106 protein-coding genes, 3 tRNA genes and 1 pseudogene (2 of these 110 running past the window's edge) are annotated in these 112,733 nt (G+C 70.9%); 65 read left to right on the forward strand and 45 right to left on the reverse strand.

The window, feature by feature from the left end; genetic code table 11:
- The 7 genes in view from KUM44_RS14510 to KUM44_RS14540 are tightly spaced (at most 59 nt apart) and all read left to right on the forward strand, a layout consistent with a single transcriptional unit that may run on beyond the window.
- Nucleotides 1-98, forward strand: the 3' end of a protein-coding gene (locus KUM44_RS14510) for a gas vesicle protein GvpG (protein WP_217208270.1). 175 nt of this gene lie to the left of the window's left edge; the window shows 98 of its 273 coding nt (coding positions 176-273); the start codon falls outside the window, past its left edge; its stop codon occupies nt 96-98.
- A 59-nt stretch (nt 99-157) separates the two neighbouring features.
- The gene (locus KUM44_RS14515; RefSeq protein ID WP_217208271.1) at nt 158-676 is read left to right on the forward strand and encodes an ABC transporter substrate-binding protein; all 519 of its coding nucleotides are present in this window, start codon (nt 158-160) and stop codon (nt 674-676) included.
- The gene (locus KUM44_RS14520; protein WP_217208272.1) at nt 669-1,889 is read left to right on the forward strand and encodes an SRPBCC family protein; all 1,221 of its coding nucleotides are present in this window, start codon (nt 669-671) and stop codon (nt 1,887-1,889) included. The genes KUM44_RS14515 and KUM44_RS14520 overlap by 8 nt, the downstream gene beginning before the upstream one ends.
- A 38-nt stretch (nt 1,890-1,927) precedes the next feature.
- Nucleotides 1,928-2,395, forward strand: coding sequence for a gas vesicle protein (locus KUM44_RS14525; protein ID WP_217208373.1), 468 nt, complete (start codon nt 1,928-1,930; stop codon nt 2,393-2,395).
- Nucleotides 2,392-3,210, forward strand: a complete 819-nt coding sequence (locus KUM44_RS14530) for a GvpL/GvpF family gas vesicle protein (protein WP_217208273.1) — start codon at nt 2,392-2,394, stop codon at nt 3,208-3,210. The genes KUM44_RS14525 and KUM44_RS14530 overlap by 4 nt, the downstream gene beginning before the upstream one ends.
- Nucleotides 3,207-3,476: a gas vesicle protein gene (locus tag KUM44_RS14535; protein ID WP_217208274.1), complete on the forward strand. Its 270-nt coding sequence runs from the start codon at nt 3,207-3,209 to the stop codon at nt 3,474-3,476. The genes KUM44_RS14530 and KUM44_RS14535 overlap by 4 nt, the downstream gene beginning before the upstream one ends.
- A complete protein-coding gene (locus tag KUM44_RS14540; RefSeq protein ID WP_217208275.1) occupies nt 3,460-3,861 on the forward strand; it encodes a gas vesicle protein K in 402 nt (133 codons plus the stop codon). Before KUM44_RS14535 ends, KUM44_RS14540 begins: the two co-directional genes overlap by 17 nt.
- Before the next feature lie 12 nt (nt 3,862-3,873).
- On the opposite strand, the gene KUM44_RS14545 is transcribed toward KUM44_RS14540, so the two are convergent.
- The 4 genes from KUM44_RS14545 to KUM44_RS14560 all read right to left on the reverse strand — a co-directional run bounded on the left by KUM44_RS14545 (nt 3,874) and on the right by KUM44_RS14560 (nt 7,604).
- Nucleotides 3,874-4,329: a hypothetical protein gene (locus KUM44_RS14545; RefSeq protein ID WP_217208276.1), complete on the reverse strand. Its 456-nt coding sequence runs from the start codon at nt 4,327-4,329 to the stop codon at nt 3,874-3,876.
- Between the two features lie 136 nt (nt 4,330-4,465).
- Nucleotides 4,466-5,263 carry a sugar phosphate isomerase/epimerase gene (locus KUM44_RS14550; protein ID WP_217208374.1) on the reverse strand — a complete coding sequence of 266 codons (798 nt, stop codon included), beginning with the start codon at nt 5,261-5,263 and terminating at the stop codon, nt 4,466-4,468.
- A gap of 32 nt (nt 5,264-5,295) precedes the next feature.
- Nucleotides 5,296-6,450: a dihydrodipicolinate synthase family protein gene (locus KUM44_RS14555; RefSeq protein ID WP_217208277.1), complete on the reverse strand. Its 1,155-nt coding sequence runs from the start codon at nt 6,448-6,450 to the stop codon at nt 5,296-5,298.
- Nucleotides 6,447-7,604, reverse strand: coding sequence for a Gfo/Idh/MocA family protein (locus tag KUM44_RS14560; RefSeq protein ID WP_217208278.1), 1,158 nt, complete (start codon nt 7,602-7,604; stop codon nt 6,447-6,449). Before KUM44_RS14560 ends, KUM44_RS14555 begins: the two co-directional genes overlap by 4 nt.
- Nucleotides 7,605-7,926: 322 nt before the next feature.
- On the opposite strand from KUM44_RS14560, the gene KUM44_RS14565 reads away from it, so the two are divergent.
- A complete protein-coding gene (locus KUM44_RS14565) occupies nt 7,927-8,973 on the forward strand; it encodes a LacI family DNA-binding transcriptional regulator (protein ID WP_217208279.1) in 1,047 nt (348 codons plus the stop codon).
- Between the two features lie 223 nt (nt 8,974-9,196).
- On the opposite strand, the gene KUM44_RS14570 is transcribed toward KUM44_RS14565, so the two are convergent.
- The gene (locus tag KUM44_RS14570; RefSeq protein WP_217208280.1) at nt 9,197-9,526 is read right to left on the reverse strand and encodes a helix-turn-helix domain-containing protein; all 330 of its coding nucleotides are present in this window, start codon (nt 9,524-9,526) and stop codon (nt 9,197-9,199) included.
- 179 nt (nt 9,527-9,705) lie between these two features.
- Here KUM44_RS14570 and KUM44_RS14575 point away from each other — a divergent pair, with 179 nt between their 5' ends.
- Nucleotides 9,706-10,626 (forward strand): NAD(P)-dependent oxidoreductase, encoded by a 921-nt coding sequence (locus tag KUM44_RS14575; protein WP_217208281.1) that lies wholly within the window; start codon nt 9,706-9,708, stop codon nt 10,624-10,626.
- On the opposite strand, the gene KUM44_RS14580 is transcribed toward KUM44_RS14575, so the two are convergent.
- Nucleotides 10,601-11,428 carry a DUF4389 domain-containing protein gene (locus KUM44_RS14580; protein WP_217208282.1) on the reverse strand — a complete coding sequence of 276 codons (828 nt, stop codon included), beginning with the start codon at nt 11,426-11,428 and terminating at the stop codon, nt 10,601-10,603. The two genes, KUM44_RS14575 and KUM44_RS14580, sit on opposite strands and share 26 nt — an antisense overlap.
- A 267-nt stretch (nt 11,429-11,695) precedes the next feature.
- On the opposite strand from KUM44_RS14580, the gene KUM44_RS14585 reads away from it, so the two are divergent.
- The 5 genes from KUM44_RS14585 (at nt 11,696) to KUM44_RS14605 (ending at nt 17,349) form a co-directional block, all read left to right on the forward strand.
- A complete protein-coding gene (locus KUM44_RS14585) occupies nt 11,696-12,295 on the forward strand; it encodes a dihydrofolate reductase family protein (protein WP_217208283.1) in 600 nt (199 codons plus the stop codon).
- Nucleotides 12,296-12,394: 99 nt separating this feature from the next.
- Nucleotides 12,395-13,327 carry a bifunctional helix-turn-helix transcriptional regulator/GNAT family N-acetyltransferase gene (locus KUM44_RS14590; protein WP_217208284.1) on the forward strand — a complete coding sequence of 311 codons (933 nt, stop codon included), beginning with the start codon at nt 12,395-12,397 and terminating at the stop codon, nt 13,325-13,327.
- 61 nt (nt 13,328-13,388) lie between these two features.
- Nucleotides 13,389-14,189: a sugar phosphate isomerase/epimerase gene (locus tag KUM44_RS14595; protein ID WP_217208285.1), complete on the forward strand. Its 801-nt coding sequence runs from the start codon at nt 13,389-13,391 to the stop codon at nt 14,187-14,189.
- Between the two features lie 515 nt (nt 14,190-14,704).
- Nucleotides 14,705-16,567, forward strand: coding sequence for a glycoside hydrolase family 3 protein (locus KUM44_RS14600; RefSeq protein ID WP_217208286.1), 1,863 nt, complete (start codon nt 14,705-14,707; stop codon nt 16,565-16,567).
- Nucleotides 16,568-16,707: 140 nt separating this feature from the next.
- Nucleotides 16,708-17,349, forward strand: coding sequence for a hypothetical protein (locus tag KUM44_RS14605; RefSeq protein ID WP_217208287.1), 642 nt, complete (start codon nt 16,708-16,710; stop codon nt 17,347-17,349).
- A 45-nt stretch (nt 17,350-17,394) separates the two neighbouring features.
- On the opposite strand, the gene KUM44_RS14610 is transcribed toward KUM44_RS14605, so the two are convergent.
- From KUM44_RS14610 to KUM44_RS14630, 5 genes are all read right to left on the reverse strand, one after another.
- The gene (locus KUM44_RS14610) at nt 17,395-18,861 is read right to left on the reverse strand and encodes a S28 family serine protease (protein ID WP_217208288.1); all 1,467 of its coding nucleotides are present in this window, start codon (nt 18,859-18,861) and stop codon (nt 17,395-17,397) included.
- A 142-nt stretch (nt 18,862-19,003) separates the two neighbouring features.
- Nucleotides 19,004-19,396 carry a hypothetical protein gene (locus tag KUM44_RS14615; protein ID WP_217208289.1) on the reverse strand — a complete coding sequence of 131 codons (393 nt, stop codon included), beginning with the start codon at nt 19,394-19,396 and terminating at the stop codon, nt 19,004-19,006.
- Nucleotides 19,397-19,497: 101 nt separating this feature from the next.
- Entirely contained in the window at nt 19,498-23,232 is a 3,735-nt protein-coding gene (locus tag KUM44_RS14620) for an ABC transporter ATP-binding protein (RefSeq protein WP_217208290.1), read from the reverse strand.
- Nucleotides 23,233-23,324: 92 nt separating this feature from the next.
- Nucleotides 23,325-24,383, reverse strand: coding sequence for an esterase-like activity of phytase family protein (locus KUM44_RS14625; protein WP_217208375.1), 1,059 nt, complete (start codon nt 24,381-24,383; stop codon nt 23,325-23,327).
- Between the two features lie 71 nt (nt 24,384-24,454).
- Nucleotides 24,455-25,246 carry a serine hydrolase gene (locus tag KUM44_RS14630; RefSeq protein ID WP_254389513.1) on the reverse strand — a complete coding sequence of 264 codons (792 nt, stop codon included), beginning with the start codon at nt 25,244-25,246 and terminating at the stop codon, nt 24,455-24,457.
- Nucleotides 25,247-25,418: 172 nt separating this feature from the next.
- Between KUM44_RS14630 and KUM44_RS14635 the strand changes: the two genes are divergently transcribed.
- Nucleotides 25,419-25,709: a nucleotidyltransferase domain-containing protein gene (locus tag KUM44_RS14635; RefSeq protein WP_374202038.1), complete on the forward strand. Its 291-nt coding sequence runs from the start codon at nt 25,419-25,421 to the stop codon at nt 25,707-25,709.
- A gap of 87 nt (nt 25,710-25,796) precedes the next feature.
- Here KUM44_RS14635 and KUM44_RS14640 read toward each other — a convergent pair whose 3' ends face one another.
- The 4 genes from KUM44_RS14640 to KUM44_RS14655 form a co-directional block, all read right to left on the reverse strand.
- Nucleotides 25,797-26,192, reverse strand: coding sequence for a hypothetical protein (locus tag KUM44_RS14640; RefSeq protein WP_254389514.1), 396 nt, complete (start codon nt 26,190-26,192; stop codon nt 25,797-25,799).
- A gap of 100 nt (nt 26,193-26,292) precedes the next feature.
- Nucleotides 26,293-27,282 carry a DUF5937 family protein gene (locus tag KUM44_RS14645; RefSeq protein ID WP_254389515.1) on the reverse strand — a complete coding sequence of 330 codons (990 nt, stop codon included), beginning with the start codon at nt 27,280-27,282 and terminating at the stop codon, nt 26,293-26,295.
- A gap of 108 nt (nt 27,283-27,390) precedes the next feature.
- Nucleotides 27,391-27,726, reverse strand: coding sequence for a hypothetical protein (locus KUM44_RS14650; RefSeq protein WP_217208293.1), 336 nt, complete (start codon nt 27,724-27,726; stop codon nt 27,391-27,393).
- A 249-nt stretch (nt 27,727-27,975) separates the two neighbouring features.
- On the reverse strand, nt 27,976-28,629 hold the full coding sequence (locus KUM44_RS14655) for a TetR/AcrR family transcriptional regulator (protein WP_217208294.1): 654 nt from the start codon (nt 28,627-28,629) through the stop codon (nt 27,976-27,978).
- A 274-nt stretch (nt 28,630-28,903) separates the two neighbouring features.
- Here KUM44_RS14655 and KUM44_RS14660 point away from each other — a divergent pair, with 274 nt between their 5' ends.
- The 4 genes from KUM44_RS14660 (at nt 28,904) to KUM44_RS14675 (ending at nt 31,361) form a co-directional block, all read left to right on the forward strand.
- Complete coding sequence (locus KUM44_RS14660; protein WP_217208295.1) at nt 28,904-29,302, forward strand: VOC family protein; 399 nt, start codon at nt 28,904-28,906, stop codon at nt 29,300-29,302.
- Nucleotides 29,303-29,397: 95 nt separating this feature from the next.
- Nucleotides 29,398-30,054, forward strand: coding sequence for a CatB-related O-acetyltransferase (locus KUM44_RS14665; RefSeq protein WP_217208296.1), 657 nt, complete (start codon nt 29,398-29,400; stop codon nt 30,052-30,054).
- Nucleotides 30,051-30,950 carry a virginiamycin B lyase gene (locus tag KUM44_RS14670; RefSeq protein ID WP_217208297.1) on the forward strand — a complete coding sequence of 300 codons (900 nt, stop codon included), beginning with the start codon at nt 30,051-30,053 and terminating at the stop codon, nt 30,948-30,950. Before KUM44_RS14665 ends, KUM44_RS14670 begins: the two co-directional genes overlap by 4 nt.
- Before the next feature lie 63 nt (nt 30,951-31,013).
- Nucleotides 31,014-31,361, forward strand: coding sequence for a YciI family protein (locus KUM44_RS14675; RefSeq protein WP_217208298.1), 348 nt, complete (start codon nt 31,014-31,016; stop codon nt 31,359-31,361).
- A gap of 34 nt (nt 31,362-31,395) precedes the next feature.
- On the opposite strand, the pseudogene KUM44_RS47555 reads toward KUM44_RS14675, so the two are convergent.
- A pseudogene (locus KUM44_RS47555) lies at nt 31,396-31,626 on the reverse strand (DUF4158 domain-containing protein); the annotation flags it as partial.
- Nucleotides 31,627-31,934: 308 nt separating this feature from the next.
- On the opposite strand from KUM44_RS47555, the gene KUM44_RS14680 reads away from it, so the two are divergent.
- The 3 genes from KUM44_RS14680 (at nt 31,935) to KUM44_RS14690 (ending at nt 33,584) form a co-directional block, all read left to right on the forward strand.
- Complete coding sequence (locus tag KUM44_RS14680; RefSeq protein WP_217208299.1) at nt 31,935-32,744, forward strand: endonuclease I family protein; 810 nt, start codon at nt 31,935-31,937, stop codon at nt 32,742-32,744.
- A gap of 114 nt (nt 32,745-32,858) precedes the next feature.
- Nucleotides 32,859-33,239: a hypothetical protein gene (locus tag KUM44_RS14685; protein ID WP_217208300.1), complete on the forward strand. Its 381-nt coding sequence runs from the start codon at nt 32,859-32,861 to the stop codon at nt 33,237-33,239.
- A 99-nt stretch (nt 33,240-33,338) separates the two neighbouring features.
- Nucleotides 33,339-33,584: a hypothetical protein gene (locus tag KUM44_RS14690; RefSeq protein WP_217208301.1), complete on the forward strand. Its 246-nt coding sequence runs from the start codon at nt 33,339-33,341 to the stop codon at nt 33,582-33,584.
- On the opposite strand, the gene KUM44_RS14695 is transcribed toward KUM44_RS14690, so the two are convergent.
- The 3 genes from KUM44_RS14695 to KUM44_RS14705 are packed head-to-tail and all read right to left on the reverse strand — an operon-like array spanning nt 33,574 to nt 36,491.
- Nucleotides 33,574-35,262: a thiamine pyrophosphate-binding protein gene (locus tag KUM44_RS14695; protein WP_217208302.1), complete on the reverse strand. Its 1,689-nt coding sequence runs from the start codon at nt 35,260-35,262 to the stop codon at nt 33,574-33,576. The genes KUM44_RS14690 and KUM44_RS14695 overlap by 11 nt on opposite strands.
- On the reverse strand, nt 35,259-36,239 hold the full coding sequence (speB, locus tag KUM44_RS14700; RefSeq protein ID WP_217208303.1) for an agmatinase: 981 nt from the start codon (nt 36,237-36,239) through the stop codon (nt 35,259-35,261). Before speB ends, KUM44_RS14695 begins: the two co-directional genes overlap by 4 nt.
- A 54-nt stretch (nt 36,240-36,293) precedes the next feature.
- Entirely contained in the window at nt 36,294-36,491 is a 198-nt protein-coding gene (locus KUM44_RS14705) for a hypothetical protein (RefSeq protein WP_374202039.1), read from the reverse strand.
- Nucleotides 36,492-36,564: 73 nt separating this feature from the next.
- Here KUM44_RS14705 and KUM44_RS14710 point away from each other — a divergent pair, with 73 nt between their 5' ends.
- Both KUM44_RS14710 and KUM44_RS14715 read left to right on the forward strand, forming a co-directional pair.
- Entirely contained in the window at nt 36,565-38,031 is a 1,467-nt protein-coding gene (locus KUM44_RS14710; protein WP_217208304.1) for a PucR family transcriptional regulator, read from the forward strand.
- Between the two features lie 90 nt (nt 38,032-38,121).
- Nucleotides 38,122-38,913 (forward strand): phosphatase, encoded by a 792-nt coding sequence (locus tag KUM44_RS14715; protein ID WP_217208305.1) that lies wholly within the window; start codon nt 38,122-38,124, stop codon nt 38,911-38,913.
- Nucleotides 38,914-38,953: 40 nt separating this feature from the next.
- Here KUM44_RS14715 and KUM44_RS14720 read toward each other — a convergent pair whose 3' ends face one another.
- The 3 genes from KUM44_RS14720 to KUM44_RS14730 all read right to left on the reverse strand — a co-directional run bounded on the left by KUM44_RS14720 (nt 38,954) and on the right by KUM44_RS14730 (nt 41,836).
- Complete coding sequence (locus tag KUM44_RS14720; protein WP_217208306.1) at nt 38,954-39,820, reverse strand: acyl-CoA thioesterase II; 867 nt, start codon at nt 39,818-39,820, stop codon at nt 38,954-38,956.
- A 35-nt stretch (nt 39,821-39,855) separates the two neighbouring features.
- Complete coding sequence (locus KUM44_RS14725; RefSeq protein ID WP_048584058.1) at nt 39,856-41,013, reverse strand: acyl-CoA dehydrogenase family protein; 1,158 nt, start codon at nt 41,011-41,013, stop codon at nt 39,856-39,858.
- Nucleotides 41,014-41,182: 169 nt separating this feature from the next.
- Nucleotides 41,183-41,836 carry a DedA family protein gene (locus KUM44_RS14730; protein ID WP_217208307.1) on the reverse strand — a complete coding sequence of 218 codons (654 nt, stop codon included), beginning with the start codon at nt 41,834-41,836 and terminating at the stop codon, nt 41,183-41,185.
- A gap of 134 nt (nt 41,837-41,970) precedes the next feature.
- On the opposite strand from KUM44_RS14730, the gene KUM44_RS14735 reads away from it, so the two are divergent.
- Both KUM44_RS14735 and KUM44_RS14740 read left to right on the forward strand, forming a co-directional pair.
- Nucleotides 41,971-43,107 carry a sensor histidine kinase gene (locus KUM44_RS14735; protein WP_217208308.1) on the forward strand — a complete coding sequence of 379 codons (1,137 nt, stop codon included), beginning with the start codon at nt 41,971-41,973 and terminating at the stop codon, nt 43,105-43,107.
- The gene (locus tag KUM44_RS14740) at nt 43,104-43,751 is read left to right on the forward strand and encodes a response regulator transcription factor (RefSeq protein ID WP_217208309.1); all 648 of its coding nucleotides are present in this window, start codon (nt 43,104-43,106) and stop codon (nt 43,749-43,751) included. Before KUM44_RS14735 ends, KUM44_RS14740 begins: the two co-directional genes overlap by 4 nt.
- A 1-nt stretch (nt 43,752) precedes the next feature.
- Here KUM44_RS14740 and KUM44_RS14745 read toward each other — a convergent pair whose 3' ends face one another.
- A complete protein-coding gene (locus KUM44_RS14745; RefSeq protein WP_217208310.1) occupies nt 43,753-44,349 on the reverse strand; it encodes a TetR/AcrR family transcriptional regulator in 597 nt (198 codons plus the stop codon).
- Nucleotides 44,350-44,445: 96 nt separating this feature from the next.
- Here KUM44_RS14745 and KUM44_RS14750 point away from each other — a divergent pair, with 96 nt between their 5' ends.
- The 10 genes from KUM44_RS14750 to KUM44_RS14795 all read left to right on the forward strand — a co-directional run bounded on the left by KUM44_RS14750 (nt 44,446) and on the right by KUM44_RS14795 (nt 57,485).
- Nucleotides 44,446-46,062 carry a carboxyl transferase domain-containing protein gene (locus KUM44_RS14750; RefSeq protein WP_217208311.1) on the forward strand — a complete coding sequence of 539 codons (1,617 nt, stop codon included), beginning with the start codon at nt 44,446-44,448 and terminating at the stop codon, nt 46,060-46,062.
- Nucleotides 46,063-46,076: 14 nt separating this feature from the next.
- Nucleotides 46,077-48,008, forward strand: a complete 1,932-nt coding sequence (locus tag KUM44_RS14755) for a biotin carboxylase N-terminal domain-containing protein (protein WP_217208312.1) — start codon at nt 46,077-46,079, stop codon at nt 48,006-48,008.
- Nucleotides 48,005-48,949 carry a hydroxymethylglutaryl-CoA lyase gene (locus KUM44_RS14760; protein ID WP_217208313.1) on the forward strand — a complete coding sequence of 315 codons (945 nt, stop codon included), beginning with the start codon at nt 48,005-48,007 and terminating at the stop codon, nt 48,947-48,949. Before KUM44_RS14755 ends, KUM44_RS14760 begins: the two co-directional genes overlap by 4 nt.
- Nucleotides 48,950-48,955: 6 nt before the next feature.
- Entirely contained in the window at nt 48,956-50,116 is a 1,161-nt protein-coding gene (locus KUM44_RS14765; protein ID WP_217208314.1) for an acyl-CoA dehydrogenase family protein, read from the forward strand.
- 198 nt (nt 50,117-50,314) lie between these two features.
- Entirely contained in the window at nt 50,315-51,361 is a 1,047-nt protein-coding gene (locus tag KUM44_RS14770; RefSeq protein ID WP_217208315.1) for an ABC transporter substrate-binding protein, read from the forward strand.
- Between the two features lie 134 nt (nt 51,362-51,495).
- Nucleotides 51,496-52,317: a siderophore-interacting protein gene (locus KUM44_RS14775; protein ID WP_217208316.1), complete on the forward strand. Its 822-nt coding sequence runs from the start codon at nt 51,496-51,498 to the stop codon at nt 52,315-52,317.
- A gap of 144 nt (nt 52,318-52,461) precedes the next feature.
- A complete protein-coding gene (gene desA / locus KUM44_RS14780) occupies nt 52,462-53,904 on the forward strand; it encodes a lysine decarboxylase DesA (protein ID WP_217208317.1) in 1,443 nt (480 codons plus the stop codon).
- Complete coding sequence (locus KUM44_RS14785; RefSeq protein WP_217208318.1) at nt 53,888-55,171, forward strand: lysine N(6)-hydroxylase/L-ornithine N(5)-oxygenase family protein; 1,284 nt, start codon at nt 53,888-53,890, stop codon at nt 55,169-55,171. Before desA ends, KUM44_RS14785 begins: the two co-directional genes overlap by 17 nt.
- A complete protein-coding gene (locus KUM44_RS14790; protein ID WP_217208319.1) occupies nt 55,168-55,716 on the forward strand; it encodes a GNAT family N-acetyltransferase in 549 nt (182 codons plus the stop codon). The genes KUM44_RS14785 and KUM44_RS14790 overlap by 4 nt, the downstream gene beginning before the upstream one ends.
- Nucleotides 55,713-57,485 (forward strand): IucA/IucC family siderophore biosynthesis protein, encoded by a 1,773-nt coding sequence (locus KUM44_RS14795; protein WP_217208320.1) that lies wholly within the window; start codon nt 55,713-55,715, stop codon nt 57,483-57,485. The genes KUM44_RS14790 and KUM44_RS14795 overlap by 4 nt, the downstream gene beginning before the upstream one ends.
- 154 nt (nt 57,486-57,639) lie before the next feature.
- On the opposite strand, the gene KUM44_RS14800 is transcribed toward KUM44_RS14795, so the two are convergent.
- Nucleotides 57,640-59,208 (reverse strand): beta-N-acetylhexosaminidase, encoded by a 1,569-nt coding sequence (locus KUM44_RS14800; RefSeq protein ID WP_217208321.1) that lies wholly within the window; start codon nt 59,206-59,208, stop codon nt 57,640-57,642.
- An 80-nt stretch (nt 59,209-59,288) separates the two neighbouring features.
- Between KUM44_RS14800 and KUM44_RS14805 the strand changes: the two genes are divergently transcribed.
- Nucleotides 59,289-60,173, forward strand: coding sequence for a DUF4429 domain-containing protein (locus KUM44_RS14805; RefSeq protein ID WP_217208322.1), 885 nt, complete (start codon nt 59,289-59,291; stop codon nt 60,171-60,173).
- Between the two features lie 24 nt (nt 60,174-60,197).
- Here the strand turns inward: KUM44_RS14805 and KUM44_RS14810 are convergent, their stop codons facing one another.
- A complete protein-coding gene (locus tag KUM44_RS14810) occupies nt 60,198-61,772 on the reverse strand; it encodes a metallophosphoesterase family protein (RefSeq protein WP_217208323.1) in 1,575 nt (524 codons plus the stop codon).
- Nucleotides 61,773-61,979: 207 nt separating this feature from the next.
- Between KUM44_RS14810 and KUM44_RS14815 the strand changes: the two genes are divergently transcribed.
- Together KUM44_RS14815 and glmS are read left to right on the forward strand one after the other, a co-directional pair.
- The gene (locus KUM44_RS14815; RefSeq protein ID WP_217208324.1) at nt 61,980-62,237 is read left to right on the forward strand and encodes a hypothetical protein; all 258 of its coding nucleotides are present in this window, start codon (nt 61,980-61,982) and stop codon (nt 62,235-62,237) included.
- Between the two features lie 12 nt (nt 62,238-62,249).
- Nucleotides 62,250-64,067, forward strand: a complete 1,818-nt coding sequence (gene glmS / locus KUM44_RS14820) for a glutamine--fructose-6-phosphate transaminase (isomerizing) (RefSeq protein WP_217208325.1) — start codon at nt 62,250-62,252, stop codon at nt 64,065-64,067.
- Between the two features lie 196 nt (nt 64,068-64,263).
- On the opposite strand, the gene KUM44_RS14825 is transcribed toward glmS, so the two are convergent.
- Both KUM44_RS14825 and KUM44_RS14830 read right to left on the reverse strand, forming a co-directional pair.
- Entirely contained in the window at nt 64,264-64,830 is a 567-nt protein-coding gene (locus KUM44_RS14825; protein ID WP_217208326.1) for a GPR1/FUN34/YaaH family transporter, read from the reverse strand.
- A gap of 116 nt (nt 64,831-64,946) precedes the next feature.
- Nucleotides 64,947-65,474 (reverse strand): universal stress protein, encoded by a 528-nt coding sequence (locus tag KUM44_RS14830; RefSeq protein WP_062720828.1) that lies wholly within the window; start codon nt 65,472-65,474, stop codon nt 64,947-64,949.
- 357 nt (nt 65,475-65,831) lie between these two features.
- Between KUM44_RS14830 and KUM44_RS14835 the strand changes: the two genes are divergently transcribed.
- The 4 genes from KUM44_RS14835 to KUM44_RS14850 all read left to right on the forward strand — a co-directional run bounded on the left by KUM44_RS14835 (nt 65,832) and on the right by KUM44_RS14850 (nt 68,685).
- On the forward strand, nt 65,832-66,146 hold the full coding sequence (locus tag KUM44_RS14835) for a hypothetical protein (RefSeq protein WP_062720829.1): 315 nt from the start codon (nt 65,832-65,834) through the stop codon (nt 66,144-66,146).
- A 377-nt stretch (nt 66,147-66,523) separates the two neighbouring features.
- A complete protein-coding gene (locus KUM44_RS14840; protein ID WP_217208327.1) occupies nt 66,524-67,747 on the forward strand; it encodes a GlxA family transcriptional regulator in 1,224 nt (407 codons plus the stop codon).
- A gap of 155 nt (nt 67,748-67,902) precedes the next feature.
- Nucleotides 67,903-68,505 (forward strand): oligoribonuclease, encoded by a 603-nt coding sequence (gene orn, locus KUM44_RS14845; RefSeq protein ID WP_217208328.1) that lies wholly within the window; start codon nt 67,903-67,905, stop codon nt 68,503-68,505.
- A 107-nt stretch (nt 68,506-68,612) separates the two neighbouring features.
- Nucleotides 68,613-68,685 (forward strand) — tRNA-His (locus tag KUM44_RS14850).
- A gap of 73 nt (nt 68,686-68,758) precedes the next feature.
- Here the strand turns inward: KUM44_RS14850 and KUM44_RS14855 are convergent.
- Nucleotides 68,759-69,814: a LacI family DNA-binding transcriptional regulator gene (locus tag KUM44_RS14855; protein ID WP_217208329.1), complete on the reverse strand. Its 1,056-nt coding sequence runs from the start codon at nt 69,812-69,814 to the stop codon at nt 68,759-68,761.
- 377 nt (nt 69,815-70,191) lie between these two features.
- On the opposite strand from KUM44_RS14855, the gene KUM44_RS14860 reads away from it, so the two are divergent.
- From KUM44_RS14860 to KUM44_RS14875, 4 genes are all read left to right on the forward strand, one after another.
- Complete coding sequence (locus KUM44_RS14860; RefSeq protein WP_217208330.1) at nt 70,192-71,517, forward strand: ABC transporter substrate-binding protein; 1,326 nt, start codon at nt 70,192-70,194, stop codon at nt 71,515-71,517.
- Nucleotides 71,514-72,539: a carbohydrate ABC transporter permease gene (locus KUM44_RS14865; protein ID WP_217208331.1), complete on the forward strand. Its 1,026-nt coding sequence runs from the start codon at nt 71,514-71,516 to the stop codon at nt 72,537-72,539. Before KUM44_RS14860 ends, KUM44_RS14865 begins: the two co-directional genes overlap by 4 nt.
- Nucleotides 72,536-73,447, forward strand: coding sequence for a carbohydrate ABC transporter permease (locus KUM44_RS14870; protein WP_217208332.1), 912 nt, complete (start codon nt 72,536-72,538; stop codon nt 73,445-73,447). Before KUM44_RS14865 ends, KUM44_RS14870 begins: the two co-directional genes overlap by 4 nt.
- A gap of 143 nt (nt 73,448-73,590) precedes the next feature.
- A complete protein-coding gene (locus KUM44_RS14875; RefSeq protein WP_217208333.1) occupies nt 73,591-75,021 on the forward strand; it encodes a GH1 family beta-glucosidase in 1,431 nt (476 codons plus the stop codon).
- 96 nt (nt 75,022-75,117) lie between these two features.
- On the opposite strand, the gene KUM44_RS14880 is transcribed toward KUM44_RS14875, so the two are convergent.
- The 5 genes from KUM44_RS14880 to KUM44_RS14900 all read right to left on the reverse strand — a co-directional run bounded on the left by KUM44_RS14880 (nt 75,118) and on the right by KUM44_RS14900 (nt 83,395).
- On the reverse strand, nt 75,118-79,290 hold the full coding sequence (locus KUM44_RS14880) for a trypsin-like peptidase domain-containing protein (protein WP_217208334.1): 4,173 nt from the start codon (nt 79,288-79,290) through the stop codon (nt 75,118-75,120).
- The gene (locus KUM44_RS14885) at nt 79,274-79,585 is read right to left on the reverse strand and encodes a trypco2 family protein (protein WP_217208335.1); all 312 of its coding nucleotides are present in this window, start codon (nt 79,583-79,585) and stop codon (nt 79,274-79,276) included. Before KUM44_RS14885 ends, KUM44_RS14880 begins: the two co-directional genes overlap by 17 nt.
- A gap of 139 nt (nt 79,586-79,724) precedes the next feature.
- Nucleotides 79,725-81,182 carry a cellulose binding domain-containing protein gene (locus KUM44_RS14890; protein WP_217208336.1) on the reverse strand — a complete coding sequence of 486 codons (1,458 nt, stop codon included), beginning with the start codon at nt 81,180-81,182 and terminating at the stop codon, nt 79,725-79,727.
- Between the two features lie 108 nt (nt 81,183-81,290).
- Nucleotides 81,291-82,694, reverse strand: coding sequence for a HAMP domain-containing sensor histidine kinase (locus tag KUM44_RS14895; protein ID WP_217208337.1), 1,404 nt, complete (start codon nt 82,692-82,694; stop codon nt 81,291-81,293).
- Complete coding sequence (locus KUM44_RS14900; RefSeq protein ID WP_217208338.1) at nt 82,691-83,395, reverse strand: response regulator transcription factor; 705 nt, start codon at nt 83,393-83,395, stop codon at nt 82,691-82,693. The genes KUM44_RS14895 and KUM44_RS14900 overlap by 4 nt, the downstream gene beginning before the upstream one ends.
- Before the next feature lie 146 nt (nt 83,396-83,541).
- Here KUM44_RS14900 and KUM44_RS14905 point away from each other — a divergent pair, with 146 nt between their 5' ends.
- Nucleotides 83,542-84,072: a hypothetical protein gene (locus tag KUM44_RS14905; protein WP_217208339.1), complete on the forward strand. Its 531-nt coding sequence runs from the start codon at nt 83,542-83,544 to the stop codon at nt 84,070-84,072.
- A 15-nt stretch (nt 84,073-84,087) separates the two neighbouring features.
- Here KUM44_RS14905 and KUM44_RS14910 read toward each other — a convergent pair whose 3' ends face one another.
- Both KUM44_RS14910 and KUM44_RS14915 read right to left on the reverse strand, forming a co-directional pair.
- A complete protein-coding gene (locus tag KUM44_RS14910; RefSeq protein WP_217208340.1) occupies nt 84,088-84,957 on the reverse strand; it encodes a spermidine synthase in 870 nt (289 codons plus the stop codon).
- A 46-nt stretch (nt 84,958-85,003) separates the two neighbouring features.
- Nucleotides 85,004-85,444, reverse strand: a complete 441-nt coding sequence (locus KUM44_RS14915; RefSeq protein ID WP_254389517.1) for a hypothetical protein — start codon at nt 85,442-85,444, stop codon at nt 85,004-85,006.
- 307 nt (nt 85,445-85,751) lie between these two features.
- Between KUM44_RS14915 and KUM44_RS14920 the strand changes: the two genes are divergently transcribed.
- Complete coding sequence (locus KUM44_RS14920) at nt 85,752-87,191, forward strand: hypothetical protein (RefSeq protein ID WP_217208341.1); 1,440 nt, start codon at nt 85,752-85,754, stop codon at nt 87,189-87,191.
- Nucleotides 87,192-87,271: 80 nt separating this feature from the next.
- Here the strand turns inward: KUM44_RS14920 and KUM44_RS14925 are convergent, their stop codons facing one another.
- Nucleotides 87,272-87,868 (reverse strand): histidine phosphatase family protein, encoded by a 597-nt coding sequence (locus KUM44_RS14925; protein ID WP_217208342.1) that lies wholly within the window; start codon nt 87,866-87,868, stop codon nt 87,272-87,274.
- 186 nt (nt 87,869-88,054) lie between these two features.
- Here KUM44_RS14925 and KUM44_RS14930 point away from each other — a divergent pair, with 186 nt between their 5' ends.
- From KUM44_RS14930 to KUM44_RS14960, 7 genes are all read left to right on the forward strand, one after another.
- Nucleotides 88,055-89,065, forward strand: a complete 1,011-nt coding sequence (locus KUM44_RS14930) for a phosphatase PAP2 family protein (RefSeq protein WP_217208343.1) — start codon at nt 88,055-88,057, stop codon at nt 89,063-89,065.
- Entirely contained in the window at nt 89,016-90,149 is a 1,134-nt protein-coding gene (locus tag KUM44_RS14935; protein WP_217208344.1) for a hypothetical protein, read from the forward strand. The genes KUM44_RS14930 and KUM44_RS14935 overlap by 50 nt, the downstream gene beginning before the upstream one ends.
- Nucleotides 90,140-91,780 (forward strand): hypothetical protein, encoded by a 1,641-nt coding sequence (locus KUM44_RS14940; RefSeq protein ID WP_217208345.1) that lies wholly within the window; start codon nt 90,140-90,142, stop codon nt 91,778-91,780. The genes KUM44_RS14935 and KUM44_RS14940 overlap by 10 nt, the downstream gene beginning before the upstream one ends.
- On the forward strand, nt 91,777-93,111 hold the full coding sequence (locus KUM44_RS14945; RefSeq protein ID WP_217208346.1) for an AAA domain-containing protein: 1,335 nt from the start codon (nt 91,777-91,779) through the stop codon (nt 93,109-93,111). Before KUM44_RS14940 ends, KUM44_RS14945 begins: the two co-directional genes overlap by 4 nt.
- A 299-nt stretch (nt 93,112-93,410) precedes the next feature.
- Nucleotides 93,411-93,776: a hypothetical protein gene (locus KUM44_RS14950; protein ID WP_217208347.1), complete on the forward strand. Its 366-nt coding sequence runs from the start codon at nt 93,411-93,413 to the stop codon at nt 93,774-93,776.
- A gap of 133 nt (nt 93,777-93,909) precedes the next feature.
- Complete coding sequence (locus KUM44_RS14955) at nt 93,910-94,485, forward strand: bifunctional DNA primase/polymerase (protein ID WP_217208348.1); 576 nt, start codon at nt 93,910-93,912, stop codon at nt 94,483-94,485.
- Nucleotides 94,476-94,549 (forward strand) — tRNA-Lys (locus KUM44_RS14960). Before KUM44_RS14955 ends, KUM44_RS14960 begins: the two co-directional genes overlap by 10 nt.
- Before the next feature lie 200 nt (nt 94,550-94,749).
- Here KUM44_RS14960 and KUM44_RS14965 read toward each other — a convergent pair.
- Nucleotides 94,750-96,150, reverse strand: a complete 1,401-nt coding sequence (locus KUM44_RS14965) for a M6 family metalloprotease domain-containing protein (RefSeq protein WP_374202040.1) — start codon at nt 96,148-96,150, stop codon at nt 94,750-94,752.
- 387 nt (nt 96,151-96,537) lie between these two features.
- Between KUM44_RS14965 and KUM44_RS14970 the strand changes: the two genes are divergently transcribed.
- Complete coding sequence (locus KUM44_RS14970; protein ID WP_217208349.1) at nt 96,538-98,394, forward strand: bifunctional diguanylate cyclase/phosphodiesterase; 1,857 nt, start codon at nt 96,538-96,540, stop codon at nt 98,392-98,394.
- A gap of 30 nt (nt 98,395-98,424) precedes the next feature.
- On the opposite strand, the gene KUM44_RS14975 is transcribed toward KUM44_RS14970, so the two are convergent.
- The 3 genes from KUM44_RS14975 to KUM44_RS14985 all read right to left on the reverse strand — a co-directional run bounded on the left by KUM44_RS14975 (nt 98,425) and on the right by KUM44_RS14985 (nt 101,407).
- On the reverse strand, nt 98,425-99,513 hold the full coding sequence (locus KUM44_RS14975; RefSeq protein ID WP_217208350.1) for an LLM class flavin-dependent oxidoreductase: 1,089 nt from the start codon (nt 99,511-99,513) through the stop codon (nt 98,425-98,427).
- A gap of 298 nt (nt 99,514-99,811) precedes the next feature.
- Entirely contained in the window at nt 99,812-100,543 is a 732-nt protein-coding gene (locus tag KUM44_RS14980) for an aspartate/glutamate racemase family protein (RefSeq protein WP_217208351.1), read from the reverse strand.
- Nucleotides 100,544-100,588: 45 nt separating this feature from the next.
- Nucleotides 100,589-101,407, reverse strand: a complete 819-nt coding sequence (locus KUM44_RS14985) for an aspartate/glutamate racemase family protein (protein ID WP_254389519.1) — start codon at nt 101,405-101,407, stop codon at nt 100,589-100,591.
- 198 nt (nt 101,408-101,605) lie between these two features.
- Between KUM44_RS14985 and KUM44_RS14990 the strand changes: the two genes are divergently transcribed.
- Together KUM44_RS14990 and KUM44_RS14995 are read left to right on the forward strand one after the other, a co-directional pair.
- Nucleotides 101,606-102,586 carry a D-2-hydroxyacid dehydrogenase gene (locus KUM44_RS14990; RefSeq protein ID WP_217208352.1) on the forward strand — a complete coding sequence of 327 codons (981 nt, stop codon included), beginning with the start codon at nt 101,606-101,608 and terminating at the stop codon, nt 102,584-102,586.
- A 29-nt stretch (nt 102,587-102,615) separates the two neighbouring features.
- On the forward strand, nt 102,616-104,016 hold the full coding sequence (locus KUM44_RS14995) for an amidase (protein ID WP_217208353.1): 1,401 nt from the start codon (nt 102,616-102,618) through the stop codon (nt 104,014-104,016).
- Here KUM44_RS14995 and KUM44_RS15000 read toward each other — a convergent pair.
- On the reverse strand, nt 103,997-104,491 hold the full coding sequence (locus tag KUM44_RS15000; RefSeq protein ID WP_217208354.1) for a DUF3830 family protein: 495 nt from the start codon (nt 104,489-104,491) through the stop codon (nt 103,997-103,999). The genes KUM44_RS14995 and KUM44_RS15000 overlap by 20 nt on opposite strands.
- A 47-nt stretch (nt 104,492-104,538) precedes the next feature.
- Here KUM44_RS15000 and ehuB point away from each other — a divergent pair, with 47 nt between their 5' ends.
- From ehuB to KUM44_RS15030, 6 genes are all read left to right on the forward strand, one after another.
- Nucleotides 104,539-105,468, forward strand: coding sequence for an ectoine/hydroxyectoine ABC transporter substrate-binding protein EhuB (gene ehuB / locus KUM44_RS15005; RefSeq protein ID WP_217208355.1), 930 nt, complete (start codon nt 104,539-104,541; stop codon nt 105,466-105,468).
- Nucleotides 105,468-106,217, forward strand: coding sequence for an ectoine/hydroxyectoine ABC transporter permease subunit EhuC (gene ehuC, locus KUM44_RS15010; RefSeq protein ID WP_217208356.1), 750 nt, complete (start codon nt 105,468-105,470; stop codon nt 106,215-106,217). Before ehuB ends, ehuC begins: the two co-directional genes overlap by 1 nt.
- Complete coding sequence (gene ehuD / locus KUM44_RS15015) at nt 106,214-106,864, forward strand: ectoine/hydroxyectoine ABC transporter permease subunit EhuD (protein WP_217208357.1); 651 nt, start codon at nt 106,214-106,216, stop codon at nt 106,862-106,864. Before ehuC ends, ehuD begins: the two co-directional genes overlap by 4 nt.
- A 10-nt stretch (nt 106,865-106,874) precedes the next feature.
- Nucleotides 106,875-107,651, forward strand: a complete 777-nt coding sequence (gene ehuA / locus KUM44_RS15020; protein ID WP_217208358.1) for an ectoine/hydroxyectoine ABC transporter ATP-binding protein EhuA — start codon at nt 106,875-106,877, stop codon at nt 107,649-107,651.
- Nucleotides 107,652-107,827: 176 nt separating this feature from the next.
- A complete protein-coding gene (locus KUM44_RS15025; protein WP_217208359.1) occupies nt 107,828-108,586 on the forward strand; it encodes an IclR family transcriptional regulator in 759 nt (252 codons plus the stop codon).
- Nucleotides 108,587-108,684: 98 nt separating this feature from the next.
- Nucleotides 108,685-108,758 (forward strand) — tRNA-Lys (locus KUM44_RS15030).
- Nucleotides 108,759-108,857: 99 nt separating this feature from the next.
- Here KUM44_RS15030 and KUM44_RS15035 read toward each other — a convergent pair.
- The 4 genes from KUM44_RS15035 to KUM44_RS15050 form a co-directional block, all read right to left on the reverse strand.
- Nucleotides 108,858-110,528 carry an AMP-binding protein gene (locus KUM44_RS15035; protein ID WP_217208360.1) on the reverse strand — a complete coding sequence of 557 codons (1,671 nt, stop codon included), beginning with the start codon at nt 110,526-110,528 and terminating at the stop codon, nt 108,858-108,860.
- A gap of 40 nt (nt 110,529-110,568) precedes the next feature.
- Nucleotides 110,569-111,042, reverse strand: a complete 474-nt coding sequence (locus KUM44_RS15040) for a DUF3592 domain-containing protein (protein WP_217208361.1) — start codon at nt 111,040-111,042, stop codon at nt 110,569-110,571.
- A 90-nt stretch (nt 111,043-111,132) separates the two neighbouring features.
- Nucleotides 111,133-111,738, reverse strand: coding sequence for a lytic polysaccharide monooxygenase (locus KUM44_RS15045; protein ID WP_217208362.1), 606 nt, complete (start codon nt 111,736-111,738; stop codon nt 111,133-111,135).
- Between the two features lie 169 nt (nt 111,739-111,907).
- A protein-coding gene (locus tag KUM44_RS15050; protein ID WP_217208363.1) for an SPFH domain-containing protein crosses the window boundary here: on the reverse strand, nt 111,908-112,733 show its 3' portion. It continues 284 nt past the right edge of the window; 826 of the gene's 1,110 nt are visible here — the last part of the coding sequence; its start codon lies off the right edge, out of view; the stop codon is at nt 111,908-111,910.

Here is a 112,733-nt window from a genome sequence, read left to right on the forward strand (position 1 = left end):
AGTTCACACGGCAGGAGGAGGTGCTGCTGCACCGCCTGGAGGAGATCAGGGCCTACCAGCTGCGACAGGGCGGCCAGGGCGCTGAGCCCGGGCTGTGACGGCCCGGGGCGCGCTGCCGCTCGGTCGGCTGCTGCTGGGTGAGGAAAGAAGACAGGTCATGAACAACGCCAAGATCGGCACCGCCCTGCTGGGCGGCTATGTGCTGGGGCGGACAAAGAAGGCGAAGCTCGCCATCGGCCTCGGCGCGCTGCTCGCCGGATCACGGATCAAGCCCGGGCAGGTCGGCAAGGCCCTCCAGGACTCTCCCTTCCTGCACACCCTCACCGACCAGGTGCGCTCCGAGCTGACCGACGCGGGGAAGGCGGCGGCGACCACCGTCCTAAGCGCCAAGGCCGACAACCTGGCCGACGCCCTGCACCAGCGCACCGCGGGCCTGCGGGAGCGGGGCCAGGAACAGGAAGCGGACGACGAGGCCGAGACCGACGCCGAGGACAGGGACGCGGCCGAGAACGAGGCCGAGGACGAGACGGAGCCCGAGGGGGAGCCCGAGGAGAAGCCTCGGCAGAAGCCCCGGAAGGCGGCGTCCCGCCGTACGAAGAAGACCTCCACCTCGCAGAGCCGCTCACGCGGCGGCGGCTCCGCGCGGTCGAGCAGGCAGGGGCAGGACGATGGCTGAGCGCAAGGGAACGGGACGCGGCTCGGGCGGCGGCACGGGAACCCTGTCGAAGGCCGGCGAGCGCGTGCCGGGGACGGACCGGCTGAAGGACGAGCTGGAGAACTACGTCCAGGCCCGGCTCCAGGTCGCGCTGGAGGGCATGGGTCACCGGCTCGGCGAGGGCGCGCGAAAGCTGAGCGAGGCGCACGTCGGCCCGCGCGGACTGATGGGCGCGGTGGCCAAGGGCGGCAAGAAGCTGGGCGATCACCTGCCGTCGGGAGTGGGGGCGCTGACCTCGACGGCCTCCCACGCGAAGGACACGGCCGCGCACGCCAAGGACGCGGTGGTGGACAAGGCCAAGGACGCCGCCGGGCAGTTGCCCGGGCAGAGCCGCGACAAGGACCCCGGCGACGACCCGGACAGCATGGGCAAGGGGATCACCATCATCGAGGACATCGATGTGGGCGTGCCGGTGCGCGAGGCGTACGACCAGTGGACGCAGTTCCAGGAGTTCGACCGGTTCGCCAAGGGTGTCGTCGGCATCGAGCAACAGGACGACACCACGGCCAGATGGCATGTGAAGGTCGCCAAGTCCAATCGCCGCTTCCGGAGCACCATCACGGAACAGGTGCCCGACGAGCGCATCGCCTGGACGAGTTCCGGGGACAAGGGCACGACCCAGGGTGTCGTCACCTTCCACCCCCTCACCGACAACCTCACCAAGGTGCTGCTGGTCCTGCGGTACTTCCCCAAGGGGCCGGTCGAGCGGGTCGGCAGCTGGATGCGGGCCCAGGGGCGTCGCGCCCGGCTCGACCTGAAGCTCTTCCGCACCTTCGTGATGATGCGCGGGGAGGCCACCGGAGGCTGGCGCGGGGAGATCCGCGAGGGCGAGGTGGTGCGGGAGCCGGAGGAGGTCGAGGAGGCCGAGCGGGAGGAGGACGGCGAGGACGAGGAGGGCCGGGCCGAGCAGGAGGAGTACGACGACGACCAGGAGGACCAGGAGGACGACGACCGCGTGTCCGCCGAGGACGACGACGAGGAGTACGACGAAGAGGACGAAGAGGACGAGGACGCCGAGGACGACTGGGAGGAGGACGAGGACCGGGACCGGGACCAGGACGAGGACGACGACCTGGTCGAGGAGAAGGACCGAGAACCTGACGACCGCTACGACGACGACGGCACAGACGACGCCGAAGACACCGACCGGGAAACGAGGTCGAGTACCCCGTGACCGAGCCCGTCCCCACCCGCTCCACGCCGTCGAGGGCGATGTCCCCGTACGGCGAGTCATCCGGCGCGAACCTCGCCGACATCCTTGAACGCGTGCTCGACAAGGGCATCGTCATCGTCGGCGACATCAAGATCAACCTGCTGGACATCGAGTTGCTCACCATCAAGCTCCGCCTCCTGGTGGCCTCGGTCGACAAGGCGAAGGAGATCGGCATCGACTGGTGGGAGCACGACCCCGCGCTCTCCTCCCGCGCCGACCAACGGCACGACCTCAGGGAACAGAACGAGCGGCTACGCGCCGAGGTCGAGGACCTGCGCCGCAAGGTCGAGCGGTCCGAGAGGGCCGAGTCCGCGGGCGAACTGCCCGAACGCGGCTCGGGATCGTCCGGTCGGCGCCGGCCCCGTGAGACGGACCGGGAGTCCGGCACCGAACCACGACGTCCCCGGCGCAAGAAGGACGACGCGGAGGAACGGGACCGAGACCGGAACCGAGACCGACAGCCGTGAACGGGCAACGGCTCAGCTACGCCTACGCCGTGGTCAGATCGTCCGGCCCCGCGGCACAGCGGGCGCAGGCGGCCCTGGGCGGCCTCCGCGGTGTGGCGGACGCGCCCGTCGTCCTGGTCCGCTCGGGCGCGGTGGCCGCCGCGGTGAGCGCGGTGCCCGGCGCGGAGTTCTCGGAGGCGGCCCTCAAGGCGCGGCTGGAGGATCTCGACTGGCTGGAGTCGACGGCCCGGTCCCACCACCTGGTCATCGAGACGCTGGCCACCCGCACGACGGTCCTCCCCCTGCGGCTGGCCACGGTGTACCTCGACGACAGCCGGGTCGAGCGGATGCTGGGCGAACGGCAGGAGGCCTTCACCGCGCTGCTCGACCGGTTCGACGACCATGTGGAGTGGGGCGTGAAGGTGTACGCCGAGATCCCCACCGCACCCGACCCGGCCGCACCCGACCCGGCCGCACCGGGCCCGTCGGAGCCGCCGGGCACGGGACGCGCGTATCTGCGCCGCCGCAGGCAGCACCGCCAGGCACGCGAGGAGACCTGGCGGGCCGCCGAGGAGGCCGTACGGCGCACGGAGCAGCGGGCGCGCGGTCTCGCGGTGGAGCGCGCCCGGCACCGCCCGCAGCAGGGCACCCTGGCCCGGCTCCCCGGCGAGAACGTGGCCAACGACGCCTACCTCGTCCCGCGCCACGCGGCCGAGGAGTTCCGCGACCGCATGCTGCACGCCGCCGACGACCTGCCCGGCGTACGCGTGGACGTCACCGGCCCCTGGGCGCCGTACTCCTTCACCACCCCCCTCGAAGGGGTGCGGCAACCGTGACCGAGCACGACGCGTACGACGACGACCACCCGCTCGCCGGAACCCAGGTCGCGCTGATCGACCTGCTCGACCGGTTGCTGAGCGGCGGGGTCGTGATCACCGGCGATGTCGTCCTGTCGATCGCGGACATCGACCTGGTGCGGATCTCGCTGCGCGCGGTGGTGATCGCCGTTCGCGAGCAGCTGGAGGAACAGTGGGCGCCCGTCCTGCCGGACCGGAAGCCCACGGAGTACGACCACGGCGGCCACCGTGACGACCCCGGCTGACCGCACGCCCCCCGACCGGCTGCGGGAGGTCGCGGACGCCGCGCATCGCGCCTTCTCCCTGCTGCCCGCCCAGCCGGACGACGTGGCCCCGCCGACCGCGGGCCGCACGGCGGCACGCCGGCTGCACGCCGACCCCGACACCGTGGAACGCGACCTGGTCAGGCTGGTCCTCACCATCGTCGAACTGCTCCGCCAGCTGATGGAGCGCCAGGCCCTGCACCGCGTCGACGAGGGCGACCTGACCGAGGAACAGGAGGAGCGCCTCGGCCTGACCCTGATGCTCCTCCACGACCGGATGACCGAACTGTGCGACCGCTACGGCCTCACCCTGGAGGACCTCAACCTCGACCTGGGGCCGCTGGGCACCCTGCTCCCACCGCCGTGAGGTCCGCCCTCGTCATCGGGGGGCGGCCGGCGTGGGGTCGGGAGCGTCGAGGACCACTCCCCAGGTGTCGTCGTCCCCGATACGGACGGTGAGTTCCTGGGTGCGGCGGGGCCCGGCGAAGTGCAGCACCACGTCCTGGCGTACGGATCCCTCGTCGAGGAAGTCCGCGCTCACCTCCGCGCGGGCGGCCGTGCCGTACGTCTCGACCCAGTCGCGGGCTGCGGAGTGGTCGCCGCCCTCCGTGTCCAGCGCGGCCAGCCCGTCGACGTCCCCGTCCGCGAGCCGCCAGACCACCTGCTGCACTGTCTCCAGGCTCCCCGTCGAGGGGTACCCGGTGACCCGCAGGGGGCGGTGACTGGCATAGCCGGTCTGGTAGTCCAGCTCTCCCCCGCTGTCGGAGCACGCCGTGAGCAGGGCGCCGGCGGACAGGAGAACCAGGCCTGGGACACCGGCTTTCGGTATACGCATGGGTGGGTTGAGCCTTTGGTCAATGGCGGACAATCCGACGCCATTATTGATCATCAGGGACATGCTGGACGCCGACGGCCCGAGAACCGTCGGCGCCCCGCCGCGCCCCGCCGCGCCCCGCCGCGCCCTGCGCGCCTTAGCCCGCGTGCTCCACGAACCGCGCCGCCGTCTCCGCCAGCACTTCGCGGCCGTCCCGCGCCCACAGCCCGTCGTTGAACAGCTCGACCTCGATGGCCCCGCCGTACCCGGCCGCCTCGACGTACCCCTTCCACTCCCGCATGTCGATCGCCCCGTCCCCGATCTGACCGCGCCCGGTGAGCACGCCCTGCGGCAACGGGGTTGTCCAGTCGGCGAGTTGGAAGGTGTGGATACGGCCACCCGCCCCCGCCCGGGCGATCTGCTCCGGCGCCGTGTCGTCCCACCAGATGTGGTACGTGTCCACGGTGACGCCGACCTGCTCGGCGGGGAAGCGCTCGGCGAGGTCGAGGGCCTGTGCCAGGGTCGACACCACGCAGCGGTCGGCGGCGTACATCGGGTGCAGCGGCTCGATGGCCAGCTTCACCCCGCGCTCCTCGGCGTACGGGCCCAGCTCGCCGAGCGCGTCGGCGATCCGCTCCCGCGCCCCGTGCAGGTCCTTGGAGCCGGCGGGCAGGCCGCCGGACACCAGCACCAGGACGTCCGTGCCCAATGTGGCCGCCTCGTCGACCGCCCGGCGGTTGTCGTCCAGCGCCTCGGCCCGCTCCTGCGGGTCGATCGCCGTGAAGAAGCCGCCTCGGCAGAGGGTGGTGACGGTCAGGCCCGCGTCGCGGACCAGTTTGGCCGTCGCCTCCAGTCCGTACGACTGGACGGGTTCGCGCCACAGGCCGACGTTCGTGATGCCCAACTGGCCGCAGGCGTCGGCCAGTTCGGGCATCGACAGCTGCTTGACCGTCATCTGGTTGATGGAGAAGCGTTCGAGTCCGGTGCTCACTGGGCCACTCCGTACAGGGCGAGCAGGTTCTTCATCCGCTCCTCCGCCAGCTTCGGGTCCGGGAACAGTCCGAGCCCGTCGGCGAGTTCGTAGGCGCGGGCGAAGTGCGGCAGGGAGCGGGCCGACTGGAGGCCGCCGACCATGGTGAAGTGGGACTGGTGGCCGGCCAGCCAGGCCAGGAAGACCACGCCCGTCTTGTAGAAGCGGGTGGGTGTCTGGAAGAGGTGGCGGGACAACTCGACGGTGGGGTCGAGGAGTTCACGGAAACCGGAGACGTTCCCCGTGTCCAGCACCCGGACGGCCTCCGCCGCCAGCGGGCCCAGCGGGTCGAAGATGCCGAGCAGGGCGTGGCTGAAGCCCTGCTCGTCGCCCGCGATCAACTCGGGGTAGTTGAAGTCGTCGCCGGTGTAGCAGCGCACGCCCTGCGGGAGGCGGCGGCGGATGTCGATCTCCCGCTGGGCGTCCAGCAGGGAGACCTTGATGCCGTCGACCTTGTCGGGGTGGGCGGCGATGACCTCCAGGAAGGTGTCGGTGGCTGTGTCGAGGTCGCTCGACCCCCAGTAGCCCTCCAGCGCCGGGTCGAACATCGGGCCGAGCCAGTGCAGGACCACCGGCTCGGTGGCCTGGCGGAGCAGATGGCCGTAGACCTCCAGGTAGTCCTCGGGGCCGGAGGCGGCGGCCGCGAGCGCGCGGGACGCCATCAGGATGGCCCGCGCGCCGCACTCCTCGACGAGCGCGAGCTGCTCCTCGTAGGCCGCCCGGACCTCGGCCAGGGACGCCGGGCCGGTGAGCTGGTCGGTGCCGGCGCCGCAGGCGATCAGCCCGCCGACCGCCTTCGCCTCGGCGGCACTGCGGCGGATCAGCTCGGCCGCGCCCGCCCAGTCCAGGCCCATCCCGCGCTGGGCGGTGTCCATGGCCTCGGCGACCCCGAGCCCGTGGGACCACAGATGGCGGCGGAAGGCGAGGGTGGCGTCCCAGTCGACGGCGGCCGGCGAGTCGGGCGTCGCGTCGGCGTACGGGTCGGCGACGACATGCGCGGCCGAGTAGACCGTGCGGGAGGTGAAGGGCGCGCCCGGGGTGAGGGCGAGGGGTTCGGTGCGGGGCTCGTAGGTCCGCATCCCGCCCGTGAAGTCAGGCAGTTGGATGGTCACAGCGCGATCTCCGGAACATCGATACGGCGGCCCTCGGACGACGACTTCAGGCCCAGCTCGGCGAGCTGGACGCCACGGGCGCCGGCCAGGAGGTCCCAGTGGTACGGGGCGTCGGCGTAGACGTGCTTGAGGAACAGCTCCCACTGGGCCTTGAAGCCGTTGTCGAACTCGACGTTGTCGGGGACTTCCTGCCACTGGTCGCGGAAGGAGTAGGTGGCCGGGATGTCCGGGTTCCAGACCGGCTTGGGGGTGAGGGAGCGGTGCTGGACACGGCAGTTGCGCAGACCCGCGACCGCGGAGCCCTCCGTGCCGTCCACCTGGAACTCGACCAGTTCGTCGCGGTTGACGCGCACAGCCCAGGAGGAGTTGATCTGGGCGATGGCGCCGCCGTCGAGCTCGAAGATGCCGTACGCGGCGTCGTCGGCGGTCGCGTCGTAGGGCTTGTCGTTCTCGTCCCAGCGCTGCGGGATGTGGGTGGTGGCGATGGCCTGCACGGACTTGACCCGGCCGAAGAGCTCGTGGAGCACGTACTCCCAGTGCGGGAACATGTCGACGACGATGCCGCCGCCGTCCTCGGCACGGTAGTTCCAGGACGGGCGCTGCGCTGCCTGCCAGTCGCCCTCGAAGACCCAGTAGCCGAACTCGCCGCGGATGGAGAGGATCCGTCCGAAGAAGCCGCCGTCGATGAGGCGCTTCAGCTTCAGCAGGCCGGGGAGGAAGAGCTTGTCCTGGACGACGCCGTGCCTGATGCCGGCCTCGTTCGCGAGCCGGGCCAGTTCCAGGGCGCCTTCCAGACCGGTGGCGGTGGGCTTCTCGGTGTAGATGTGCTTGCTGGCGGCGATCGCTTTCTTGATCGCCTCCTCGCGGGCCGAGGTGACCTGGGCGTCGAAGTAGATCTCGACGGTCGGGTCGGCGAGGACGGCGTCCACGTCGGTCGAGATGTTCGCCGGGTCCAGGCCGTGCTGCTCGGCGAGCGCCTTGAGGGCGTGTTCGCGGCGGCCGACCAGGATCGGCTCCGGCCACAGCACGGTGCCGTCGCCGAGGTCGAGACCGCCCTGCTCACGGAGGGCCAGGATGGAGCGGACCAGGTGCTGTCGGTAGCCCATGCGCCCCGTCACACCATTCATGGCGATACGCACCGTCTTGCGTGTCACGTCATTCCCTTCGTAGGCGTCGTACGCAGCGTCGTACGCGGTTCTGCGTGCCGCGTACGCCCCTACCCTGTTGAGCGTCACAGCAAGCGCTTTCTATTCGATAAGAAGCTAGCCTCTGACCAGGGGTCCGGACAAGACCGTGACCGGGTTGAGTTGTTCGAGGGGACGAACAACGGGGGTTGTTGGCCGTAAGGTCTGCTCGACATACACGGAACCGTGGCCGCTGACGGGCTGTCTACGAGGAGGCAGGCCTGTCTGTGAGCAGTACGAGCGTGAGCAGTACGAGGTGGTACGACGAGATGCGCGACCGGAGGACGACGAGATGACGGTGACCCTGGCGGACGTGGCGGCCCGCGCCCAGGTCTCCCCCGCGACGGTGTCGCGCGTGCTGAACGGGAACTACCCCGTCGCTGCCTCCACCCGGGAGCGGGTGCTGCGGGCGGTGGACGAGCTGGACTACGTGCTGAACGGGCCGGCGAGCGCACTGGCGGCAGCCACCTCCGACCTGGTCGGCATCCTGGTGAACGACATCGCCGACCCCTTCTTCGGGATCATGGCGAGCGCGATCCAGTCGGAGATCGGCGGGCCCGGCGGCCGGGCGGGCGGTGAGCGCCTGGCGGTGGTCTGCAACACCGGGGGTTCGCCCGAGCGCGAGCTGACGTACCTGACCCTGTTGCAGCGGCAGCGGGCCGCGGCGGTGGTCCTGACCGGCGGTGCCGTCGAGGACGCGCCGCACGCGGCGGCGGTCGCGGCCAAGCTGCGGAGGCTGGCGGACGCCGGGACCCGGGTCGTGCTCTGCGGCCGGCCGCCCGCGCCCGACACCGGCGCCATCGCGCTGACCTTCGACAACCGCGGCGGCGGCCGTGAACTGACCGAGCACCTCATCGGCCTCGGCCACCGGCGCCTCGGCTACATCGCGGGCCCGGAGGAGCGCACGACGACCCGCCACCGCCTGGAGGGCCACCGCGCCGCCCTCGATGCACACGGCATCGAGGAGGACCCCCGCTGGTCGGTCCACGGACGCTACGACCGCCAGTCCGGCTACGAGGCCACGCTGGAACTGCTCCGACGGGATCCGTCCCTGACCGCCGTGGTGGCCGCCAACGACTCCGTCGCGCTGGGCGCGTGCGCGGCCCTGCGGGATTCCGGCCTGCGCATCCCGGACGACGTCTCGGTCGCCGGCTTCGACGATCTGCCGTTCAGCATCGACGCGGTGCCTTCTCTCACGACGGTGCGGCTGCCGCTGTCGGAGGCGGGGGCGCGGGCCGGGCGGATCGCGATGGGGCGGGAGGACGCGCCGCCCGGGGGGATCGCGACGATCCGGGGGGAGCTGATGGTGCGGGGGTCTTCTGGGGGGCCTCGGGGGTAAGCGAGTGCTTGCGGGTTGGCGCCCGTCGTGAAAGTGGGCGCCAAGCGGTGGCTCAGGCGCCGATGGACCCCTGCTTCACGGCGTCGATGAACGACGTCCAGCCCTACGCGGGGAAGAGCAGCGCCGGGCCGTACCGCCGCCAGACGTCCGCGACGTGCCGGCCGGTATTCGTTTCCGATCGGCACGTTCGGCGAACACTGGCGCGCCTGCCTGTCTGCCCGGCTCACGGGAGGGCTTCGAGACGCTCCATGTTGTCCTCGCCCCACTGGCCGAGCGGACCGAGAGCAGCGATGAGTGAGTGTCCGAAGTCGGTCAGTGAGTACTCCACCTTCGGTGGGACCTGGTGATGGACCTCGCGGTGTACCAGGCCGCTGGCCTCCAGTTCCCGTAGTTGCAGGATCAGTATCCGCTCACTGATGCCGGACACGGTCCGGCGCAACTCACCGAAGCGCAGCGGTCCTTCGCCGAGCCAGAAAAGGATCAGTCCCTTCCATTTCCCTCCCATGACGTCGATGGCAGCGTCCAGCCCGCAGGTGTAGCTCCGCTTTGTCATCAGCCTTCCCCTAACAAAAATGTGGGTACCCGACAAAATTGTAGGTACTTGCAGATGTGCAGGTGCGCCCACAGCATGGAGCAGGCATCGCACCGAGATCGCCACAACTACGTGCGATTGGCCTGCGTTTGACGCCATGTCAGATGCTCAGGAGGATCCGTCTCAGGCAGGAGCAACGTATGACCGGGCAGCATCGCACTCCAGTGACCGTCGTCGGACTGGGCTCGATGGGCAGCGCACTGGCTGAGGCGTTCATCGCCGCCGGGCACCCGACCACCGTCTGGAACAGGACTCCCGGGAAGGCCGCGCCCCTCGTGTCCAAGGGTGCTGTTCACGCACACACCATGGACGCGGCGGTGGCGGGGAGTCCGCTGGTCATCGCCTGTCTGACCACGTTCGAGAACACCGTCGAGGCCCTCGAACCGGCCGCCGCCGGGCTCAGGGGACGGGCCCTGGTGACCCTGAACAGCGGCTCACCCGCCGGGGCCCGGCAGATGGCCGGGTGGGCGCTCGGACACGGAGCGCGCTACCTCGGGGGAGCGATCAAGAACGTGCCGTCCGCCGTGGGCGCCGAAGACACCCTCCTGTACTACGGCGGCGACAACAGCGTCTTCGAGGAGTTCGCTTCCACGCTGCGGGTGCTGGGCGGCGACACCGTCTACCTCGGTGCGGACCCCGACCTCGCCGCCCTGTACGAGATGGCCGTGGGCGGCACCCTGCTGCCCGCGCTCGTCGGTTTCTTCCAGGGCGCGGCGGCCATGCAGGCCCGGGGCCTCACGGCGGCCTCGATGGTCCGGTTCAGCGTCAAGTGGTTCGAAATGATCAACTCGGTACTGCCGGTCTTCGCCGAGGAGATCGACCGCGGCGACTACAGCAAGCCCGCCTCCTCCGTGAACCTCTTCCTGGCCGGAGCCGCCCACGACGAGGAACTCGGCAAGGAAGCGAACCTCGACATGGCCTGGCACAGGCCCTTCCACGATCTGCTGGAGCGGGCGGTCGACGCCGGCCATGGTGACCACAGCATCTCCGCTCTGACGGAAGTCCTGAAGAACGGAGTCCTCAACAACGGAGTCCTCAAGAACACCGGGCCGACCCGATAGCGCAGGACTGCACTCGGGGAGTCAGCGCCGCCGGCGCCATGCGGTCGTCGTTCATCTCGTCGTCGTCGCCGTAGTCCACCACGCCGCTGACGATATGGCCGCACACGCCGAGCAGCAGGAAGAGCACGACGAGGACCTTGGCCGTGGTGTCCAGCAGGAGTGGCCGGGTGCCGGAGCGGACCGCTTCCTGCGGAACCGGCTCGTCGCCGAACAGCCGCTTGGGGTAGGCGGGGGTCAGCATCGTGGCGTAGGCGGTGAAACGCATCTGGTAGCGGGCGACGGCGGCCGTGGCGGCGAAGACCGGGGCGGGCAGTCGTCCCAGCACGATGCCGATGAGCCAGAAGATCCAGCCGATCGCGAACCAGCCCGCCTGCGCGAGGTTGTTGATGATGGCCGCCGGGATCATCAGGATCAGGCGGAACAGCACCGCGAGCCGGTTCAGCGGTGTGGCGCGCAGTTCGATCTGCACGGGGTGGTCGGGGGCGGAGAACGAGAACGGCGGATAGCGGTCGACCAGGAGCATCGAGCTCACGCCGACCCGCGTCCGGTAGACGAGGACGGAGCCGAGGAAGGAGAAGACCGCGTCGGGCAGCCGTCCCAGGAACAGCGCGGCGAACCATCCGGCGATGGTCACGAAGAACGCCGCGACCGAGAGCAGGCAGACCACCACGAACTGCGGCAGGAGCAGCAGCCAGCGCAGCAGGACGGTCCAGCGCCGCTGCCGCGCGGCAGCGGGGATGTCCAGGACGGGCAGCCACTCTCCAGCCTCGGAAGCGGCACGAGGATCCCAGCCCGTCGCCATGAGCACTCCCAGTCGTCCCGGAATTCCGCCTGACGTCCCCATGCTGCGGCGGCGCGGCGAGACCCGCGCCCGCAGAGGCCCGAACGGGGTGCCCCGCGCCCGCCCGGCGGCCCACCTGAGGCGCCCGCCCCCTGCCGAATCCCCCCTTCCGCATCTATCACTGGGCCGACCGGTGATTTCCGGGCCCGACCCCGGTCTCCATCGCCGTAATCACCAACAGCCGACTCACCCGAGCAGCACCCCGGCACGAGAACCAGGAGTGTCCCCATGCGTATCGCGATCACCGAGTTCATCAGCCTCGACGGCGTCGTCCAGGCCCCCGGCGGCCCCCAGGAGGACACCGACGGCGGCTTCGCGCACGGTGGCTGGTCGCACCCGTACTTCGACGCGGAGGTACTCGGCGAGGCCTTCGACGCGGGGATGCGGAAGGCCGAGGCGCTGCTCTTCGGGCGTCGTACCTGGCAGACGATGGCCGGGGCGTGGCCGGAGCGGGCCGGGGACCCTTTCGCCGACCGGATGAACTCGATCAAGAAGTACGTCGTCTCCAGCACCCTCACCGAAGCCGACCTGACCTGGCACAACACCAGCCTGGTCCCCGGCGCCGAGGCCGTCGCCCGGGTGCGGGAACTGCGGGCGGCGGAGGGCGGCGACCTGGCGATGATGGGCAGCCCCACCCTCGTACGGACCCTGATCCAGGAGGGGCTGGTGGACGAGCTCCAGCTCATCGTGATGCCGGTGCTGCTCGGCGGCGGCAAGTCAGTCTTCCCTGCCGACGGCGGCAAGCGGCCGCTGGAACTCATCTCCACGACCACCGCCAAGACCGGGGCGCAGGTGTGCGTGTACCGGCCGGCGAGTGCCGAGGGGTAGCCGCGAGGACGCGGGCGTCCTAGGCTCGAACCCACGGAACCTCTGACTGAGTCAAGCATCGGCAGTCAGCTGCCGCAGAGTCCACCGGGGTCGACGATCATGACAGTCCACGACATCCGCGCCTTCAACCGCTTCTACACGAACGTCATCGGCGCCCTCGACTACAGCCGCCACCTGTACGCCCCGTACACCCTCACCGAGTCCCGCGTCCTGTACGAGCTCGCGCATTCCCCGCGTACGGACGCGGCCGACCTGCGGACCGAACTCTCGCTGGACGCCGGGTACTTGAGCAGGATCCTGAACACGTTCGAGCAGGACGGGCTCATCGAGCGCACGGCCTCCGAGGAGGACCCCCGGCGCCGGCGCGTCACGCTCACCGCGCGTGGGCGGGAGACCGGCAAGCTGCTGGAGGAACGGGCGGCCGAATCGGTCGGCTCGCTGCTGTCGACCGTGCCCGCCGCCGAACGGCCACGTCTCGCCGAGGCGATGACGACGGTCCGTACGATCCTGTCCCACGGCCGCCCTCCCCGCCGCGAGGACGTCCTGCTGCGTGAGCCAGGACCCGGCGACCTCGGCTGGATCGTGCAGCGCAACGCCGCGCTGTACGCCGCCGAGTACGGGTGGAACGCCGACTACGAGGGGCTGGTGGCGAGGATCGTCGCGGACTTCGCGCAGGACCACGACCCGCATCTGGAGCGGGTGTGGATCGCCGAGCTGGACGGTCGGCCGGTGGGCTGTGTGATGTGCGTACGGGACGAGGCGCCCGGCACGGCCCGGCTGCGGGTGCTGCTGGTCGAGCCCGACGCCCGCGGCCTCGGCATCGGCGACCGGCTCGTCGGGGCCGTCGTCGACTTCGCGCGCGGCGTCGGCTACCGCGAACTCGTCCTGTGGACCAACGACGTCCTGGCCGCCGCCCGCCGTATCTACCAGCGCCACGGCTTCGTCCTGGCCGCCGAGAAACCCCACCGTTCCTTCGGCCGGGACCTGAACGGCCAGGACTGGCGCCTGGATCTGCACGACACCCAGGAGTGAGGCCCCGGCCCGCGCGCCTGCCGGATGGGCGTGCCCGCGTTTCCCTGGCAAGGTGGAGTGCATGAAACTGGCGTTCTCCACCCTCGGCGTCCCCGGTCTCCCCCTCCCCGACGTGCTGCGGCTCGCGACCGCGCACGGCTATCACGGCGTCGAGTTGCGCACGCACCCGGAGGAACCGGTCCACCCGGGCCTCGGGCCCGACGAACGGGCCGACGTGGCGGCCGAGTTCAAGTCCGCCGGCATCGAGCTGCTGGGCCTGGCCGGGTACGCCCGGGTCGCCGCGCCCGGTGACGACGGACCCGTGATCGAGGAGATCCGTACCCTGGTCGACCTCGCCCACGACCTGGGCGCACCCTTCGTCCGCGTCTTCCCCGGCGCCGACCCCGAGCAGAGCCGGCAGCGCGCGGACGCCATCGCCGCGCGGCGGCTGGGTACGGCCGCGGAGCACGCCGCCGACATGGGCGTACGGATCCTGCTGGAGACCCACGACTCGCACCGCACCGCGGCCGACGCGATCCGCGTCCTCGGCTTGGTCGGCCACCGCCACGTCGGCTCGCTGTGGGACGTGATGCACACCTGGCTGGGCGGCGAACAGCCCTCGGAGAGCTACGCCGCCCTCGCTCCGTTCCTCGGCTACGTCCAGGTCAAGGACATCGCCTCCGCCGACGACACGACCCCGCTGCCGCTCGGCGCCGGGGTGCTCCCGCTCGCCGACTGCGTGGAGGTCCTCTCCCGGCACGGCTGGGACGGCTGGCTGTGCTGGGAGTACGAGAAGCGCTGGTACGAGGAGGCCGCGCCGCTGGACGGACTGTTGGGCGCGGGCAGGGAGCACTTGTCACGGCTGCTGAACGAGTCGGCCTAGGCGCCGGGGGCGGACCGCTGGGGAGGCCCGTTCCTCGGTTCGGTGTGTCTGCTGTCTGCTGAACGATGCACGCCCCGGTCAGTCCAGCCCCTCCGGCGTTTGAGGAGCGGGGTCTGGGGCGGAGCCCCGGAAGGATGGGACGGGTAGGGGCGGCGGGGGCGAGGGAACGCGTGGATGGTCCACCCGACCCACCCACCTCATCCACCACCGCCCTACCAACTTCACGGATTTCAGCCATCCCCGGGAACCCGGTCCCACCCCCGCCCGTCCAATCCGCGAGCTGCCGGAGAGTCACCGTGGTGCGGTGTCGGCCCTCGCTGCTGGCTGCGATTGCTGACCCACCCTCTCCGCCGTGCCGCGGCCGGCAGCACGCCGTCATCGGCGCGCCCCCTCCAACTGCGCCGATGGCGGCCCCTCCTTGGTTACGGTGCACTCCCTTGACTGGCAGAAACTTCCCGGTTATTGGTGGCTCCTCGGAAGTTTCCTTCAGCGCACCACCTCCGGAAGGAGCGCACGTGCCCGACTCCAGCACGGGAAGCAGACGACCCGCGGAAAACACAGCAAGCCCCTCGAGACGTACCGTCCTCGCCGCCACCACCGGCCTCACCACCGCCCTCACCCTCGGCGGCACCGCCCACGCCTCCGCCCCCGCCGACAAGAGACTGCGCGCCCTCATCGCCCGGATGACGCTGCCCGAGAAGGTCGGCCAGCTCTTCGTCATGCGGGTCTACGGCCACTCCGCCACCGCCCCCGACCAGGCCGACATCGACGCCAACCTCAAGGAGATCGGCGTGCGCACGGCCGCCGAGCTGGTCGCCAGGTACCGGGTGGGCGGCATCATCTACTTCACGTGGGCGCACAACACCCGGGATCCGCATCAGATCGCCGACCTCTCCAACGGCATCCAGCGGGCATCCCTCACCCAGCCCCGCGGCCTGCCCGTCCTCATCTCCACCGACCAGGAACACGGCATCGTCTGCCGCGTCGGCGAGCCCGCCACCCTCTTCCCGGGCGCCATGGCCATCGGAGCGGGCGGTTCGCGCTCCGACGCCCGTACCCTCGGCCGTGTCGCCGGACAGGAACTCAAGGCGCTCGGCATCCGGCAGAACTACTCCCCCGTGGCCGACGTGAACGTCAACCCGGCCAACCCCGTCATCGGCGTCCGCTCCTTCGGCGCCGACCCGGACGCCGTCGCCGCCATGGTCGCCGCCGAGGTGGCCGGATACCAGCGCTCGCCGCACGACCGGCAGGTCGCGGCGACCGCCAAGCACTTCCCCGGGCACGGCGACACCGCCGTCGACAGTCATTACGGCTTCCCGGTCATCACCCACACCCGTGAGCAGTGGGAGAGCCTGGACGCACCGCCCTTCCGGGCCGCCGTCCGCGCCGGCATCGACTCGATCATGACCGCCCACATCATGGTCCCGGCCCTCGACGACTCCGGCGACCCGGCCACCCTCTCCCGCCCGATCCTCACCGGCATCCTGCGCGAGGAACTCGGCTACGACGGGCTGGTGGTGACCGACTCGCTCGGCATGGAGGGCGTCCGCACGAAGTACGGCGACGACCGGGTCCCCGTCCTCGCGCTCAAGGCCGGCGTCGACCAGCTCCTCAACCCGCCGTCCCTGGACATCGCTTGGAACGCCGTCCTGAAGGCCGTCCAGGACGGGGAGCTCACCGAGGCACGGCTCGACGAGTCCGTCCTGCGCATCCTACGGCTGAAGGCGAAGCTGCGGCTGTTCGAGGAGCCGTACGTCAGCCAGGGCGGGGTCGACCGGAACGTCGGCACCCGGTCCCACCTCGCGACCGCCGACCGTATCGCCGAGCGGACGACGACCCTGCTGGTCAACGAGGGCCCGGTGCTGCCGCTGTCCCGCCGCAGCCACCCCAGGGTCCTCGTCGTGGGCGCCGACCCGGCCTCCCCGTCCGGCACGACGGGCCCGCCGACCGGCGTCCTCGCCGCCGCCCTCACCGAACTGGGCTTCACGGCGAGCGCCCTGTCGACGGGCACCTCGCCGTCCGCCGCCACCATCGCCCGCGCCGTCGAGGCCGCTCAGGCAGCCGACGCCGTGGTGGTCGGGACGTACAACGTCACCGCGAGCAGCGCACAGAAGACGCTGGTCGAACAGCTCCTCGCGACGGGCAGGCCGGTGGTGGCGGTCGCGATCCGCAACCCCTACGACGTGGCCCATCTGCCCACGGTCCCGGCCTGCTTGGCGTCGTACTCCTGGACCGACGTCGAGCTGCGCGCGGCCGCCCGGGTGATCGCCGGGCGGGTGTTCCCGCGCGGGAGGCTGCCGGTGCCGGTGCAGCGGGCGGACGATCCGGCGCGGGTGCTGTATCCGGTCGGGCACGGGCTGTCCTACCGGAGCGGTTAGCCCGGGGTAGCACTTGGACGTAGCGCCTGTACGTCACACAGCGGGCGCACTCACCCCCAACCGACGCAAAGGACCCGCCACGTCTGGCGTGCGCCCGTTGTCGCGGGTCACGCTGGACGGGGGTACCAGGGGGGAGTGCGATGCGCGGGAGATACGGTGCGGGGGTGGCCTGTGCGTTGTTGCTGCTGCTCAGCGCGTTGTTGACAGGGTGCCAGAGTCCGTCGGCGGCGGAGGACGACGGGCGGCTCGACAAGACCGCGAGCGAAGAGCGGGCGGCGCCGACCCGGCCCGCCGGATACGGCGCGGTGTTCCTCGGCGTCGACGAGTGCAGTTCCTTCGGGACGACCAGCTTCACCGAGGTGCCGTGCGCCGGTGAACGCGCGGCGGCGCGGGTCGTGTCCCGGCACGACGGCAGGGTGGGCGACGGGCCGCTGTGCCCCGGGACCACGGACTTCGTGCTGCACATCAGCGAGCAGAGCCGCGGCTCCGACGAGGACGGCGACGGCGCGGTCCCCCAGGGGTACGCCTGCATGCGCAACCTCACCGGACCCCACCCCGGCGACCCGGGCGGCGGGGGCGGCCCCCGCACCATCGTCGGCGACTGCGTGTACAGCTCGGGCGACGGCCAGGTCCGCGAGACGTCCTGCGACGGCAAGGCCGAGCGGAAACCGCAGTACAAGGTGACGAAGGCCGTCGACAAGCGAGCGGGATGCCCCTTGTCGACGGCCCTGTACGTCCAACTGGGCGGCGAGAAACCGGTGGGCTGCGCGCGGCCCGTGTGAGACGCGCGGCCACGGCAGAGCTGCGGCTGACGTACGGACGCAGGGCTACGGGCGCAGCGTCGGCTCCCGCTCCACGTCGTGCACGTCCAGCCGCGCGTCGTACTTCGCCAGCGGCTCCGCCCGGTTCACGGCGGTCGCCGGGACGCCCGCCCACGCCAGGATGCGGGCCGTGGCGAGGGCCTTCTCGTCGCCGACCAGGCCGCCCACGCGGGCGCCGTGGTTGGCGCCGGGGGCGGTGAACACGTACGAGTCCTTCGCGCCCTTGCCGAGGCGGAACGGCTCGGCGCCCCACGGGTCGTTCTGCCCGTAGACGAAGAGCATCTGGCGGGCGTTGTGCTTCACCCAGGTGTCCACGTCGCGCATGGCACCCGGCCGGAACTTCGTCGGGATGTCGCTCGGGACGAAGTTCCGCGGGGGCTGGTAGCCGTAGCGGAGGTACTTCTTCTCGATGTGCGGGAAGTGGATCGCCGGCGCGCCGAGCTGGGTGGCCGCCTGGTAGTAGTACGGCGTGTACGGCTCCAGGCCCTGGTCCGTGTAGAACGAGAAGCCGGAGACCGTGTCGATGGACGTCCAGATCTGGTCGTCCGTCGCGTTCTTCGCGTCCGGCGGGATCAGGGTGTCATCGGCGCAGTTCTGGAGCAGGTTGTACTGCCAGAAGCCCCAGACGTAGTCCAGGACGACCGCCTCGTACGCCTTGTCCAGGCTGCCGATCGTGCGGAAGGTGTAGCCGTTCTCGGCGGCGTGGGCCGCGTACTTCTTCTCCAGCGGCTCCCGGCGCACCAGCGCCTCGCGCTGCACGGCGTTCAGCCGGTCGCGGCACTCCTTGGTGCCGACACCCGCGAAGAAGCGGTCGTAGGCGGAGTCCTCGTGGTTCACCACGTCGTTGGGGGCGACGTAGGCGACGACGCCGTCCATGTCCCTCGGGTAGAAGCGCTCGTAGTAGGTGGCGGTCATGCCGCCCTTCGAGCCACCCGTGGAGATCCAGTTCTTGTCGTAGACCTTCTTCAGCGCCCGGAAGATGCGGTGCTGGTCGCTTGCCGCCTGCCAGATGTCCAGCTTGGTCCAGTCGGCCGGGTCGGGCCGGGACGGGGTGAAGAAGCGGTACTCCATGGATATCTGGTTGCCGTCCACGATCTGGGTCGGCTCGCGGCGGCTGGGTGTCGTGGAGACGTCGTAGCCGCTGGTGTAGAAGACCGTCGGCCGGCTGACGTCCTTGTGCAGCACGGTGATGCGCTGCTGGAACGTTCCCTTGGACGGGTGCCGGTGGTCGACCGGCTGGGTGTAGTTGAGGACGAAGAAGCGGTAGCCGGTGTACGGCTTCTCCTCGATCAGGCTCATCCCCGGTATGGAGAGCAGCCGGTCCTTGATGTCGGTGGTGGTGGCCGCCGACGGGGCGGTGGTGGCCGCCGACGGGGCGGTGGTGGCCGCCCCCGCGGTGCCCGCCGTTCCCGCCGTGCCCAACGTGCCGATCAGCACGCCGAGCGCCAGCAGCCATCTGAGCGCCTTCCGCATGCACCCTCCCTTGTGAGTCAGATGTGCCTGCGGAAGCTATCGGAGCAACTCCCCCACGCACCAGGGAAGATGGAGAATTCCCGGAAGCGGAGGCTCGCCGGGGGCCGGAAGTGGCTCGGTGGGGGCGACGCGCATCAGCCGGTCAGCACAGGATCCAGCCCTTGCTCACCGACCCGCTGCCCACCCGGCCCTTCACCCACACACACCGCTGCCCGGCATGGACGGTGACCGGACCGGCCCGGCGGGTGTACAGGCCCTCGTCGGTCACCGGTTTGGCCCGGAACGCCTGCACGCTGACCTTCATCGTCTGCTGCCGCCCGGAGTGCCGGGGGAGGACGATCGCGCAGACGTGGCCGCGCTTCTTGTAGACGTACAGGGTGCCTGTGGAGAACGGGAACGTCTTGACCTTGCGGCCCTCGCAGCGCGTGGGGGCCGCCGCCTGCGCCTGCGTCGGAGCCGCGACCGCGATCAGTCCGGACGCGGCCAGCACCGCCAGACCGACGGCCAGCCGTCGGCGTATCGCACCTCTGTCCACCTGATTGTCCTCCCCGTACACCGGCAATGAGCGTACTGGTGTACGGACGCACGGCGTATGCCGGATGGTTGCACGCCCGTCACGCACACACCTCAGAGGCCCTACCCGGCCACCTGAGCGGGCTCCTCCGGCTCGGCCTCCCCGACGAAAGTCCGCCACAACTGCGCATACCGCCCGCCCCGCGCCAGCAACTCCTCGTGCGTACCGTCCTCGGCGACCCGGCCGTGGGCCATGACGACCACCCGGTCCGCTCGGGCGGCCGTGGTGAGGCGGTGGGCGACGACGAGGGTCGTGCGGCGGCCGGCGACGCGGTCGGTGGCCTGGTTGACCTGGGCCTCCGTCGCCAGGTCGAGGGCGGCGGTCGCCTCGTCGAGGAGCAGGATGTCGGGGTCGACCAGTTCGGCGCGGGCGAGGGCGATCAGCTGGCGCTGGCCGGCGGAGAGGTTGCGGCCGCGTTCGGCGACCTCGTGGAGGTAGCCGCCGTCGAGGGTGGCGATCATCTCGTGGGCGCCGACCGCGCGGGCCGCCGCCTCCACGTCCGCGTCGGTGGCGCCCGGCCGGCCGTAGGCGATGGCGTCGCGGACGGTGCCCGGGAAGAGGTACGCCTCCTGCGGGACGACCCCGAGGCGGTGGCGGTACGACGTGATGTCCAGGGCGCGCAGGTCCGTGCCGTCGACGGTGACACGGCCGCCGGTCGGGTCGTAGAAGCGTGCCACCAGCTTGACCAGGGTCGACTTGCCCGCACCCGTCTCGCCGACGAACGCGACCGTCTGTCCGGCCGGGATGCGCAGGTCGACTTGGCTCAGCGCCTCCTCGTCCGCCCCGTACGTGAAGTGCACGTCCTCGAACGCCACCTCGCCCCGCAGCGACAGCACCTCCAGCGGCTCCTCGGCCGCCTTCGTCGAGGTCGGCTCCTGGAGGAGTTCCTGGATGCGGCCGAGCGAGACCGTGGCCTGCTGGTAGCCGTCGAAGACCTGGGAGAGCTGCTGGACCGGGGCGAAGAACAGGTCGATGTAGAGCAGGTACGCCACCAGCGCGCCGGTCGTCAGCGTCGCCGCCTCGATCCGGGCCCCGCCCACGATGAGCACCGCCGCCGCGGCCCCCGACGACAGGAACTGCACGAACGGGAAGTAGACCGAGATCAGCCACTGCCCCCGGATGCGGGCCTGCCGGTAGCTGTCGCTGCGCTCGGCGAACCGCGCACCGCCGTCCCGCTCGCGCCGGAAGGCCTGCACGATCCGCAGCCCGGACACCGACTCCTGGAGGTCGGCGTTGACCAACGACACGCGTTCTCGGGCGAGTTCGTACGCCTTCACGCTCGCCCGGCGGAAGAAGTAGGTCGCGACGATCAGCGGCGGCAGCGTCGCGAAGACGACGAGCGCGAGCTGGAGGTCGAGGACCAGCAGGGCGACCATGATGCCGAAGAAGGTGACGACGGAGACGAAGGCGGTGACCAGGCCCGTCTGGAGGAAGGTCGACAGCGCGTCGACGTCCGTCGTCATCCGGGTCATGATCCGGCCGGTCAACTCCCGCTCGTAGTAGTCGAGTCCGAGCCGCTGGAGCTGGGCGAAGATCTTCAGCCGGAGGGAGTACAGGACGCGCTCACCGGTCCGCCCGGTCATCCGCGTCTCGCCGATCTGCGCCACCCACTGGACGGTGACCGCGAGCAGCGCGAGCAGGGAGGCCGCCCAGACCGCGCCGAGGGCGGCCTGGGTGACACCGGAGTCGATGCCGTGCCGGATCAGGACGGGGAGCAGGAGGCCCATGCCGGCGTCCATGGCCACCAGGCCGAGGCTGATCAGGAGCGGCAGCCCGAAGCCTCGGAGCAGCCGTTTCAGGCCGTACGACTCCTCCGGCCGGACGGCGCCGGCCTCGTCGATGTCGGGGGTGTCGGTCGCCGGGGGCAGCGCCTCCACCTGGGCGAGGAGCTCGGGGGTCGCCGGGGAGTCCGTCAGCGCCGGGTCCTTGGGCTCGCGGTCGCCGGTCCACAGCCTCGGGGTCACCCCGCGTTCGGCGTCGAACTCGGCGTCCAGTTCGTCCCGTACGGAGGTGTCGTCCTGGGGGCAGACGGGCTGGGCATGGCCGGGTGAGACGCCGCCGAGTTCGTCGGGGTCGGTGAGGAGGCGGCGGTAGAGGGCGGACCGCTGCTGGAGTTCCTCGTGGGTGCCGATGTCGGCGAGGCGGCCGTCGTCGAGGACGGCGATGCGGTCGGCGAGGCCCAGGGTGGAGCGCCGGTGCGCGATCAGCAGCGTCGTCCGGCCCTCCATGACCTGTTTCAGTGCCTCGTGGATCTCGTGCTCGACGCGGGCGTCCACCGCCGAGGTCGCGTCGTCGAGGACGAGGAGGCGGGGGTCGGTGAGGATCGCGCGGGCGAGCGCGACGCGCTGACGCTGGCCGCCGGAGAGGGTGAGGCCGTGCTCGCCGACCGTGGTGTCGTAGCCCTCGGGCAGCTCGGCGATGAAGCGGTCCGCCTGGGCGGCGCGGGCGGCTGTGCGGATCTCCTCGTCGGTCGCGTCGGGGCGGCCGTACGCGATGTTGTTGCGGACCGTGTCGGAGAAGAGGAAGGAGTCCTCGGGCACCAGCCCGATCGCGGCCCGCAGCGAGTCGAAGGTCAGCTCGCGGACGTCGTGGCCGCCGACGAGGACGGCACCGCGGGTGGCGTCGTAGAAGCGCGGGAGGAGAAGGGAGACGGTGGACTTGCCGGAGCCGGAGGAGCCGACGACGGCGAGGGTCTCGCCGGGGCGGATCTCGAAGCTGAGGCCGTCGAGGACGGGGGCGGAGGAGTCGTCGTAGCCGAAGGACACGTCGTCGAACTCGACGGTCGCGGGCGCGTCGGCGGGCAGCGTCTTGGTGCCCTCCTTGATCGACGGCTCGGTGTCGATCAGCTCCAGGACGCGCTCGGTGCCCGCCCGGGCCTGCTGTCCCACCGTGAGGATCATGGCGAGCATGCGCACCGGGCCGACCAGCTGAGCGAGGTAGGTGGAGAAGGCGACGAACGTCCCCAGGGTGATGTGCCCGCGCACCGCCAGCCAGCCGCCGACCGCGAGCATGGCGACCTGCCCGAGCGCGGGGACGGCCTGGAGCGCCGGGGTGTACTTCGAGTTGAACCGGATGGTGCGCAGCCGCCCCGCGAAGAGCCGCCGGCTGACGTCCCTGAGCTTCCCGGTCTCCTGCTCCTCCTGCCCGAACCCCTTGACCACGCGTACGCCGCTGACGGCGCCGTCGACCACGCCCGCGACGGCGGCGGCCTGAGCCTGGGCGTACCAGGTGGAGGGGTGCAGCTTGGTCCGGCTGCGCTTGGCGATCCACCACAGGGCCGGGGCGACCGCGAGGGCGACCAGCGTGAGCGGCAGGGACAGCCACGCCATGACCACCAGGGATATCAGGAAGAGCGCGAAGTTCCCGATGGTCATCGGGAGCATGAAGAGCAGGCCCTGGATCAGCTGGAGGTCGCTGGTGGCCCGCCCGACGACCTGCCCGGTGGACAGCTCGTCCTGCCGTCGCCCGTCGAGCCGGGTGATCGTCCCGAACATGTCGGTGCGCAGATCGTGCTGGACGTCGAGGGCGAGGCGGCCGCCGTAGTAGCGGCGGATGTAGGTGAGGACGTAGACGGCGAGCGCGGCGGCGATGAGCAGGCCGGCCCAGAGGGCCATGCCGCGGGTGTGGTCGCCGATCACGTCGTCGATGATCACCTTGGTGATCAGCGGGACGAGGGCCATGACGGCCATGCCGGCGAGGGAGGAGCCGAGGGCCAGGACGACGTCCTTGGGGTACCGCCACGCATACCCGGCCAGCCTGCGCGCCCAGCCCTTGGTCTCCCCCTGATGCGCTGCCACGCGGGTGCCCTCCGTCCGTCCTGATCTGCCGGAAGACACCAACGCCGGTGAGCGCCGATTTCATCCCGCCGCAATGAACGGGGGCGGTGCGCTCAGATCCGTACGCGCAGGCGGTAGAACCGGGTCGTCTGTACGGCGTTCTGGTTGTCGTCGCTGACCAGCAGCACCTTCAGGCGACGATCGCCCGTACGGCCCGTGATCGCCATGCCCTCGATGTTGTCGAGGAGCGGGTTCGGCTGGGGCTGCTTGGCGGTCGCTCCCAGTGACGGGCAGTTCACGAGGTCGGCGAGCAGCGTCTTCTTGATCAGCCGTACCCCGTCCTGCCCGGTGAGGTTCTCGACCCCGCTCGTGTCCGTGGCATGGCGCGGGTCGGCCAGGTAGAGACGGACGGTGTTGCCGACGCCCGCGGTGAAGCCGCGTTCCAGGACGAGGAGGCGGCCGTCGGGGGTCGCCTGGACCTCGGGGACGCCGAGGCCGGTGTCGGTGCGGTAGGCGTACTGGCGGCCGAGCTGGAAACCGCCGCCGTGGCCGCCCTTGGTCTTGCGCCAGGTCTGGAAGCGGACGATGTCCGTGCTGTCGCCGGAGAGGGCGTACTCCATCGAGGCCAGCAGGGTACGTCCGCCGGGGAGCAGGGTCAGGCCCTCGAAGGTGCCGTTGGAGACGGCGCGGCCGGCCGGGGCGACCTTCAGGGCGTCCGGCACGGGGGGGCGGTCGAGGATCCGGCCGTCGCGGGAGTAGCGGCGTACGGAGGGCTCGGTCTCGGAGGAGATCAGCCGGGTGCCGTCCCGGTCGACGACGAGTCCCTCGGAGTCGAGGGCTGCGCCGCTCTCGTCGGCGAGCGGGACGACGGCCTTCGGCGCGAGCGTCTTCCCGTCCAGGCCGAACAGGGCCGAACGGTCGGAGACGGCCGCGAGCGAGCCGTCGCGGTCCACGGCGAGGGCGGAGAAGTTGCCGACGAAGGTGCCGTCGTACGTCGTCTTGTCGAGCGCGTCGGAGAAGCGGTCGATGGAGACGGAGGGCGAACAGGCGTGGCTGTCCGGCGTGGTGGCGGCATTGGTGTCGGCGTGGGCGTTCGCGGGGCCGGCGGCGGTCAGGCAGGTGGCCGTCGCCAGGCCGGCGACGGCGGTGGCGAGTACGGTTCTCAGGCGCATGGAGGTCACGGGGTTCACGGGGGTCACCGTAGGGCGGGTGGGTGACGCGAGGTAGGACGCCTCGTTAAGGCTCAGCTCGCGGCCAGGTCCTTGTGGATGACCTTGGCGACGCCCTGGATGGTCGTGATGCCGTGGTTCATGGTGCTGTTGCCATGGGTCAGCACAGTGATCACATAGTCATGGCCCCGCCCCTTGAAGGCGCCGACGCTGTGCACCCGCCAGCCCTGGGTGGCGCGTTGCAGCCAGCCGTTCTTGACGGCGACGGTGACGCCGGACGGCACTCCGTACGGGGTGCCCCAGCGCTGCGAGGAGACGACCTGGCCCATCAGCTTCAGGATGTAGGCGCGGGAGTTGTCGCTGAGTATGGCGTTCTTGGCCGTGACGAGCTTCAGCAGCTTCTGCTCGTCGGTGACGGTGATCTGGGTCAGCCCCCAGTAGCCGTTCGCACCGGGCTTGGTCTGGGTCATGCCGGCGGCACTGAGGAACCCCTTGATCTTCGTCAGGCCGAGCTGCTTCCAGAGCGTGCTGGTCGCGGCGTTGTCCGACTTGGTGATCATGGCCTTGGCGAGGGAGGTCTCACGGTCGGTGAGGTACCGGTTGTGCTTCTTCGCGTCCCACAGCAGCGCGGCGAGCACGGTGACCTTGACGACGCTGGCGGAGTCGAAGGCGCTGGAAGCCCTGAGCGCACAGGTGGTGTTGGTGGAACGGTCGTACAGGCCGACCGCGATGGTCCCCTTGCGGTTGGCCAGGGCCGCGGTGATGTCCTTCTTCAGCTTGGCGGCGAGTCCGGCCTTGGCGGACGTACAGCTGACGGTGGGGGCAGGGGCCGCCGCGGCGGGGGTGGCACCGGCTATGGACGCCATGACGACACCCACGCCCACGCCGACCGCGACGCCCGCTCTCGCGCGTCCGGAAACGCGCCCTGCCTTCTCGCTCTTGCTCGTTCTCCCGTGGGTCATGTCCCTCTGACCAACGAGCGCGCATGAAAGGTTGTACGGATGATGACCGCTGACGGCGGACTTTTCGGTCCTGTCCTTGCTCCGGAAGGCGCGGGCCGACATCTGGATCGGCGACATCCGGATCGGCGGCGGCTGGGGCGTCGACGCCCTGGTCGACGAGCAGACCCGCGACCATCGTGACCTGGACCTGATGCACCGGCAGGAGCAGGAGCCCGCAGTCCTGTCGGCGCTCGCGGAGGCGGGCTTCGTGGAGACCCTGGACCGGCGTCCGGTCCGGTTCGTGGTCACGGCTCCGGACGCCCGGGAGATCGGTCTCCACCCGCTGGTCCTCACCGAGGACGGCTCAGCGGGCCAGGCCCCGTCCTGATCCTGGTCCGACGGCCGGGCCCCTCGGCGAGGAGAAGCCCGGCCCTGTCCCGGTCCCTGTCCCGGTGCTTCGTACCGGTCCGCGGGTCTACGACTTGATGTAGATCGAGTTGATCGGCGTCAGGTCCTGGTCGATGTACCAGCCCGGCCCCATCTTGTCCCCGCAACCCGTTCCGTTGCCGCCCGTGCACATCTGCACGGTCCAGCCGTCGGTCTGGTTGTTGAAGACGCGGTGCTTCCCGTACTGGTTGTAGAGCTTGTGGACGCCCGCGCTCCAGTAGGTGTGGGACGGCTTGTTGTTGTTCCAGCTCGGGCCCGGATAGATGCACACCGCCCCGGAGGGACAGCCGTAGCGGGTCGCCGCCGCCTGGACGCCGTCCGCGCCGGAGGCGGCTGCCGCGGCCGGTCCGGCGCCGGCCAGCAGCCCGGCCCCGAGGGCGACCGCGGCGGTCCCGCCCGCCAGAGCCATCCTGAACTTGCGCATGTGTTGCCTCCCCGTAGTGGCTTGCCCGCAGCCGCGACCGCGACTGCGCCTGCACCAGCAGCCTCGCCCGGACGTCACCTGCGCGCACGACCCTTTGGCTTCAGCCAAAGCGACCGCCCAGCAACCGCCGCCCCAACGGTGTCGCCGCATACAGAACGTGCTTGCCGTCCCGATGGCTGGACAGCAGCCCGGTCTCGCGGAGCACCGTCAACTGCTGGCTGGCGCTGGGCAGCGAGATACCGACCTTCGCGGCCAGTTGGGAGGTGGAGCCCCAGGCACGCGCGGCCGCCTCCTGGAGCAGGGCGGCCCTGGTGGAGCCCAGCAGCCTGGACAGTTCAGCCTGTCCGGCAGCGGACACCAGGGGCGCCGACTTCTCCACCGGGTAGACCAGTACCGGTCGCAGCGAGCGGTCCACCAGGGTGATCGGGCGTCGCCAGCAGAAGTACGAGGGGATCAGCAGCAGGCCCCGTCCTTCGAGGTACAGGTCCCGGTCGACCGGGTAGTCGACCTCCAGGACGGGCGACTGCCATCGCGCCATCGGGCGGAACGTGTTCAGCAAGCCCGCGATCCCGTCCGTGAGCAGGGCCTGGGAACGCCGGCTCACATCCGCGCGTACCGCCGTCTCCATCGCCTCCCATACGGGGGCGACGAACGCTTCGTGGTAGACCCGCAGCAACCCGCCGAGCAGCACCATGACCTCCCGCTCGCCACGTGCCAGCGCCGGCCCCGCGAAGGGCGTGCGCCCGCCCGCCGCCACGAGCCCGATCTCGTGGTTCAGCTGTCGGCGCGGCGTCGCCAACACCCGGTCGATTCCGTCCTCCAGGGCATGGTCCTGCCGCTCGCCGCTCGGCGTGAGAAAGTCCGGGAAGTACTCGGCGTACGGCACCAGACTGCCCAACGCCCGGACCGACCGCCCAGGCACTCCCCCGCGCCGCAGCCCGTCCCGGACCTTGCGCCGCCACAGGTCGAAGGCCTGCGGCCCCTCCCGGGTCTGCAATCGGCAGACACTACAGATGATCTCCCAGAGCGGGTCCGGCCTGTCGGCGATCCGTAAGCACTCCAGATCCCGGCTGGTGAAATGGATTCGCAACAATTTTCCCCCGAATGCCGCGAAGACATCAATTCGTCTCTCAGTCTGCACGAGGGAGGCGGCGCTCGGGCGGCGCGCCGGCCGACTGTCCGAATGACGGGTTCGATGTCAGCCATCGCCATCTCGGCCGACCTGCCCGGGCTTTGCGCCGGCCTCAGACGTGCTGGGCGGCCTGGAGAATCGCGCGCCGCGGCTCTTCGCGATGCGCCGGACGCCGGTCAGCGCCTCGCCCATCCGGGCCGCCAGGAACCGGAGCTGCGCGGGCGTCGCCCGGCGGTCGGCGAGCATGTCGGCCGCGTGCTCGATGAGTTCGTCGGCCATGGCGAGCTGAACGCTCTCGACGGTGTCGGCCAGGCGGGAGACAGGGCCGGTGCCGTCCCCTACGACGTAGCAGGGCTTGCCCTCGGTCCCGGCCCACGGCAACAGGCGTACGTCTGACGTCACTTGGCGCCCCCTACGATCAACGCGGGCAGGCCGAGCGACCCGATGCCGACACCGAGCACGACGCCCGGAGGCGGCGTCGGCGTCGGCCAAGGCCGAGAACCGACGTGATGGACGGTCGGCCCTTCCACGGTCGGGGTGTGCTCCTGCTTGAAGCACTGGCCCGACAGCTGGACCCAACGAGACGGGACTGCCGTTTCGGTGACTGCCACAGACCGGGCACCGTCGGAACGCCGACGAGCGACGCCTGGCTCACGCTGCGGCGTAGTCGGCGAGCGACGGCGCCAACAGGCCGAAGGCACTGTCCGCCTCTGCGGTGACAGTGGCGGAGATTTGGGCGTTGTCCTGGCCGATGAGGGTGAGTTCCTGGATGCGCTGGAACAGGGTGCGGTGTACGGCGCCGAGCAGGGCGGCGGCGGTCCGGGGGGCGATGTCGCCGCGGAGTGCGCCGGTGGCATCGGCCAAGGCGTCTGCCAAGGCGGCCTCGCGCAGGTCGTGCAGGTCGCGCAGCCGGGCGGAGAGGGTGGGGCTGTCGGCGATCATGCCGGCGAAGTCGGGGCCGGAGAACCCGGCGACCGGGTCGGCGTTCGCAGCCGCTTCGGTGAAGGCGTGATGCAGGGCCGACAGGGCCGACTCGCCGGTCCGACGGCTGGTCACCGTACCGGCCAGGGTGGCGATGAAGGCGTCCTGGTGGTCCAGGGCCAGGTCCTCCTTGCGCGGGAAGTAGTTGGTGACCGTCTTCTTCGCCACCCGCGCGGCGGCGGCGATCTCGGCGATGGTGGTCCGCTCGAAACCCTGGGCGAGGAACAAGCCGGTGGCGACGTCGGAGATGAGCTGACGGGTCTCCTGCTTCTTGGATTCCCGCAGGCCGACGGGGGGCGCGGGCGAGGTGGCGTCGGTAGTCATGGAGAAATCTTACCCTCGTAGCATTTTTATGTTGACACCCTCAATGGAGTCAGTATAAATTTACGTCCGTCGCAAGTTTCCTGCGGAGCGAAGAACGGACGTACTCATGCTCGAATCCCTGCCCGTCGCCCTTCGGGTCGCGCCCGTCGCGCTCGACCCGGTGCTGGCCGAGCGCGACAACCTCGCCCAGGCTCTGCCGCGCCGCTGCGGCTACTGACCTGAGCCCACCCGGCACCCCCGCTCCACCTCCCGGAAACCACTGAGGAGAGGCACCTTGCAGATCACCGCGTCCACCGTCTCGCTCACCGTCGACGATGTCGCCGCGTCCCAGCGGTTCTTCACCACCCACCTCGGCTACATCGAGCAGGCCGCCGCCGATGGGTTCGCCTCCCTGTCGCGCGACGACGCCGCGCTGGACATCGTCCTGCTCGCCCGCGGCACCGAGGTGCTGCCGGCCGACCAGCGCGACCAGCACGCCTCCGGCCTGATCCTCGCCTTCACCACCACCGGCATCGCGCACGAGGAGAAGCGACTGCGCACCGAGGGCGTCGAGATCACCATGCCGCTGCGCGAGGAACCCTGGGGCGAACGCCTCTTCCAGGTCACCGACCCCAACGGGGTGATCGTCCAGTTCGTCGAATGGGTCACCCCGCCCGGCCCCGAGAACGCCTGACGGCCCACCGCATCAGGCCGAATCCGGGCCATGCCCCGGCAACGCCCGGCCCGGACCGTGTGCGACATCCCGCAAACCGGCAAAGGACCTCGACCTTGTCACCTGATCCGACCACCGTTCACCCGCTGCCCGCCCACGACCGCGTGGTCTTCCTCAAACCGCTGGTCACCTCACCGAACATCGCCGTGGGCGAGTACACCTACTACGACGATCCGAACGGCGCCACGGACTTCGAGCACCGCAACGTCCTCTACGCCTACGGGCCAGAGCGTCTCATCATCGGCAAGTACTGTGCGATCGCCTCGGGAAGCACATTCCTGATGGCCGGTGCCGAGCATCCGACGATGGGGGTGTCCACGTACCCGTTCACCATGTTCGGCGGCCGGTGGGCCGAACAGACTCTGGACATCGTCACCGCCATGCCCAGCCGCGGCGACACGGTCGTCGGCAACGACGTCTGGTTCGGTTACCGGACGACCGTCATGCCCGGCGTGCGGATCGGCGACGGCTCCATCATCGCGGCCGGTGCCGTGGTCACCGCCGACGTTCCGCCCTACACGATCGTCGGCGGCAACCCGGCCAGACCGATCCGACAACGCTTCACCGACGCCGACACCGAGCGGCTGCTGCGCGCCGCGTGGTGGGACTGGCCCGCCGATCTGGTCACCGAACACGCCCGCACCATCATGGCCGGAGCCCCGGCCGACATCGAACGCATCGCCACCGAGCACGGTTTGGGGAAGCCCCTTTGACCCAGATATCCATCGAAGAGCACGCGGTGGCCGACAGCGAGGCCGGACCCTACGCCCTCACCACGGGGACGGACGGCGCGCTGTGGTTCACCCTCGTCCACAGCGGCCGGATCGGCCGGCTCGTCCCCGGCGAGGAGCCGACGACCCATCAGCTCGACCCCACCTGCGGGCCGACCGTCATCACACCCGGTCCCGACGGTGCGCTGTGGTTCACCGAGTACCGGGCCGACCGGATCGGGCGGATCACCACCGACGGCGTCATCGACGAATTCGACGTGCCCACACCCGGCTGCGGACCATTCGGCATCGCGACGGGACCCGACGGCGCGCTGTGGTTCACCGAGACAGCATCCGACCGTATCGGCCGCATCACCGCCGACGGCCGCATCACCGAGTTCCCGCTCCCCCTCACAGGCGCGTTCCCCTCCGCGATCACCGCAGGCAACGACGGCGGGATGTGGTTCACCCTCAACCAGGCGAACGCCCTCGGCCGGATCGGCATGGACGGTGCGGTCACCATCCATCCCCTGCCGACGGAGGCGGCGGGGCCGGTGGGGATCGCCACAGGCCGTGACGGCGCGCTGTGGTTCGTCGAGATCGCCGCCGGTCAGATCGGACGGATCACTCCCGACGGGCAGATCACCGAGTTCCCCCTGCCCGACCGCACCGCCCGACCGCACGCCGTCACCGTCGATGAACAGGGCGCCGCATGGTTCACCGAATGGGGCGGCAACCGCGTCGGCATGATCGCCCCCGACGACTCCATCACCGTCCACGACCTGCCCACTCCCCATTCCGAACCGCACGGAATCACCGTCGGCCCCGACGGCGCCCTGTGGACCGCACTGGAGACCGGCGCACTCGCCCGCGTCGCCCCAGCGGACAGCACCACCTGACCAGGCTGTATCTCACACAGCATCAGCAGGGGTCGCCCGTACGGCGGCCGGAGAGGAGCATCCTTGAAATACGCACTCGTGATCTTCGAGACGGACGAGTCACGCCGCCGGATCCAGGTCGACCGGGCCGCATATCGCAAGGAATACGAAGGCTGGATCGGCAGCCTCGCCGCCGCCGGGAAACTGGTCGGCGGGGAGGCTCTGGAGACCGAGCACATCACTCCGGCGACGGTGCGCACAAAGGCCGACGGGACATCAGCGGTGACCGACGGGCCCGCGCAGGCCGGAGAGGAGACCCTCGGCGGCTGGTTCATCATCGAGGTGGCCGACCGCGAGGAAGCCCTCGAACTGGCCAAGAGCCTCCCCACCCCGGAGACCATCGAGATCCGCCCGATCCTCGAATCGGCCTGAACAACACCGGAGACCGGCCCGACGACATAGCGCCCGGCCACGGGAACGCCAGTGTCGTGCCGCCCGGCCTCCGGCCGATGTATCGCACCGTGCACATCTGGAGGGCGAACGAGCTGGTGGTGCGCAGAGCGTCGCAGCGCGATCAGATCGCGGTCGACGTCGCCCAGGAAGAAGAACCGCTCCAGCTCGGTTCGGGTCGGGTCGGCCACTCGGCGAACTTCCCGTACGCCTCGGCCTGCTCATCAGTCAGAAGCTCCACCGGCACGAGCGGACCGTAGACACCCCCAGTACTCGCCCGGCGATCTTTCCGTGAACCTCAGTGGAGCGCCAGCCGGTGTACTGGCCGACCTTGATCGTTCTCGGTGCCGACCGCTGTACCGATGTTCCCCGAGGTCGCAAACGGCCCCCGGCCCACCGGCCGGGGGCCGTTTCGGCGTCAACTAACGCACTCATGCCCCGATTTGCCGTTTCCCGTCACCCAATGGACACGCGCAAGCCCTCGACACCACCGCATGTGCATGCCACTCTCCCGTTTGCCGCCTCCATTCAACCCGCGTAGATGGGACACCCCACATGCTGGCGACACACATACGCCACCGCCGCTGGAAGTCCGTGGCGCTGACGACGGCAGCCGTCCTGGTCGGCCTCACCACCCCGGCGCTCATGGCCTCCCCGGCCGCCGCGACGACGACGGAGTACGACGACACGTACTACGCCGATGCGATCGGCAAGACCGGTACGGCGCTGAAGGACTCGCTGCACACGATCATCAGCGACCAGACGAAGATCTCGTACTCGGCGGTCTGGAACGCGCTGAAGGCCGCCGACCAGGATCCGAACAACAGCAACAACGTGATCCTGCTGTACAGCGGTGTGTCCCGCAGCAAGTCCCTCAACGGCGGCGACGTCGGCGACTGGAACCGCGAGCACACCTGGGCCAAGTCCCACGGCGACTTCGGCGAGGCGATCGGCCCCGGCACGGACCTGCACCACCTGCGCGCCTGCGACGTCCGGATCAACAGCATCCGCGGCAACCTGGACTTCGACAACGGCGGCAGCGCAGTCACGGGCGGCGGCGGCAGCACCGTCGACTCCGACTCCTTCGCCCCCCGCGCCGCGGACCGGGGCGACGTGGCCCGCATGATCCTCTACATGGCCGTGCGGTACGAGGGTGACGACGGCTGGGCCGACCTGGAGCCCAACGAGAAGGTCGGCAACGACTCCAACCCCTTCATGGGCAAGCTCTCCGTCCTCAAGGCGTGGAACGAGGCGGACCCGCCGAGCGCCTTCGAGGAGCGCCGCAACGAGGTCATCTACGACTCCTACCAGCACAACCGCAACCCGTTCATCGACCACCCGGAGTGGGTCGAGGCGATCTGGTAGGCGCCGCCCTATAAGGTTCCAGGTTCGCTCCGCGCCGATGGTCGTACACCATGGTGGCCGCGCCTTTTGACGGGCGCGGCCACCATGTCGCACACACGAAACGGGGAACCGCCGATGAAGAGCGCACAGCGCCTGGCAGCACTCACCGCGAGCGCTGCCCTGGCGGCGACGGGCCTGACCGCCCTGGGCGCCGCGCCCGCCGCCGCCGACACCGTCATCTCGTGCAGCAGGGCCAAGACGATCTCGACGGGCTGGGGGCAGGTGACGTACACCCCGTGCACGAAGTCGACTTCGGCGGCCACCCACTACAAGAGGGTCTACGGCACCGTGCGCGACACGAAGACCGACGGCTGCAACGTCACCGCGACGTTCAAGGTCTTCCTGGACGACGTGGAGAAGCACAAGAGGACCTACACCACAGGAAGCTCCCAGTCCTTCGACAGCGGCTTTCTGGGCGGGAACTCGTCCAGCCTGACCTTGTCCAAGTCCTGCTGACCCGCCGAGCGCCTTCGAGGAGCGCCGCAACGAGGTCGTCTGCGGTCACCACCTGTACAGCGGAATGACCCGCGCCGATCCGATGCCGTTGACACGGCTATGAAGAAGATCAGCGCGCTCGTCGCGTTCACCATGGCAGCCCTCGTCATCGCCACCCCGGCCCACGCCGACGACGGCGACCGGGGCCGTGTCACCATCGCCGGCTACACCACCCCCGACCTATGCAGGCAGGCGCTCGCCCTCGTCCCGATGGCGGCACCGTGGACCGGCCGCGCGGTGGACGACGCGTGCTACGACCGCGACCACAGCACGATTGAGCAGGGCTCCTGGGTCGTCATGTCGTGAGGTGCGTCGGCGCGAACATCCGCAGCACCGCCGGGAGGACGACCACTGACGGGCCGGAGGTCTGAAGCGCCTTCGCCAGGTCCGCCTCCAGCGTCTCCGGGGTCGTACGGATCCCGGGGACGCCGAACGACTCCGCCAGCGCCGCATAGTCCGGCCGGGTCAGCTCGGTCGCCGTGGCCTCGCCGAAGGCGTCCGTCATGTACTCGCGCAGGATGCCGTAGCCACCGTCGTCGACGATGAGCCAGGTGACGTTCAGGTCGTACTGGCGGGCCGTGGCCAGCTCGGCGATCGAGTACAGGGCGCCTCCGTCGCCGGACACCGCGAGCACCGGCCGGGTGGGGTCCGCGGCGGCCGCGCCGAGCGCCGCGGGGAAGCCGTAGCCGAGGCCGCCGGCGCCCTGGGCGGAGTGCATGTGGTTGGGGCCCTGGGCGTCGAACGCCGACCAGGCCCAGTAGGCGAGGATCGTCATGTCCCAGAAGGACGGGGAGTCGGCGGGCAGAGCACGCCGGACTGCCGCCAACACGTCCTGCTCCAGGGTGAGTTCCTGGGCGCCGATCCGCTCCGACACCTTCCCGAGGACCTCACGCACCCGCTCCGGCGCCGTGACGTCCTCCCGTTCCGACACCGTCTCCAGCAGCGCCTGGAGCGCGAGGCGGGCGTCGGCGTGGATGCCCAGCGCCGGGTGGTTGGACTCCAGCTTGCCGAGGTCGGCCTCGATCTGGACGACCCGGCCGCGCGGCTTGAACGTGTGGTAGTTCGAGGAGAGTTCGCCGAGGCCGGAGCCGACGACGAGGAGTACGTCGGCGTCCTCCAGGAAGTCGGTGGTGTGCCGGTCCTCGATCCAGGACTGGAGGGACAGCGGGTGCGTCCAGGGGAAGGCGCCCTTGCCGCCGGGGGTCGTGACGACCGGTGCCTGGAGCATCTCCGCCAGCTGACGGAGCTTCTTCGAGGCGTCGGAGCGGATTACTCCCCCGCCCGCGATGATCGCCGGGCGGGCGGCGTGGGACAGCAGGTGGGCGGCCAGTGCCGTCAGCTCGGGGCGCGGCGGCAGCTCGTCCGGGAAGGCGTCGCCGCCCGTCACGACGGGGATCGACGTCTCGGCCAGCAGTACGTCCTGCGGGATCTCCACCCACACCGGTCCGTGCGGGGCGGTCAGCGCCGACTTCCAGGCCGCCTCGATGGCGGAGGGGATCTGCGACTGGCTGCGGACCGTGTGGACCGACTTCACCACGCCCCGGAACGACGCCGCCTGGTCCGGGAGTTCGTGCAGATAGCCGTGGCGGCCGCCGCCGAGCCCCGCCGTCGGGATCTGGCTGCTGATCGCCAGCACGGGCGCCGAGGCCGCCGCCGCCTCCTGGAGCGCGGCCAGCGAGGTCAGCGCGCCCGGGCCCGTCGACAGCAGCAGCGGGGCCGCCTCACCGGTGATCCGGCCGTACGCGTCCGCCGCGAACCCGGCGTTGTTCTCCACCCGCAGCCCGATGTACCTGAGGTCGGAGCGCCGTAGCGCGTCGAACATGCCGAGCGCGTGCTGGCCGGGCAGCCCGAAGACGGTCGTCGCGCCGAGCCCGGCCAGCGTCTCCACGACCAGGTCTCCGCCGCCTCGACCGACGGGAGGATTCAGTGCGGCGGCGATCTGCTCCTCCGTCGGGCGGAGCACCAGGTCGTGGTCGTGGGTCACTTGCCCTCGTTCTCCTCACGGGCCGCCGCGATCTGGCGGGACATGATCGTGGTCAGTTCGTACGCCGTGTGGGACGCGGCCACCGACGTGATCTCGGCGTGATCGTACGCGGGCGCCACCTCGACGACATCGGCGGAGACCAGGTTGCACCCGGCCAGACCGCGCAGGATCTCCAGCAGCTCCCTCGACGTCATGCCGCCGGCCTCGGGCGTGCCGGTGCCGGGGGCGTGGGCCGGGTCGAGGCAGTCGATGTCGATGGAGATGTAGAGGGGGCGGTCGCCGATGCGCTGGCGCAGCTGGTCGGCGACCTCGTCGGCGCCGCGCCGGTAGACGTCGGCGGAGGTGACGATGCCGAAGCCCATCTTCTCGTCGTCGGTGAGGTCCTGCTTGCCGTACAGCGGGCCGCGGATGCCGACGTGGGAGAGGGCGGAGGTGTCGAGGATGCCCTCTTCGACCGCGCGCCGGAACGGCGTGCCGTGGGTGTACTCGGCACCGAAGTACGTGTCCCAGGTGTCGAGGTGGGCGTCGAAGTGGAGCAGCGCGACCGGGCCGTGCTTCTTGGCGACCGAGCGCAGCAGCGGCAGCGCGATGGTGTGGTCGCCGCCCAGGGTCATAAGGCGGGCGCCGGTGCCGATCAGCTCGTCGGCGGCGGCCTCGACGGTCTCGACGGCCTCGTTGATGTTGAAGGGGTTCACGGCGATGTCGCCGCCGTCCGCCACCTGGGCGAGGGCGAACGGGGAGGCGTCCTGCGCCGGGTTGTACGGGCGCAGCAGCCGGGACGCCTCACGGATCGCGTTGCCGCCGAAGCGGGCGCCCGGCCGGTACGAGACCCCCGAGTCGAACGGCACGCCGACCACGGCGACATCGGCGCGGCCGACCTCGTCGAGGCGGGGCAGCCGGGCGAAGGTGGCGGGTCCGGCGTACCGCGGGATGCGGGAGGAGTCGACGGGGCCGCGGGGGGTCTCGTTGCCAGTCATCGTGAAATGCCTTCTTTCCTACGCTTCGTCGCGTATGTACTTCTGCCTGCGACTCTACTGGGGAGCCGACACCGCTTCGGACACGAGTTCGAGGTCCCGCCCGGCGAGGCGCTCACGCCAGGCGGCGAGTACGGCCGCGTCGGCCGGCCTCGCCATCAAGGAGACGGCGATGTACGCGGCGAGGGAAGACAGCGGGCCGTAGGAGACCGGTTCAACCGAAGGTTCGAGTCGCGGGGTGACGGACGTCGACACTATGTGGCCGGAAAGCGGCTGAGAAGTGTACGTTTCATCCATCTGAGGTTGCGCAGCTGGAGGAAACATCCACATGCCGGACCCTGCCGTTCCGCCCACCCCGCCCGTACCGCTCTCGGCGCTCCTGGCCCGCGAGGACCTGGGCCTGCGCCGGATCGCCGGACCCATGGACGCGGACACGTCCGTGCACTGGGCGCACACCTCGGAGATGGCCGATCCGTACCCCTATCTGCTGGGCGGCGAGCTGCTGCTGACGGCCGGGGTGCACATCCCGGAGGCGGCGGGCTCGGGGACGTACTTCGACGACTACGTGTCGAGGATCGTGGCGGCGGGCGGCGCGGCCCTGGGGTTCGGGCTCGCCCCCGTCCACGACACGGTGCCGCGCGCCCTGGTCGCCGCCTGCGACGCGTACGGCCTCCCGCTCCTGGAGGTCCCGCCCCGGACGACCTTCTCGGGCGTGGCCCGCGCGGTCTGGCAGCTCATGGCCCAGGCCCGCCACGCCGAACTGCGCCGCGTGACCGAGGCCCAGCAGAGCCTGGCCGCGGCGGCCTCGCGCCCGGATCCGGTCCGGGCGGTCCTGCGGCAGCTGGCCCAGCGGGTGGGCGGCCGGGCGGTGCTGTACGGGCCGGAGGGGGCGGTGGTCGGGGAGGCGGGCCGAGGGCCGGAGGAGGCGGTGAGCAGGGCGTTGTCCGAGCTCGCGGCGGTCGTACGTCCCTCGGGTCCGGGGACACCCGTCTCCGCCACCGACACCCTCGCCGGCACCCACCTCGCCGCCTACGCCCTCGGGGCCGGCCAGGGCTTCGCCCTCGGGGTCGCCGCCCCGCACCGGGACCCCGGCGACCACACCATCGCCTCCGTCGCCGCCGTGCTCCTCTCCCTGCTCACCGGCGAGCACCAGAGCGGCTCGGGAGCGGCCCGCTCGTCGGCGCTCGTACGGCTGCTGCTGGGCGCCGAGCCGCGGACGGTGGCCCCGCTCCTCGGCGCGGACCGCTGGCTGGTGGTGCACGGCCGCCCCGACACCCAGCCCTGCGACCCCGTGGCGGCCTCGGCGCTGGGCGCGGCCCTCGGCTCCCCGCTGGTCGACCTCGCGCAGGACGTCGTACGCGTCCTCGCCCCGGCGGACCGCGAACCGGCCCCGCAGCCCGGCTGGACCCTGGGCGTGAGCGCCCCCGCGGCCGCCGAGGAGTGGCCGGCGGCCGACATCCAGGCGGCCCGGGCCCTGTCCCGCGCCCGGGCCACCCGCACGCCCCTGTTCCGGCACGGCACCCACCGCCCGGCCCTCACGGACCTGCTCGCCCCCGACGAGGCGGAGTCCCACGCCCGCGCACTCCTCGCGCCCCTCACGGCCCCGCTCACGGAGACCCTGCGCACCTGGCTCTCCCTGCACGGCAGTTGGGACCGCACGGCCGTCGCCCTGTCCGTCCACCGCAACACGGTCCGCCAGCGGATCGCCCGTTGCGCGGCGCTTCTCGGCACGGACCTGGACGACCCGGACGTACGGATGGAGTTGTGGTTCGCCCTGCGGCACGGCGATGGGTGATCCACACCGAGCGGCATCCGCACAGTGACCCGCGTCGCACGCGGACCGGACGCGGGCGTTCCCACAGTTGTCTGCCTCACAATGGGAGCCATGCCGATACCCGGGACACCCAGCCGCGCCGAGCTCGTCGACCATCTCGTCAGAACCCGTATCGCGGGTGACGTCGCCACTCCCCGCGAGAACAACCTCTCCCACTACCGCAAGCTGGCGAACGGCGACCGCCACTACTGGCTCGGACTGGAGCTCGGCGACCGCTGGACCGACGAACAGGACGTCCTCGCGGTGATGGCGGAGCGCGTCGGGGTGAACGACGACGCCGAGCACCGCCACGGCCAGGACACCATCGATCCCGAGCTGACGGTGGCCGCGCTGGAGCGCATGGCGGCCCGGCTGCGCAAGGCGGCGGACGGGCAGCAGCGGGTGCTGTTCGCGACCGGTCATCCGGGCGGTCTGCTGGACGTGCACCGCGCGACGGCGCAGGCACTGCGTTCGGCGGGCTGCGAGATCGTGGTGATCCCCGAGGGTCTCCAGACGGACGAGGGATACGTCATGCAGTTCGCGGACGTGGCCGTCCTGGAACACGGCGCCACCCTCTGGCACACCCACTCCGGCGAGCCGATGAAGGCCATCCTGACGGGACTTGAGCGCGCGGGCCGCCCGCTGCCGGACCTGGTCGTCGCCGACCACGGCTGGGCGGGCTACGCCGGTCAGCACGGCGTGGACTCCGTCGGATACGCGGACTGCAACGACCCGGCGCTGTTCCTGGCGGAGGCCGAGGGGACCGTCCAGGTGGTGGTGCCGCTGGACGACCATGTGGTCAGCCCGCGCTACTACGACCCGATGACGGCGTATCTGCTGCGTGAGGCGGGCCTGGTCGAGTAGGGGTGACCGTCCGGCCAGGAGGCCGGACAGCCATCACCCATCACCGGGGGACCCGGACCACGCCCTCCTGGATCACCGACACCGCAAGCCGGCCGTCCTGCGTGTAGATACGGGCCTGACCGAGGCCGCGCCCGCCATGGGCCGACGGCGACTCCTGGTCGTACAGCAGCCATTCGTCCGCGCGGAACGGGCGGTGGAACCACATCGCGTGGTCCAGCGAGGCGCCGACCACGTCGCCGACGGCCCAGCCGCCCCGGCCGTGCGCGAGCAGGACGGAGTCGAGGAGGGTCATGTCGGAGACATAGGTGGCGAGGACGACGTGCAGGAGGGGGTCGTCGGCCAGCTTGCCGTTGGTGCGGAACCAGACCTGGGAGTGCGGTTCGCGGGGCTCGCCGAACCTGCCGTACGGCGGCTCGTCGACATAGCGCAGGTCGACCGCCTGGCGTGCCTCCAGGAACCGCTCGACGACGTCCGCGTCCAGGTGGTCGTAACCGCGCAGCCGCTCCTCGGAGGTGGGGAGGGTCGCCGGGTCGGGTGCGGGGGGCATGGGGGCCTGGTGGTCCATGCCCTCCTCGTGCACCTGGAACGAGGCCGACAGGGCGAAGATCGGCTTGCCGTGCTGGACGGCGACGACGCGCCGGGTGGTGAAGGAGCGGCCGTCGCGCATGCGGTCGACGTTGTAGACGATGGGCGCGCCCGGGTCGCCCATGCGCAGGAAGTACGCGTGGAGGGAGTGCGCGGGCCGGTCCGCGGGGACCGTGCGCCCGGCGGCGACGAGCGCCTGGGCCGCGACCTGACCGCCGAAGACGCGCGGGACGACGGCGGAGCGGGACTGGCCGCGGAAGATGTCCACCTCGATCTGCTCCAGGTCGAGCAGATCGAGGAGGCCGTGCAGTGCCTCGTTCATGGCACCTTTTCTACTGGCAGGGGATGTCAGGAGCCTTACAGGCCCATGTCCTTCGCGATGATCGACTTCATGATCTCGCTGGTACCGCCGTAGATGCGGTTGACGCGGTTGTCCGCGTACAGGCGGGCGATCGGGTACTCGTTCATGAAGCCGTAGCCGCCGTGCAGCTGGAGGCAGCGGTCGATCACGCGGTGGGCGACCTCGGTGCAGAAGAGCTTCGCGGAGGCGGCCTCGGCGGGGGTCAGCTCACCGGCGTCCAGAGCCTCCAGGGCGCGGTCGGCGACGGCCTCGGCGGCGTCGACCTCGGCCTGGCAGGCGGCCAGCTCGAACTTGGTGTTCTGGAAGGAGGCGACGGACTTGCCGAAGACGGTGCGGTCCTGGACGTACTCCTTGGCGAACCGCACGGCGGCCTTGGCCTGCGCGTAGGCGCCGAAGGCGATGCCCCAGCGCTCGGAGGCGAGGTTGTGACCGAGGTAGTAGAAGCCCTTGTTCTCCTCGCCGAGGAGGTCCTCGACCGGGACCTTCACGTCGACGAACGCCAGCTCGGCGGTGTCGGAGGTCTTCAGGCCGAGCTTGTCGAGCTTGCGGCCGACGGAGTAGCCCTCGGACTTGGTGTCCACGGCGAACAGGGAGATGCCGTGGCGGCGGTCCTCGGCGCTGGGCGCGTCGGTGCGGGCGCAGACGATCACGCGGTCGGCGTGAACGCCACCGGTGATGAAGGTCTTGGCGCCGTTGAGGACGTAGTGCGTGCCGTCCTCGGAGAGCTTGGCGGTGGTCTTCATGCCCGCGAGGTCGGAGCCGGTGCCCGGCTCGGTCATCGCCAGCGCCCACATCTCCTCACCGGAGACGAACTTCGGCAGGAACCGCTTCTTCTGCTCGTCGGAGGCGAGCATCTTGATGTACGGCAGGCCGAGCAGCACGTGCACGCCGGAGCCGCCGAACTGCACACCCGCGCGGGCGGTCTCCTCGTACATCACCGCCTCGAACTTGTACGAGTCGATGCCGGCGCCGCCGTACTCCTCGTCGACGCGGATGCCGAAGACGCCGAGCTCGGCGAGCTTGTAGTAGAAGTCGCGGGGCGCCTGGCCCGCCGCGAACCACTCGTCGTAGACCGGGACGACCTCGGCCTCGATGAAGGCGCGGATGGTCTCCCGGAACGCCTCGTGATCCTCGCTGAACACAGTACGGCGCACCGCCGCCACCGCCCTTCTTTGCGCCTAAACCGGCGCCGCTCTCGCGTACGTGGTTGCTCGCCGCGGGGGTTGCTCAATTGATGGTTGCGACCCCATGGCTAAGCGCTTGCTCAGATACCGTACCGGCCGGTAGAAAGATCCGTCCAGAGGAGCACCCCCGTAACGCTCGTCACGCTCGCCGCCGCGTGCCACGCCCCGCCCGCAGCAGCCGTACGACCACGAGGGCCAGGACCGCCACGACCACGGCCGCCAGGATCGCCTTGGAGTAGAGGCCGACCAGGTCGGTGACCTCGTGCCAGCGGGCGCCCAGCGCGTAGCCGGCGGCGATGAAGGCGGTGTTCCAGATGAGGCTGCCGGCCGCGGTGAGGGCGAGGAAGAGGGGCAGCCGCATGCGTTCCACGCCGGCCGGTATCGAGATCAGGCTGCGGAAGATCGGCACGAAGCGGCCGAAGAACACGGCCTTGGTGCCGTGCCGGACGAACCACGCCTCGGTCCGCTCCACGTCCGCGACCTTCACCAGCGGCAGTCGTGCGGCCGCCGCGATCAGTCGTTCCCGGCCGAAGAGCGCGCCCAGCAGATACAGGGCCAGCGCACCCACCACCGATCCGGCCGTCGTCCAGGCCACGGCCGCGACGACGTCCATCCGCCCCTGACTCGCCGTGAACCCCGCCAACGGCAGGATCACCTCGCTCGGCAGCGGCGGAAAGAGGTTCTCCAGGGCGATGGCCAGCCCGGCACCGGGCCCGCCCAGTTTCTCCATCAGGCCGGCGGCCCAGCCGGCGACTCCGCCGACGGGGGCGTCGGCCGCAGCAGCAATGATCATGCAGGCCACTTTACGAAGTCTTGACCTAAAGGCGGTATGAGGAAGGCCGCACGACCGGCTGTGGCACTCCACACGTCAGGAGTGCGGTTTTCCGCAGGGCGCCGCCCCCGAGACCTTGGCTAGCCTGGCCCACCGTGATCGCATTCACCGGGCGCTGGCTCCGTCTCGCCGCCGGACTGCTGCTGGGCGGCCTGACAGCGCTGGCCGAGCTGGTCTGCGTCGCCGACGGCGGGGTGCGCAGGATGCGGGCCCTGGCGACCGGACGCCCGCCGTCCGTCCCCCCGGGCACGCTGCGCCTGGCCGGGCTGGAGCGGCGCCGCCTCGCGGTGTTCCATGGCGCCGAGCTGGACCCGCCGCGCGACGGGCGGGCAGCGTTCGGGTATCTCGCGGCGCGTTGGCCGCTGGGCCTGTTCGGCCTGCTGGTGTTGCTGACCTCGCTGATCGCCCTCCTCTACTCCTCGCTGCTGGTGTGGACGTGGTTCGTGCTGGACCCCCTCCATCCCGGCACCGTCACGCTCACCGGCCTGGGCGGGCTGTTCCTGCTGTTCCTGTGCGCGCAGGGCGGCCGCGGACTGGCACAGCTGGACGAGCAGCTGGCCCGGCGCCACCTCGGCCCCAGCGAGACGGAGCTGCTGCGGCGCCGGGTGGGCGAGCTGGCCGAGACCCGCGCGGGTGTCGTCCAGGCCGTGCACGACGAGCGGCGGCGCATCGAACGCGACCTGCACGACGGGGTGCAGCAACGCCTGGTCGCCCTGGGCATGCTGCTCGGCCGGGCCCGCCGGGCCGCCGACCCGGCCAAGGCGGACGCCCTGCTGCGCCAGGCGCACGAGGAGTCCGCGCACGCCCTGACCGAGCTGCGCGAGACGGCATGGCGGATCTATCCCGCGACCCTGGACGAGCGGGGGCTGGCCGCCGCGCTGGAGGGGCTGGCGGAGCGGTCGGTGGTGCCGGTGGAGGTGTCGTACGAACTGGACGGCGCCCCTCCCCCGGTCCCCGTGCAGACGGTGGCGTACTTCGTCGCCGCCGAGGCCGTCACCAACACGCTGAAGCACTCGGGCGCCACGCGCGCGAGGATCCACGTGGGCAGGAGGGGAGAGGGACTGATGGTGCGCATAGAGGACGACGGCAGCGGCGGCGCCCCGTCCCGGCCCACGACCGGCGGCCTCCTCGGCCTGTCCCGCCGCGTCGCCGCCCTCGACGGACGACTCGACATACACAGCCCGTCCGGCGGCCCGACCGTCATCACCGCGGAGCTGCCGTGCGCGTCATGATCGCCGAAGACTCCGCGCTGCTGCGCGAGGGTCTCGTCCGCCTCCTCGCCGACGAGGGGCATGTCGTGACGGCCTCGGTGGGGAACGCGGACGCGTTGCTGGCCGCGGTCGCGGCCGATCCGCCCGACATCGTGGTCGTGGACGTGCGCATGCCGCCCACACACACCGACGAGGGGCTGCGGGCCGCGCTCCGGATCCGCGGAGACCATCCCGGTACGGCCGTCCTGGTCCTCTCCCAGTACGTCGAGGGCCGCTACGCCACCGAGTTGCTCAGCGGCAGCAGCGAGGGCGTCGGCTATCTCCTCAAGGACCGGGTCATGCAGGTGGAGGAGTTCCTCGCCGCTCTGGACCGCGTGGGCGCGGGCGGCACCGCGTTCGACCCCGAGGTGGTCCGGCGGCTCCTCGCCCGCAGCACCCGCACCGACCCGCTGCACCGGCTCACGCCCCGCGAGCGGGACGTCCTGGCGCTGATGGCCCAGGGCTGCACCAACGCCGCCATCGCCCAGCAGCTCTACATCTCCCGGAGCGCGGTGGAGAAGCACACCAACGCGATCTTCGACAAGCTCGGCCTGACGGGTACGACCGGCTACAGCCGCCGCGTCCTCGCGGTACTGCGGCACCTGAGCGGCTCCGCCGAGGGTTAGCTCACGCCACCCCGGCGGCCCCGAACGCCCCCCGCGCCATCCGGTGCAACAGCTCCGCCGTGACCCCCCGCCCCGGCAGCGAGCCCGGTCGTCCCAGGTGCGGGGTCGAGTTGAGCAGGCCGAACACCGAGTGGACGGCGGAGCGTGCCGTCGGCTCGGTCAGGTCCGGGTAGACCTTGCGGACGATCTCCACCCACAGCTCGACGTACTGCCGCTGGAGCTGCCGTACGAGCTTGCGGTCGCTGTCGCGCAGGCGGTCCAGCTCGCGGTCGTGCAGGGTGATGAGGGGGCGGTCGTCGAGGGCGAAGTCGATGTGGCCCTCGATGAGGGAGTCGAGGACCGCCTCGGGCGGCACGCCGTCGGCCTCCGCGAGGCGCCGCTTCGCGCCCGTCAGCAGCTGCCCGCTGATGCCGACGAGGAGCTCGGCGAGCATCGCGTCCTTGCCGGCGAAGTGACGGTAGAGACCGGGGCCGCTGATGCCCACGGCGGCACCTATCTCGTCCACGCCGACGCCGTGGAATCCGCGTTCGGCGAAGAGCCGCGCGGCCTCCTTGAGGATCTGCTCGCGGCGGGTGGTGGCGTCGGTTCTGGTGGCCATGGAGGCAATTCTAGACAGGGAGGTTAGCGGTCGTTAACCTGAAGGAAATGCGTTAACGCTCATTAACTGGTCGACCACTGGTGAGGGGACCGCAGGATGCACGAGGCACCGGAGCTTGTGAGCGCGGCAGATCCCGCGTCTCAGGCCTGGCGGGCCAACGAGGAGGCCCATCGGGCGCTGGTGGAGGAGCTGCGTGGCAAGCTCGCCGCCGCCCGGCTGGGAGGCGGTGAGAAGGCGCGTGCCCGGCACTGCGCACGCGGCAAGCTGCTGCCGCGCGACCGCGTCGACACCCTTCTCGACCCGGGTTCCCCCTTCCTGGAGCTCGCGCCCCTCGCGGCCGACGGCATGTACGAGGGCCAGGCCCCGGCCGCCGGTGTCATCGCCGGGATCGGGCGGGTCAGCGGTCGCGAGTGCGTGATCGTCGCGAACGACGCCACGGTCAAGGGCGGGACGTACTACCCGATGACCGTGAAGAAGCACCTGCGCGCGCAGGAGGTGGCCCTGGAGAACCGCCTGCCGTGTCTGTATCTCGTCGACTCGGGCGGAGCCTTCCTGCCCATGCAGGACGAGGTCTTCCCCGACCGGGAGCACTTCGGGCGGATCTTCTACAACCAGGCCCGTATGTCGGGCGCCGGGATCCCGCAGATCGCGGCCGTGCTGGGCTCGTGCACCGCCGGGGGCGCGTACGTCCCCGCGATGAGCGACGAGGCCGTCATCGTCCGCAACCAGGGCACGATCTTCCTCGGCGGTCCCCCGCTGGTGAAGGCCGCCACCGGTGAGGTCGTCACCGCGGAGGAACTCGGCGGCGGCGACGTCCATTCCCGGGTCTCCGGCGTGACCGACCATCTCGCCGAGGACGACGCACACGCCCTGCGGATCGTGCGGAACATCGTCGCGACCCTCCCCGCGCGCGGCGCGCTCCCGTGGCAGGTCCAGCCCGCCGTGGAGCCCAAGGTCGACCCCTACGGCCTCTACGGCGCCGTCCCCGTCGACTCCCGCACCCCCTACGACGTCCGCGAGATCATCGCGCGCGTGGTCGACGGCTCCCGTTTCGCGGAGTTCAAGGCCGAGTTCGGGCAGACCCTCGTCACCGGCTTCGCCCGCGTCCACGGCCACCCGGTCGGCATCGTCGCCAACAACGGCATCCTGTTCTCCGAGTCCGCCCAGAAGGGCGCCCACTTCATCGAGCTGTGCGACCAGCGCGGCATCCCGCTGCTCTTCCTTCAGAACATCTCCGGCTTCATGGTCGGCAAGGACTACGAGGCGGGCGGCATCGCCAAGCACGGCGCCAAGATGGTCACCGCGGTGGCCTGCACGCGCGTGCCGAAGCTGACGGTCGTCGTCGGCGGCTCGTACGGCGCCGGGAACTACTCCATGTGCGGCCGGGCGTACTCGCCCCGCTTCCTGTGGATGTGGCCGGGCGCCAAGATCTCCGTGATGGGCGGCGAGCAGGCCGCCTCCGTGCTCGCGACGGTCAAGCGGGACCAGCTGGAAGCGCGCGGCGAGTCCTGGTCCGCACAGGACGAGGACTCCTTCAAGGCGCCGATCCGGGAGCAGTACGAGCGCCAGGGCAACGCCTACTACGCCACCGCCCGCCTCTGGGACGACGGCGTGATCGACCCGCTGGAGACCCGTCAGGTGCTGGGCCTCGCCCTGACCGCCTGTGCCAACGCGCCCCTGGGTGAGCCCCAGTTCGGCGTCTTCCGGATGTGAGGGGGACGGAACCCATGTTTGACACAGTGCTCGTGGCCAACCGGGGCGAGATCGCCGTACGGGTCATCCGTACACTCCGCTCGCTGGGCGTGCGCTCGGTGGCCGTCTTCTCCGACGCGGACGCCGACGCGCGCCATGTGCGGGAGGCCGACACGGCGGTACGGATCGGTCCGGCGCAGGCGGCCGAGAGCTATCTGTCCGTGGAGCGGCTGCTGGAGGCGGCCGCCCGCACCGGCGCCCAGGCCGTCCACCCCGGCTACGGCTTCCTCGCGGAGAACGCCGGCTTCGCGCGCGCGTGCGCCGACGCCGGGCTCGTCTTCATCGGACCGCCCGCCGACGCCATCTCGCTGATGGGCGACAAGATCCGCGCCAAGGAGACGGTGCAGACGGCCGGCGTTCCCGTGGTCCCCGGCGGCCGTGACCCTGAACTGGCCGAGGCGGCCCGCGCGTTGGGCGCACCCGTGCTGCTGAAGCCCAGCGCGGGCGGCGGCGGCAAGGGCATGCGCCTGGTCCGGGACCTCACGGTCCTGGAGGACGAGATCGCCGCCGCCCGCCGCGAGGCCCGCGCCTCCTTCGGCGACGACACCCTCCTCGTCGAGCGGTGGGTCGACCGCCCCCGGCACATCGAGATCCAGGTCCTGGCCGACGGTCATGGCCATGTCGTCCACCTCGGGGAGCGCGAGTGCTCCCTCCAGCGCAGACACCAGAAGATCATCGAGGAGGCGCCGTCCGTCCTGCTGGACGAGAGCACGCGCGCGTCGATGGGCGAGGCGGCCGTGCAGGCGGCCCGCTCGTGCGGCTACCGGGGTGCGGGCACGGTGGAGTTCATCGTGCCGGGCGGCGACCCCTCCTCGTACTACTTCATGGAGATGAACACCCGCCTCCAGGTCGAGCACCCGGTGACCGAGCTGATCACCGGACTGGACCTGGTGGAGTGGCAGCTGCGGGTGGCGGCGGGCGAGCCGCTCACCTTCGGACAGGACGACGTACGGCTCACCGGGCATGCCGTCGAGGCCCGCATCTGCGCGGAGACTGTATCCGTAAGGGCGGGCGCACGCGGGTTCCTGCCGTCCGGCGGCACGGTGCTGCGGCTGCGCGAACCCCAGGGCGACGGCATCCGCACCGACTCCGGGCTCAGCGAGGGCACCGAGGTCGGCAGCCTGTACGACCCGATGCTGTCCAAGGTGATCGCGTACGGCCCCGACCGCGCGACCGCGCTCCGTAAGCTCCGGGCCGCCCTCGCGGAGACGGTCATCCTGGGCGTGCAGACCAACGCCGGGTTCCTGCGGCGGCTGCTCGCGCATCCGGCGGTCGTCGAGGGCGAGTTGGACACGGGTCTCGTCGAGCGCGTGGTGGACGACCTGGTCGCCACGGACGTACCCGACGAGGTCTACGAGGCGGCGGCGGCCGTACGCGGGGAGGCGCTGCTGCCGAAGGGTGCCGGCTGGACGGACCCGTTCTCTGTGCCGAGCGGCTGGCGTCTCGGCGGGGCTGCCAAGCCGGTCGGGTTCCACCTCCGTGTGCAGGACCCGGTGGAGTACGTCCCGCGCGGCGCCGCCGACGTCACGGACGACCGCGTGGCCGTCACCCTGGACGGCGTCCGCCACACCTTCCACCGGGCGGGCGACTGGCTGGGCCGCGACGGCGACGCCTGGCATGTGCGCGACCACGACCCGGTGGCCGCCTCGCTCACCGGGGCCGCCCACGTGGGCGCCGACTCGCTCACCGCGCCCATGCCGGGGACGGTGACGGTGGTGAAGGTCGCCGTCGGGGACGAAGTGAGCGCGGGGCAGAGCCTGTTGGTGGTGGAGGCGATGAAGATGGAGCACGTCATCTCCGCCCCGCACGCCGGCACGGTCGCCGAACTGGACGTCACGCCGGGCACCACGGTCGCCATGGACCAGGTGCTGGCGGTCGTCGCACCTCACGAGGAGGCGGAGGAATGACAGTCCAGGGTCTCCCCATGGCCGTACCGGCCGCGGACCTGCCCGCCCGCGTCCGGATCCACGAGGTCGGCGCGCGCGACGGCCTACAGAACGAGAAGTCGACGGTGCCGACCGAGGTCAAGGCGGAGTTCGTCCGCCGGCTGGCCGAGGCGGGGCTCACCACCATCGAGGCCACGAGCTTCGTCCACCCCAAGTGGGTGCCCCAGCTCGCGGACGCCGAGCAGCTCTTCCCGCTCGTCGCCGGCCTGACGGGCGTGCACCTGCCGGTCCTTGTCCCCAACAACCGGGGCCTGGACCGCGCCCTGGCCCTCGGCGCCCGGCGGGTCGCCGTGTTCGCCAGCGCCACGGAGTCCTTCGCCAAGGCGAACCTCAACCGGACGCTGGACGAGTCGCTGGCGGTGTTCGAGCCGGTCGTCAAGCGCGCGAAGGACGAGGGTCTGCACGTGCGCGGCTATGTCTCCATGTGTTTCGGCGACCCCTGGGAGGGCGCGGTCCCGGTCCACCAGGTGGTGCGGGTGTGCGGGGCGCTGCGGGACATGGGCTGCGACGAGCTGAGCCTCGGCGACACCATCGGCGTCGCGACACCCGGCCATGTGCGGGAGCTCCTGTCCGCGCTGAACGAGGAGGGCGTGCCGACGAACGTCGTCGGCGTGCACTTCCACGACACCTACGGACAGGCGCTCGCCAACACCTACGCGGCCCTGGAACACGGCGTCACCACGATCGACGCCTCCGCGGGCGGCCTCGGCGGCTGCCCGTACGCCAGGTCCGCCACCGGCAACCTCGCCACCGAGGACCTCGTGTGGATGCTGCGGGGCCTCGGCATCGACACCGGAATCGACCTGGACCGTCTCGTCGCCACGAGCGCGTGGATGGCCGAACAACTGGGCCGACCCAGCCCGTCCCGCACCGTCCGAGCCCTCTCCCACAAGGAGCAGTGAACAGCCATGGACCACCGTCTCTCCCCCGAACTGGAGGAACTCCGCCGCACGGTGGAGGAGTTCGCCCACGATGTCGTGGCCCCCAAGATCGGCGAATACTACGAGCATCACGAGTTCCCGTACGAGATCGTGCGGGAGATGGGCCGCATGGGGCTGTTCGGTCTGCCGTTCCCGGAGGAGTACGGCGGCATGGGCGGCGACTATCTGGCGCTGGGCATCGCGCTGGAGGAGCTGGCCCGCGTGGACTCCTCGGTCGCCATCACGCTGGAAGCGGGCGTCTCGCTCGGCGCGATGCCGGTCCATCTCTTCGGCACCGAGGAGCAGAAGAGGGAGTGGCTGCCACGGCTGTGCTCGGGCGAGATCCTCGGCGCGTTCGGGCTGACGGAACCCGACGGCGGCTCGGACGCGGGCGCGACCCGTACGACGGCCCGCCTCGACCCGGAGACCGGCGAATGGGTGATCAACGGCACCAAGTGCTTCATCACCAACTCCGGCACGGACATCACGGGCCTGGTCACGGTCACGGCGGTCACCGGCCGCGGGCCCGACGGAAAGCCGCAGATCTCGTCGATCATCGTCCCGTCCGGCACCCCCGGCTTCACGGTCGCCGCCCCGTACTCCAAGGTCGGCTGGAACGCCTCCGACACCCGTGAGCTGTCCTTCGCCGACGTCCGCGTGCCGGCCGCCAACCTCCTGGGCGAGGAGGGCCGCGGGTACGCCCAGTTCCTGCGCATCCTGGACGAGGGCCGGATCGCCATCGCGGCGCTGGCGACGGGCCTGGCGCAGGGCTGTGTGGACGAGTCGGTGAAGTACGCCAAGGAGCGCCACGCCTTCGGCCGTCCCATCGGGGCCAACCAGGCCATCCAGTTCAAGATCGCCGACATGGAGATGAAGGCCCACACGGCCCGCCTGGCCTGGCGCGACGCGGCTTCCCGGCTGGTCGCGGGCGAGCCCTTCAAGAAGGAGGCGGCGCTCGCGAAGCTGTACTCGTCGACGATCGCCGTGGACAACGCCCGTGACGCCACGCAGGTCCACGGCGGCTACGGCTTCATGAACGAGTACCCGGTGGCCCGGATGTGGCGGGACTCCAAGATCCTGGAGATCGGCGAGGGCACGAGCGAGGTGCAGCGGATGCTGATCGCGCGGGAGTTGGGGCTGGTGGGCTGAGCCGGTCGACCGCTTGAGCAAGGCCCAACCACCCTCGATTGCAAGGTCGTTGGGCCTTGTTGACTTATGTGATGGCTTCATAGTCCGCGCACAACTTCGATCACAAGGGCCCCCACCCCTGGACATCAGCTGAGGTTAGGCTAACCTACCTTCGAATTGTCCGGCGCGTGATCCGCCCTGTTCGAAAGCAGCGTAGCCATGTCCAACACCAGAGCCACCCACCTCACCCGCCGCGGCATCCTCGCCGCGGGCGGCGCACTCGGCCTCGGTGCCGTGCTCGCGGCCTGCGGAGACGACGACGCGAAAAGCGGTGGCTCCGGCGAGGAGACGACCGCCGCGAAGTCGGGCCCCTGGAGCTTCAAGGACGACCGCGGCACCACGGTGAAGCTCGACAAGGTGCCCACGAAGATCGTCGCGTTCATCGGTGTCGCGGCCGCCCTGTACGACTACGGAATCGAGGTCAAGGGCGTCTTCGGCCCGACCAGGACGCAGGACGGCAAGGCCGACGTCCAGGCCGGGGACATGGACGTCAGCAAGCTGACCGTCTTCGGCAACGTCTGGGACCAGTTCAACGTCGAGAAGTACGCGGCGTTCGCCCCCGAGGTCCTCCTCAGCACGACCTTCGACAGCGCCGGCACCCTCTGGTACGTCCCCGAGGCGTCCAAGGACAAGATCGCCCAGCTCGCCCCGAGCGCCGCCATCTCCGTCTACGACCGCCAGCTGACCCAGCCGCTGGAGCGCATGTGGGCGCTGGCCGAGTCCCTCGGCGCGGACCTGAAGGCCGACAAGGCCGTCCAGGCGAAGAAGGGCTTCGAGGCCGCGGCCGAGCGGCTGCGCAAGGCCGCGAAGGCCCGCCCCGAGATCAAGGTGATGGCCGGTTCCGCCAGCCAGGACATCTTCTACGTCTCCGGCACGAACCTCTCCATCGACCTGGAGTACTTCAAGGCCCTCGGCGTGAACTTCGTGGAGCCGCCGGAGAGCGCCAAGAAGGAGGGCGGCGGCTGGTTCGAGAGCCTCAGCTGGGAGAACGTCGACAAGTACCCGGCCGACATCATCATGATGGACGACCGGTCCTCGACGATTCAGCCCGCTGACATCACCGAGGCGACGTGGAAGAAGCTGCCCGCGGTGAAGGCGGGGCAGGTCATCGCTCGGTCGCCGGAGCCGATTCTGTCTTACGACAAGTGCACGCCGTTGCTGACGAGCCTCGCCGAGGCCATCGAGAAGGCCAAGAAGGTCGCCTAAGTAGGTGCCACTTGAGGTTGTGGGGCGACTGCGGGTCCGTTTCGGCGGGCGCGCCCACGCGGCGGAGCCGCATATCGATACAGCCCCGCGCCCCTGAGTAGGCATACCTGACGTCGATTCAGGAGTTGCCCCCTATGACCACCGCCGTCGCCGCCCCGTTCCGTTTCTTCTCCCTGCACGTCGTGCGGACTCGGCGGCTCGGGCCGTCCATGGTCCGGGTCACCTTCGGCGGGGACGATCTGGCGTACTTCTACTCCGAGGGGCGTGACCAGTCCCTCTCGCTGTTCCTGCCGCACCCCCATCAGACGGAGCCGCAGGTTCCCCTGGAGCTCGGTGACGGGTGGTGGCAGGGGTGGCGGGAACTGCCGGACGACGTGCGGGCCGTGATGCGGTCATACACGTTGCGTGCGTTGCGGCGGAACCCCGATGAGATCGACATCGACTTCGTGCTGCACACCCCGGCCGGGCCCGCCTCCGACTGGGCCTCGCGCGCCTGCGCCGGTGATCGGGTCCTGCTCCTCGGGCCGGCCGTCGCCGACAACCGGGCGATACGGTTCCGGGCGCCCGAGGACACCGACCTGGTGGTGATCTGGGGCGACGAGACGGCCGTACCCGCTGTCTCCGCGATCCTCGAGTCCCTGCCCGCCGGTATGCGGGGCCGGGTGTGGCTGGAGGTACGGGACGCCAGGGACATCCAGGACCTGGTGACCGGGGCCGACGCCGAGATCACCTGGCTCGTACAGGGAGACGGACAGGAAGACGGGCTCGGTGCGGTCCGGGCCGCCCAACTACCCGCCGCCGAGCACCCGTACGTCTGGATCGCGGGCGAGTCCGGCCGTGTGAAGGCACTGCGCCGGCACTTCGTCGGTGAACGCGGGGTCGACCGGCGCCGGGTGACGTTCGTCGGTTACTGGCGGCACGGGATGACCGAAGAACAGCTGCGCGCCGCCGAGTAGTTACTGCCGAGACCGGAGTGATCACGGTCACGGTCGAGGCTGCCCTCATCCCGAGTTACTTAGGTTAGGCTAACCTAAGTTGCACTGCGGAGCCGCATCCCGCACCCGCACTTTCACGGCCCGTCCCCACCGGAGGACCTCCCCATGCGCTCGCACCTGCTCAATGACACGACCGCGGAGCAGTACCGCCGCTCCGTGACCGAAGGAATCGAGCGGGTGGCCGCCAAACTCGCCGCCACCGACCGTCCGTTCACCGGCGTCACGGTCGACGCCCTGGCCCCCACCATCGACGCGATCGACCTCGACAAGCCGCTGCTGGACACCGCCGCGGTCCTGGACGAGCTGGAGGGCGTCTACCTCCGGGACGCGATCTACTTCCACCACCCCCGCTATCTCGCCCACCTCAACTGCCCGGTCGTCATCCCGGCCGTCCTCGGCGAGGCGATCCTCTCCGCCGTCAACTCCTCCCTGGACACCTGGGACCAGTCGGCCGGCGGCACCCTCATCGAGCGCAAGCTCATCGACTGGACGACGGCGCGCATCGGGCTCGGCGAGAACGCCGACGGTGTCTTCACCTCGGGCGGCACACAGTCCAACCTCCAGGCCCTGCTGCTCGCCCGCGAGGAGGCCAAGACCGACTCGTTCGCGAAACTGCGCATCTTCGCCTCCGAGGTCAGCCACTTCAGCGTGAAGAAGTCCGCGAAGCTGCTGGGCCTCGGTCAGGACTCCGTGGTCTCCGTCCCCGTCGACCACGACAAGCGGATGCAGACCGTCGCCCTCGCCCGTGAACTGGAGCGCTGCCGCCGCGACGGTCTCGTCCCCATGGCGGTCGTCGCCACCGCCGGCACCACGGACTTCGGCTCCATCGACCCGCTGCCCGAGATCGCCGAGCTGTGCGAGCAGTACGGCACCTGGATGCACGTCGACGCCGCCTACGGCTGCGGACTGCTCGCCTCCGTGAAGTACCGGGGCCGTATCGACGGCATCGAGCGCGCGGACTCGGTCACCGTCGACTACCACAAGTCCTTCTTCCAGCCGGTGAGTTCGTCCGCCGTGCTGGTCCGCGACGCCTCGACCCTGCGCCACGCGACGTACCACGCCGAGTACCTCAACCCGAAGCGCATGGTCAGCGAGCGCATCCCCAACCAGGTCGACAAGTCCCTCCAGACCACCCGACGGTTCGACGCCCTCAAGCTGTGGATGACCCTGCGTGTGATGGGCGCCGACGGCATCGGGCAGCTCTTCGACGAGGTCTGCGACCTGGCGGTGGAGGGCTGGCGGCTGCTGGCCGCCGACCCGCGCTACGACGTCGTGGTCGAGCCGAACCTGTCCACCCTGGTCTTCCGCTACATACCGGCGGCCGTCACCGACCCGGCCGAGATCGACCGCGCCAACCTGTACGCCCGCAAGGCCCTGTTCGCCTCCGGCGACGCGGTGGTCGCGGGCACCAAGGTCCAGGGCCGCCACTACCTGAAGTTCACCCTGCTCAACCCCGAGACGACGACCGAAGACATCGCCGCCGTCCTCGACCTGATCGCCGGCCACGCCGAGCAGTACCTGGGAGAGTCCCTTGACCGCGCGTCCTGAAAACCCGACCAGAACCCATGATTTCGTGGGGATCGGGCTCGGCCCGTTCAACCTCGGCCTCGCCTGTCTGACCGAGCCGATCGACGAGCTCGACGGCGTCTTCCTGGAGTCCAAGCCGGACTTCGAGTGGCACGCGGGCATGTTCCTGGACGGTGCGCATCTTCAAACCCCGTTCATGTCGGACCTGGTCACCCTCGCCGACCCGACCTCGCCGTACTCCTTCCTGAACTACCTGAAGGAGAAGGGCCGGCTGTACTCGTTCTACATCCGCGAGAACTTCTACCCGCTGCGGGTCGAGTACGACGACTACTGCCGCTGGGCCGCGAACAGACTGAGCAGCGTCCGCTTCAGCACGACGGTCACCGAGGTGACGTACGACGAAGGGGACGGGCTGTACGTCGTGCGGACGGCCGCCGGTGACACCTACCGCGCCCGTCACCTCGTCCTCGGCACCGGCACCCCGCCCTACATACCCGAGGCCTGCCAGGGCCTGGGCGGCGACTTCCTCCACAACTCCCGTTATCTCCAGAACAAGGCGGAGCTCCAGAAGAAGGAGTCGATCACGCTGGTCGGCTCGGGCCAGTCGGCCGCGGAGATCTACTACGACCTGCTCAGCGAGATCGACGTCCACGGCTACCGGCTGAACTGGGTCACCCGCTCCCCGCGCTTCTTCCCGCTGGAGTACACCAAGCTCACCCTGGAGATGACGTCCCCGGAGTACGTCGACTACTTCCGCGAGCTGCCGGAGGCTACCCGCTACCGCCTCACCGCCGAGCAGAAGGGCCTGTTCAAGGGCATCGACGGCGACCTGATCAACGAGATCTTCGACCTGCTCTACCAGAAGAACCTCGGCGGCCCCGTGCCCACGCGTCTGCTCACCAACTCCTCGCTGAACAGCGCGCGGTACGAGAACGGCACGTACACCCTCTCCTTCCGCCAGGAGGAGCAGCAGAAGGAGTTCGAGCTGGACTCGCAGGGCCTGGTCCTGGCGACCGGCTACAAGTACGCCGAGCCGGAGTTCCTGAAGCCCGTGCGCGACCGCCTGGTGTACGACTCCCAGGGCAACTACGACGTCGCCCGCAACTACGCCATCGACGTCACCGGCCGCGGGGTCTTCCTCCAGAACGCCGGTGTCCACACTCACAGCATCACCAGCCCCGACCTGGGCATGGGCCCCTACCGGAACGCGTACATCATCCGCGAGCTGCTCGGCACCGAGTACTACCCGGTCGAGAAGACGATCGCGTTCCAGGAGTTCGCCGTATGAGCACCACCGACACCGGCACCTTCGCCTTCCGCCCGCTCGACCCCCTGAAGGACGCCGAGCTGCTGCACACCTGGGTCACCCACCCCAAGGCCGCCTTCTGGATGATGCAGGGCGCGAGCCTGGTGGACGTCGAGCGCGCGTACATGGAGATCGCGGCCGACGAACACCACCACGCGCTGCTGGGCCTCCAGGACGGCCTGCCCGCCTTCCTGATGGAGAAGTACGACCCCGCCCACCGCGAACTGGTCGGCCTGTACGAGCCGCAGCCGGGCGACATCGGCATGCACTTCCTGACGCCGCCCACCGACCGGCCCGTGCGCGGCTTCACCCGGTCCGTCATCACCGCCGTGATGGCGCACCTCTTCGAGGACCCGGAGGTGCGGCGCGTAGTCGTCGAGCCGGACGTGTCGAACAAGGCCGTGCACGCCCTGAACGAAGCCGTCGGTTTCGTGCCCGAGCGCGAGATCCAGAAGCCGGAGAAGAAGGCGCTGCTGAGCTTCTGCACCCGTGAGCAGTTCGAGGCCGCCCGAGGAGTAGCCGTATGACCCTGTCCGACGCCGTAGCGCATCTGTCCCCCCACCGCTGGGCGCGGGCCAACCGCCTCCTGATCCGCAAGGCCCTCGCCGAGTTCGCCCACGAGCGCCTCATCACGCCCGAGGCCGCCGGCGACGGCACCTACGTCGTCCGCAGCGACGACGGCCTGACCCGCTACACCTTCACCGCCGTGCTCCGCGCCCTCGACCACTGGCAGGTCGACGCCGACTCGATCACCCGCCACCGCGACGGCGCCGAACGCCCGCTCGCCGCCCTGGACTTCTTCATCGAGCTCCAGAAGTCCCTGGGTCTGAGCGACGAGGTGCTGCCGGTCTACCTGGAGGAGATCTCCTCCACCCTCTCCGGCACCTGCTACAAGCTCACCAAGCCGGAGATCCCGGTCGCCGAGCTCGTCACAAGCGGCTTCCAGGCCGTCGAGACGGGCATGACCGAGGGCCACCCCTGCTTCGTCGCCAACAACGGCCGGCTGGGCTTCGGCATCCACGAGTACCTGTCGTACGCCCCCGAGACGGCGAGCCCGGTCCGGCTGGTGTGGCTGGCGGCGCACAGGTCACGCGCGGCGTTCACGGCGGGTGTCGGCATCGAGTACGAGGCCTTCCTGCGGGACGAGCTGGGCGATGTGACGCTGAACCGTTTCCGCGACACACTCTCCGGGCAGGGCCTCGACCCTGCCGACTACCTCCTCATCCCGGTCCACCCCTGGCAGTGGTGGAACAAGCTCACCGTCACCTTCGCCGCCGAGGTCGCCCAGCAGCACCTGGTCTGCCTGGGCGAGGGCGACGACGAGTACCTGGCCCAGCAGTCCATCCGGACCTTCTTCAACACCTCCAGCCCCGAGAAGCACTACGTGAAGACGGCGCTGTCCGTCATCAACATGGGCTTCATGCGCGGTCTCTCGGCGGCGTACATGGAGGCGACCCCGGCCATCAACGACTGGCTGGCCCAGCTGATCGCCGGCGACCCGGTCCTGCGCGACACCGGCCTGTCGATCATCCGCGAACGCGCCGCCGTCGGCTACCGGCACCTGGAGTACGAGGCCGCGACGGACCGCTACTCGCCGTACCGCAAGATGCTGGCCGCGCTCTGGCGCGAAAGCCCGGTGTCGTCCCTCAGGGACGGCGAGTCGCTCGCCACCATGGCCTCCCTGGTCCACGTCGACCACGAGGGCGCGTCCTTCGCGGGCGCGCTGATCGAGCAGTCGGGCCTGACCCCGACGGAGTGGCTGCGCCGCTACCTGAAGGCCTACTTCACCCCGCTCCTGCACAGCTTCTACGCCTACGACCTGGTGTTCATGCCGCACGGCGAGAACGTCATCCTCGTCCTCAAGGACGGCGTCGTCGAGCGCGCGATCTACAAGGACATCGCGGAGGAGATCGCCGTCATGGACCCGGACGCGGTGCTGCCGCCGACGGTCGAGCGGCTGCGCGTGGAGGTTCCCGAGGACAAGAAGCTCCTGTCCATCTTCACCGACGTCTTCGACTGCTTCTTCCGCTTCCTCGCCGCGAACCTCGCCGCCGAGGGAATCCTGGCGGAGGACGACTTCTGGCGCACGGTCGCCGAGGTAACCCGGGACTACCAGCACTCGGTGCCCGAACTCGCCGACAAGTTCAAGCAGTACGACATGTTCGCCCCCGAGTTCGCCCTGTCCTGCCTCAACCGCCTCCAGCTGCGCGACAACAAGCAGATGGTCGACCTGGCGGACCCGGCGGGCGCCCTCCAGCTGGTGGGCAACCTGAGGAACCCCATCGCGGGGCTGTAAGCCCTCCAGACAGGCGTGCACCCCGGAGTACGGTCCTCCGGGGTGCACGTCTATATGTCCAGGGCGGGCGCGCCGGGTTTTCAGGGGCGCGGGCTGTATCAATGTGCGGCTCCGCCGCGTGGGCGCGACCAGCCCCCACCGGCGGTCAGCCGAACTACCACGGAACCTGAGGCGACCGGTAGAAGTTGATCCCCATCGCTTCCCACCGCGGACCCTGCGCAGCCAGCCGAAGCTTGTACCCATCCCAGTCGTGCGTGTCAGCCGGCGACCACCCCAGCTCAGCCACCCCGGCCAGCCTCGGAAACGCCATGTACTCGATGTCGTCCGATTTCGTGAGCGTCTCCGTCCACATCGGCGCCTCAACCCCCCGGATCGCCGACACGGGCACACCCGGCAGATAGCTCCCCGGATCCCAGTCGTAAGACCGCTTCACCTCGACCAGCCCGGCCCAGTCCAGCCCCAACGGCGTATCAGCGGTGTATTTCATGTCGAGATAGATCCGGTCAGCCGGAGACAGAACAACCCCGGTCCCGTTCCGCGCGGCAGCCGCGACCTGCGCCTTCTCCTCGGCACTCGTACCGTCCAGCCCCCAGTACTGCGCCAGCGCCCCCCGCGAGGGGCTCGCCCCGGTCAGCTGATGCCACCCCACCACCGTCTTCCCGTACTTGGCGACAACCGGCTGTACCCGTTCCATGAACCGCACATAGTCCTCATGACTGGTCGAGTGCGCCTCGTCACCCCCGATGTGCAGATACCGGCCCGGCGTGAGCGCGGCGAGCTCCCGGATCACGTCGTCCACGAAGTCGTACGTGATGTCCTTGCCGACGCACAGCGAGCTGAAGCCGACCTCGGTGCCGGTGTACAGCGGCGGAGCCACCCCGTCGCAGTTCAGTTCGGCGTACGAGGCGAGCGCGGCGTTCGTATGGCCCGGCATGTCGATCTCGGGGACGACCTCCAGATGGCGGGAGGCGGCGTACCGGACGATCTCCTTGTAGTCGGCCTTGGTGTAGAAGCCACCGGGGCCGCCGCCCACCTGCGTGGAGCCACCGTACGAAGCCAGGCGCGGCCAGGAGTCGACGGCGATGCGCCAGCCCTGGTCGTCGCTGAGGTGCAGATGCAGCTTGTTGATCTTGTACAGGGCGAGCTGGTCGATGTAGCGCTTGACCTGGTCGACGGTGAAGAAGTGCCGGGAGACGTCCAGCATCGCGCCGCGCCAGCCGTAGCGCGGGGTGTCCCGGATCGTGCCGCCCGCGACCAGCCAGGGGCCGGGCTGGACGGAGTCCTTCTCGACGGCCGCCGGGAGCAGCTGGCGCAGGGTCTGCACACCGTGGAAGAGGCCGGCGGGCGCCGTGGCGGTGATGGTGATGCCGCCCCGGCCGCTGTCGAGGCGGTAGCCCTCGGGGCCGAACGCGCCCTTGACCAGGCGCAGTCGGATGCCGCCACTGCCGTGGGCGGTGACCGGGAGGCGGTAGCCGGTGGAGGGGCGCAGGACGGACGCGAGGTACTCGCCGATGCGGCGGGTCTCACGGGAGTCGTCCACGCGGATGTGGGTGCCGCGGGTGAGCCCGTAGGGCGATCCGCCCGGGGCGACCGAGGCGGGTGCGGGGACCACCCGGTCGAGCGGGGTGGGCGATGCTGCCTGCGCGGGCGCGGCGCCGGTGACGGAGAGGCCCGTCGCGACCAGCAGCAGGGAACCGAGAAGGCGCAGTGTTCTGTGTCTCACAAAACCGTCCCTTCCATGAGCCGTTGAGCTCCAAGAGGTCTGGACCACCCTCTCGTGAGACTGATGAAACAATCCACCCCATGGCGGAAATCATCCAGAAGGACGGCACCTGGGTCTTCGACGGCGACGCCCTGAGGCTGACCCCCGGGCGGGACAAGAACGTCAGCCTGTTCCGCAAGACACTGGGTGAACTGGCCGTCCCCCTGGGGTCGTTGGCCGGGGTCTCCTTCGAGCAGGGCAAGAAGGCCGGGCGGCTCCGGCTGCGGCTGCGCGACGGCGCCGACCCGCTGCTCCAAGCAACCGGCGGCCGGCTCACCGAGCCCCACGACCCGTATCAGCTGATCGTGGAGTCCGACCGCTACGGCGTCGCGGAATACCTCGTGGACGAGGTCCGCAACGCGCTGCTGCTGGACGAGGTCCCGGCCGATCCGGTCGACAGGTACCTGCTGCCGGGCCCCTCGGTCCCCCTGTCGGTCTCCGCCGGGGACGCGACGGCGACCTTCGACGGTGAGCACATCCGGCTGGAGTGGAACTGGAAGACGGAGGAAGCCAAGGCCGCCGCCGGCACCCGCTCCCTCACCCTCGCCGACATCACGGGGGTGGAGTGGCATCCGGCGGCGGGCCTGGAGAACGGCCACCTCCGCTTCACCGTGAGGAACGCGCCCACCAAGGCCCCGCCCAAGTACGACCCCAACGCGGTGGAGCTGTGGGGCTTCAAGAAGGACCCGCTGATGGCCCTGGTCGCGGCGGCCGTCCAGGCCCGCCTCCCGCATCCGGCCAGGGCCACCGCCCCGGACGTACCTCAGCCGCGACCGGAGCTGCCTTCCCCTCCGGTCGCGTCAGCCGAGGACGACCACGACGCCCTGCTGCGCCGCCTGCGCGAACTCGGTGAGCTGCACCGCACGGGTGTGCTCACGGACGAGGAGTTCACGATGGCCAAGCAGGCGGTGCTCAAGCGGATGTAGTCCGCGTACGGGCCCGTGCGGGGCCTACTTGGCCCGGCGGGCCACCGTGAAGTGGTCGATCCGGTCGCCCGTCTCGGCGATGCCCTGCACCTTCAGGGTGGCGTAGCGGCCGCGCGGAGCGGGGTTCACGTCCACGCGCAGGAACGAGTAGTTCAGGTAGCGCACGCGCGACCAGGTGACCGTCTCGTCCTTCTTGCCGTCCTTGAGGTTGACGAAGGAGGCCACGGAGTCGACCTCGTGCTCGTGCCCCTCGTAGGAGTCGGGCGCGGAGAACGCGTACAGGCTGCGGCCGGCCGCGCCCGCCGTGACATAGACGACACCCTCGGTCTCGGGGTAGGCCGTGCCGCCGATCGGCAGCTTCTTGGCGACCTCGTTCCCCTTGATCACATCCGTGCGCTCGTACTGGTGGTTGTGGCCGTTGATGACGAGGTCCACCTGGTACTTCTCGAACAGCGGCACCCACTCCTGGCGCACACCGCCCTCCGAGGCGTGCGCGGTGGAGGTGCAGTAGGCGCAGTGGTGGAAGAAGACGATGACGAAGTCGATGCCGTGCGCGGCCCGGTACTTCTTCAGCTGCGCCTCGAACCACTTGGTCTGCGTGCCCCCGGAGATGCCGAGGTTGGCGGGGATCTCGTACGACACGTCGTTCGGGTCGAGCGAGATGACCGCGGTGTTGCCGTAGACGAAGGAGTAGACCCCCGGCAGGTTCTTCCTGTCCGGCCCGTTGTCGGGGAGCGTGAAGCGGGCCTCCTCGCCGCCGTAGCCGCCCGGCGAGTACCAGGCCTCCATGTCGTGGTTGCCGTAACTGACCATCCACGGCACCGACTTGGCGACCGACTCGGTCTGGGCCAGGAACTGGTCCCAGGTGCGCGAGTCGAAACCGGTGTCGGAGGCCTTGCCGGCGCCGGTCGGGTCGCCGTACGCGATGTCGCCCGCGTGCAGGTGGAAGACCGGGTTCTGGCCGAGGATCAGGCTGTCGTTGGCCAGCGCGTGGTAGCTGACGCCCTGGTCGCCGAAGGCCGTGAAGGTGAACGGGGCCTTGTGGGCGGGGGCGGTGGTGAAGGTGCCGAGGGTGCCGAGCAGGTGCGGCTCGGCGGGGTCGAAGCCCTGGTGGCCGACGCCGTAGTAGTACGTCCGGCCGGGGCGCAGATGGGTCAGCTTGGCGTGGACGTAGTACTGCGTGTGGTCGGCGCCGGCACCGACGCCGGCCGGGGTGTAGAGGGTGCGGACCTCGGCCTCGATCTTGCGGGAGAGGTCCCAGGGATGGGCGCCGACCCGGATGAACGGCTTCTTCACGGCGACCGGGACCTGCCACGAGACGGTCATCTCGGTGCGCGGGTCGTTGCCGTAGGCGAGGTGGCGGCCGAAGGGGGCGACGAGCGCGCCGTCGACCGTCTCGGTATGCGGGGCCGTCCGGGTCGGAACGGCCTGGGCGGTGGCGGCCTGGGCGGTGGCGCCCGGTACGAACGCGCCACCCGCGACGGCGCCGAGCGTGACGGCGCCGCCTCTCATCATCGTGCGCCGCGAGAACTTGGCGCGCAGGTACTCGTGCTGCTCGGCCATGCTCATGCGCTCGGCCAGCTGCTGGGGTACTCCCATGCGAGGAATGTCCATGGCGTCCGAAACTCGTCCCCTCAGGCAACGGGATGCGGGACGAGGCATGGACGGCTCAGGAACGGGCCCCCATGAGACCCTCAATGTTCTTCCAAGAGTTCCAACAGCCGACTACCAGGTGATTGCCAGGCCGCTGCCCGAAAACGGGCAGGATTCTTGCGAAACCGTCGCCGGTACCCCAGGATCTACCGGGTGCACGACGAACTCGTAGATCACCTGACGCGCTCCACGCCCCTCAGCCGGGGCGAGGCGCTGCGGGTGATCCAGGACGTGCTCGCCTACTTCGACGAGACGACCGAGGACTATGTCCGTCGCCGCCACCGCGAACTCCAGACCCAGGGCCTGGTGAACGCGCAGATCTTCGAACGGATCGAGGCGGACCTCAAATACCGCGCGGTGGCACCGCCGGAGCTCACGCTCAGGCAGCTGCGCCGCATCGTCTACGGCTAGGAATACCTGTATATGTGCGGAATCGTCGGATACATCGGGAAGCGTGACGTGGCCCCCCTCCTCCTGGAGGGCCTCCAGCGCCTGGAGTACCGCGGCTACGACTCGGCCGGCGTGGTCGTCTCCTCCCCGAAGGCGCCTGCCCTGAAGATGGTCAAGGCCAAGGGCCGGGTCCGTGACCTGGAGGCCAAGGTCCCGGCGCGCTTCAAGGGCACGACCGGTATCGCCCACACCCGCTGGGCCACCCACGGCGCCCCGTCCGACGTGAACGCCCACCCGCACCTGGACGCCGAGGGCAAGGTCGCCGTCGTCCACAACGGCATCATCGACAACGCCGCCGACCTGCGCCGCAAGCTGGAGGCGGACGGCGTCGAGTTCCTGTCCGAGACCGACACCGAGGTCCTCGTCCACCTCATCGCCCGTGCGCAGGCGGAGAAGCTGGAGGACAAGGTCCGCGAGACCCTGCGCCTCATCGAGGGCACGTACGGCATCGCCGTCCTGCACGCCGACTTCCCGGACCGCATCGTCGTCGCCCGCAACGGCTCCCCGGTCGTCCTGGGCATCGGCGAGAAGGAGATGTTCGTAGCGTCGGACATCGCGGCTCTCGTCGCCCACACCCGCCAGATAGTGACCCTCGACGACGGCGAGATGGCCACCCTGAAGGCCGACGACTTCCGCACCTACACCACGGAGGGCACCCGTACGACGGCCGAGCCCACCACGGTCGAGTGGGAAGCAGCGTCGTACGACATGGGCGGCCACGACACCTACATGCACAAGGAGATCCACGAGCAGGCCGACGCCGTGGACCGCGTCCTGCGCGGCCGCATCGACGACCGCTTCTCCACCGTGCACCTCGGCGGCCTCAACCTGGACGCCCGCGAGGCCCGCCAGATCCGCCGCGTGAAGATCCTCGGCTGCGGCACCTCGTACCACGCGGGCATGATCGGCGCCCAGATGATCGAGGAGCTGGCCCGTATCCCCGCGGACGCCGAGCCGGCCTCCGAGTTCCGCTACCGCAACGCGGTCGTCGACCCCGACACCCTCTACATCGCCGTCTCCCAGTCGGGCGAGACCTACGACGTCCTGGCAGCGGTCCAGGAACTGAAGCGCAAGGGCGCAAGGGTCCTGGGAGTCGTCAACGTCGTCGGCTCGGCCATCGCCCGCGAGGCCGACGGCGGCATCTACGTCCACGCGGGCCCCGAGGTCTGCGTCGTCTCGACGAAGTGCTTCACGAACACGACGGTCGCCTTCGCGCTTCTCGCCCTGCACCTCGGCCGCACCCGCGACCTCTCGGTCCGCGACGGCAAGCGCATCATCGAGGGCCTGCGCAAGCTGCCGGACCAGATCGCCTCGGTGATGGAGCAGGAGGCGGAGATCGAGAAGCTGGCCCAGCAGTACGCCGAGGCCCGCTCGATGCTCTTCATCGGACGTGTCCGGGGCTACCCGGTCGCCCGCGAGGCCTCCCTGAAGCTCAAGGAGGTCTCCTACATCCACGCCGAGGCCTACCCGGCCTCCGAGCTCAAGCACGGCCCGCTGGCCCTGATCGAGCCCGCCCTCCCCACGGTCGCGATCGTCCCCGACGACGACCTCCTGGAGAAGAACCGCGCCGCCATGGAGGAGATCAAGGCCCGCAGCGGCAAGATTCTCGCCGTCGCCCACCAGCCGCAGGAGAAGGCCGACCAGACGATCGTCGTCCCCAAGAACGAGGACGAACTCGACCCCATCCTGATGGGCATCCCTCTCCAACTCCTCGCCTACCACACGGCCTTGGCCCTGGGCCGGGACATCGACAAGCCGAGGAACCTCGCAAAGTCGGTAACGGTCGAGTAGCCACCCGGCTTCCAGGGGCGCGCCACCTGTTTCTTTCAGGGGCGCAGCCCCTGCCTTTCAGGGGCGCGGGGAACTGCGCGACCAGCCCCCACGCACCCGCAGAGGCCACACAACGCAACGGACCCCCACGTGATGCCACCACTCACGGGGGGTCCGTTTTCAACGCCGGGGGCCGCCCAACCCCCGGCCCGCGCAGCTACCCGGTGGCCGTCACACCCCGGCCCGCAGCGCGTCGCGGAAGAGCCGTGGGCCAGTGCGCCAGCGCCGCGGTGGCCGCATACCAGGCCACCGCACCCGCACCAACGGCGAACCAGCCGCCCACCTTGGTGAGCCCTTCACCACCGGCGAAGTCGGCGACAGCCATGAGCACCAGAGCGACGAAGAACAGCCCGTACGCCCCCTGCCCGAGCTGATCCCCACCCGCCAGCGTGAGAGACAGCGCCACGAGCGCGAACAGCAGCAGGAACAGCCCCGCCGCATTGTCGGAGACACTCGCGTCGGCGGACATCGCCCAGGTGAACCACAGGGCGCCCAGCGTCACGAACGCCGTCCCGTTCGCGGCGTCACGGTCGCGCAGGGCCATCAGCCCGGCGGCGAAGAGGGCAATGCCGCCCACGTACTGGGCGATTGATACGGCGTCAGCAGCCGACACACCGTCGATCACGCCGGTGTACCCCAGCCCGAAGGCCAACAGGGTGATTCCCAGGGCGAGTCGGCCGACCACGGTGGTGATTCCGTTTCCCGCAGAGACGTCGTTGTCCACGGCGGGCTCCCTTCATGCATGTGCAGTTGTGCGGTGAGCGTTATATGCCCTTCACAAGGGCACAAACACCTCTACGCGCGAGTAGATTTGCACATCTCACCTGGGAGAACGGCGAGTTACGGAATGACAACGACGGGACGCTTGGCCCGCTTGGCGAGCCGCCCGGCGACGGAGCCGAAGATCCGCCCCACGATCCCGTGCGTGGAGCCGACGACGATCGCGTCCGCCTCGTACTCCTGGCCGACCTCTTCGAGCTCGTGGCAGATGTCACCGCCGCGCTCGACGAGGATCCAGGGCACCTCGGCCAGGTAGTCGGCACACGCGAGTTCGAGGCCGAGCACCTCGGTGCGGTGGTCCGGTACGTCGACGAAGACCGGTGGCTCGCAGCCAGCCCACACGGTGGTGGGCAGCCGGTTGGCGACGTGGACGATGATCAGGCCCGACCCGGAACGGTGAGCCATGCCGATGGCGTACGCGAGGGCGCGCTCACTGGAGGTGGAGCCGTCGAAGCCGACGACAACGCCGTGCTTGAAAGCGGGGTCGCAGGAATGGCGTGACTGTTCCGCCGCCAGGGGCTCGGACGCCGTGGGGTCGGCTACCGGCCGCTTGCGGTCCGCTGGTTCGAAGAATTCGTGACCGGCCATGGCTGTCTCGGCGTATTGATCCTTTATGGGTGGGCCCGCGAGCGGAGCTCGCTGACGGATCCAGCAGTGTGCGGCGGAGCTGTGTCCGGGAATGGTCTTCCCAACCCCATACCCCAAGGGTACGGCGGCACGCCTCCTTAACCCAGATCCCCGCTCACGGTCGGTGCGGGTTCCAGGGAGCATGCACGAGGGTGCGCCCGTAACGCAATGGTTGCTGCGGTGTACAGGCGGTTTGCGCAGGGTTCAACTTCCTCCGCCGCCGGACGGCCGCCTACCGACGCGTACCAGTGACCGACCGCCCGGACCCGCGTTGATCTCCCTGAGCCAACGCCCAGGCAGCCCAGGGAGCACGTACGCATGTCAGGACCCAGCACGCCCTCCGAGGACAGCGCCACCGATGTGGTGCGCTGGGCGGCCTTCAGCTGCGTCCTGGTCCCGGTGGTGCTCCTCTGGTACGGCACCTCGCTCGCCGGTGCCACCGGCACGGCCCTGGGCCTCGCGGCCGTGACGGCGGTGTGCCGGCTGTTGCTGCGTCAGTCGGAGCGCGGCGCGGCGCGGATCAAGGCCGGAGAGGCCGGTCCCTCCCCCCGGCGTCGCGGGCGCCATCACCGCACCGGAACCGGGGCTCATAGAGGCGGACGTCACACTGGGGGAAATACACCGGTCGGCTGACCGGTTTTCACACCCCGGCACGCCACTTTTCAGCCAACTTCTGGCGCGCGGGCATCCCCTGCCCAGAACACCCCCCAACCCCCGTTCCACCTGCACGGAAAGGGCCTCAGGGGGTCTGCGCACCCTACGTGGTTTGGCCACTGCGACAAGGCGCACTTCCCTGCACGGCCCGGGAGTGCAACGCTTCGTGATCGAATGCTTCACGCCAAGTTGCCAAGTCGACAATGTGCCGAATGCCGAACCGGCCACTGAGGCGCGACGCGACACAGTAGATTCGATCTTGACTGTCTACGGCGGGGGACTCGTGCAGGACCGAGGGGAAACGTGCAGGAGCGACACAACCGAGGAGCCGCGACCACCGAGGGGGGCTTAGCAGTATGAGCCACGACTCCACTGCCGCGCCGGAAGCCGCGGCCCGGAAACTTTCCGGGCGACGCCGCAAGGAGATCGTCGCGGTGCTGCTGTTCAGCGGCGGCCCCATCTTCGAGAGTTCCATACCGCTGTCGGTGTTCGGGATAGACCGCCAGGACGCCGGCGTGCCGCGCTACCGCCTGTTGGTGTGCGGCGGCGAGGAAGGCCCCCTGCGGACCACAGGAGGCCTGGAACTCTCGGCGCCGCATGGCCTGGAGGCGATCTCACGGGCGGGCACGGTCGTCGTGCCGGCCTGGCGTTCGATCACCTCGCCGCCGCCCGAGGAAGCGCTCGACGCGCTGCGCCGGGCGCACGAGGAAGGCGCCCGCATAGTCGGGCTGTGCACCGGCGCCTTCGTCCTCGCCGCGGCGGGCCTGCTGGACGGCCGTCCCGCGACGACACACTGGATGTACGCACCGACGCTGGCCAAGCGCTACCCGTCGGTGCACGTGGATCCGCGAGAGCTGTTCGTCGACGACGGCGACGTGCTGACGTCGGCGGGCACCGCGGCCGGAATCGATCTCTGTCTCCACATCGTGCGGACGGACCACGGCAACGAGGCGGCCGGAGCACTCGCCCGCCGCCTGGTGGTCCCACCGCGCCGCTCCGGCGGTCAGGAGCGCTACCTCGATCGGTCTTTACCAGAGGAGATCGGCGCCGACCCGCTCGCCGAGGTCGTCGCCTGGGCGCTGGAACACCTGCACGAGCAGTTCGACGTCGAGACGCTGGCGGCCCGCGCGTACATGAGCCGGCGCACCTTCGACCGCCGCTTCCGCTCGCTGACCGGCAGCGCCCCGCTTCAGTGGCTGATCACCCAGCGGGTGCTTCAGGCGCAGCGGCTGCTGGAGACGTCGGACTACTCGGTGGACGAGGTGGCCGGACGCTGCGGCTTCCGCTCGCCGGTGGCGCTGCGCGGCCACTTCCGCCGACAGCTCGGCTCGTCCCCGGCCGCCTACCGGGCGGCGTACCGTGCCCGCCGCCCCCAGGCCGACCGGTCGCCGGACGCGGAGCCCCCGACGGGCCCCACCGTCCAGCAGGGCCCACCGCCCAGCCCCTACCCGGAGGGCGGCCCGGTCCCGCTCCAGACCCGCCGCACCCCGGCGCCCGTGGGCCCCGCGCCCTCGGACAACGGGCGCGAGCTGTACGTCGGAGGCCGGGCGACCCTGCCGGGGCAGCGCAGCGGAGCATGACCTTCTGACGCCGGGCGGGTGCATTTCAGCCCGTCCGGCGTTTGAGGACGAGGCCCGAAGGGCCGACAGCGGGGGTCCAGGGGGCGGCAGCCCCCTGGTACGCCGCCTGCGACACCGGGCATCCCAAAGACAGACGTCAGCCGTAGGGTGTTCGCATGAACGATCGCATGGTGTGGATCGACTGCGAGATGACCGGCCTCTCGCTGTCCGACGACGCGCTCATCGAGGTTGCCGCCCTCGTCACCGACTCCGAGCTGAACGTCCTCGGTGAAGGAGTGGACATCGTCATCCGCCCGCCGGACTCGGCGCTGGAGACGATGCCGGAGGTGGTGCGTCAGATGCACACCGCGTCCGGCCTCCTCGACGAGCTGGCCGGCGGCACGACCCTGGCGGACGCCGAGGAGCAGGTGCTGACGTATGTGCGCGAGCACGTGAAGGAGCCCGGCAAGGCGCCGCTGTGCGGCAACTCCGTGGGCACCGACCGCGGATTCCTGCTGCGCGACATGCCGACGCTGGAGGACTACCTCCACTACCGCATCGTCGACGTCTCCTCGATCAAGGAACTCGCCCGGCGTTGGTACCCGCGTGCCTACTTCAACAGCCCGGAGAAGAACGGCAACCACCGCGCCCTCGCCGACATCCGCGAGTCCATCGCCGAACTCCGCTACTACCGCGAGGCCGTCTTCGTACCGCAGCCCGGCCCGGACTCGGACACCGCGAAGTCGATCGCCGCGAAGCACGTTCTGCCTGCTCAGTAGGGAGGTGAGGGGTGCTGCGGGGGGCGCCGCGGAATGTGTGCGCGAGCACCCCTTCGGACCCTGTACACTTTTTCTCGGCCGGTCGGGGAAACCCAAAGCCGGTCATGGTGGGTGTAGCTCAGCTGGTAGAGCACCTGGTTGTGGTCCAGGATGCCGCGGGTTCGAGTCCCGTCACTCACCCTCGGTCTTCAGCCGGTGACTTCGGAAACGAAGTCACCGGCTGAAGCTTTTTCCGCCGATGAGGCGTGGTCGGTCACGACGACGCCCGCGTCGCCAACTCGGTGGCCAACACCACCTGCGCCCGCTCCAGACCCCGCGACATCGCCGGGCGGCGGTCCGCGATCTCGGTGAGGAGCAGGCCGATCATCCGGCGGCCCATCTCCTCGATCGGCTGGCGGACGCTGGTGAGGGGCGGGTCCATGTGGCGGGCGATGGCGGAGTCGTCGTAGCCGACCAACGCCACGTCGTCGGGGATACGACGGCCCGCCTCGCGCAGCACCTGGCGGGCGCCGGCCGCCGTCACGTCCGAGGCCGCGAACACCGCGTCGAGGTCGGGGCGGCGGGAGAGCAGTGACCGCATCGCCCGGCTGCCCCCCTCCTCGGTGAAGTCGCCCGGCTCGATCAGCAGGTCGTCCACGTCGTGGCCCGCATCGCGCAGGGCGTCGCGATAGCCGTCGACGCGGCGCTGGGCGCCGTAGACGTCGAGGCGGCCGGTGATGTGGGCGATCCTCGTGCGGCCGCGGGACATCAGATGCTCGACGGCCGAGCGGGCGCCGCCGTAGTTGTCCGAGTCGACCGAGGTCAGGGTCTCCGCGGCGGAGCGGGGGCCGCTGATCACGGCCGGGATCTCCAGTTGGGACAGCAGGTCCGGCAGCGGGTCGTCCGCGTGGACCGAGACCAGCAGGACGCCGTCGACGCGGTGGGCGGCCAGGTACTGGGCGAGGCGCCGCCGTTCCTTGTCGCTGCCCGCGAAGATCAGCAGCAGTTGCATCTCGGTGTCGGCGAGTTCGGCACCCACGCCCTTCAAGATGTCCGAGAAGTACGGTTCCGAGAAGAACCGCGTCTCCGGCTCGGGCACGACCAGCGCGATGGCGTCCGTGCGGTTCGCCGCCAGGGCGCGGGCCGCCGTGTTGGGGACGTAGCCGAGTTCCGCGACCGCCGCCTCCACCGCCGCGCGGGTCGCGTCGCTGACCCGGGGCGAGCCGTTGATCACGCGGGAGACGGTGCCCCGGCCCACGCCGGCACGGGCCGCCACCTCTTCGAGGGTGGGCCGACCGCCACTACGGCCCCGCGTTCCGTGGGTTGCCATGGGCTCCGCCTTCCCGCCGTATCCTTGCCTGGCCCGGAATCTAACAGTTCACGTGCCGCGCTGGTCGCCTCTGGGGCCTGCCGCCCCACCGCCCCCAGACCCCCGCTTCGGCCTGGACGGCCTCGTCCTCGATCGCCGGACAGGCTCAGCGGGTCAAGTTAACGTCCCGATAACTGAACGCATCTCTCCGCGTCGACGCCCTTGACACCCCTGTCCCGACCGACGACCCTTCAACTCATCACCTGTGGGAGCGCTCCCACAGTACCTGACACATACACATCCCGCACGTTCCCCGCCCGAGCCGCAGCGAGTACAACGAACGGGCCCAACAGTGCAGTTGGCCGGGGGGTCGGCACGTCAGGCAACAGGAGGACGCAATGCGCACGAGTACCCGCGGGTCCCGCAGGCTGATGGCCCTCGCGGCCGTCGCCGCGCTGACGACAGGGCTGCTCGCCGGCTGCGCCGAGGACTCGGACGACGGCCCTTCGAACGAGGGCGGTGGCAACGGCGGCGGTGGCAAGACCACCCTCACCATCGGCACCTTCGGCACCTTCGGCTACAAGCAGGCCGGCCTCTACGACGAGTACATGAAGCTCAACCCGGACATCAACATCAAGGAGAACGTCACCGTCCGCACCGACGTCTACTGGCCGAAGGTCCTCACCCGGCTACAGGCCGGGTCCGGTGCCGACGACATCCAGGCGATCGAGATCATGAACGTCACGGAGGCCGTGGAGACGCAGGCCGACAGGTTCGTCGACCTCGGCAAGGAGGTCGACAAGTCGCAGTGGCTGGACTGGAAGAACGCCCAGGCCACCACCAAGGACGGCAAGCTGATCGGGCTCGGCACCGACATCGGCCCGATGGCGATCTGCTACCGCAAGGACCTGTTCGACAAGGCCGGTCTGGAGACGGACCGCACCAAGCTCGCCGCGCAGTGGAAGGGCGACTGGGGCAAGTACGTCGACCTCGGCAAGCAGTACATGAAGAAGGCGCCCAGCGGCACCAAGTTCGTGGACTCGGCCTCCTCCGTCTACAACGCGGCCCTCGGCGGCGAGCCCGAGCGCTACTACAAGACGGACGGCACCGTCGTCTGGGACAAGTCGGCGAGCGTCAAGAACGCCTGGGACGTCGCCATGGACGTGGCGACCAGCGACATGTCGGCGAAGCTGAAGCAGTTCGACAAGCCGTGGGACCAGGGCCTCGCCAACGGCACCTTCGCCACCGTGGCCTGCCCGGCCTGGATGATCGGCAACATCCTGGCGAAGTCCGGTGACTCCGGCAAGGGCCAGTGGGACGTGGCGGCGGCGCCGAGCGCGTCCAACTGGGGCGGCTCCTTCCTCGGCGTGCCGACCTCGGGCAAGCACCAGAAGGAGGCCATCGCGCTGGCGAAGTGGCTGACCGCACCCGAGCAGCAGGCGAAGGTGTTCGCCAAGCAGGCCAGCTTCCCGTCGGCCCCGTCGGCGTACCCGAGCCTGAAGCCGGCGGCCGCCACCACCGAGTACTTCTCGAACGCGCCGATCACGCAGATCTTCTCCGACTCGGCGAAGACCATCCCGACCCAGTACTTCGGGATCAAGGACCAGGCGATCACCACCGCGCTGACCGACATCGGCATCCTCCAGGTCGAGCAGAAGGGCAAGAGCCCTGACGAGGGCTGGGACGCGGCGTCCGAGGAGATCAAGGACGTGCTCGGCCAGTGACCAGCTCCAAGCAGGCCCTCGCGCACGCCGCGAGCGCCGACGCCGCGCCCGGTGACCAGCCGGGCGCGGCCGGCCGCGCTCAGGGTCGCGGTACACCCCCGCCGGGGAAGGACTCCTGGCGCAGCCGGCTGTACCGCTGGGACATGAAGGCGTCGCCGTACGCGTTCATCGCCCCCTTCTTCATCGTCTTCGGGGCCTTCTCGCTCGTCCCGCTGCTCTACACGGCCTGGTACTCGCTGCACAACGTCCAGCTGTCCAACCTGGACGGCCAGACCTGGACCGGCCTGGACAACTACCAGAACCTGTTGTCCTCGGACTTCTTCTGGAACGCGCTGTGGAACACGTTCACCATCGGCGTGATCTCCACGGTGCCGCAGCTGCTGATGGCGATCGGCCTGGCTCACCTGCTCAACTACAAGCTGCGCGGCTCGACCGTGTGGCGGGTCGTGATGCTCACCCCGTACGCCACCTCGGTGGCGGCGGCGACGCTGGTGTTCGTGCTGCTGTACTCGTGGGACGGCGGCATGATCAACTGGCTGCTGGAGTTCGTCGGGATCGATCCGGTCAACTGGCGTGAGTCCGACTGGGGTTCGCAGTTCGCGGTCTCCTCGATCGTGATCTGGCGCTGGACGGGCTACAACGCGCTGATCTATCTGGCGGCGATGCAGGCGATCCCGGCCGACCTCTACGAGTCCGCAGCGATCGACGGTGCCAGCCGCTGGCAGCAGTTCCTCCATGTGACGATCCCGCAGCTGCGGCCGACGATCCTGTTCACGGTGGTCGTCTCCACGATCGGCGCGACCCAGCTCTTCGGTGAGCCGCTGCTGTTCGGCGGGGTGTCCGGTTCGAAGGGCGGCTCCGAGCACCAGTACCAGACGCTCGGTCTGTACATGTACGACCAGGGCTGGATCATCGGCAACCTCGGCAAGGCCTCCGCCATCGCCTGGTCGATGTTCCTGATCCTGCTGATCGTCGCCGTGATCCAACTGCTGGTCTCCCGACGGCTGAGGAAGTCCCAATGAGCACAAGCGAACTGACGACTCCTCAGAAAGCGGAGGCGGCGAGGGCGCCGAAGCCGCGGCGCGACCGGCCCCGGGTGATGGGCGCCGGCAAGCAGCTGCACGCCGGCCCGCTCACCTACGTCGTCCTGACCGTGTTCGCGCTGGTCTCGCTGGCGCCGCTGGTGTGGACGGCCATCGCGGCCTCGCGCACCGACCGGCGGCTCGCGGAGACCCCGCCGCCGCTGTGGTTCGGCGGGAACCTGTTCAAGAACATGGAGCGGGCGTGGGAGGAGGGCGGGCTCGGCACCGCGATGTTCAACACCACGTTCGTCGCGGCCACGATCACCATCAGCACGGTGGTGTTCGCCACCCTCGCCGGTTTCGCCTTCGCCAAGCTGCGGTTCCGGTTCTCCGGTCTGCTGCTGATGCTGACGATCGGCACGATGATGGTCCCGCCGCAGCTGGCGGTCGTACCCCTGTATCTGTGGATGGCGGACCTCGGCTGGTCGAACCAGCTCCAGACGGTCATCCTGCCGACGCTGTGCACGGCCTTCGGTACGTTCTTCATGCGGCAGTACCTGCTCCAGGCACTGCCGACCGAGCTGATCGAGGCCGCGCGGGTGGACGGCGCGAGCAGTCTGCGGGTCGTCTGGCATGTGGTCTTCCCGGCGGCGCGGCCGGCGATGGCCGTCCTCGGCCTGCTGACCTTCGTGTTCGCCTGGAACGACTTCCTGTGGCCGATCATCGCCCTGAACCAGGAGAACCCGACCGTCCAGGTCGCCCTCAACTCCCTCGGCACCGGCTATGTCCCCGACCAGGCGGTGATCATGGCGGGCGCCCTGCTCGGCACGCTGCCCCTGTTGATCGCCTTCCTGCTGTTCGGCAAGCAGATCGTCGGCGGCATCATGCAGGGCGCGGTCAAGGGCTGACGCGCGCTCGTCCCGCTTCACCCGTACGGCCTTCGGGGGCCGGGTCACCGCCGCCTCGGCCCCTGCACCACCTTGCACCACCTTGCACCACCTTCCCCCCTCCTACCCCGTCGGTCTCCACGACCCCTTATGGGAGCGCTTCCATGCCTGAACCCGTGTCCTCCGTGTCCTTTCCCCCCGCCTTCCTCTGGGGTGCGGCGACGTCCGCCTACCAGATCGAGGGGGCGGTGCGGGAGGACGGCCGTACCCCGTCGATCTGGGACACCTTCAGCCATACGCCGGGCAAGACGGCCGGCGGCGAGCACGGTGACATCGCCGTCGACCACTACCACCGTTACCGCGACGACGTGGCGCTGATGGCCGAGCTCGGCCTGGGCGCGTACCGCTTCTCGATCTCCTGGTCGCGCGTCCAGCCGACGGGCCGGGGCCCGGCCGTGCAGCGGGGCCTGGACTTCTACCGCCGGCTCGTGGACGAGTTGCTGGCGAAGGGCATCAAGCCCGCCGTCACGCTCTACCACTGGGACCTGCCGCAGGAGTTGGAGGACGCGGGGGGCTGGCCGGAACGCGAGACGGCGTACCGGTTCGCCGAGTACGCGCAGATCGTCGGTGAGGCGCTCGGCGACCGTGTGGAGCAGTGGATCACGCTCAACGAGCCGTGGTGCAGCGCGTTCCTGGGCTACGGGTCGGGGGTGCACGCGCCCGGCCGTACGGAACCGGCGGCCTCGCTGCGTGCGGCCCACCATCTGAACCTGGCGCACGGCCTGGGCACCACGGCCCTGCGCTCGGTGATGCCGGCCCGCAACTCGGTGGCGCTCAGCCTCAACTCCTCCGTGGTGCGGCCGCTTTCGCAGGACCCGGCGGACCTGGCGGCGGCACGGAAGATCGACGACCTGGCCAACGGCGTCTTCCACGGCCCGATCCTGCACGGCTTGTACCCGGAGTCGCTGTACGCGGCGACAGAGCCGGTGACGGACTGGTCGTACGTCCTGGACGGCGACCTGGCCGCGATCAACCAGCCGTTGGACGCGCTGGGACTGAACTACTACAGCCCGTCGCTGGTCTCTGCGGCGAAGCCCGATGTCAGCGGCCCGAGGGCCGACGGCCACGGGTCGAGCGAGTACTCGCCGTGGCCGGCCGCCGACGACGTCGCCTTCCACCAGACGCCGGGCGAGCGCACGGAGATGGGCTGGACGGTCGACCCGACCGGCCTGCACGAGCTGATCATGCGCTACACGCGGGAGGCTCCGGGTCTGCCGCTGTACATCACCGAGAACGGCGCGGCCTACGACGACAAGCCCGACGCCGACGGCCGCGTCCACGACCCGGAGCGCATCGCCTATCTGCACGGCCACCTGCGCGCCGTCCGCCGCGCCATCGCCGACGGCGCCGATGTCCGCGGCTACTACCTGTGGTCCCTGCTGGACAACTTCGAGTGGGCGTACGGCTACGAGAAGCGGTTCGGGGCGGTGTACGTCGACTACTCGACGCTTGAGCGGACGCCGAAGTCGAGTGCGTACTGGTACGGGAAGGCGGCGCGGACGGGGACGTTGCCGGCGGTGGAGACGGAGCTCTAGCGGACTGCGGCAACCGGGGCGCGGCACGGGGAGGGGGCGTGCCGCGCCCCGGCGCGCGGACCGGCCGACCCGCTGGACGCGTGAAGGCAGGGACTCTCAGTCAGTGAGCTGCAGATGGGCAAAGACGACGTCCCGTACGCGCAGGGCCGCGTCGGGATCGATCGCGGCGAGCACCGGTACCGCGTGGTGCCAGCTCTCCGAAGTGAGGACCTCCGCGAGCAGGGCCCGTGCGCGCGGGAGGTCGGGGCCGCAGGGGGGTGGGAGGAGGAGGGTGGCCAGGCGGCGGGTGAGCAGGGTGATGTCGTACGGGTCGCGGAACGGAACCGGCGCACGGTCGGCGGGCAGCAGGGCGGCGTAGGCGGCGAGCTGGGCGAGGGCGTCCGCGCGCTGCTCCGCGTCCTCTTCGCGCCGGGCCGTGGTCCGGGCCGCTTCGTGGTCGCCGAGCGCGGCGTAGGCAAGGGCCGCTCCGCCTCGTGCCCGCGGGCCGCGCAACGACAGCCGCCCGTCCTGCGACACCACGGCGTCGAGGCGGCTTCGGGCGGCGGCCGGGGACGTCGCGGCGGTCAGCAGACTGAGCACCACCTCGCTGCTGGTCGGCCGGTTCCCGTCGTGGTCCTCGTCCACGGCGTCCAGCAGTTGCCCGAGCCGTGTACCGCGTTCGCGGTCGTGGAGCCCGACGGCGGCGAGAAGGTGTGCGACCAGCAGCACGGGGTCATCGCGCACACCGTGCAGTACGTCGTCCACCAGTCGACCCGCCAGTTCGGGGTCGTGCGGCCACAGCCCCGCGGCGGCCTCCGCGCGGACATCACCACGCCCATGGGTCCGCGTTCTGTTCACTCGTACCAATTCCACAAGAACGCCCATGACGCGATCGGCCGCGCCGGCCCACCCAAGGGCCTGGACAGCAGGGGCCATGGAGGAGGGCAACGCCCAGCCGCCGGCGGCCTCGAGAGACATGTCGACGGCTCTCTCGGCGAGACGCAGCGCCCGGCCTGGATCGCTTCCCGCGACGGCCAGGGATACGGCGGCAAGGCCCCAGGCGTGCTCATCGGGCTCGTCGAGCACCGCCAGGAGTCGCTCCGCGTCATCGGGTCGTCCTGCCGTGGCGAGGGCGCCCGCCAAGACGGCGAGACGTTCCTGAGCGACCCCGCGGACCGGCGCGGCCGTCGACTGGTGCCCGTGCTCCGCCGTGTGGAGGAGTTCCAGTGATCGCCTCGGGTCGTCGGCGGCGCAGTGGCAGGCGAGTACGGCGAGCGCTTCGGCGGCCTCCCACCATGAAGGGCCGTCCGGTGAGGAGTAGTCCTCGGTGAGCAGTGTGGCCACCAGCTGCTCGGCTGCACCGGCTCTCGCAAGGAGTCCGACGACTCGCTGGGTGGAGTCGTCGACGTCGCCGTCGAGAAAGCGGGCGTGCCGGGACCGTTCGAGTGCCGCCCATGCCTCGGCCGCCGCACCCTTGCGGGCCCAGCCTTCGGCCACCACCGACCAGGTGACCCCTTGAGCCCGCAGCGTGCCGGGATCGTTGACGGCCTGCGCCCACGCGAGCCGGTGGGCCTCCGTCGTCCGGTCCAGGGCCACGAGCGTGCAGACATCGCCGCAGGTCACCTCGGACCAGGCCGCGTCCGGGTACTCGTACTCGCCCTGGGGCAGCGTCGCCCCGGCCAGCGAGGCCAGCCGCTCGGCCTCGCTGGGGCGCGTGTCCCGCAGGGCCTCGGCGGCGACCGCGTACAGGTTCTCGAAGTCACTTGAGTCGCGACGCCCGGCGAGCCCGGCCACCGAGCCGTAGATCCTCCTCGCGTCCTCGGGGAAGCCGCACGCCGAGCACGCCTCGGCGATGCTCGCCAGAGCGCGCACGCGATCCGGGAGGAACTCGATCAGCTCGGCGGACTCCTCCGCCAGCCGGAGCAGACCGGCCGCGCCCGCCGGGTTCCGGAGCACGGCGGCGGTCGCGACCAGGGCCTTGACGAAGGTCTTGGCGCTCGGGCCGTCGTGCGGTCGGGGCCTTTCCCGGAACGCTTGCGGCACCTCTTCCTCGCGGCCCGCCAGTGCCAGAGCAGTCGCCCGCATGCCCCGCGCCACCATGTCAGGCGTGTCGAGGCGGGCCGGCACCGTCCCGGCCACCAACTCCTCTGCCAGCCCCAACCCCTCCGCCGCCAGGCCCGCCGCCCGCCGGTCGCCCGCCTGCGCCAGCACGCGGGCCACTGCGAGGACCGCCCGGGCGCGGTCCTCCGGCCGGAAGACACTGCGGGCCAGGCCGATGGCCTGCCGCACCCGGCCGAGTCGCGCGTGCACGGCCGGGATGTCCGGATGCAGCGACACGTTGCGCCGGGCCACCAGATCCCCGGCCGCCGCGAGTGCCGCCGACGCCCCCAGGTCGTCGGGGTCGGCCCGCCGAACCGTCTCCCGCGCCGCCGCGATCTCGGCGAGGCACGCCGCGTCGCTCCCCGTCGCCTCGCGCAGCCGATCCCGACGCCGGGGATCGGTGGCGAGGTCGGTGGCCCGCCCTGTGTCCGCAAGGAGCGCGACCAGACGGCCGTACGGCTGGAGCAGATACAGGGGGGTGTCCTGCGGCCAGCCCCGACGCTCGTACGTCGCCGCCCACGCGTGCAACCTCTCCTGGTACGCGTCCACGTCAGGCCCGAGTTCCTGCTGGGCGGCGACGAGGAGTGTCTCGTGGGCGAAGAGGTAGCCGCGGCTGGTCGTGTACAGCGTCACGTCGGTCTCGGCGGAACTGCTGAAGCCGCTGCCACGCAGCCGCAGAATGCGTCCGAACACACTCCCCAGCCTCTGCCGCACCACATAACCGGGCTCGCCCGTCAGTTCACGCAGGTCCTCGACCGTGAGCGTGCCGCGCGCCGCGGTGAGCAGGCCGACCATGTCGCGCTCCAACCGGTCCCCGGCCAACGCCCGTTGGAGGTCGTACTTGGCCTCGTGCTCGGTGTGGCGGGCCGCTGCCGAGGTGGCGAGCTCCACTACCGGGCAGTGCCGCAGCGGGTGCCCCCCACCGACGTCCGACGGAATTCCGGGGCTCGGCCGGCTGGTCACCAGGACGCGTACGTTCGACGGAGGCCGTTCCGGCAGCAGTGAGGCGATGCTGGTCCCGCTGCCCCCGGGCACCCGGGACTGGTCCTCGTCCAGGCCGTCGACGACCAGCAGCAGGGTGCCGCCGTCCTCGGCGACCCGTTCCGCGGCCTGTCGCAGCAGCAGCCGGCGTTCGCCGTCGAGAGCGGCCGGAGAGCCCGTCGCCGCCGGTTCGCGGCCCGCGATGGCCGCGAGTTGGTCGATGACCGCCGCCGTGTACGCGTCGCCGTCGGACTGGCCGGCGTACCGCGCCGTGATGAAGAACCACACCGGCACGACCCCGCGCGGCGGATGCAGCGCGAACCAGGCCGCCAGCGCCGTCTTGCCCGCCCACGGCCGACCCTGAAGCCAGCGGTACGGCTCGGGTCCGCCGCAGAAGGAGACCAGTTCCGCCAGCTCTGTCTGCCGCTCGTCCAGCAGCTCGGGTGCGATGTCGGCCAGGTGGGCACGATAGACGTCCTGAACGAGGTCGACGGTGCTCCCGGGCGCAGCGGACGGCAGTGCCTCGAGCTCGTGCCCCAGTAGCCGTTCCAGAGCGGCCCGTTCGGTCGCGCTCAGCGCATCCGCCCACCGGTCCACCCGACCCGCCGCGACACGCCCGGTTCCCTCCCTGCGGTGATGGCGGCTGACGACCCCGACCAGGTACCCGCCGCTGAAGACGGCCGCCCCCGACATCCCCTCCCAGGCATCCCGCTCGGGATCCGGATCCGCGGCGGGCGGCGCGGTGATCCGCAGGTCCAGGGTGCCCTCGCGCCGGTTGGCCAGTACGGCGCACTTCGCATCCATGTGCTCGGCGTCCCGGAAGGGCCGGCCCGCGGCGTCCGCGCGGAGCTTGAAGCGGGGGAACCCCATCGCGGTACAGCCGAGCACCGCGTCCTGGTCGCCGACCTTGCCGAGGGAGACGGGCCGGACATCCACCACAGCGCGCTCCGGCAGAGCCAGTACGGCGACGTCGATGCCGTCGTGCCTCCACACCACCGTCGCGTCGACGGCCCACTCCCCCGGCCGGCCGGCCTCGAAGCGGACCCGCACGCCGACGTCGCCCTCGACCACATGCGCAGCGGTGAGAACTCTGCCCGCCGCGACGAGATACCCGGAGCCGCGCCGCCCCCTGCCCTTCCCCTGCGGCAGGCTGACGATGACCTCCGCGACGTGGTCCGCGCGCAGCCCTCGCTCAGATCTCGCCGTCAACCGCGTCCCCCGCGATCAACGCCGTCTCCGCGGCACCGCCGTCCGGCGGTACCACCTTGGGAGTGAGGGTGAGCGTGACCCGCTGTGTCTCGGCATGCCCGTACTTGCCGTTCGCCCCGGCGTCCACGACCCACAGCCGTACCTTCGCGTCCCCGCCGCCCTCCCGCGTGACGGCGACCGAGGCCTCGACCTCGACGGGACCCAGCTCGAAGCGCAGCATCCTGCCGTCGCCGTCCACCAGCGCGCTGGTCAGCTGCTCCCGCAACTCACGGATCATGTCGGCCAGTTCGATCACGCGTCCCCCTAGTGCAGCGGTGCTCAGATGCTACAAGGCGCCCCTTCAGCATCCACCGGTCACACCGCGACCAGGCGCCCCGGCCGGATGGGGGGAAGACCGGCCGGGGCGCGGCCCCCGCGTCCTGATCGCCGATCGGCTAGTCGCCGTACACCGCGAACGCCTTCGAGAACGCGAACTTCTCCTGGAGGATCGAGCTGCACGTCGCGTCCGCCGCCGGCTTCTCGCCGCCCGCGCACTGCTTGTCGCGGGTCGCCGACCACATCGACAGCCAGCCGAGGCCCTTGGACTGGGCGAACTTCACCAGCTGGGTGGCGTCGTCGACCTTGAAGATCTCGGTGGTGACGTCGTTGACGCCGATCATCGGGGTGACGGCGACCGACTTCCAGGCCGCGCTCTCGGAGAGGCCGAGGACGCTCTTGACCTGGGCCTGGGTGGCGGTGGCCGCCTGTTCGGCGTAGGTGCCCATGTCGCCGCTGTACGCGGGCCCGTAGTCCATCGCCATGATGTTGACGGTGTCGATCTTCACACCGTTCTGCCTGGCGTCGGAGAGGAGGTCGACGCCGGGCTGGGTCAGGCCCTCGGGCATGACGGGGAGGGTGAAGGAGACGTCCAGGCCGGGGTGCTGCTGCTGAAGCGCGGCTATCGCCTGGGCGCGGCGGGTGTTGGCCGCCTTGTCCGGGAGCGCGCCGCCCTCGACGTCGAAGTCGACCTTCGTCAGCTTGTACGTGTCCACGACCTTGCCGTACGCCGCCGCCAGTGCGTCCGCCGAGGAGCAGGTCGTCGCCAGCTCGCTGCCGGCCGCGCCGCCGAAGGAGACGCGGACGTCGCCGCCCTTGGCCCTCAGGTCACCGATCTGCGCGGCCACCGCGTCGCCGCCGAGGTCGGTGACGCCGCCCCACTTCGGGGTGCAGCCGCCGCCGTCGGTGACGAAGGCGAGGTTGTAGTCCTTCACCCCGGTCGCCTCGGCGCTCGCCGCCATGTCGAACGCAGGGTAGAGGGAGGTGTCGATGTAGGGGGCGAAGCCTGCCGACGCCGTTGTTCCGGTGCCGGAGCTCTCCGACGGCTTGGCGGTGGAGGTCGCGGTGGGCTTGGGTGTCGTGGTGGGCGTCGCCGTCGGGGTCGGCTTCGGTGGCTCGGTCGGGCGGCCGCTCGGCTCGGGGGTCGCCGTGTCGTCCGTGGAGCACTTCGCGTCGTCGATCAGACAGGCCGCCGGTGCGCCCGTGCCGTTGACCACGAAGCCGACCGTCACCGACTCACCGGCCGCGAGCCCGTCCCGGTCCCACTTCGGCGGCGTGACGGTGACATGCTGCCCGTTCACCTTTGACTCGGCGTTCCACAGGGAGCTCAGCTTCGAGCCCGACGGGAGGTCGAACTCCAGCGTCCACTCCTTCTTCGTCCCGCCGCTGTTGTTGGTGACGACGTACTGCCCGGTGTAACCCGTCGACCAGTCACTGGTCCTGGTGTACGCCGCCCCGATCCCGGCCGCCTGGGCAGTACCGGTGAACAGGATCGCGCCACCGCCGACCACGGCAGCGGCGACGAGACCGCCGATCGCCTTGTTCCTGCCGCTGACCTTGCGCCGGTGCGTACTCATCACGTGCCTGCCTTCGCTCTTCACGGGTGGGGGTGCGGCAGCACGCTAGCGATCCAGAATCGGGCAAAAGCCCTGATCCAGACCGGTGTTGAGGACCTTAGGGTGCGCTTAAGGAAGGGATCGGGGACGGTTAAAGGTCGAGACCAATTTGCCGGGGCGGCGTCGTCGGACGGCGCCCCGATGCCCCCTGCGCTCCGGCGCCCGGCCGCCAAGCTGGATCCAGATCCGCACCTCGGTCCCGCCCAGCACCGACGACCCGATCCGTACGTCCCCGCCCGTCGACTCCGCGAGCCGGCGCACGATGTCCAGGCCGAGCCCGGTGGAGCCGGCGCTGCCCGAGCCCCGCCCGCGTGCCATGGCCGCCTCGGGGTCGGAGATCCCGGGCCCCGCGTCCGAGACGAGCACGATCACCGCGTCCTCGCCGTTGTGCACGTCGACCGCGAACGCCGTGCCCTCGGGCGTGTGCCGGAAGACGTTGCCGAGCAGGGCGTCCAGCGCGGCCGCCAGATCCGCCCGGGCCACGGGGATGCGCACCGGCCGATCCACGCCGGCCACCCGCACCTTGCGGCCCTCGTCCTCCGCCAGCGCCGACCAGAACGCCATCCGCTCGCGCACCACCTCGGCCGCGTCGCACCCGGCTCCCGGACCGGCCGCCACCGTCTGCGGCTTGGCGTCCCGGGCGGTACGGATGATGGTGTCGACCTCCCGCTCCAGCTGGGCGACGGCGGCCCGGGTCTGCTCGGCGGCCGGACCGTCCCCGAGCGAGGCCGCGTTCAGCCGCAGCACGGTCAGCGGGGTGCGCAGGCGATGGGACAGGTCGGCCGCCAACTCCCGCTCGTTCGCGAGGAGTTGTACCACCTGGTCGGCCATCGAGTTGAACGCCGCGGCCGCCAGCCGCAGTTCGTTCGGCCCCTCCTCGGGCACCCGGGCGCCCAGCTTGCCCTCCCCCAGTTCGTGCGCGCCCTCGACCAGGCGCTGCGCGGGCCGCACCATCCGCACGCCCAGCCGGTCGGCGACCGCGACCGATCCGACGATCAGTGCGAGGCCGACCCCGGCGAGCACCGCCCAGGCCGTGGCAAGGCCGTTGGTGACCTCCGCGTCGGGGACGTACACCTCGACGACGGCTATCTCGCCGGAGCTCAGCGCGACCGGCTGGAGCAACGTGGATCCGCCGGGGACCTCGCTGGTCGAGGCCCGGCCCAGCCGTCGTACGGTCGCGATGTCGTCGGCGGCGGCGCGCCGTCGGCCGAGGTCGACGGCGGCCGCGTCGCCGGAGGCCGGTATGTGCACGGCCATGCCCGCGTCCGATCCGGCCGAGGCGACGACCCGCTCCAACTGGTCCCGGTCGGTGGTGATGGACAGCGCCGGGGCGACGGCCGCGGCCTCCCGCTCGGCGTTGGAGAAGGCGCGGTCGCGGGCCATCTCCCGGATGACGAGTCCGAGCGGGACGGCGAAGGCGACCACGACCATGGTGGTGACCGCCAGGCAGACCTTGACCAGTGCCCACCTCATCGCGGCGGCTCCCCCACGGGTGGCTCCAGCTTCACACCGACGCCCCGCAGGGTGTGCAGATAGCGCGGGTTGGCGGCGGTCTCCCCCAGTTTGCGGCGCAGCCAGGACAGATGGACGTCGATGGTCTGGTCGTCGCCGTACGACTGCTGCCACACCTCGGCGAGCAGTTCCTTGCGCGGTACGACGACCCCGGGCCGCCCGGCAAGGAAGGCGAGCAGGTCGAACTCGCGGCGGGTGAGGTCCAGGCCGGCTCCGTCCAACTCGGCCTGGCGACGCAGCGGATCGACGGTCAGGCCACCGACGCGCAGCACGCTCGACGGTGCGGCCTCCGCGCTGCCCGACCGGGCCCTGCGCAGTACGGCGGCCATCCGGGCCGACAGGTGCTCGACCGAGAACGGCTTGGTCAGATAGTCGTCCGCGCCGGCGTTCAGCAGCCGGACGATCTCCGCCTCGTCGTCCCGTGCCGTGGCGATGATCACCGGCACGTCCGTGATCCCGCGCAGCATCTTCAGGGCCTCGGAGCCGTCCAGATCGGGCAGCCCGAGGTCCAGGATCACCACGTCGAAGCGGAAATGGGCGACCTCGCGCAGCGCCTCCAGTGCCGTACCGACGCTGCGCACCGTGTGGGCGGCGTCGGTCAGGTGCCGGATGAGCGCCGAGCGTACGAACTGGTCGTCCTCGACCACGAGCACACTTGCCATGCGCCGCACCGTACGCCATGCGGCGGAGCCCGGTCCGGGCCTGTGGACAACTCACCGCCTGTGGACAACCGCACCCGTGTGGGCGACTTCACGCCCGCGCACAACGGCGCGACACGCTCGGGACGCGTGAGGCAGTATGGCCCGCGATGCGCAGAGGACTCGTACACGTACTGGCTTGGTCGCTCGCCACGGGCGCGGCGGTCACGCTGTCGTGGTGGGGGGTCCACACGGTGATGGCGGGCACGGTGTACGACCGCCCCCGCGCCCTGCCCATCACGGCCGCCGACGCGACGACGCAGGAGTCGAAGCCGCTGGCGTCGTCGACGAACCGGCCGACCCCGTCGAAGGACCCGTCGAACCCCGCGCGCCCCTCCCCGAAGCCGACCGCGACGCCCCGCACCCCGGCCCCCTCGACGACACCACCGAAGAGCAGCAGCCCCTCCCCCGCCTCGTCCGGCCAGGTCAAGAGCTACGACACCGACGGCGGCCGGGTGGTCTTCGACATCGGCGCGAGGGACGCGTCGCTCGTCTCGGCCACCCCGGGTGCGGGCTGGTCGATGCAGGTGTGGAAGACGGAGACCTGGATCCGGGTGGAGTTCAGCGCCGGCGCGGACCGGGTGTCGGTGTTCTGCACCTGGCACGACGGGCCGCCGCGGGTGGAGATCGGGAACTACTGAGTCACCGGCGCACCGTCACCGGAACACCGACGGGGGCGGAGCCGGGGAGGCCACGGCCGCGAGGTCGGTGACGGGGACGGCGCCACCGGTGAAGTCGGTGAGCGACTTGCCGTGCTCCACGCGTGCGGGGTGCGGGTCGGAGGCGGCGCTACGGGTCAGTTCGGCGACCGGGAGCGGGCGGTCGGAGGCGACGAGGACGGCGTTGCCGAAGCGCTTGCCGCGCAGTACGGCCGGGTCGGCGACCAGGGCGAGCTCCGCGAACCGGTCGGCGGCGGTGGCGATCTGGCCGCGCAGGTGCGCGAGCGGCGGCCCGTCGGCGAGGTTGGCGGCGTACACACCGCCCGGCGCGAGGACCCTGCGGACGTCGTCGAGGAACTCCGTCGAGGTCAGGTGGGCGGGGGTCCGGGTGCCGCTGAAGACGTCGGCGATGACGAGGTCGGCCCACCCGTCGGGCACCTTGGCGAGCCCGTCCCGGGCGTCCGTCGACCGCACCCGGATCCGGGCGCCCGGATCCAACGGCAGCTCCCTGCGGACCAGTTGGACGAGGGCGGCGTCCCGTTCGACGACCTGCTGGGTGGAACGGGGGCGGGTGGCCGCGACATAGCGGGCGAGGGTGAAGGCACCGCCGCCGAGGTGCACGGCCCGCACGGGTCTGCCCGGTGGGGCGACGAGGTCGATGACGTGCCCAAGGCGCCGCTGGTACTCGAAGGAGAGGTGGGCCGGGTCGTCCAGGTCGACGTGCGACTGAGGGGCCCCGTCGATGAGGAGGGTCCAGGCCCGGGCGCGGTCCGGGTCGGGTATCAGCTCGGCGAGGCCGCCGTCGACGCGCTCCGCGACCGGCTCGGCCGCGGCCGTCCGGCGCCTGGCGTTCCTGGACTTTCCCATGCGGTCATTGTCGCAAGCGGCAGGCGGCGCCGCCCGGGCGGTGGCGTCACCGGCAGTTGTCGGCCGCTTCGATCAGCCGCGCGGCCTCCCCCAGCGCCGCCCGCAGCACCGCGGGATCCGTCGCCAGGTCCGCCTCGCCGGGCGGCAGGAGCCAGTCCGAGCCCTCGACGGGCGGCTCGGGGTCGAGGTCCAGGCTCAGGCCGCGGCCGTCGGTCTCCGTACAGGTGCTGCCCGGCACGTCCCAGGCGGCCGCGGTGCCCGACGGGACCACGAAGCCGAGGGTGTCGCCACCGCCGTCGTGCAGGACGGGCCCCACCGCGTCACCGGCGGCCCCGCGGCGCAGGATGTCGACCGCCTCCAGGCCCTGCCGCGCCGGAACGGTGACCACGTCGCAGCACGCCTCCCGTGGCTCGCCGCACTCCGCGGCCGGTGCGTGCCCCGCCGTTGTCGACGGCGTATGCGGTGCGATGCTCTGGCTGGTCTCCATCTCGACCTCCACCACGGAACCCCTTGTGCAGTCCGGAGAGTTCAACGCGCCACGACGTCAACGGCTACGGCGGAAGTCCGCCGCAAAGGATGGCAGTTCATGGCGGATCCCGTATGAGATATCCGTTTTGTAGCCAAACACTGCGTGGCGGGTCCGCTACAGCAGGTACGTTCATGCCCGCCGACAGCAAGGGCACCACACGGATATTCGGCACGGACATTCGGCAACGGGTATTCGGTACGAACACTCCGGCTCAACTCGTCCTCGCTGCGGCATGGTTCGACGGTTCGCATGAGAGGACCCGGCCATGACGTCGTCAGAGCTGACCTCGTCCCAGCCCACCCTGCCACCGAGGCCGAATCTCGCATTCCGGCAGTTGCGCGGACAGCGCTCGCCGGCCGAGTTCGCCGCGGCGGTACGACGGGCCGCTCGCGAGATCGGTGAGCGGGTCAGCTGTGACGCGCGTTACGTCGGGCGGGTCGAGGCAGGCGAGATCCGCTGCCCCAACTACGCGTACGAACGGGTGTTCCTGCACATGTTCCCCGGCCGCACGCTCACCGACCTCGGCTTCGCGCCCCGCTCGTCCGTACGCGGACGCCGGGCGCGCACCGAAGAGGAGGCGCCCCTCGTGCACACCACGAACCCGGCGTGCGCCACCAGTGAGACGTGGGGTGGCCACGAGCCGTATGACCATCAGAACCACCAGAACCACGAGATCCACGAGGAGAGCGACGTGCTGCGTCGCGCATTCATGACCGGCGGAGGCGCCACCGTGGCCGCCGCCTCGCTGAGCCCGCTGGGGCTCGCCTTCGACGCCGCGGCCGCCGAGCGTCCCGCCCGACGTGTCGGAGGACACGAGGCGGACGCGCTCGAGGAAGCCGTACGCCGCATCCGGCTGCTCGACGACCGGCACGGCGCCGACGGCCTCTACCGGCGCGCGGCCGCCCCGCTGCGTGCCGCGTACGAGCTGCTCGACGCCGGTACGACCCGGCAGGCGATCGGTGACCGGCTGCACTCGGGCGCGGGTGAACTGGCCATCTCGGTGGGGTGGCTGGCGCACGACTCGGGCCGTTTCGACGACGCCCGCTCGCACTACGGGGAGGCGCTGGCGACGGCCCGGATGGCGGGCGACCCGGCGCTGGAGGCGCACGCCTTCTGCAACATGTCGTTCCTGGCACGGGACGCGGGCCGGCCGCGTGAGGCGGTACGGGCGGCCCAGGCCGCGCAGCGTGCCGCGCGGCCCCTCGGCTCCTCCCGCCTGATGTCGCTGCTGGCGCTGCGCGAGGCGGGCGGCTGGGCCGGACTCGCCGACCGCACCGGCTGCGAACAGGCCCTCGTCCGCGCGCAGGCCCTCTACGGGCGGGGCAGCTCGGAAGCCGACCCCGAGTGGATGAGCTTCTACGGGGAGGCGGAGCTGGAGGCACTGGAGGCGCAGTGCTGGTCGATACTGGGCAACTGGCAGCGGGCGGCGCGGCACGCGGGGCGGGCGGCGCAGCTCCAGGATCCGCACTTCACGCGCAACATCGCGCTGTACACGGCGGAACTGGCGGACGACCTGGCCCGGGGCGGACGCCCGGACGAGGCCGCGGCGGCCGGGATGCGGGTGCTGGACCTGCTCGACCAGGTGCAGTCGTCGCGGGTCCAGACGATGCTGGCGGGCACGGCGCGGGTACTGCTGCCGCACCGGCGGGCGAGTGGTGTGTCGGCGTTTCTGGAGCGGCACGCGAGCGTGCCCCGCATGGCGTGACCGGCATGACGTGACCGGCATGACGTGACCGGCATGACGTGACCGGCATGACGTGACCGGCAGGGCCCGCGCTCGGCGGGCTACACCCCCAGATGCCCCAGGTCGTTCCAGCTCTCGATCGCCGGTTCCCCGTACGCCCATCCCAGCACCGACAGCGACGTCGGGTTCAGCCGGATCCGTGCCGCGAAGTCGAGCGGCAGCCCCAGCCAGCGCGCGCCTATGGACCGCAGGATGTGCCCGTGCGCGAACACCAGCACGTCACGGTCGGCCTCGCGCGCCCATGCCACCACCTCGTCGGCCCGGGCCGTCACCTCGGACAGGCTCTCGCCCTCCGGTACGCCGTCGCGCCAGATGAGCCAGCCGGGACGCACGGCCTGGATCTCCGCGGGTGTCATGCCCTCGTAGGCGCCGTAGTCCCACTCCATGAGCGTGTCCCAGGTACGCGCGCGTTCACCGAAGCCGGCGAGTTCGCACGTCTCACGCGCGCGTGACAGCGGGCTGGTGCGGATCTCGATCTCCGCGAGGCCGTCGTACGGCGGCCGGTGCAGGCGTACGCCCAGCAGCTTCGCGCCCCGGCGGCCCTCCTCCAGGAGCGGCACATCGGTCCTGCCCGTGTGCTTGCCGGACAGCGACCACGCCGTCTGTCCGTGCCGGGCCAGCAGGATGCGCGGTGCCATGGAGGTGCCCTTCCGGGAGAAATGAGAGGCGGGACCCGTCCATCATCCCGCACGCTGTTCGAGGGCAACCCCGGGGGCGATCTCTGCGTCTTGAGGGCCGGGGCGCCCGAAGGGGGCGCGCGCATACACCGTAAAGTGGCACGACCGGTCAACCGGGCGCCGTGACAAGAAGGGGGAGGCGATCGGATGCCGCACGCCGATACAGCTGGCGTGGAGGCGACGCCGCGGACCCGCCTGCGCTGGTGGACCGAGCTGCCGCTGATACTCCTGGTGTACGCCTGCTACTCGGCGGGCCGACTTCTGGCCCGGGGCGATGTCTCCACCGCCGTCGACCACGGCCTGGCGATCCTGGACATCGAAAAGGCCCTGCACCTCAACGCGGAGTCCCCCCTCAACCGCCTCTTCACCCGCGAGCCCTGGCTCGGCGTCCCGGCCGACTTCTGGTACGCGTCCCTGCACTACCTGATCACCCCCGCGCTCCTGGTCTGGATCTTCCGGTCCCGTACCGTGCGCTACCGCGCGGCCCGCACCTGGCTGATGACGTCGACCTTCATAGGCCTGATCGGCTTCACCCTGCTGCCCACCTGCCCGCCCCGGCTGCTCGCCGACAGCTACGGCTTCGTGGACACGATGGCCCAGTACAGCTCGTACGGCTGGTGGGGCGGTGCCGCGAGCGCGCCGAAGGGCATGGGCGGCATGACGAACCAGTACGCGGCGATGCCGAGCCTGCACGTCGGCTGGGCGCTGTGGTGCGGGGTGATGCTGTGGCGGTACGGCGGGACGCGCCTGACGAAGGTGGCGGCCGTCGCCTACCCGCTGATCACCACGATCGTCGTGATGGGCACCGCCAACCACTACTTCCTCGACGCGGTCGCGGGCGCCGCCGTAATGGGCGTCGGGCTGCTGCTGACGCCGTACGTCCTGCGGACCGCGGACCGGGTACGGGCGCGGTTCGGGACGGAGGTCGCCCCCGTCGCGACGGCCGCAGCGGTCTCCGGCGGCACGGTCGCGAAGGGTACGCGGGAGACCGTCACCGTGGCCTCGGACGACGCTTCTTCCTCGATTGTCAGTGGCGGATGCCAGACTTCCGCGGGTGAGCGAATTCCACGGCAGCGCGAGTCCCGGTTCGGATCCGGAGCCGAGCCGAGTGCCTCTCCCCAGGACGCGGGGGACGGCGCTCCGGCACCGGCTCGCTGAGCTGCGCGGTCCCGACGTACCGGCCAAGGCGCTCGACGCGCGCGCCCTGGCCGCCCTCGCCGCCAACCCCGGCTGCAAGCGGCGCGCGATCCTGGACGGCGCCGGGGTGAACAAGGCGGCCCTGGCGAGCGCGCTGGGCTCGCCGTCGGTCTTCGGGCAGTCGCAGTTCGCCTTCACCCGCGGGAACGCGTTCGAGGCCAAGGTCAAGGCGGACGGCGGCGCGGAGCTGCTGCGCCTGGTCCACGAGAAGCTGGACCGCTCGGCCGAGCCGCCCGCCGACGCGCGGGTGCCCGAGCTCACCGCGACCGGCCCCGAGGGCCGCACGGCCCGTACGGCGCTGGCGCTGCGCGAGGCCACCGAGGCCCACGGCGCGTGGACGCTGCTCGACCACCCCATGCTCGCGCTGGACGTCGCCGGCTCGCCCGCCTTCCTGGAGCCGGACGCGGTGGTCGTACACCCGGACGGCAGCTGGACGGTCGTGGAGATCAAGTCCTTCCCGATGCTGGACGGTTCGGCGGACCCGGCGAAGGTCGGCGCGGCCGCGCGGCAGTCGGCGGTGTACGTGCTGGCGTTGGAGCAGATCGCGGCCCGGCTGGAACCGACGCCGCGCGTGCGCCATCGCGTCCTCCTGGTCTGCCCCAAGGACTTCTCCAACCTCCCCACCGCCTCCGCCGTCGACATCCGCAAGCAGCGCGCGGTCACCGCCCGTCAGCTGGCCCGTCTCACCCGTATCGAGGACATCGCCGACACCCTCCCCGACGGCACCTGCTTCTCTCCCGAGCTGCCCGCCGCCGACCTGACGGCGGCCGTCGAGTCGGTTCCGGCGACGTACGCGCCCGAGTGTCTGTCCGCCTGTGAGCTGGCCTTCCACTGCCGCGCCCGGTCCCGCGCGTCCGGCGCGGTGACGTCGCTGGGCCGTTCGGTGCGGGCCGAGCTCGGCGATCTGACGACGGTCGAGGGCGTCCTGTCGGCGGCCCGCGGCGAGTCCGGCGACCCGGATGATCCGGCGGTGGCGGCCTTGCGCTGGGCGGCGCGGCTGCGGGCAGAGGCCCTCGGCCGGGAGGCGGTGGCCGCGTGTCACTGATCTCCACCCTCGCCCGGCTGGAAGCCGTCAGCACGGGCCGCGCCCAGCCCGCCGCGACCGTCCGCCACCGGCGTCTGTCCGAGCGGCCGCTGGTCTTCGTGCCGCTCACCACCGCGGGTGAGGCCGGTGCCCCGCTCGGCGCGCTCGTCGGCACCGACCGGGAGGCCCCGCACCTGCTGGTCGTACCGCAGCCGCGCGACCGGGACCTCCGGTTCGCGTTCCTGTCCGAGCTGGCGGACGTCGTCCTGCCGTACATCGACGCCTACGCCGAGGACGTGGAGGCGGCCGAGCGGGCCGAGACCGATCCGGAGACCGGCAAGCGGGTCAAGGTCGAGGTGGAACTGTGCGCGGACGCCCCGCAGTTGATCGTGCCGAGCCGCGCGGGCGTCGACTTCGTCCGGCTCCTGGGCCGCTCCATGCGCTTCCGGCGTACGGCGGAACAGGACCCGGAGGCCCCCTACCCGGCGCCTGCGCGCGTGCCGTTGCTCGGCCGGTGGCTGACCCACTTCGCCGAGCGGGCCCGGGTGCCGGGCTCCTCGCTGCTGCTGGCCATGACGGACGTACTGGCCCGGCACTGGGCGACCGGCCAGTCCACCCTGGAGGACCAGCACCTCGGCGCACTGCTCGCCTGGATCGACCCTCCCCCACTCTCGAATGCGCTCGAGCGGGGGGACCCCCAGTCCGGTGAGACGGGCGCCGAGGCGGCCCTGCGGGCGGAGCTCGCGCGGGACCGGGACGGCCAGTTGCTGTGCCCGCCGGCCGGTCCCGCCACCGACCCGGCGTTCGACAACAAGCTGCTCGCCCCCGCCATCGAGCGCTACGACCGCGCCCGCACCGCCCTGGCCGCCGCCGAGGACGGGCTGGAGGCCGACGACCGGCTCGGTGACCTCACCGCCGCCGAGCGGGAGATCCGCGCCCTCGTCGAGAGCCGGACCCGGCCAACCTGGGACGCGGTGTGGCGGGGTCTCGACCGGTTGCGGGAGCTGCCGGAGGCCTCGCGGGTCGAGGAGCGGTGGACCCGCGACCGCTGGTCCTTCACCGGCCATCGCGACCGCGTCCTCGCCGGCGAACCCCCGCAGCCGCGCCGCGACGACGCGGTCACCGCAGCCAACAAGCTCGCCGCGCGCGAGCGGGAACAAGCCCGCCTGGAGGCGCAGGAGGCGCTCGACGACCCGCTGGTGATGGCGGGGCGACGGCTGTCGGGGGAGGCCTTCGCGGGCGAGGTCACCGATGTCGTGATGGCGTACAGCGAGGGCAAGCGGCCCAGTCCGCGCCCGCTGGTCACCGTCCGCACCGACGACCGGCCGCATCTGGGCGAGCGGGCGAAGGTGTTCCGGTCGCTGGGCGGGAAGCCCCAGTCCGCGGAGTTCGTCGGATACGAGGGCGACATCGGGGACGGAGGCGCACTCGTGGTGCTGCGGGTGCTGGACAAGATGGGCCGCGGCAAGGAGCCGGAGGAGGGGTCGGTGCCCGAGAAGGGCGATGTGCTGTGCTTCACGCTGTTCGAGCACGAGCAGCGGGGCGGCGCGAAGCTGCCCGATCCGGAGCAGACGCCGTGGACGCACGGCGGGCCGCCCGGCGAGCAGGAGCCCGAGGCCGCCGATCCGCTGACCGAGGAGGATGTGCTGTGACCGCCGTGTTCGACCCGGGTACGGCGGCGACCGAGGCCACCGACGCGATCCTCCACGACACGCTGCACGGCACCGCGCGCGGTGTCGTCGTCGACTCCCCGCCCGGGGCCGGCAAGTCCACGCTCGTCGTCCGCGCGGCCCTCGAACTCGCCGACGCCGGGCGCCCGCTGATGGTCGTCGCGCAGACCAACGCCCAGGTCGACGACCTCGTCCTGCGGCTCGCCGAGAAGAACCCCGAGCTGCCGGTGGGCCGGCTGCACAGCAGCGACGCCGACCCGTACGACAAGGCGCTCGACGACCTGCCGAACGTACGCAAGTCGGCGAAGGCGGGTGACCTCAGCGGCCTCTCGGTCGTCATCTCCACGGCGGCGAAGTGGGCGCACGTCAAGGTGGACGAGCCCTGGCGGCACGCGATCGTGGACGAGGCGTACCAGATGCGCTCGGACTCGCTGCTCGCGGTGGCCGGCCTGTTCGAGCGGGCGCTGTTCGTCGGCGACCCCGGCCAGCTGGACCCGTTCGCCATCGTCGGCAGCGAGCAGTGGGCGGGCCTGTCGTACGACCCGTCGGCCTCGGCCGTCACCACCCTCCTGGCCCACAACCCCGACCTGCCCCAGCACCGCCTGCCGGTCTCCTGGCGCCTCCCCGCCTCCGCCGCGCCCCTGGTCTCCGACGCCTTCTACCCGTACACACGGTTCCGCAGCGGCACGGACCACGGCGACCGTCATCTGTCCTTCGCGGTCCCGTCGGACGGCTCGGGCCCAGACCGGGTGATCGACGAGGCGGCGGAGTCGGGCTGGGGCCTGCTGGAGCTGCCCGCCCGGCACACCCCGCGCACGGACCCCGAGGCGGTACGCGCGGTGGCGACGGTCGTGCGGCGCCTGCTGGACCGGGGTGGCGCGGCGACGTCGGAGCGCTCACCCGACGCCGCGCCGCTCACGGCCGACCGGATCGCGGTCGGCACGGCCCACCGGGACCAGGCGGCCTCGGTCCGGGCGGCGCTGACCGAGCTGGGCGTGACAGACGTCACCGTCGACACCGCGAACCGGCTCCAAGGCCGCGAGTACGACGTGACGGTGGTCCTCCACCCCCTCTCCGGCCGCCCCGACGCCACCGCCTTCCACCTGGAAACGGGCCGCCTGTGCGTCCTCGCCTCCCGTCACCGCCACGCCTGCATCGTGGTGTGCCGGGCGGGGGTGAGCGACCTGCTGGACGACTATCCGTCGACGGAGCCGGTGCAGTTGGGAACCCTGGTGAAGTTCCCTGACGGTTGGGAGGCGAACCACGCGGTTCTGGCCCGGCTGGCGGAGCACCGCGTGGCGTGGCGGCCGTGAACCCCACCACACCCACACGACCGGCTCAACCACAGCAACGCCCATCCGCCGGACGGAGTCCGGCACGCCGCCGGAGGCGGCCGACGAACACAGCCCTGACGGTTGGGAGGCGAACCACGCGGTTCTGGCCCGGCTGGCGGAGCACCGCGTGGGGTGGCGGCCCGGCTGATACTCCACGGCATCCCCTTTGACCTGCGCTCGGCGCCCCCTTGCGCGGGCGCGGGACAATGGACGGTGGATCGGTCCACAGATGTCACTCGGTGGTCCACGAGATCGTCGACGTAAGAGAAGGAGAAGACATGGCGGAGCCCACGCCGCGTCGGAACGAGCCGCGGCTACGCCCCGCGCCCCTGCTCTTCGAGCCCGCGCAGGTGGCAGCCGACCCGGAGCACTTCTTCGACCTGGAGTCGATCGACGACCCGCGGGCGCTGCTGACGCGGGCGACCGAGCTGACGCTGGCGTTCCGGGCGGCGACGGACCGTGCGGTGGAGTTCCAGGCCATCGCGGCAGCCCAGCTGGCGGATCCGCGGCGGTTCGACCGGCTGACGCCCGCCGACATCGCCGCGCGGGCCGAGTGGACCGAGGACTATGCCAAGAAGATGGTGGAGTTCGGCCGGGATCTGATGCGCGGAGTCGAGGGTCCCGGCCACGTCGACCCGGTGTGACCCGGGCACCAGGCATCCCGGAACAGTCCATGGCATATGCCAGGCGGGCAAGATACGCCCCGCCACCCCGCCCTGTCCTGATTTCCCGGAACTCTCGGGAACGGCTCGCTCACCGTCGGTAGATGTAGCTGTCATGAGCAGCGCACCCAACGCCCCGTTCTCGACAACTTCCCTCACCACGGACGGCGCCGCCTGGCTCGCCTCCGCAGAACCGTATCCGCGCAGCGCCCGGGCCTTCTGGGACGAGCGGCCGACGGCCCCCGTGGTGCTGGCCTGCGGTTCCGTCTTCGACGTCGTCAGCGCACCCGCGGTCTTCGGGCGCCGGATGGTCGACCAGCTGTGGGAGGAAGGGCCCGGGTCGGGGCCGGTGGCGACGTTCCGGGGGCGAATGCTGTTGTTCGCCGCACCCGGCACGGCCCAGCGGCTGCCGTCGCTGCTGCGGTGGGAGGAGTTGGGCCGTGCGGGTGACGTCCCGGCGCTGCTGTGTCACGGCACCGGAGACGCGGTGACCGTGCCGGCCCGGTCCGCCACCGACACCCCCTCCGGCGCCCGCTGGCTGGTCGCCCCGGACACGCGTAACCCCTGGCTGCCGGGGCCGGAGGTGCTGCTCTGGGCGGCCGTGCGGGCGGCTCGTGCGGCCGTTCGGATATCGATTTTTCCCCACCCCGATCAGGATGCTAAGGTCTACGACGTCAGCAGGCGCCGCTAGCTCAGTTGGTTAGAGCAGCTGACTCTTAATCAGCGGGTCCGGGGTTCGAGTCCCTGGCGGCGCACAGACAGTGAAAGCTCCTCGCGACTGCGGGGGGCTTTCGCATTTAAGGAGCCCCCCCCCAGCCCCACAGGGTGAAAGCCTCCCAAGAAGCGACCGGCCTTTTCGTATTTGCCCTCCCGGCGCACAAGCGGCCCGCGAGGCGTACCGCTGCCACCCGGCGTACATCTGTCCCGGTACGCGACCCTCCGCCCGGCGCACGCGCTACCCGATCGCGGTGATCCTCACGGTCCACGCCCCCGAGACCGTCCGCCCCTCCACCTCCACCCGCACGCCCTCCTCCGGCACCGTGAAGCTCTCGCCGAGACCGACCGGCGCGTCCGCGAGCGGTGGGTACACGGACTCCTCCCAGCAGGCCTCGCTGCGCGGATGGGCGTCGATCACCTCGACCGGCCCGCCCCCGGACTCGGTCTGACTGCGCACCCGGTACACCAGCACCCCCGGCCGGCAGGCCTGCATGTCGTTGCCCACCGGGCCACGCACCTCGAAGGCCAGGGCGCTCTCCGGCCCGGTGGGGACGACGGCCAGCTTGATGCCGTTGCCCAGCCCGAAGCCGGGCACCCCGCCGTGCGCCCCGGCCGGGCCGTACGCCCCGAGCCCGCCCTGCACGGCGAACGCGTCGGGGGCCCCGGGCGAGCCGTCCGCTCCGAACGTGCCGGGCGACCCGGCCGCGCCCGTCCGCACCGGGATCCCCGGCGCCGCCGACAGCGGTTCCAGCGTCAGCCGCACGGGCCCGCCCCCCTGCACGCACACCACCTGCCGCGGCTCCAGCCACCCCAGCTTCCACTTGTGCCAGCCGAACAGATCCGGCGCCATCCCGAACTGGCTGCCCATCAGGTCCCAGTCGCCGACATAGGTGTCCCAGTCACCCTTGCCGTCGACCGGGCGGTGGTACAGGTCGGGCAGATCGAAGACATGGCCGGTCTCGTGGGCGAGGACCAGCCGGTCCGGCGGATGGTTCTCGAAGACCGTGACGACGCGCCGGATGTCGGTGTCGTCGGCCCGCAGCGGAGCGTCCAGGTTGACGACCTTCGTCGCGTCCGAGTCGACGCCGGGCGCGTCCGGGTCGGCGACGAGGTACACGACGTCGTAGCGGGAGAAGTCGACCTCGGGGTCCGCCGCGGCGAGCGCGTCCCGCAGATAGGCGGACCGGTCGGCGACCCGCCAGTCACGCTGTATGGCGTACGCCGTGGACGGCCTCGGCATGCGGATCCAGTGCCGGAGCGGATGCGGGCGCAGGGTGAACCTGCCGTAGGAGGCACGTTCGAAGAAGCGGGTGGTGGCCGGGAAGTGGTCGGTCGTCAGTTCGGCGGGTGTCGTCTGCGGGGCCGAGTCCGGGAAGGACAGGAACACCATGACCGCGTCGAGTTCCCGGGTCGGGCGCGGATAGGCGGCGTTCCAGGTGTCCAGGCCCTCGGAGTGGTGGGCCGCGGTCCGTTTGAGGGCGCAAGGCGCGGTGTCGAACGGTTCGGCGACCGAGGGTCCGGCGGCCAGGGAGGTCGCCACGAGCGCCGACATCGTGGTGAACACGGCGGCGGTGCTGCGCAGTCGGTGCCGGTCCCGCAGCAGGCCCGTCCCACGGAGCGGGGGGAGCTGACGCGGCACGGGGACCTCCGGAGCGGTTCGCGGGACACCGCATCCACCCTGTGTCGGATTGTCGTACTACGTCCTGTTCAGCTGCACCGGACGGGTGAGAGGACCGAGGGGTCGTCAGAACCGACACCCCCGAATCGCTCACGGAACGTCACAACTGGTCGGGGGTTCGAAGAAGCTGTCCAGGTGCGGGCAGAAACGATCTGTCAGAAGAGCGCGTCGCGCGGGAACACTGAACAGTAGGTGGAAGGCCTCCGGGCCAGCCTCTATGATCGGCACACTTTCCTGACACTTTCCTGCACGGACACGGCCCGGCGGCCGCAGGGGGCACCCCCGTCCAACCGGCCGGCCATTCCGGTGAGACCCATCCGAAGATCGAGTGCACTGCGGGAGCGAGCGGTGAGCGGAACGTCCGAAGGGCCGACGCCCGCGGCAGGCCTCATCGGGGCAGCCGTCACAGAGAGTAACGCACAGCCATCACTTGGTACCGGAGCGCCGCCCCGTGTCGCCACCGGGCTGTCACCCCGTTCCTCGCCCTGTTCCTCCGCGTTCGCCGCCGCGCCCCTGGCGATGGCCGTGGTCGACCGCGAGGGCCTGGTGACTCACGCCAACGCCTCCTTCGCCGATCTGCTGGGCACGGCCCCCGGCGAACTGGCCGGATCCATCGCCGCGGATCTGGTGGACCTCGCCTCCGACGCCCGCGCCTGGCACGCGTACCGCGAGGTCCTGCGCGGCCGGCAGGCCCAACTGCGCTGCACACGACGTCTGAAACACTCGGACGGACACTCCCTGTGGGTCCAGGTCACGGTCGCACCGCTGCCCGCCGAGGAGCCCGGCGGCGTCCTGCTGTCCGTCGCCGACATCAGCGACCACCGTGAACTCCAGGACCGGCTGCGGCACTTGGAGATGCACGATCCGGTGACCCGGCTGCCCAACCGCACCCTGTTCTTCGAGCGTCTGTCGGCCGCGCTGGAGGTGGAGTCGTACGACGAGAGCGGCACCACCGGCCGAATCGGCCTGTGCTACCTGGACCTTGACGGCTTCATGGCGATCAACGACACCCTCGGCCATCGCATCGGCGACAAACTGCTGGCCGCCGTGGGCGAACGGCTCACGCACTGCGCCGAGGAGGCCGGCCAGACCCGGTCGATCCCGCCGCTGGTGGCCCGGCTCGGCGGGGACGAGTTCGCCCTGCTCGTCGAGGACTCCACCGGTACCGAGCAACTCGCCGACCTCGCCGAGTCGGTGCTCGCCTCCCTGCGGGCCCCCTTCGACCTGGGCGGCCGGCGCCTGTCGGTGTCGGCCTCGATCGGCGTCGTGGAACGCCAGGCCGCCGGCACCACCGCCACCGCCCTGATGGCGGCCGCCGACACCACGCTGTACTGGGCGAAGGCCGACGGCAAGGACCGCTGGACACTCTTCGACCCCGAGCGCAACGCCCACCTCATGACCCGCCAGGCCCTCGCCTCCACGCTCCGCCCCGCCATCGAGCGCGGTGAGTTCGCCCTGGAGTACCAGCCGTTGGTCAGCATGGAGGACGGCCGGCTGCGCGGGGTCGAGGCACTTGTCCGCTGGAATCATCCTCAGTTCGGCGTACTGGCGCCGAATCGGTTCATCGGACTGGCCGAGGAGGACGGTTCGATCGTGCCGCTCGGCCGCTGGATCCTGGCGACCGCCTGCCACCAGGCACAGGCCTGGCAGCTGGCCCACCCCGACGAGCCGCCGATCTTCGTCAGCGTGAACGTCGCCGTCCGTCAGGTCTGGGACTCCGACCTGGTGGCGGACGTGGCCCGGATCCTCGACGAGACCGGACTCGCCCCGCATCTGCTCCAGTTGGAGCTGACCGAGTCCGCGGTGATGGGCTCGGCGGGACGGCCCATCCAGGACCTCCAGGCGCTCAGCGACATGGGCGTACGCATCGCGATCGACGACTTCGGCACCGGCTACTCGAACCTCGCGTATCTGAGCCGGCTGCCGGTCTCGGTCCTGAAGCTGGACGGTTCCTTCGTACGGGGCTTTCAGTACGAGAGCGACAACAACGCGGCGGTCCCGCCGAATCCGGCCGACGAGGTCGTCGTCGAGGCGATGATCGATCTGGCTCATCGGCTGGGGCTGACGGTCACCGCGGAGTGCGTGGAGACGCTGGCGCAGGCCTCGCGGCTACGGCGGATCGGGTGCGACACCGGTCAGGGGTGGCTGTACTCGCGGCCGGTGTCGCCGGACCGCATCTCCGAGTTGCTGGGGGTGCGGGTCTGACGAGCAGAGGCGCGTCGGGGGGCGGGGCGGTCAGGTGGTCGGCAAGTCGTAGGCGTCCGCGATGAGTTCGTACGAACGCAGGCGTACGTCCATGCCGGGGGCGTTACTCGTGATCATCAACTCGTCGGCGCCGGTGCGCTTGTGGAGGTCGTCGAGGCCTGCGCGGACCTCGTCCGGGGTGCCGTGGACGACGTTGGCGTTCCAGGAGTCCGCGAACTCGCGCTCCAGCGGGGTGAATTCGTAGGCCTCTGCTTCCTCGGGGCTGGGGATGAGCCCGGGGCGGCCGGTGCGCAGGCGGATCATGCTGAGGGCGGCGGCCCTGACCTGGCGGCGGGCTTCCTTCTCGTCATCGGCGGCCAGGGCCGAGACGCCGATGAGGGCGTACGGCTCGGCGAGGACGGCGGACGGCTGGAAGGACTCGCGGTACAGGTCCAGGGCCGGAATGGTGTTCCGGGCCGAGAAGTGGTGCGCGAAGGCGAAGGGCAGGCCGAGGGCCGCGGCGAGGCGGGCGCTGAAGCCGGAGGAGCCGAGCAGCCAGATCGGGGGCCGGTGCGGGGACTGGACGCCGCCGGGGGACGTCGCCTGCACGGGGCCGGGGACGGCGTGGATACGGCGGTAGGGGTGGCCGTCGGGGAAGTCGTCGTCGAGGAAGCGGGTGAGTTCGGCGAGCTGTTCGGGGAAGTCGTCGGCGCCCTCGTTGAGGTGGTCCGTGCGGCGGAGGGCAGCCGCTGTGGCGCCGTCCGTGCCGGGGGCGCGGCCGAGGCCGAGGTCGATGCGGCCGGGGGCCATGGCTTCCAGGGTGCCGAACTGTTCGGCGATGACGAGGGGGGCGTGGTTGGGGAGCATCACGCCGCCTGAGCCGAGGCGGATGCGGGTGGTGTGGGCGGCGATGTGGGCGAGGATCACGGCGGGGGACGAGGAGGCTACGCCGGGCATGGAGTGGTGTTCGGCCACCCAGTAGCGGTGGAAGCCGCGGGTCTCTGCGAGGCGGGCGAGGTCGACGCTGGTGCGGAGGGCGTCGGTGGCGGTGTGGCCGGAGCTGACCGTGACCAGGTCGAGTACGGAGAGGGGGGCCGGGGCGGTGCCTTGTGGGGTGGCCCGGATCTCTGCTGCCGGCACTTGTGCCTCCTGCGGTTGCCGTGTGGTGTGCGTTCGGCGTTAACAGGAGGGGGGCTCCGGTTTATTCCCTCGCCCCCGCCGCCCCTGCCCGTCCCATCCCTTGAAGGGGCTCCGCCCCTTCGACCCCGCCAAGGGGCTACCGCCCCCTGGACCCCCGCTTCGGCCCGAAGGGCCTCGTCCTCAAACGCCGGACGGGCTGAAAATGCGAAAGGAGCGCGGGGAACTGCGGCGCGGGCATTTCGGGTCCAGCCTCCTGGCCGACCGAGACGGGTGGGCGGGTGGGCAGAGGTCGGGGGCGTCAGACCTGCACGATCGGTTCCCTTGTGAACAGGGAGCCCAGTTCCGGGGCGTTCACGCGGCGGTCTGTGAGGCGGAGGGCTTCCCAGACGGTGACCTGGTTGGCGGTGAGGACCGGTTTGGAGAGGAGGTGTTCCAGGGCGGGGAGGTGGGAGGCGGTGTGCAGGGCGGTGTCGGGGAGGAGGACGGCTTCGGCGTCGGGGTGGTCCGCCTCCCGGGCCAGGGTGAACAGTTCCTTTTCGCCCCAGGTACCGACCTCCGTCGCCGTGATGATGCCGGAGCCTCGGACCGAGACCACCTCCGTGCCGGCCGCCCGGAGGAAATCGGCGAAGAGCCCCGCCACGTCGTCCGGGTACGTCGCACCGATCGCCACCCGTCGCACCCCGAGTTCCTGGACCGCGTGCGCGAAGGCGAAGGACGTCGACGACGCCGGCATGCCCGCTGCGACGGCGAGGCTGCGCACCTGCTCGTGGGCGCCCTCCCAGCCGTAGACGAAGCTGCCGCTCGTGCAGGCCCACACCACCGCCTCGGCGCCGGTCAGCCGGAGCGCCTCCACGCCCGCCGCGAGCCGCTCCGCCGAACCCATCCGCAGCAGTGCGTCCACCCGGTGCGCGTCCTCGCCGATGTCGGTGTGCACCAGGTCGAGCCGGATGTCGCTGGCGAGCAGCTGTTCGATGCGCGGGTAGTCGTCCTCGGCGGAGTGGCCCGGGTAGAGAAATCCGAGTGCGGTCATGTCAGCCCTTCTGCTGCTCGCTGCTTGCCCTTACTGCCTGGGCTCCTACTGCTGTTCCTGTTCAGGTACATCCGGTACATCCGGAAGTGCCGTACCGCCACGCGCCGCCGGGTCGATCCGTGCCGCCGGATCGATCAGCGCCTGGTACGGCCCCACGGCGCGAGTACCCAGCCGACGCAGCGCAGCCCACATCGTCACCTGGTTGGCCGAGAGCACCGGTATGCGCAGTTCCGCCTCCAGCTGGGGGATCACGTCGTAGGTGGGGAGGTTGGTGCAGCTGATGAAGAGGGCGTCGGCGGGGCGGCGTACGGCCTGGCGGGCCATGTCGGCCACATCGCGGTACGGCACCTTCCAGATGTGCCGGGTCAGCCCCATGAAGGCACACCCGGTGACCACGGTCCCCGCCTCCGCGACGTACTCCTCCAGCGCCCGCGTCACGGACACGGTGTACGGGGTCACCAGCGCCACCCGTCGTACGCCGAGCTCGGTCAGCGCCTCCAGCAGCGCGCCGGACGTGGTGACCGACGGCACCGCGCCCGACCTGGTCATCGCCTCGCACATCGCCCGCTCGCCCGCGATGCCGCCGACGAAGCTGCCGGAGGTACAGGCGTAGGCGACGACCTCGGGGGCGATGGCGGTCAGGGTGCGGACGCCGTCGCTCAGCGTCTCGTGCTCGCTGACGATGCGGGCCAGGTCGAGGCTGACCTCGACCGGCACGAAGGGCGTTCGGGTCAGGTGCAGCGAGACCTCGTCCGGCACCCAGCGCCAGAGCTCCCGGTCCAGCGCGAAGTCGAAGGGGGCGACCACTCCGACCCCACGCTGGGGCCGAGGTCCGCCGAGGAAGGAGATGTCCAGGCTGCTCATGGCAGGCACCGCCCTCACTACGAGATACGGGTGAGCAACGGACCGTACGTTCGCCCGTGTTGACGAAGGTAGGTTCGGGTGCGAGCGTGGTCAAACCTCGCATGTCAGACGGCCTTCCCTTCCAGTAGAACGCCGGGGAACGGCCCTCGCACACCCCGGCCGACACCCGCCCCCGCCGACCCCGGAGAGACGCCCCGCATGACCGCACCCACCCCCAATCCGCCCGCCTCCGACGCCCCGCCCACGCTTCTCGTCCTCGACGCCGATCCCCTCCCCCGTCTCGGCCGCCTCACCGGTCGCGCCCGTGTCGTGCACGCGGACGAGACGACGCTGGCCGAGCGGTTGCCGTCCGCCGATGTGCTCCTGGTCTGGGACTTCGCCTCGCACGCCGTACGGCAAGCCTGGCCCGGTGCGGGTCCGCGGCCGCGCTGGGTGCACACGGCGAGTGCGGGCGTGGACCATCTGATGTGCCCGGAGCTCACCGAGTCCGACACCGTGGTCACCAACGCCCGCGGGATCTTCGACCAGCCGATCGCCGAGTACGTCGCGGCGCTGGTGCTGGCGATGGCGAAGGACCTGCCGAGGACGCTGGAGCTACAGGGCGCCCGGGAGTGGCGGCACCGTGAGGGGCAGCGGGTCGGCGGCTCGCGTGCGTGTGTGGTGGGGTCCGGGCCCATCGGGCGGGCGATCGTCCGCACGCTCAAGGCGCTGGACGTCACCACCGCCCTGGTCGGCCGGGCCCCGCGGACCGGCATCCACGGTCCCGAGGACCTCGACCGGCTGATCGCCCGCGCCGACTGGGTGATCGCGGCCGCACCGCTCACCGAGCAGACGTACGGCATGTTCGACGCCCGGCGCTTCGGGGTGATGCAGCCGTCCGCCCGGTTCATCAACGTCGGGCGCGGGCAGCTGGTCGTCGAGGACGCGCTGGCCCAGGCCCTGGCCAAGCGGTGGATCGCGGGGGCGGCACTGGACGTCTTCGAGCATGAGCCGCTGACGCCGGAGAGTTCGTTGTGGGACGTGCCGAATCTGATCGTCTCGCCGCACATGAGCGGGGACACGATCGGCTGGCGGGATGAACTCGGCCGTCAGTTCGTGGAGTTGTACGAGAGGTGGGCGGCGGGCAGGCCATTGCTGAACGTGGTCGACAAGCAGCGCGGGTACGTACCCGGACGTTGAGGTCGATGTCTACGGCTGGAGGGCGACGCATGACGGACCTGACCGAACTGACCGCCGTACAACTCCTCGACGGCTACCGACAGGGGGAGTTCAGCCCAGTCGACGCCGCCCGCGCCGCCCTGGAACGGGCCGAACGGATCCAGCCGGAGGTCAACGCCTTCGTACGCCTCACCACCGACGCGGCCCTCGCGCAGGCCGAGCAGTCGGCCGAGCGGTGGCGGCGCGGTGAACCGGCCGGGCTGCTCGACGGCGTTCCGGTCACCGTGAAGGACATCCTGCTGATGCGGGGCGGACCGACGCTGAAGGGCTCGAAGACCGTCTCGGAGAGCGGCCGTTGGGACGAGGACGCGCCCTCCGTGGCCCGGCTGCGCGCGCACGGTGCCGTGTTCCTCGGCAAGACGACGACGCCCGAGTTCGGCTGGAAGGGCGTCACCGACTCGCCCCTGGCCGGCGTCACCCGCAACCCGTACGACCCGACCCGCACCGCGGGTGGCTCCAGTGGCGGGGCGGGGGCGGCGGTGGCGCTCGGCGCGGGGCCGCTGGCGCTCGGCACGGACGGCGGCGGGAGTGTGCGGATCCCGGCTGCCTTCTGCGGCATCTTCGGCCTGAAACCGACGTACGGCCGTGTCCCGTTGTACCCGGCGAGCGCCTTCGGCACGCTGGCGCACGTCGGCCCGATGACCCGTGACGCCGCCGACGCGGCCCTGCTCCTGGACGTCATCGGCACCCCGGACTCCCGCGACTGGTCGGCGCTGCCGTCGGCGCCGGGCTCCTTCGCTGCGGGCCTGACCGGCGGGGTACACGGTCTGCGCGTCGCCTACTCGCCCTCCTTCGGCGGCCAGGTGGCCGTGCGTCCGGCGGTCGCGGCGGCGGTGCGGCGGGCGGTGGAGCGGCTGGCGGGGCTGGGGGCGTACGTCGAGGAGACCGACCCCGACTTCACCGACCCGGTGGACGCCTTCCACACCCTGTGGTTCACGGGGGCGGCCCGGGTGACCCAGCATCTCGGGCCGGATCAGCGGGAGTTGCTCGACCCGGGGCTGCGGGAGATCTGCGAGGCCGGCGCCCGCCGCACCGCCCTCGACTATCTGGCGGCCGTCGACGTGCGTATGGAACTCGGCCGCCGTATGGGCCGCTTCCACGACACCTACGACCTCCTCGTCACCCCGACCCTCCCACTCACCGCCTTCGAGGCGGGCGCCGAGGTCCCGAAGGGCTCGGGGCATCGCCGGTGGACCGGCTGGACGCCGTTCACGTACCCCTTCAACCTGACCCAGCAGCCGGCGGCCACCGTCCCCGTCGGCACCGACGGGGACGGCCTGCCGATCGGCCTCCAGCTCGTGGCCGCCCGGCACCGGGACGATCTCGTCCTGCGGGCGGCGCACACGCTCTACGAGGCCGGGGTCGCCGGGCTCACGCCCGCCGGAAACTGAGGGACTCCCCCAGCGCCCCGGACCGCCACAGGTCGTTGCAGCCCTGGGCCATCTCCTCCAGTCCCGCCACGACCTGGCCCCAGACGATGCCGGGCACCCAGCCCACGTCGCCGTTCATGAGCAGGTTGTTGCGCTCGTAGAACAGGGCCAGGTCGACCACCGTCGTGCCGGGGCGGACCTCACGGTCGTAGCCGTAGGACTTCGTGCCCAGTTCCGTTCCGGCGAAGGCGAAATAGCACAGATCGCCCGGGATGGGGGTGACGGTCGGGTTTTCCAGGGGCGGCTCCGTTTCCGCGAAGGGCGGGAAGAGGGCGTAGATCTCGTTGCGGGCGTATTTCGCGTGGTAGACGTCGCCGGTGAGGGGCAGGGCGTCCCAGACGGCCGCGCAGGTGATGGGGGCGCGATCGTCCAGGAGTTTGGCCGTGCAGCGGATGCCCCGCTTGACCAGCGACACCTCGATGAACCGTTCAGTCATGCAGTCCACTGTGCATACATCGCATCGTCTCGGGTAGCCGCGCCGCCATGGCTCCACCACTGGAACATGTCGAAACACATGTCGGACACAGATCGGGAACCCCCACACGCCGGTCGCTGCTCGCGGGGGTGGCGGCGCTCGGCGCGCTGGGCGCGGCCGGCTGCTCACGCGTGGCCACGGCCTCCACGAAGGAGGGCGGCGGACTGCTCGAGCGGCTGCGGGCCGCCGGCGTCGTACGGCTCGGGATCGCGGGCGAGATTCCCTTCGGGTACATCGACACCGACGGTGAACTCACCGGTGAGGCACCCGAACTGGCCAGGGTCATCTTCAAGCGGCTCGGCGTGGACCGGGTGCAGCCCGTGCCCACCGAGTTCGGGTCGCTGATCCCCGGGCTGCGCTCGCAGCAGTTCGACGTCGTCGCCGCCGGGATGTACGTCAATCCCGAGCGCTGTGAGCAGGTCATCTTCTCCGACCCCGACTATCAGATGCTCGACTCCTTCATCGTGCGCAAGGGGAACCCGAAGGGGCTGCACGACTACAAGGACGTCGTCGAGAAGAAGGCCAGGTTCGCCACCGGGACCGGCTATGCCGAGATCGGGTACGCCGTCGAGGCGGGGTACAAGGAGAGCGACATCCTCATCGTCCCGGACCAGGTCGCGGGGCTGAACGCCGTGGAGGCGGGGCGCGTCGACGTCTTCGCCGGTACGGCGCTGACCACCCGTGAGGTCGTCAAGAAGTCGGCCAAGGCGGAGGCCACCAAGGCCTTCGCGCCCCTCGTCGGCGGCAAACCGCACGTCGACGGCGGCGCGTTCGCGTTCCGGTCGGCCGAGACCGCGCTGCGGGACGCCTTCAACGTCGAGCTGCGCAAGCTGAAGAAGAGCGGCGAGCTGTTCCGCATCCTCAAGCCGTTCGGCTTCACCGAGGCCGAGATGACCGACCTCACCGCCAAGGAGCTGTGCGGAGGAGGGACGGGCTGATGACCTCGGGACTCTGGGAACTCGTACTCAAAGGGATATGGGTCACCGTCCAGCTGCTGGTCCTGAGCGGACTGGTGGCCACGGCGGTCGCCTTCGGGGTCGGCATGGCCCGCACCCACCGGCTGTGGATCGTCCGCTTCCTCGCGGGCGTCTACACCGAGGTGTTCCGCGGGACCTCCGCCCTGATCATGATCTTCTGGGTGTTCTTCGTGCTGCCGGTCGCGTTCGGCTGGCAGCTGGTCCCGCTGTGGGCCGGCACCCTCGCGCTCGGACTGACCTACGGGGCGTACGGCGCCGAGATCGTGCGCGGCGCCCTCAACTCGGTGGACCCGGCGCAGCGGGAGGGCGGCATCGCCCTCAGCTTCACGCCGTGGCAGCGGATGCGGCTGATCCTGCTGCCGCAGGCGGTGCCGGAGATGATCCCCTCCTTCACCAACCTGCTGGTGGAGCTGCTCAAGGGCACCGCGCTGGTGTCCGTCATGGGCATGGGCGACCTGGCCTTCAGCGCCAACCTGGTGCGCCTCGCCCTCCAGGAGAGCGCGGAGATCTACACGTACGTCCTGCTGATCTACTTCGTCATCGCCTTCCTGCTCACGCGCGGCATGCGCGGACTGGAACGCAGGCTCAAGGCCGGTGTCGGCAAGGAGGCCGGGCGTACGCCCGACCAGGAGCTGCACCGTCCTGAGACGACGGGTGTGGGTGCGGCGGGTTCGCTCGGCGGCTTGGGCGCGGGAGGTGCTTCGTCATGACCTGGGACTGGGGCGCTGTCGCCGACTTCATGCCGAAGTTCTGGGACGGACTGCTGCTCACGTTGCAGATCCTGGCCCTCGGCTCGCTGATCTCGTTCGCGCTGGGTCTGGTGTGGGCGCTGCTGATGCGTACGCCGACCCGCTGGGTGCGCTGGCCGGTCGGGGCGGTCACGGAGTTCATCCGCAACACGCCGCTGCTGGTACAGCTGTTCTTCCTCTTCTACGTGCTGCCCGAGTGGGGCGTCACGGCCTCGGCGCTGACCACCGGTGTCTTCGCGATCGGGCTGCACTACTCGACGTACACGATGCAGGTCTACCGGGCCGGCATCGAGGCGGTGCCGGCCGGTCAGTGGGAGGCCGCGACGGCACTGAACCTGCCGGTCGCGAGGACCTGGCGGGTGGTGATCCTGCCGCAGGCGATCCGCCGGGTCGTCCCGGCCCTCGGCAACTACGTCATCGCGATGCTCAAGGACACCCCGATCCTGATGACGATCACGGTCATGGAGATGCTCGGCACGGCACGGCTGTTCGCGCAGCAGAACTTCCAGTTCACCGAGCCCCTGACGGTCATCGGTGTGGCCTTCATCCTCATCGCCTATCCGGCCTCCCTTCTCGTACGATCCCTGGAGCGACGCCTTGTCCGCTGACACCCCTCTGATGAAAGATCCCGACGCGAGCGCCAACCCGCCGGTGGACGGCACCGAGCTGATCCGGTTCGAGCAGGTCACCAAGCGGTTCGGGGCGAACACGGTCCTCGACCACCTCGACTTCTCCGTGAACTCCGGCAAGCACGTCACCCTGATCGGCCCGTCCGGCTCCGGCAAGACGACGATCCTGCGGCTGCTGATGACCCTGCTCAAGCCGGACGAGGGCACGATCACGGTCGCCGGAGACAAGCTCTTCCCGGCTCCGGAGAAGAGGATCCGCGAGGTCCGCAAGAACATCGGGATGGTGTTCCAGCAGTTCAACCTGTTCCCGAACATGTCGGTGCTGCGCAACATCACCGAGGCCCCGGTCACCGTTCTCGGACTGTCCAAGGACGAGGCGGAGGTGCGCGCCCGTGAGCTGCTGGAGATGGTGGGCCTCGCCGACAAGTGCGACGCCCGCCCGACCCAGCTGTCCGGCGGCCAGCAGCAGCGGGTCGCGATCGCGCGGGCGCTGGCCATGCGGCCGCAGGTGCTGCTGCTCGACGAGGTGACCTCGGCGCTGGACCCGGAGCTGGTCGCGGGCGTCCTCGACGTCCTCCGTGACATCGCCCGTAGCACCGACATCACGATGCTCTGCGTGACCCACGAGATGAATTTCGCCCGGGACATCTCGGACCAGGTCCTGATGTTCGACTCCGGCCGGGTCATCGAGGCGGGCAGCCCGGAGAAGATGTTCAACGACCCCGAGAACGACCGCACCCGGGAGTTTCTCAGCGCTGTGCTGTGAGTCTGTGCCGGGCGCATGACCTCGGCATATGCCAGAGTGCGGTGCCGCAGTTGAGGGCGTCGCAATCTCGTCAACAAGCGCTCACTACCAGCCTCTTGCCCGTTATCGTGAAGGAGATTGGCTGACCCGAACCGAACCCTGACCATGAGAAGCGACGTGCGACCGCAGGGGGAACCGTGGCGCTCCAGCACGAGCCGACGACGCCGCACCACTCGGCCCAGGACGCCCTGCGCGTCCTGGAGACCGTGGCACGGCACAGCACCGGAGTCACCGACACCGAACTCGCCCGGCACACGGGCATCGGACCGGAGCGTCTGACCAGCCTCCTGCTGATGCTGCGCCGCGAGGGCTACGTAGAGCAGGTCGGCGACGGCGCGTATGTGACGGGCGCCGCGCTGACCCGCCTCGGTTCCGCCCGGGGCCGCGAGCAGGCCCTGCGGGAGAACCTCCAGCGCGCCCTGGACCGGCTGCGCGACTCGGTCGGGGCCGCCGTCTACATCAGCCGGTACGTCGACGGCGAGATCAGGATCGACCAGTTCGCCGCAGGTCCGGCCACCCCCGTGGTCCACGAGTGGGTCGACTTCCGCTACTCCGCCCACGCCACCGCGATCGGCAAGAGCCTGCTCGGCCAGCTCGACCACAACGGCCGACGCGATCACCTCTCCCGCCACAAGATGGCCCGTCTCACCTCGCGCACGATCACCAGCGACCGGGTCCTGCTCTCCCGCCTGGAGTCCCAGCCGCCGACGGTCCCCCACCTCGACCTCCAGGAGTACGCGGTGGGCACGGTGTGCGCGGCCGTCCCGATCACGGCCGGCTCCTCGGTGGGCTGCCTCGCCCTGTCCCTCCCGGTCGAGCACGCCCACCGGCTGCGCCAGGCGGCGGACGCGCTGAACCGGAACGCGGCGCCGGTGCTGCTGTCGCTGGCGATCTAGCACCCCTCCGGGGTGGTCAGAAGCACCCCTCGGGACCAGGTAGTATTTTCTTCGTCGCCAGCCGCGAGAGCACAGTGAACGCGGTCGGCGAGAGTCATGCGCCGCTAGCTCAGTTGGTTAGAGCAGCTGACTCTTAATCAGCGGGTCCGGGGTTCGAGTCCCTGGCGGCGCACCGGTGAAGGGCCTCTCGTGGGAGCGGGAGGCCCTTCCGCGTATGCGGTCCAGCAGGAGCGGCTGGGGGTCCGGGGGTCACCCCCCGGGAGACACAGCATCAGCGGGTCCGGGGTTCGAGTCCCTGGCGGCGCACCGGTGAAGGGCCTCTCGTGGGAGCGGGAGGCCCTTCCGTGTATGCCAGGACGTCCGCCTCGGTCATCCGCTGGTACGCCCGCTCCACGCTCGGCCGCCACCACACCGGCTCGGCGCACCGCAGCCCCTGCCGCCTGAGCCCCGCCCGATGGATCTTGTTCGTGGCGGTCACCGGCATCCGCTCCACCACCCGCACGAACCGGGGCGCCATCTTCGTCCCCAGATCCGGCTGGGCGAGCAGGAACCCGGCGAAGGCGACCGGATCGAACTCCCCCGCGATCGTCGCCATGACCTGGTCCCCGGTCACCGGATCCGGCACCGCGTACACGGCGACGGCCGCCGCGCCCTCGTAGCGGGCGAGGATGTTCTCGATCATCGCGGCGGACAGGTTCTCGCCGTCGACCCGGAGCCGGTCGTCGCCGCGCCCGGCGAAGTACAGATAGCCGTGGGCGTCCCGGCAGAACAGGTCCCCCGTCCAGTACCAGCCCTCCCGCCGCCGCTCGGCCTCCGCTTCGGGATTGCGCCAGTACCCCTCGAAGGGGTTCGGCCCGCGATTGACCAGTTCCCCTATCGCCCGATCCCCGTTCGCCAGTCGCCCGCCCGCGTCGAACACGGCCGGCGGACACTCCTCGCAGGTCTCCGGGTCGAGTACGACGAGCCCGGGCACTGCCCGCCCCACGGCCCCCGGCGGCGTCCCCGGCGACCACTGCACGGCGGCCCCGCCCTCGGACGAGCCGTACCCCTCCACCAGCCGCACCCCGAACCGCCGCTCGAAGGCCGCGGCGTCCACGGCCCCCGCCTCGGTGCCGAAGCCGAGCCGCAGCGGATTGTCCCGGTCGTCGGGGTGCGGCTCGGTGGCGAGGATGTACTGGATCGCCCGGCCGACGTAGGTGAAGTACGTCGCCCCGTACGCCCGTACGTCCGCCAGGAACCCGGACGCCGAGAAGCGGCGCCGCAGTGCCACGCCCGCCCCGGCCGCGAGCGCGGGGGCCCAGTCGGCGATCACCGCGTTGCCGTGGAACAGCGGCATGCAGATGTAGTGCACGCCGTCGGGGCGGACGCGGAACTGGGAGACCAGGGAGCGGCCGGCGGCGGCCAGGCGGCCCTGGGTGCAGATCGCGGCCTTGGGGGCGCCGGTCGAGCCGGAGGTGAAGTAGAGCAGGAGCCGGTCGTGCGGGGTGGCGCGGGAGGGGTCGGGGCGGGCGTCGGCGTAGGAGGCGAGCAGGGCGTCGTACTCCTCGGAGTCGGCCGTCAGGAGACGTACACCGGGCAGGTCGAGGCCGTCGAGGAGCGGTAGGTGCGCCCGCTCGGTGATCAGCACCCGGCACTCGGTGTGCAGGATGTCGCGGGCCAGCTCCGGGCCCCGGCGGGTGGGGTTGATGCCGGCGACGGCGGCTCCCGCGAGGGCGGCCGCGCTCAGCCAGAGCGGGTACTCGGGGGTGTTGTCGAGGAGAACGCCTATGTGCGGCTCGGCGCCGGGTGGCAGGAGGTCGGTGAGCAGTGCCGCGCGGGCGGCGGCACCGGCGGCCACCTGGTGATGGGTGAGGGCGCGCCCCTCGAACCACAGCCCCGTCCGGTGGTCGCCCCACCGGGCTGCCACGAGCTCCGCGACCGTGCGTGCCGTAGTGGACTCCATGGCGGCGCACGGTAATTGACGTAGCGTCAGATGTGGAGCGCTACGGCTGTAGGAACTCGTCGGCGGTGGAGAACATCGCGTGCGTCGTTACCATGAAGGCGACGGCCGCGAGGATGAACGCACCGAGGAACGCCAGGATGCACCCCGTGCCCGCCGCGAGCTTCCCGGGCGCCGGAGGCTTGGCCGTGGCCTGCTGCGGGCGGTCCGCGACATAGTGAACGGTGACGATGTCGCCCTCGACGATCGTCCCCGGCCCGCCCTCCTCCTCGAACCGGACACCGCGTCCGTCGCGCGTGGTGAACTCGTAGACGTGGTGCAGGGCCGTCCGCACCGAGCTGTCGCCGCCGCCTCTGGTCGTGGTGTACGTCCGCAGACAGCGAGCCTCGGCGGTCAGACCGCTGCTCCAGGCACGGCTGACCCGCAGGGAGCGTCGGATCACCGCGACCATGGCCAGCGAGACGATCGCGATCATGATGATGGGCACGATGTAGAAGAAGGAGGCGAAGGCTTCCATGAGATCCCCCGAGGGCCGTGCACGGCCCTCGTTTCGGCCGGCGTGGGAGGAACCTACCCACGCCGACCTGGGCATTGACTCAAGAGAACCTCAGAACGTGACGTCCGAGCACGCGTAGAACGCGTTGCCCGTGTCGTGGACCGTCCACACCGCGAGGATGACGTGGTGACCGCTCAGGCCGGACGGCAGCCGGCCGCTGTGCGAGAGCGTGGACGGCGGCCGCTGCCCGTTGTACGGGACCGTGAAGAACGGCGTGAGGTTGAGGTCGGACCGGGACAGGTTGTGGTTCTGGTTCCAGCCCGGCTTGGTGACGTAGTACCGGAAGTCGGTGGTGGCGTGCATGGCCGTGAACTGCCAGCGGAACGTGTAGTTCTGACCGCCGGTCACCTTGGTGGTCGGCCAGGCGGCACCGGAGGGCGTCTTCGGGGCGCTGAGCTGGCTGAACTGGCCGAGCCCCGCGTTGCATATCTGCCCGTCGGCCGGCCCTGAGCCCGGGAAGCCCTTCGGACCCTCGACGCTCTGCGGCTCCCACTGGATGGAGCCGCAGTTGGTCACGGTGCCGTTCTGACAGAGCTTCTGCCGGCTGATGGGGAGGTCGGTGTAGCCGTGGCCGCTGGCACCTCCGCTGGAGAGCGCGAGGGCTCCGGCCGTGGTGAGTCCGAGTGCGGCGGCGTACCACTTGGTCTTTCTGCGCATGCTGCTGCTCCTGGGAACGTGGGGGAAGTTCGATGAGCTTGCAGGTCTAGACCAAGTGCCAGATTATTGCTGACCATTGAACATGTCCATACCAATCGAGGAACATGTTCGACGGGTCGTCAGGGGCTGTCAGGGGCTGTCAGGGGCTGTCAGGGGCTGTCAGGGGCTGTCAGGGGGCCGCTTCCCCCCGCCCCGCGCAGAACGCCACCGTCAGATCCTTGACCAGCGCCTTGCGTTCGTAGTCGTCCAGCTCCACCAGGCCCCGCATGGTCAGCCGGGTCACCGTGTCCTCCACCGAGTCGACAACCGAGGTGACCATGGTGGCCCGGTCCTGGGCGTCCAGCGCGGCGATACGGCGCCGGTGCATGGCGGCGGCCACCTCCGGCGCGTACTCCACCCGCGCCGGCCGCACCGAGAACACCTCGACCCCGACCGCCCCCGCGTCCCGCACCACCAGCCGGGTCAGCGTCTCCGAGGCCGCCTCGACCGAGCCCCGCGTGGCACCCGGCATCTCCACCGGCACCCGGGCCAGCGCCGCCTCGACGCACTCGCGCAGATACGACTCGTGGTCCTCCACCCCGAGCGTGGCCCGCGCGGTGTCCTTCACCCGCCACACCACCAGGACGACCGCCCGCAGCGCGACCCCGTTCCCGTCCGCCGCCGGCATCGGCTCGCTGCGCCAGTGCCGCAGCCGTACGTCGACCCGGCGGCGCAGCAGCAGCGGGTTGACCCACATCAGGCCGGTGCGCCGAACCGTCCCCCGGTAGCGGCCGAACAGCCCGAGCACCCACGCCCGCCCGGTCCGCCCCCGCGTCAGCCCGCCCAGCCCGAACAGTCCCACGGCCCCGGCCCCCGTGTACGCCGCCCACTGGGCCGGCCCCAACCCGGCCCCCGCGGACGTCGGCAGCCCCAGCGCGTGAACCGCCAGCGGCGGCAGCACCCCGGCCCACCACGAGGTGGCCAGGCAACCTGCCGCCCCGCAGACCCCCGCGAGC

The sequence above is a fragment of the Streptomyces sp. AC550_RSS872 genome, assembly GCF_019049285.1.
Classification (GTDB): domain Bacteria; phylum Actinomycetota; class Actinomycetes; order Streptomycetales; family Streptomycetaceae; genus Streptomyces.

Coding starts and splice junctions, on each gene's coding strand:
- KUM44_RS14770 (WP_217208315.1), top strand. CDS start 50,315: ATGTCCAACACCAGAGCCACCCACCTCACCCGCCGCGGCATCCTCGCC.
- KUM44_RS14575 (WP_217208281.1), top strand. CDS start 9,706: ATGACCGGGCAGCATCGCACTCCAGTGACCGTCGTCGGACTGGGCTCG.
- KUM44_RS15040 (WP_217208361.1), bottom strand. CDS start 111,042: ATGGAAGCCTTCGCCTCCTTCTTCTACATCGTGCCCATCATCATGATC.
- KUM44_RS14545 (WP_217208276.1), bottom strand. CDS start 4,329: ATGCGTATACCGAAAGCCGGTGTCCCAGGCCTGGTTCTCCTGTCCGCC.
- KUM44_RS14565 (WP_217208279.1), top strand. CDS start 7,927: ATGACGGTGACCCTGGCGGACGTGGCGGCCCGCGCCCAGGTCTCCCCC.
- KUM44_RS15035 (WP_217208360.1), bottom strand. CDS start 110,528: ATGGAGTCCACTACGGCACGCACGGTCGCGGAGCTCGTGGCAGCCCGG.
- orn (WP_217208328.1), top strand. CDS start 67,903: ATGAACGATCGCATGGTGTGGATCGACTGCGAGATGACCGGCCTCTCG.
- speB (WP_217208303.1), bottom strand. CDS start 36,239: ATGACTGGCAACGAGACCCCCCGCGGCCCCGTCGACTCCTCCCGCATC.
- KUM44_RS14990 (WP_217208352.1), top strand. CDS start 101,606: ATGACCGCACCCACCCCCAATCCGCCCGCCTCCGACGCCCCGCCCACG.
- desA (WP_217208317.1), top strand. CDS start 52,462: ATGCGCTCGCACCTGCTCAATGACACGACCGCGGAGCAGTACCGCCGC.
- KUM44_RS14985 (WP_254389519.1), bottom strand. CDS start 101,407: ATGAGCAGCCTGGACATCTCCTTCCTCGGCGGACCTCGGCCCCAGCGT.
- KUM44_RS14795 (WP_217208320.1), top strand. CDS start 55,713: ATGACCCTGTCCGACGCCGTAGCGCATCTGTCCCCCCACCGCTGGGCG.
- KUM44_RS14905 (WP_217208339.1), top strand. CDS start 83,542: ATGCGCAGAGGACTCGTACACGTACTGGCTTGGTCGCTCGCCACGGGC.
- KUM44_RS14755 (WP_217208312.1), top strand. CDS start 46,077: ATGTTTGACACAGTGCTCGTGGCCAACCGGGGCGAGATCGCCGTACGG.
- KUM44_RS14585 (WP_217208283.1), top strand. CDS start 11,696: ATGCGTATCGCGATCACCGAGTTCATCAGCCTCGACGGCGTCGTCCAG.
- KUM44_RS14910 (WP_217208340.1), bottom strand. CDS start 84,957: ATGGGAAAGTCCAGGAACGCCAGGCGCCGGACGGCCGCGGCCGAGCCG.
- KUM44_RS14765 (WP_217208314.1), top strand. CDS start 48,956: ATGGACCACCGTCTCTCCCCCGAACTGGAGGAACTCCGCCGCACGGTG.
- KUM44_RS14805 (WP_217208322.1), top strand. CDS start 59,289: ATGGCGGAAATCATCCAGAAGGACGGCACCTGGGTCTTCGACGGCGAC.
- KUM44_RS14570 (WP_217208280.1), bottom strand. CDS start 9,526: ATGACAAAGCGGAGCTACACCTGCGGGCTGGACGCTGCCATCGACGTC.
- KUM44_RS14605 (WP_217208287.1), top strand. CDS start 16,708: ATGCGCGGGAGATACGGTGCGGGGGTGGCCTGTGCGTTGTTGCTGCTG.
- KUM44_RS14980 (WP_217208351.1), bottom strand. CDS start 100,543: ATGACCGCACTCGGATTTCTCTACCCGGGCCACTCCGCCGAGGACGAC.
- KUM44_RS14580 (WP_217208282.1), bottom strand. CDS start 11,428: ATGGCGACGGGCTGGGATCCTCGTGCCGCTTCCGAGGCTGGAGAGTGG.
- KUM44_RS14595 (WP_217208285.1), top strand. CDS start 13,389: ATGAAACTGGCGTTCTCCACCCTCGGCGTCCCCGGTCTCCCCCTCCCC.
- KUM44_RS14790 (WP_217208319.1), top strand. CDS start 55,168: ATGAGCACCACCGACACCGGCACCTTCGCCTTCCGCCCGCTCGACCCC.
- KUM44_RS14740 (WP_217208309.1), top strand. CDS start 43,104: ATGATCGCCGAAGACTCCGCGCTGCTGCGCGAGGGTCTCGTCCGCCTC.
- KUM44_RS14900 (WP_217208338.1), bottom strand. CDS start 83,395: ATGGCAAGTGTGCTCGTGGTCGAGGACGACCAGTTCGTACGCTCGGCG.
- KUM44_RS14875 (WP_217208333.1), top strand. CDS start 73,591: ATGCCTGAACCCGTGTCCTCCGTGTCCTTTCCCCCCGCCTTCCTCTGG.
- KUM44_RS14720 (WP_217208306.1), bottom strand. CDS start 39,820: ATGAACGAGGCACTGCACGGCCTCCTCGATCTGCTCGACCTGGAGCAG.
- KUM44_RS14835 (WP_062720829.1), top strand. CDS start 65,832: ATGTCAGGACCCAGCACGCCCTCCGAGGACAGCGCCACCGATGTGGTG.
- KUM44_RS14925 (WP_217208342.1), bottom strand. CDS start 87,868: ATGGCACCGCGCATCCTGCTGGCCCGGCACGGACAGACGGCGTGGTCG.
- KUM44_RS14710 (WP_217208304.1), top strand. CDS start 36,565: ATGCCGGACCCTGCCGTTCCGCCCACCCCGCCCGTACCGCTCTCGGCG.
- KUM44_RS14525 (WP_217208373.1), top strand. CDS start 1,928: ATGTCCCCGTACGGCGAGTCATCCGGCGCGAACCTCGCCGACATCCTT.
- KUM44_RS14610 (WP_217208288.1), bottom strand. CDS start 18,861: ATGCGGAAGGCGCTCAGATGGCTGCTGGCGCTCGGCGTGCTGATCGGC.
- KUM44_RS14870 (WP_217208332.1), top strand. CDS start 72,536: ATGAGCACAAGCGAACTGACGACTCCTCAGAAAGCGGAGGCGGCGAGG.
- KUM44_RS14515 (WP_217208271.1), top strand. CDS start 158: ATGAACAACGCCAAGATCGGCACCGCCCTGCTGGGCGGCTATGTGCTG.
- ehuC (WP_217208356.1), top strand. CDS start 105,468: ATGACCTCGGGACTCTGGGAACTCGTACTCAAAGGGATATGGGTCACC.
- KUM44_RS14630 (WP_254389513.1), bottom strand. CDS start 25,246: ATGGCGTCCATAGCCGGTGCCACCCCCGCCGCGGCGGCCCCTGCCCCC.
- KUM44_RS14520 (WP_217208272.1), top strand. CDS start 669: ATGGCTGAGCGCAAGGGAACGGGACGCGGCTCGGGCGGCGGCACGGGA.
- KUM44_RS14840 (WP_217208327.1), top strand. CDS start 66,524: ATGAGCCACGACTCCACTGCCGCGCCGGAAGCCGCGGCCCGGAAACTT.
- KUM44_RS14995 (WP_217208353.1), top strand. CDS start 102,616: ATGACGGACCTGACCGAACTGACCGCCGTACAACTCCTCGACGGCTAC.
- KUM44_RS15000 (WP_217208354.1), bottom strand. CDS start 104,491: ATGACTGAACGGTTCATCGAGGTGTCGCTGGTCAAGCGGGGCATCCGC.
- glmS (WP_217208325.1), top strand. CDS start 62,250: ATGTGCGGAATCGTCGGATACATCGGGAAGCGTGACGTGGCCCCCCTC.
- KUM44_RS14690 (WP_217208301.1), top strand. CDS start 33,339: ATGAAGAAGATCAGCGCGCTCGTCGCGTTCACCATGGCAGCCCTCGTC.
- KUM44_RS14860 (WP_217208330.1), top strand. CDS start 70,192: ATGCGCACGAGTACCCGCGGGTCCCGCAGGCTGATGGCCCTCGCGGCC.
- KUM44_RS14640 (WP_254389514.1), bottom strand. CDS start 26,192: ATGCGCAAGTTCAGGATGGCTCTGGCGGGCGGGACCGCCGCGGTCGCC.
- KUM44_RS14745 (WP_217208310.1), bottom strand. CDS start 44,349: ATGGCCACCAGAACCGACGCCACCACCCGCCGCGAGCAGATCCTCAAG.
- KUM44_RS14855 (WP_217208329.1), bottom strand. CDS start 69,814: ATGGCAACCCACGGAACGCGGGGCCGTAGTGGCGGTCGGCCCACCCTC.
- KUM44_RS14760 (WP_217208313.1), top strand. CDS start 48,005: ATGACAGTCCAGGGTCTCCCCATGGCCGTACCGGCCGCGGACCTGCCC.
- ehuD (WP_217208357.1), top strand. CDS start 106,214: ATGACCTGGGACTGGGGCGCTGTCGCCGACTTCATGCCGAAGTTCTGG.
- KUM44_RS14955 (WP_217208348.1), top strand. CDS start 93,910: ATGAGCAGCGCACCCAACGCCCCGTTCTCGACAACTTCCCTCACCACG.
- KUM44_RS15045 (WP_217208362.1), bottom strand. CDS start 111,738: ATGCGCAGAAAGACCAAGTGGTACGCCGCCGCACTCGGACTCACCACG.
- KUM44_RS14715 (WP_217208305.1), top strand. CDS start 38,122: ATGCCGATACCCGGGACACCCAGCCGCGCCGAGCTCGTCGACCATCTC.
- KUM44_RS14625 (WP_217208375.1), bottom strand. CDS start 24,383: ATGCGCCTGAGAACCGTACTCGCCACCGCCGTCGCCGGCCTGGCGACG.
- KUM44_RS14685 (WP_217208300.1), top strand. CDS start 32,859: ATGAAGAGCGCACAGCGCCTGGCAGCACTCACCGCGAGCGCTGCCCTG.
- KUM44_RS14890 (WP_217208336.1), bottom strand. CDS start 81,182: ATGAGTACGCACCGGCGCAAGGTCAGCGGCAGGAACAAGGCGATCGGC.
- KUM44_RS14680 (WP_217208299.1), top strand. CDS start 31,935: ATGCTGGCGACACACATACGCCACCGCCGCTGGAAGTCCGTGGCGCTG.
- KUM44_RS14950 (WP_217208347.1), top strand. CDS start 93,411: ATGGCGGAGCCCACGCCGCGTCGGAACGAGCCGCGGCTACGCCCCGCG.
- KUM44_RS14750 (WP_217208311.1), top strand. CDS start 44,446: ATGCACGAGGCACCGGAGCTTGTGAGCGCGGCAGATCCCGCGTCTCAG.
- ehuB (WP_217208355.1), top strand. CDS start 104,539: ATGGCTCCACCACTGGAACATGTCGAAACACATGTCGGACACAGATCG.
- KUM44_RS14655 (WP_217208294.1), bottom strand. CDS start 28,629: ATGACTACCGACGCCACCTCGCCCGCGCCCCCCGTCGGCCTGCGGGAA.
- KUM44_RS14915 (WP_254389517.1), bottom strand. CDS start 85,444: ATGGAGACCAGCCAGAGCATCGCACCGCATACGCCGTCGACAACGGCG.
- KUM44_RS14930 (WP_217208343.1), top strand. CDS start 88,055: ATGCCGCACGCCGATACAGCTGGCGTGGAGGCGACGCCGCGGACCCGC.
- KUM44_RS14920 (WP_217208341.1), top strand. CDS start 85,752: ATGACGTCGTCAGAGCTGACCTCGTCCCAGCCCACCCTGCCACCGAGG.
- KUM44_RS14730 (WP_217208307.1), bottom strand. CDS start 41,836: ATGATCATTGCTGCTGCGGCCGACGCCCCCGTCGGCGGAGTCGCCGGC.
- KUM44_RS14590 (WP_217208284.1), top strand. CDS start 12,395: ATGACAGTCCACGACATCCGCGCCTTCAACCGCTTCTACACGAACGTC.
- KUM44_RS14830 (WP_062720828.1), bottom strand. CDS start 65,474: ATGGCCGGTCACGAATTCTTCGAACCAGCGGACCGCAAGCGGCCGGTA.
- KUM44_RS14550 (WP_217208374.1), bottom strand. CDS start 5,263: ATGACGGTCAAGCAGCTGTCGATGCCCGAACTGGCCGACGCCTGCGGC.
- KUM44_RS14775 (WP_217208316.1), top strand. CDS start 51,496: ATGACCACCGCCGTCGCCGCCCCGTTCCGTTTCTTCTCCCTGCACGTC.
- KUM44_RS14895 (WP_217208337.1), bottom strand. CDS start 82,694: ATGAGGTGGGCACTGGTCAAGGTCTGCCTGGCGGTCACCACCATGGTC.
- ehuA (WP_217208358.1), top strand. CDS start 106,875: ATGAAAGATCCCGACGCGAGCGCCAACCCGCCGGTGGACGGCACCGAG.
- KUM44_RS14810 (WP_217208323.1), bottom strand. CDS start 61,772: ATGGGAGTACCCCAGCAGCTGGCCGAGCGCATGAGCATGGCCGAGCAG.